General features: G+C 72.7%; 95 protein-coding genes and 2 pseudogenes (1 of these 97 only partly in view). 53 read left to right on the forward strand and 44 right to left on the reverse strand.

The features are described from left to right. Positions 1 to 182: 182 nt before the first annotated feature. A complete protein-coding gene (locus ACFYR0_RS04145) occupies positions 183 to 1,781 on the reverse strand; it encodes a carboxylesterase/lipase family protein (protein ID WP_389321654.1) in 1,599 nt (532 codons plus the stop codon). Positions 1,782 to 2,000: 219 nt separating this feature from the next. Here ACFYR0_RS04145 and ACFYR0_RS04150 point away from each other — a divergent pair, with 219 nt between their 5' ends. From ACFYR0_RS04150 to ACFYR0_RS04160, 3 genes are all read left to right on the forward strand, one after another. Further along, positions 2,001 to 3,644, forward strand: coding sequence for a phosphodiester glycosidase family protein (locus tag ACFYR0_RS04150; protein ID WP_389321656.1), 1,644 nt, complete (start codon positions 2,001 to 2,003; stop codon positions 3,642 to 3,644). Between the two features lie 139 nt (positions 3,645 to 3,783). Further along, entirely contained in the window at positions 3,784 to 4,416 is a 633-nt protein-coding gene (locus ACFYR0_RS04155; protein ID WP_389321658.1) for a VOC family protein, read from the forward strand. 95 nt (positions 4,417 to 4,511) lie between these two features. Then, positions 4,512 to 4,919, forward strand: a complete 408-nt coding sequence (locus ACFYR0_RS04160) for a VOC family protein (RefSeq protein WP_389321660.1) — start codon at positions 4,512 to 4,514, stop codon at positions 4,917 to 4,919. Here ACFYR0_RS04160 and ACFYR0_RS04165 read toward each other — a convergent pair. Together ACFYR0_RS04165 and ACFYR0_RS04170 are read right to left on the reverse strand one after the other, a co-directional pair. Then, positions 4,908 to 5,594, reverse strand: coding sequence for a helix-turn-helix domain-containing protein (locus ACFYR0_RS04165; RefSeq protein ID WP_389321662.1), 687 nt, complete (start codon positions 5,592 to 5,594; stop codon positions 4,908 to 4,910). The genes ACFYR0_RS04160 and ACFYR0_RS04165 overlap by 12 nt on opposite strands. Then, a complete protein-coding gene (locus ACFYR0_RS04170) occupies positions 5,591 to 6,550 on the reverse strand; it encodes an AraC family transcriptional regulator (protein WP_389321664.1) in 960 nt (319 codons plus the stop codon). The genes ACFYR0_RS04165 and ACFYR0_RS04170 overlap by 4 nt, the downstream gene beginning before the upstream one ends. Positions 6,551 to 6,631: 81 nt before the next feature. Here ACFYR0_RS04170 and ACFYR0_RS04175 point away from each other — a divergent pair, with 81 nt between their 5' ends. After that, positions 6,632 to 7,462: an NAD(P)H-binding protein gene (locus ACFYR0_RS04175; protein WP_389321666.1), complete on the forward strand. Its 831-nt coding sequence runs from the start codon at positions 6,632 to 6,634 to the stop codon at positions 7,460 to 7,462. Positions 7,463 to 7,617: 155 nt separating this feature from the next. On the opposite strand, the gene ACFYR0_RS04180 is transcribed toward ACFYR0_RS04175, so the two are convergent. Next, on the reverse strand, positions 7,618 to 8,781 hold the full coding sequence (locus tag ACFYR0_RS04180) for a YihY/virulence factor BrkB family protein (protein WP_389321668.1): 1,164 nt from the start codon (positions 8,779 to 8,781) through the stop codon (positions 7,618 to 7,620). A gap of 102 nt (positions 8,782 to 8,883) precedes the next feature. Between ACFYR0_RS04180 and ACFYR0_RS04185 the strand changes: the two genes are divergently transcribed. The 15 genes from ACFYR0_RS04185 (at position 8,884) to ACFYR0_RS04255 (ending at position 24,006) form a co-directional block, all read left to right on the forward strand. Next, a complete protein-coding gene (locus ACFYR0_RS04185) occupies positions 8,884 to 10,518 on the forward strand; it encodes an acyl-CoA dehydrogenase family protein (RefSeq protein ID WP_389321670.1) in 1,635 nt (544 codons plus the stop codon). Positions 10,519 to 10,840: 322 nt separating this feature from the next. After that, positions 10,841 to 12,130, forward strand: a complete 1,290-nt coding sequence (locus ACFYR0_RS04190) for a GAF domain-containing protein (RefSeq protein ID WP_389321672.1) — start codon at positions 10,841 to 10,843, stop codon at positions 12,128 to 12,130. 227 nt (positions 12,131 to 12,357) lie between these two features. Continuing rightward, positions 12,358 to 13,719 (forward strand): hypothetical protein, encoded by a 1,362-nt coding sequence (locus tag ACFYR0_RS04195; protein WP_389321674.1) that lies wholly within the window; start codon positions 12,358 to 12,360, stop codon positions 13,717 to 13,719. 123 nt (positions 13,720 to 13,842) lie between these two features. Further along, positions 13,843 to 14,415, forward strand: a complete 573-nt coding sequence (locus tag ACFYR0_RS04200; RefSeq protein WP_389321676.1) for a GNAT family N-acetyltransferase — start codon at positions 13,843 to 13,845, stop codon at positions 14,413 to 14,415. A gap of 127 nt (positions 14,416 to 14,542) precedes the next feature. Beyond that, on the forward strand, positions 14,543 to 14,626 hold the full coding sequence (locus tag ACFYR0_RS04205) for a putative leader peptide (protein WP_309474722.1): 84 nt from the start codon (positions 14,543 to 14,545) through the stop codon (positions 14,624 to 14,626). 133 nt (positions 14,627 to 14,759) lie between these two features. Next, positions 14,760 to 16,457: a nitrite/sulfite reductase gene (locus ACFYR0_RS04210; RefSeq protein ID WP_389321678.1), complete on the forward strand. Its 1,698-nt coding sequence runs from the start codon at positions 14,760 to 14,762 to the stop codon at positions 16,455 to 16,457. Continuing rightward, positions 16,454 to 16,633, forward strand: coding sequence for a hypothetical protein (locus ACFYR0_RS04215; RefSeq protein ID WP_356687931.1), 180 nt, complete (start codon positions 16,454 to 16,456; stop codon positions 16,631 to 16,633). The genes ACFYR0_RS04210 and ACFYR0_RS04215 overlap by 4 nt, the downstream gene beginning before the upstream one ends. Then, a complete protein-coding gene (locus tag ACFYR0_RS04220; protein WP_389321681.1) occupies positions 16,630 to 17,340 on the forward strand; it encodes a phosphoadenylyl-sulfate reductase in 711 nt (236 codons plus the stop codon). Before ACFYR0_RS04215 ends, ACFYR0_RS04220 begins: the two co-directional genes overlap by 4 nt. Beyond that, the gene (gene cysC, locus ACFYR0_RS04225; protein ID WP_389321683.1) at positions 17,337 to 17,912 is read left to right on the forward strand and encodes an adenylyl-sulfate kinase; all 576 of its coding nucleotides are present in this window, start codon (positions 17,337 to 17,339) and stop codon (positions 17,910 to 17,912) included. Before ACFYR0_RS04220 ends, cysC begins: the two co-directional genes overlap by 4 nt. Beyond that, positions 17,909 to 18,844, forward strand: coding sequence for a sulfate adenylyltransferase subunit CysD (cysD, locus tag ACFYR0_RS04230; protein WP_389321685.1), 936 nt, complete (start codon positions 17,909 to 17,911; stop codon positions 18,842 to 18,844). The genes cysC and cysD overlap by 4 nt, the downstream gene beginning before the upstream one ends. A gap of 2 nt (positions 18,845 to 18,846) precedes the next feature. Further along, entirely contained in the window at positions 18,847 to 20,181 is a 1,335-nt protein-coding gene (locus ACFYR0_RS04235; protein WP_386380908.1) for a sulfate adenylyltransferase subunit 1, read from the forward strand. A gap of 223 nt (positions 20,182 to 20,404) precedes the next feature. Further along, positions 20,405 to 21,511, forward strand: coding sequence for an aliphatic sulfonate ABC transporter substrate-binding protein (locus ACFYR0_RS04240; RefSeq protein ID WP_389321687.1), 1,107 nt, complete (start codon positions 20,405 to 20,407; stop codon positions 21,509 to 21,511). 37 nt (positions 21,512 to 21,548) lie between these two features. Next, a complete protein-coding gene (locus tag ACFYR0_RS04245; RefSeq protein WP_389321689.1) occupies positions 21,549 to 22,334 on the forward strand; it encodes an ABC transporter ATP-binding protein in 786 nt (261 codons plus the stop codon). Beyond that, complete coding sequence (locus ACFYR0_RS04250) at positions 22,321 to 23,220, forward strand: ABC transporter permease (protein WP_389321691.1); 900 nt, start codon at positions 22,321 to 22,323, stop codon at positions 23,218 to 23,220. The genes ACFYR0_RS04245 and ACFYR0_RS04250 overlap by 14 nt, the downstream gene beginning before the upstream one ends. 6 nt (positions 23,221 to 23,226) lie before the next feature. Continuing rightward, positions 23,227 to 24,006 carry a sirohydrochlorin chelatase gene (locus ACFYR0_RS04255; protein WP_389321693.1) on the forward strand — a complete coding sequence of 260 codons (780 nt, stop codon included), beginning with the start codon at positions 23,227 to 23,229 and terminating at the stop codon, positions 24,004 to 24,006. A gap of 39 nt (positions 24,007 to 24,045) precedes the next feature. Here ACFYR0_RS04255 and ACFYR0_RS04260 read toward each other — a convergent pair whose 3' ends face one another. Beyond that, on the reverse strand, positions 24,046 to 24,663 hold the full coding sequence (locus ACFYR0_RS04260; RefSeq protein ID WP_389321695.1) for a DsbA family protein: 618 nt from the start codon (positions 24,661 to 24,663) through the stop codon (positions 24,046 to 24,048). A gap of 321 nt (positions 24,664 to 24,984) precedes the next feature. Continuing rightward, positions 24,985 to 25,533 (reverse strand): DUF1697 domain-containing protein, encoded by a 549-nt coding sequence (locus tag ACFYR0_RS04265; protein WP_389321697.1) that lies wholly within the window; start codon positions 25,531 to 25,533, stop codon positions 24,985 to 24,987. Between the two features lie 451 nt (positions 25,534 to 25,984). On the opposite strand from ACFYR0_RS04265, the gene ACFYR0_RS04270 reads away from it, so the two are divergent. Then, entirely contained in the window at positions 25,985 to 28,231 is a 2,247-nt protein-coding gene (locus tag ACFYR0_RS04270; RefSeq protein WP_389321699.1) for an MMPL family transporter, read from the forward strand. A gap of 65 nt (positions 28,232 to 28,296) precedes the next feature. Here ACFYR0_RS04270 and mgt read toward each other — a convergent pair. Next, positions 28,297 to 29,530 (reverse strand): annotated as a pseudogene (gene mgt / locus ACFYR0_RS04275) (macrolide-inactivating glycosyltransferase). Positions 29,531 to 29,655: 125 nt separating this feature from the next. On the opposite strand from mgt, the gene ACFYR0_RS04280 reads away from it, so the two are divergent. Then, on the forward strand, positions 29,656 to 30,519 hold the full coding sequence (locus tag ACFYR0_RS04280) for a phosphotransferase enzyme family protein (protein WP_389321701.1): 864 nt from the start codon (positions 29,656 to 29,658) through the stop codon (positions 30,517 to 30,519). Positions 30,520 to 30,857: 338 nt separating this feature from the next. On the opposite strand, the gene ACFYR0_RS04285 is transcribed toward ACFYR0_RS04280, so the two are convergent. The 4 genes from ACFYR0_RS04285 to ACFYR0_RS04300 all read right to left on the reverse strand — a co-directional run bounded on the left by ACFYR0_RS04285 (position 30,858) and on the right by ACFYR0_RS04300 (position 35,290). Further along, positions 30,858 to 31,586 carry a 3'-5' exonuclease gene (locus ACFYR0_RS04285; protein ID WP_389321703.1) on the reverse strand — a complete coding sequence of 243 codons (729 nt, stop codon included), beginning with the start codon at positions 31,584 to 31,586 and terminating at the stop codon, positions 30,858 to 30,860. Positions 31,587 to 31,689: 103 nt separating this feature from the next. Continuing rightward, positions 31,690 to 32,937 carry an SAV2148 family HEPN domain-containing protein gene (locus ACFYR0_RS04290; protein ID WP_389321705.1) on the reverse strand — a complete coding sequence of 416 codons (1,248 nt, stop codon included), beginning with the start codon at positions 32,935 to 32,937 and terminating at the stop codon, positions 31,690 to 31,692. Positions 32,938 to 33,040: 103 nt separating this feature from the next. Continuing rightward, positions 33,041 to 34,348, reverse strand: a complete 1,308-nt coding sequence (locus tag ACFYR0_RS04295; RefSeq protein ID WP_389321706.1) for a copper amine oxidase — start codon at positions 34,346 to 34,348, stop codon at positions 33,041 to 33,043. Positions 34,349 to 34,474: 126 nt separating this feature from the next. Next, positions 34,475 to 35,290: a Tat pathway signal sequence domain protein gene (locus tag ACFYR0_RS04300; protein ID WP_389321708.1), complete on the reverse strand. Its 816-nt coding sequence runs from the start codon at positions 35,288 to 35,290 to the stop codon at positions 34,475 to 34,477. A 181-nt stretch (positions 35,291 to 35,471) separates the two neighbouring features. Here ACFYR0_RS04300 and glgX point away from each other — a divergent pair, with 181 nt between their 5' ends. From glgX to ACFYR0_RS04315, 3 genes are all read left to right on the forward strand, one after another. Continuing rightward, a complete protein-coding gene (gene glgX / locus ACFYR0_RS04305) occupies positions 35,472 to 37,595 on the forward strand; it encodes a glycogen debranching protein GlgX (RefSeq protein ID WP_389321710.1) in 2,124 nt (707 codons plus the stop codon). A 340-nt stretch (positions 37,596 to 37,935) separates the two neighbouring features. After that, the gene (treY, locus tag ACFYR0_RS04310) at positions 37,936 to 40,293 is read left to right on the forward strand and encodes a malto-oligosyltrehalose synthase (protein WP_389321712.1); all 2,358 of its coding nucleotides are present in this window, start codon (positions 37,936 to 37,938) and stop codon (positions 40,291 to 40,293) included. 127 nt (positions 40,294 to 40,420) lie between these two features. Then, positions 40,421 to 41,671, forward strand: a complete 1,251-nt coding sequence (locus ACFYR0_RS04315) for a M14 family zinc carboxypeptidase (RefSeq protein WP_389321714.1) — start codon at positions 40,421 to 40,423, stop codon at positions 41,669 to 41,671. Positions 41,672 to 41,753: 82 nt separating this feature from the next. Here the strand turns inward: ACFYR0_RS04315 and ACFYR0_RS04320 are convergent, their stop codons facing one another. Then, a complete protein-coding gene (locus ACFYR0_RS04320; RefSeq protein WP_389321716.1) occupies positions 41,754 to 42,170 on the reverse strand; it encodes an SSI family serine proteinase inhibitor in 417 nt (138 codons plus the stop codon). Positions 42,171 to 42,235: 65 nt separating this feature from the next. After that, positions 42,236 to 42,787: an FHA domain-containing protein gene (locus ACFYR0_RS04325; RefSeq protein WP_386380890.1), complete on the reverse strand. Its 552-nt coding sequence runs from the start codon at positions 42,785 to 42,787 to the stop codon at positions 42,236 to 42,238. 184 nt (positions 42,788 to 42,971) lie between these two features. Between ACFYR0_RS04325 and treZ the strand changes: the two genes are divergently transcribed. Further along, entirely contained in the window at positions 42,972 to 44,717 is a 1,746-nt protein-coding gene (gene treZ / locus ACFYR0_RS04330) for a malto-oligosyltrehalose trehalohydrolase (RefSeq protein WP_389321718.1), read from the forward strand. Positions 44,718 to 44,924: 207 nt separating this feature from the next. Here treZ and ACFYR0_RS04335 read toward each other — a convergent pair whose 3' ends face one another. After that, positions 44,925 to 45,896, reverse strand: a complete 972-nt coding sequence (locus ACFYR0_RS04335) for an aminoglycoside phosphotransferase family protein (RefSeq protein WP_389321720.1) — start codon at positions 45,894 to 45,896, stop codon at positions 44,925 to 44,927. A gap of 62 nt (positions 45,897 to 45,958) precedes the next feature. Further along, complete coding sequence (locus ACFYR0_RS04340) at positions 45,959 to 46,135, reverse strand: hypothetical protein (RefSeq protein WP_389321722.1); 177 nt, start codon at positions 46,133 to 46,135, stop codon at positions 45,959 to 45,961. A 179-nt stretch (positions 46,136 to 46,314) separates the two neighbouring features. Between ACFYR0_RS04340 and ACFYR0_RS04345 the strand changes: the two genes are divergently transcribed. Further along, positions 46,315 to 47,070: a phosphodiesterase gene (locus ACFYR0_RS04345; protein WP_389321977.1), complete on the forward strand. Its 756-nt coding sequence runs from the start codon at positions 46,315 to 46,317 to the stop codon at positions 47,068 to 47,070. Positions 47,071 to 47,077: 7 nt separating this feature from the next. On the opposite strand, the gene ACFYR0_RS04350 is transcribed toward ACFYR0_RS04345, so the two are convergent. From ACFYR0_RS04350 to ACFYR0_RS04360, 3 genes are all read right to left on the reverse strand, one after another. Beyond that, a complete protein-coding gene (locus ACFYR0_RS04350) occupies positions 47,078 to 47,650 on the reverse strand; it encodes a PDZ domain-containing protein (protein ID WP_389321724.1) in 573 nt (190 codons plus the stop codon). Positions 47,651 to 47,992: 342 nt separating this feature from the next. Beyond that, a complete protein-coding gene (gene cyc2, locus ACFYR0_RS04355; protein WP_389321726.1) occupies positions 47,993 to 50,158 on the reverse strand; it encodes a germacradienol/geosmin synthase Cyc2 in 2,166 nt (721 codons plus the stop codon). A 533-nt stretch (positions 50,159 to 50,691) separates the two neighbouring features. Beyond that, positions 50,692 to 52,497, reverse strand: a complete 1,806-nt coding sequence (locus ACFYR0_RS04360) for a S8 family serine peptidase (protein ID WP_389321728.1) — start codon at positions 52,495 to 52,497, stop codon at positions 50,692 to 50,694. 542 nt (positions 52,498 to 53,039) lie between these two features. On the opposite strand from ACFYR0_RS04360, the gene ACFYR0_RS04365 reads away from it, so the two are divergent. Then, positions 53,040 to 54,215: a lytic polysaccharide monooxygenase gene (locus ACFYR0_RS04365; protein ID WP_389321730.1), complete on the forward strand. Its 1,176-nt coding sequence runs from the start codon at positions 53,040 to 53,042 to the stop codon at positions 54,213 to 54,215. A 320-nt stretch (positions 54,216 to 54,535) separates the two neighbouring features. Here ACFYR0_RS04365 and ACFYR0_RS04370 read toward each other — a convergent pair whose 3' ends face one another. Beyond that, positions 54,536 to 55,489 (reverse strand): ABC transporter substrate-binding protein, encoded by a 954-nt coding sequence (locus ACFYR0_RS04370; protein WP_389321732.1) that lies wholly within the window; start codon positions 55,487 to 55,489, stop codon positions 54,536 to 54,538. Positions 55,490 to 55,827: 338 nt separating this feature from the next. Between ACFYR0_RS04370 and ACFYR0_RS04375 the strand changes: the two genes are divergently transcribed. The 4 genes from ACFYR0_RS04375 to ACFYR0_RS04390 are packed head-to-tail and all read left to right on the forward strand — an operon-like array spanning position 55,828 to position 59,918. Continuing rightward, the gene (locus tag ACFYR0_RS04375) at positions 55,828 to 58,392 is read left to right on the forward strand and encodes an ATP-binding protein (protein ID WP_389321734.1); all 2,565 of its coding nucleotides are present in this window, start codon (positions 55,828 to 55,830) and stop codon (positions 58,390 to 58,392) included. Next, the gene (locus ACFYR0_RS04380) at positions 58,389 to 58,865 is read left to right on the forward strand and encodes a roadblock/LC7 domain-containing protein (RefSeq protein ID WP_389321736.1); all 477 of its coding nucleotides are present in this window, start codon (positions 58,389 to 58,391) and stop codon (positions 58,863 to 58,865) included. The genes ACFYR0_RS04375 and ACFYR0_RS04380 overlap by 4 nt, the downstream gene beginning before the upstream one ends. A gap of 23 nt (positions 58,866 to 58,888) precedes the next feature. Beyond that, complete coding sequence (locus ACFYR0_RS04385; RefSeq protein WP_389321738.1) at positions 58,889 to 59,329, forward strand: DUF742 domain-containing protein; 441 nt, start codon at positions 58,889 to 58,891, stop codon at positions 59,327 to 59,329. Continuing rightward, positions 59,316 to 59,918 carry an ATP/GTP-binding protein gene (locus tag ACFYR0_RS04390; RefSeq protein WP_389321740.1) on the forward strand — a complete coding sequence of 201 codons (603 nt, stop codon included), beginning with the start codon at positions 59,316 to 59,318 and terminating at the stop codon, positions 59,916 to 59,918. Before ACFYR0_RS04385 ends, ACFYR0_RS04390 begins: the two co-directional genes overlap by 14 nt. Before the next feature lie 38 nt (positions 59,919 to 59,956). Here ACFYR0_RS04390 and ACFYR0_RS04395 read toward each other — a convergent pair whose 3' ends face one another. From ACFYR0_RS04395 to ACFYR0_RS04410, 4 genes are all read right to left on the reverse strand, one after another. Further along, on the reverse strand, positions 59,957 to 60,631 hold the full coding sequence (locus ACFYR0_RS04395) for an ABC transporter permease (RefSeq protein WP_389321742.1): 675 nt from the start codon (positions 60,629 to 60,631) through the stop codon (positions 59,957 to 59,959). Then, positions 60,628 to 61,365 carry an ABC transporter permease gene (locus ACFYR0_RS04400; protein ID WP_389321744.1) on the reverse strand — a complete coding sequence of 246 codons (738 nt, stop codon included), beginning with the start codon at positions 61,363 to 61,365 and terminating at the stop codon, positions 60,628 to 60,630. The genes ACFYR0_RS04395 and ACFYR0_RS04400 overlap by 4 nt, the downstream gene beginning before the upstream one ends. Continuing rightward, positions 61,362 to 62,564, reverse strand: coding sequence for an ABC transporter ATP-binding protein (locus ACFYR0_RS04405; protein ID WP_389321746.1), 1,203 nt, complete (start codon positions 62,562 to 62,564; stop codon positions 61,362 to 61,364). The genes ACFYR0_RS04400 and ACFYR0_RS04405 overlap by 4 nt, the downstream gene beginning before the upstream one ends. A 419-nt stretch (positions 62,565 to 62,983) precedes the next feature. Beyond that, positions 62,984 to 64,177 (reverse strand): PP2C family protein-serine/threonine phosphatase, encoded by a 1,194-nt coding sequence (locus ACFYR0_RS04410; protein WP_389321748.1) that lies wholly within the window; start codon positions 64,175 to 64,177, stop codon positions 62,984 to 62,986. Positions 64,178 to 64,780: 603 nt separating this feature from the next. Between ACFYR0_RS04410 and ACFYR0_RS04415 the strand changes: the two genes are divergently transcribed. After that, on the forward strand, positions 64,781 to 65,773 hold the full coding sequence (locus ACFYR0_RS04415) for a YbhN family protein (RefSeq protein ID WP_389321750.1): 993 nt from the start codon (positions 64,781 to 64,783) through the stop codon (positions 65,771 to 65,773). Between the two features lie 24 nt (positions 65,774 to 65,797). On the opposite strand, the gene ACFYR0_RS04420 is transcribed toward ACFYR0_RS04415, so the two are convergent. The 6 genes from ACFYR0_RS04420 to ACFYR0_RS04445 all read right to left on the reverse strand — a co-directional run bounded on the left by ACFYR0_RS04420 (position 65,798) and on the right by ACFYR0_RS04445 (position 71,195). After that, positions 65,798 to 66,523, reverse strand: a complete 726-nt coding sequence (locus ACFYR0_RS04420) for a 4'-phosphopantetheinyl transferase family protein (protein WP_389321752.1) — start codon at positions 66,521 to 66,523, stop codon at positions 65,798 to 65,800. After that, positions 66,520 to 67,284 (reverse strand): thioesterase II family protein, encoded by a 765-nt coding sequence (locus ACFYR0_RS04425; protein WP_389321754.1) that lies wholly within the window; start codon positions 67,282 to 67,284, stop codon positions 66,520 to 66,522. Before ACFYR0_RS04425 ends, ACFYR0_RS04420 begins: the two co-directional genes overlap by 4 nt. A 10-nt stretch (positions 67,285 to 67,294) precedes the next feature. Next, complete coding sequence (msrB, locus tag ACFYR0_RS04430; protein WP_389321756.1) at positions 67,295 to 67,702, reverse strand: peptide-methionine (R)-S-oxide reductase MsrB; 408 nt, start codon at positions 67,700 to 67,702, stop codon at positions 67,295 to 67,297. Positions 67,703 to 67,715: 13 nt separating this feature from the next. Then, on the reverse strand, positions 67,716 to 69,110 hold the full coding sequence (murC, locus tag ACFYR0_RS04435) for a UDP-N-acetylmuramate--L-alanine ligase (protein WP_389321758.1): 1,395 nt from the start codon (positions 69,108 to 69,110) through the stop codon (positions 67,716 to 67,718). 521 nt (positions 69,111 to 69,631) lie between these two features. Further along, the gene (locus ACFYR0_RS04440; RefSeq protein WP_386380866.1) at positions 69,632 to 70,105 is read right to left on the reverse strand and encodes an indole-3-glycerol phosphate synthase; all 474 of its coding nucleotides are present in this window, start codon (positions 70,103 to 70,105) and stop codon (positions 69,632 to 69,634) included. Between the two features lie 154 nt (positions 70,106 to 70,259). Beyond that, entirely contained in the window at positions 70,260 to 71,195 is a 936-nt protein-coding gene (locus tag ACFYR0_RS04445) for a pyrimidine reductase family protein (RefSeq protein ID WP_389321760.1), read from the reverse strand. A gap of 274 nt (positions 71,196 to 71,469) precedes the next feature. Between ACFYR0_RS04445 and zapE the strand changes: the two genes are divergently transcribed. From zapE to ACFYR0_RS04470, 5 genes and pseudogenes are all read left to right on the forward strand, one after another. Next, positions 71,470 to 72,573, forward strand: a complete 1,104-nt coding sequence (gene zapE, locus ACFYR0_RS04450) for a cell division protein ZapE (RefSeq protein ID WP_389321762.1) — start codon at positions 71,470 to 71,472, stop codon at positions 72,571 to 72,573. 33 nt (positions 72,574 to 72,606) lie between these two features. After that, positions 72,607 to 72,993: pseudogene (locus ACFYR0_RS04455) on the forward strand (SulP family inorganic anion transporter); the annotation flags it as partial. A gap of 140 nt (positions 72,994 to 73,133) precedes the next feature. Beyond that, a complete protein-coding gene (locus ACFYR0_RS04460; RefSeq protein ID WP_389321764.1) occupies positions 73,134 to 73,910 on the forward strand; it encodes a slipin family protein in 777 nt (258 codons plus the stop codon). A gap of 86 nt (positions 73,911 to 73,996) precedes the next feature. After that, on the forward strand, positions 73,997 to 75,364 hold the full coding sequence (locus ACFYR0_RS04465) for an alkaline phosphatase PhoX (protein ID WP_389321766.1): 1,368 nt from the start codon (positions 73,997 to 73,999) through the stop codon (positions 75,362 to 75,364). A gap of 108 nt (positions 75,365 to 75,472) precedes the next feature. Next, positions 75,473 to 76,330, forward strand: coding sequence for a polysaccharide deacetylase family protein (locus tag ACFYR0_RS04470; RefSeq protein WP_389321768.1), 858 nt, complete (start codon positions 75,473 to 75,475; stop codon positions 76,328 to 76,330). On the opposite strand, the gene ACFYR0_RS04475 is transcribed toward ACFYR0_RS04470, so the two are convergent. After that, the gene (locus ACFYR0_RS04475; protein ID WP_386380858.1) at positions 76,322 to 76,501 is read right to left on the reverse strand and encodes a hypothetical protein; all 180 of its coding nucleotides are present in this window, start codon (positions 76,499 to 76,501) and stop codon (positions 76,322 to 76,324) included. The two genes, ACFYR0_RS04470 and ACFYR0_RS04475, sit on opposite strands and share 9 nt — an antisense overlap. A gap of 115 nt (positions 76,502 to 76,616) precedes the next feature. Here ACFYR0_RS04475 and ACFYR0_RS04480 point away from each other — a divergent pair, with 115 nt between their 5' ends. From ACFYR0_RS04480 to ACFYR0_RS04505, 6 genes are all read left to right on the forward strand, one after another. After that, positions 76,617 to 77,342 carry a peptidyl-tRNA hydrolase gene (locus tag ACFYR0_RS04480; RefSeq protein WP_389321770.1) on the forward strand — a complete coding sequence of 242 codons (726 nt, stop codon included), beginning with the start codon at positions 76,617 to 76,619 and terminating at the stop codon, positions 77,340 to 77,342. Between the two features lie 142 nt (positions 77,343 to 77,484). Beyond that, positions 77,485 to 78,273 (forward strand): DUF4142 domain-containing protein, encoded by a 789-nt coding sequence (locus ACFYR0_RS04485; protein WP_389321772.1) that lies wholly within the window; start codon positions 77,485 to 77,487, stop codon positions 78,271 to 78,273. Positions 78,274 to 78,430: 157 nt separating this feature from the next. Next, positions 78,431 to 79,756 carry a DUF692 domain-containing protein gene (locus ACFYR0_RS04490; protein WP_389321774.1) on the forward strand — a complete coding sequence of 442 codons (1,326 nt, stop codon included), beginning with the start codon at positions 78,431 to 78,433 and terminating at the stop codon, positions 79,754 to 79,756. Positions 79,757 to 79,986: 230 nt separating this feature from the next. Then, the gene (locus tag ACFYR0_RS04495) at positions 79,987 to 80,769 is read left to right on the forward strand and encodes a DUF4142 domain-containing protein (RefSeq protein ID WP_389321776.1); all 783 of its coding nucleotides are present in this window, start codon (positions 79,987 to 79,989) and stop codon (positions 80,767 to 80,769) included. 96 nt (positions 80,770 to 80,865) lie between these two features. Further along, positions 80,866 to 81,666 (forward strand): TIGR04222 domain-containing membrane protein, encoded by an 801-nt coding sequence (locus ACFYR0_RS04500; RefSeq protein ID WP_389321778.1) that lies wholly within the window; start codon positions 80,866 to 80,868, stop codon positions 81,664 to 81,666. A 125-nt stretch (positions 81,667 to 81,791) separates the two neighbouring features. Further along, positions 81,792 to 83,411: an alpha/beta hydrolase gene (locus tag ACFYR0_RS04505; RefSeq protein WP_389321780.1), complete on the forward strand. Its 1,620-nt coding sequence runs from the start codon at positions 81,792 to 81,794 to the stop codon at positions 83,409 to 83,411. 122 nt (positions 83,412 to 83,533) lie between these two features. On the opposite strand, the gene hemQ is transcribed toward ACFYR0_RS04505, so the two are convergent. Continuing rightward, complete coding sequence (gene hemQ, locus ACFYR0_RS04510; protein WP_386380851.1) at positions 83,534 to 84,265, reverse strand: hydrogen peroxide-dependent heme synthase; 732 nt, start codon at positions 84,263 to 84,265, stop codon at positions 83,534 to 83,536. Positions 84,266 to 84,270: 5 nt separating this feature from the next. Further along, a complete protein-coding gene (gene hemG, locus ACFYR0_RS04515) occupies positions 84,271 to 85,722 on the reverse strand; it encodes a protoporphyrinogen oxidase (protein ID WP_389321782.1) in 1,452 nt (483 codons plus the stop codon). Between the two features lie 201 nt (positions 85,723 to 85,923). Here hemG and ACFYR0_RS04520 point away from each other — a divergent pair, with 201 nt between their 5' ends. Continuing rightward, the gene (locus ACFYR0_RS04520) at positions 85,924 to 86,910 is read left to right on the forward strand and encodes a DUF4349 domain-containing protein (protein WP_389321784.1); all 987 of its coding nucleotides are present in this window, start codon (positions 85,924 to 85,926) and stop codon (positions 86,908 to 86,910) included. A 27-nt stretch (positions 86,911 to 86,937) separates the two neighbouring features. Next, complete coding sequence (locus tag ACFYR0_RS04525) at positions 86,938 to 88,335, forward strand: FAD-dependent oxidoreductase (protein WP_389321786.1); 1,398 nt, start codon at positions 86,938 to 86,940, stop codon at positions 88,333 to 88,335. Between the two features lie 36 nt (positions 88,336 to 88,371). Here the strand turns inward: ACFYR0_RS04525 and ACFYR0_RS04530 are convergent, their stop codons facing one another. Next, positions 88,372 to 88,632, reverse strand: a complete 261-nt coding sequence (locus tag ACFYR0_RS04530; protein ID WP_389321788.1) for a hypothetical protein — start codon at positions 88,630 to 88,632, stop codon at positions 88,372 to 88,374. A 77-nt stretch (positions 88,633 to 88,709) separates the two neighbouring features. On the opposite strand from ACFYR0_RS04530, the gene ACFYR0_RS04535 reads away from it, so the two are divergent. Continuing rightward, positions 88,710 to 89,516, forward strand: coding sequence for a rhomboid family intramembrane serine protease (locus ACFYR0_RS04535; RefSeq protein ID WP_389321790.1), 807 nt, complete (start codon positions 88,710 to 88,712; stop codon positions 89,514 to 89,516). A 16-nt stretch (positions 89,517 to 89,532) separates the two neighbouring features. Here ACFYR0_RS04535 and hemE read toward each other — a convergent pair whose 3' ends face one another. Continuing rightward, complete coding sequence (gene hemE / locus ACFYR0_RS04540) at positions 89,533 to 90,600, reverse strand: uroporphyrinogen decarboxylase (RefSeq protein ID WP_389321792.1); 1,068 nt, start codon at positions 90,598 to 90,600, stop codon at positions 89,533 to 89,535. 146 nt (positions 90,601 to 90,746) lie between these two features. Here hemE and ACFYR0_RS04545 point away from each other — a divergent pair, with 146 nt between their 5' ends. The 5 genes from ACFYR0_RS04545 (at position 90,747) to ACFYR0_RS04565 (ending at position 97,469) form a co-directional block, all read left to right on the forward strand. Next, positions 90,747 to 91,424 (forward strand): DUF3000 domain-containing protein, encoded by a 678-nt coding sequence (locus ACFYR0_RS04545; protein ID WP_389321794.1) that lies wholly within the window; start codon positions 90,747 to 90,749, stop codon positions 91,422 to 91,424. A 338-nt stretch (positions 91,425 to 91,762) separates the two neighbouring features. Continuing rightward, positions 91,763 to 92,425: a LuxR C-terminal-related transcriptional regulator gene (locus tag ACFYR0_RS04550; RefSeq protein WP_386380843.1), complete on the forward strand. Its 663-nt coding sequence runs from the start codon at positions 91,763 to 91,765 to the stop codon at positions 92,423 to 92,425. Positions 92,426 to 92,595: 170 nt separating this feature from the next. Continuing rightward, entirely contained in the window at positions 92,596 to 93,882 is a 1,287-nt protein-coding gene (locus ACFYR0_RS04555; RefSeq protein WP_389321796.1) for a ribonuclease D, read from the forward strand. 243 nt (positions 93,883 to 94,125) lie between these two features. Further along, entirely contained in the window at positions 94,126 to 95,343 is a 1,218-nt protein-coding gene (locus tag ACFYR0_RS04560; RefSeq protein ID WP_389321798.1) for a thiolase family protein, read from the forward strand. Further along, complete coding sequence (locus ACFYR0_RS04565; protein ID WP_389321800.1) at positions 95,340 to 97,469, forward strand: 3-hydroxyacyl-CoA dehydrogenase NAD-binding domain-containing protein; 2,130 nt, start codon at positions 95,340 to 95,342, stop codon at positions 97,467 to 97,469. Before ACFYR0_RS04560 ends, ACFYR0_RS04565 begins: the two co-directional genes overlap by 4 nt. A 153-nt stretch (positions 97,470 to 97,622) precedes the next feature. Here the strand turns inward: ACFYR0_RS04565 and ACFYR0_RS04570 are convergent, their stop codons facing one another. Beyond that, positions 97,623 to 98,645 carry a hypothetical protein gene (locus ACFYR0_RS04570; protein ID WP_389321802.1) on the reverse strand — a complete coding sequence of 341 codons (1,023 nt, stop codon included), beginning with the start codon at positions 98,643 to 98,645 and terminating at the stop codon, positions 97,623 to 97,625. Between the two features lie 79 nt (positions 98,646 to 98,724). Here ACFYR0_RS04570 and ACFYR0_RS04575 point away from each other — a divergent pair, with 79 nt between their 5' ends. Next, positions 98,725 to 99,087 (forward strand): NTP pyrophosphohydrolase, encoded by a 363-nt coding sequence (locus ACFYR0_RS04575; RefSeq protein ID WP_389321804.1) that lies wholly within the window; start codon positions 98,725 to 98,727, stop codon positions 99,085 to 99,087. A gap of 120 nt (positions 99,088 to 99,207) precedes the next feature. Here the strand turns inward: ACFYR0_RS04575 and ACFYR0_RS04580 are convergent, their stop codons facing one another. The 9 genes from ACFYR0_RS04580 to ngcE form a co-directional block, all read right to left on the reverse strand. Then, positions 99,208 to 100,716: an amino acid permease gene (locus ACFYR0_RS04580; protein WP_389321806.1), complete on the reverse strand. Its 1,509-nt coding sequence runs from the start codon at positions 100,714 to 100,716 to the stop codon at positions 99,208 to 99,210. A 139-nt stretch (positions 100,717 to 100,855) separates the two neighbouring features. Beyond that, positions 100,856 to 102,778, reverse strand: a complete 1,923-nt coding sequence (gene dxs, locus ACFYR0_RS04585; protein WP_389321808.1) for a 1-deoxy-D-xylulose-5-phosphate synthase — start codon at positions 102,776 to 102,778, stop codon at positions 100,856 to 100,858. Between the two features lie 229 nt (positions 102,779 to 103,007). Beyond that, positions 103,008 to 104,312: a sugar ABC transporter permease gene (locus ACFYR0_RS04590; RefSeq protein WP_389321810.1), complete on the reverse strand. Its 1,305-nt coding sequence runs from the start codon at positions 104,310 to 104,312 to the stop codon at positions 103,008 to 103,010. Beyond that, positions 104,309 to 105,100 (reverse strand): ATP-binding cassette domain-containing protein, encoded by a 792-nt coding sequence (locus ACFYR0_RS04595; RefSeq protein ID WP_386380835.1) that lies wholly within the window; start codon positions 105,098 to 105,100, stop codon positions 104,309 to 104,311. Before ACFYR0_RS04595 ends, ACFYR0_RS04590 begins: the two co-directional genes overlap by 4 nt. Before the next feature lie 186 nt (positions 105,101 to 105,286). Further along, positions 105,287 to 106,399: a sugar ABC transporter substrate-binding protein gene (locus tag ACFYR0_RS04600; protein ID WP_389321812.1), complete on the reverse strand. Its 1,113-nt coding sequence runs from the start codon at positions 106,397 to 106,399 to the stop codon at positions 105,287 to 105,289. 120 nt (positions 106,400 to 106,519) lie between these two features. Then, positions 106,520 to 107,719, reverse strand: coding sequence for an ROK family transcriptional regulator (locus ACFYR0_RS04605; RefSeq protein WP_389321814.1), 1,200 nt, complete (start codon positions 107,717 to 107,719; stop codon positions 106,520 to 106,522). A 381-nt stretch (positions 107,720 to 108,100) separates the two neighbouring features. Next, positions 108,101 to 109,045: a carbohydrate ABC transporter permease gene (locus ACFYR0_RS04610; RefSeq protein ID WP_389321816.1), complete on the reverse strand. Its 945-nt coding sequence runs from the start codon at positions 109,043 to 109,045 to the stop codon at positions 108,101 to 108,103. Positions 109,046 to 109,065: 20 nt separating this feature from the next. Beyond that, positions 109,066 to 109,995 carry a carbohydrate ABC transporter permease gene (locus tag ACFYR0_RS04615; protein WP_389321818.1) on the reverse strand — a complete coding sequence of 310 codons (930 nt, stop codon included), beginning with the start codon at positions 109,993 to 109,995 and terminating at the stop codon, positions 109,066 to 109,068. A 138-nt stretch (positions 109,996 to 110,133) separates the two neighbouring features. Continuing rightward, positions 110,134 to 111,588, reverse strand: coding sequence for an N-acetylglucosamine/diacetylchitobiose ABC transporter substrate-binding protein (gene ngcE / locus ACFYR0_RS04620; protein ID WP_389321820.1), 1,455 nt, complete (start codon positions 111,586 to 111,588; stop codon positions 110,134 to 110,136). 416 nt (positions 111,589 to 112,004) lie between these two features. Between ngcE and ACFYR0_RS04625 the strand changes: the two genes are divergently transcribed. Beyond that, positions 112,005 to 115,343: the 5' portion of a GH92 family glycosyl hydrolase gene (locus ACFYR0_RS04625; RefSeq protein ID WP_389321979.1), read on the forward strand. Its footprint extends 405 nt past the window's final position; the window shows 3,339 of its 3,744 coding nt (coding positions 1-3,339); the start codon lies at positions 112,005 to 112,007; the stop codon falls past the right edge of the window.

The raw sequence follows: 115,343 nt of genomic DNA on the forward strand, positions 1-115,343 counted from the left end.
GGGCCCCCCCCGCGGGGGGCCCCGCCCCCCCCCCCCCCCCCGGGGGGGCCCCCCCCCCGGCCCCCCGCGCCCCCCCCCCCCCCGCCCCGGCCCCGCACCCCCACAAACCGCAGGCGCCCCCGCCGACAAGCCGCCGCAGGCACCGGCACCGACACCGACACCGACACCGACACCGACCACCGTCAATGCCGCCGCACCGTAGCCGACCGCCGCAACCGGCTGATCACCGCCCGGAGTTCAGCCCCCCGCAACAGGATCGCGTCTCCCTCCGAGACCTCCACATCCCCCGCCCCCGCCCCCTCCCACAACGCCAGCGCCTCGTCCCGATGCCCGAACACGGTCCGCGGCGCCAGCACACCGCCGCCACCGCCCTCCGGCTCCTCGCCGAACACCCGCACCGGGTGGAAGTCGTCCCACGCCTCCCACCCAGGGTCCCCGTCCCGCACGAACCGCACCCACGCCCCGTGCATCGCCTCCGCCAACTCCCCCGGCGCCCCCTCCCCCGCCAGTTTCACCGCGTCCCGAGCGTCCCCCGTGTCGAACACGAACCCCAGCTCCAGAGCGTGACACGCCCCGAGGTCCGGCAGCCGAGAGGGCCAGGCGAACTCGTAGACGTACGACGAACCGGCCCGGGCCCCCGCCAGCCGGGACAACGGCACCCGCAGCAGCCGGTCGGTCACCATCTGCCCGACGACCTCGGCCGTCCCCGCCTCCGGGAGCAGCTCCCGGTAGCCGCGGGTCACCTCCGGCCCGCACCGGCACCGGGCCCGCGCCCCGGCGAGCGCGACCGAGCCGAGCCGGTCGACCCGCTCCAGCAGCCCGCCGGGCACCAGCCACAGCCGGTACTCGTCCCGGGTCCACCCCACCATCAGCTCGGCGCCCACCGCGACCGACCCGTCGACCAGCGCCTCGAGCGGATCGCGTGGCACGAGGTCCCCGTCGACGACGATCCCGAAGGCGGGCCCGCCCAGCACGGGACTGCTGAGCCGCCCGGCCTCCCCCTGGATGCGGAGCAGCAGCGCCCGGTCGACCTGAGCGAAGGCCTCGGCCGTGGCGGGCACCTTCAGCCGGGCGGCCATCCGCCGCACCATCCGCCGTACCTTGTCGCGTTCGCTGGCCTCGGGCGACCCGCTCTGGAGGACGGCCCGCCGGAACAGCCCCTGGGCCTGGGGGGCGGCGATGAGCGCCCCGATGCTGATGGCGCCGGCGGACTGCCCGGCGAGGGTCACCCGCCCGGGGTCGCCGCCGAAGGCCGCGACGGTGTGGTGGACCCACCGGAGCGCGGCGAGCTGATCGCGCAGCCCGGCGTTGGCGGGGGCGTCGGGGAACAGGCCGTAGCCCTCGACACCGAGGCGGTAGTTGACGGAGACGACGACCACGCCGTCCCGGGCGAAGGCCCGACCGTCGTACACGGGCACCGCGGAGGACCCGCGGGTCAGCGCGCCGCCGTGCAGCCATACAAGGACGGGCAGCCGGGCGCCGGGACCGGGTTCGGGGGTCCAGACGTTCAGGTTGAGGCAGTCCTCACCGCCCACCACGGGGTCGGACAGGTACTGCGCGAAGGCCTCGGAGTAGGGCGGTTTCGGCGCGGTGGGCCCGAAGGCGCCCGCGTCCCGTACCCCGGCCCAGGCCTCGGGCGGCTCCGGCGGCCGGAACCGGCGGGCCCCGAACGGCGGAGCGGCGTAGGGAACGCCCCGGAAGACGGCGACGCCGTTGTCGTACCGGCCGCGCACGGCGCCGTAGGGCGTCATCACCACGGGTTGCGCCTGGTCCGCTCTCATGCGCCCACCAGCCCTTCGCGAGGCTCGTCAACATCAGAGCATCACATCGCCCACGCCTATTCCGTGGGGCGATTAGCCCACTGGAGGTAATCCCGCGACCACCGGGACCACACACACCTCGAACACGAGGCAAACCGGAGGGTCGCCGGAAAGTCCCAGGCAGGGCCCGCATATCCTGCTCGGTCGCAGCCCGACGACCGTATTGGAGAGGCCCACCCGATGAAGATCCGTTCGGCCCCCGTCCCGACCAGGGGCCGGGCGCTGGCCGCCGCCCTGGCCACCCTCGCGTTCGCGACCTGTCTGGCGGGGATTCCGTCCGCCGCGCAGGGCGGCGAGGCGGCAGGTGCCGACGAACTGCCGCTCGGCACCGGCCCGCTGCCGGAGACCCGGACCTCCCGGCAGCTCGCCGACGGGATCACCCAGGTGTCGATCGAGCGGGGACAGACGTCGGCGGAGGACTTCTGGACCGTCACGATCGGCGTGGGCACGAACGAGCAGGAGGTCGCCGACCTGGAGGCCGCGGTCCGCGCGGCGGGTTACGAGCCGCGGCGGGACGCGACGGCCGGCCCCGACCCCCGGGGCCCGCTCGACCGGCCGCTGGGCTGGATGGTGCGGGTCGGCCGGTTCACGGACCGGGCCGAGGCCGACACGGCCAGGACGGAGATGGCGGCCGCCGGCCTGACCGGGAGCGTGCAGTACACCGGCGAGGACGGGCACGGGACGACCGGCCCGTGGTCCCTGGACGTGCTGGTGATCGACCCCACCCGGTTCACGGGCCGGATGCGTTCGGAGCTGTCGAACGGGATCGTGCCGGGCCGCGAGACCACGAGCGAGACGGCGCGGCGCACCGGAGCGCTCGCCGCGGTGAACGGCGGCTTCTTCGTCATCGGCAGCGACCGCACGACGCCGGGCCCGTGGCTGGCCGGCACGGACGGGGACCTCGCGGGCATCTCCGTGGTCGGCGGTGACCTCGTCTCGGAGGCGGTGAACGGCCGGCCCGCGCTGGTTCTCCCGAGCGAGTCCGGGAAGCGGGCGGCTGTGCGGCGGCTCAGCACGAGGATCACGCTTCACACGGCGACCGGCACGGCACGGCTGGTGACCGGCCTCAACCGTCAGGCGGGGCTGATCGTGAACTGCGGGGGCGTCGGGACGGCCACTCCGTTCACCCGCCCCGCGCACGACTACACCTGCGGCAATCTCAACGAACTGATCGTCGTCACGCCGAAGTTCGGCACGAGCGCGCCGGAGGGACCCGGCTTCCAGGCCACGCTGGACGCCGCCGGGAAGGTGACCGCGGTACGGTCCGTGCGCGGCGGTGCCGTGCCCGCGGGGGGCATGGTCGTCCAGGGGACCGGCAGCGGGGCCGACTGGCTGCGCGCCCAGGCGCGGGTCGGGGCGCTGCTGACGCTGCGGAGGTCGGTGGCGGACGTGGACACCGGGTCGGGGGTGGCGCTGACGTCGAGGACGTCGGTGATCAACGGCGGCCCGCTGCTGCTGCGGAACGGCCAGGTGGTCCTCGACCCGGTGCGGGACGGCTGGAGCCCCGAGGACATCCAGGGCGCGGACCGCGCCGCCCTGTACAACGGCTGGTACCTCCAGCGCGCCCCGCGCACCGCGGCCGGGGTCACCGCGAACGGGCGGATCGTCCTGCTCACGGTGGACGGCCGCCGCCCCGGCCACAGCGTGGGCATGACGATCGCCGAGACGGCGGAGGTCATGCGCAGCCTCGGCGCGGTGAACGCCCTCAACCTCGACGGCGGCGGTTCGACGGCGATGGTGGTGAACGGTGAACTCCAGGGCCTCCCCAGCGACCGCACGGGCGAACGCCCCGACGGAGACGCGCTGGTGGTCCTGGCGCGCTGAGGACGCGCCCCGCTTCGGTGCCGGCACCACGACCGCAACCGGCACCGAGGCGCCGACCCCACTCACCACCCCCTCCCGAGGCGCACACAACAAGCCATACGCACCCGTTCAGTCGTCCGGGTGCGTAGCCTCGGCCCCGATGAACACGATTCCCGCACAGCTCGACCACCTCGTCCTCGCGACGCCCGATCTGGCGGGCACCGTCGCCGACTTCGCCCGCCGCACCGGCGTGACACCCGCCCCCGGCGGCGTGCACGTCGGGCTGGGCACCCGCAACCACCTGGTTTCACTGGGCGGTTCGGCCTACCTGGAGATCATCGGCCCCGACCCCGAGCAGTCGGGACACGAAGGTCCACGCGCGTTCGCCGTCGACGTGCTGCCGGTGCCGCGTACGGTCACCTGGGCGATCCGCCCGGCCGATCTGGACGCCACGATCGCCACCGCCCGCGCGCGCGGCTACGACCCCGGCCCCGCGCACGCCATGAGCCGCCGCACGCCCGACGGCACCCTGCTGAGCTGGCGGCTCACGGACGGCGCCGACGCGCACCCGTCGGGCCTGGTCCCGTTCCTGATCGACTGGGGCGACTCGCCCCACCCCGCGGCGTCCGGGCTGCCGGTGACGCCGCTGCTCGGGCTCACCGCCACCACCCCCGACCCCGGCGCACTACGCCCGCCGCTGGCCGCGCTGGACGTCGAACTCCCGCTGTCCGAGGGCCCGGTGGGCATGAGGTTCACGGTCGACACACCCCGCGGACCGGTCACCTTCGACTGAATCAGGCACCCGAACCCCACAGGCCGGTACGCCCGCCCACCCGGATGTCCGATTCCTTCAAGACACCCGCACCCCACCCCGCCTACCGTCGACGCATGAGCCCACGATTCGACGCCATCGGCCTGATCGTCTCCGACATGACCGCCGCCGTCCCGTTCTACCGCCGCCTCGGCTTCGACTTCCCCGACGGCTCCGAACAGCAGCCGCACGCGGAGGCCCGACTGCCCGGCGGCGCGCGGCTGATGCTGGACACCGAGGGGACAGTGCGGTCCTTCCACCCGGGCTGGCGGCCCCCCACCGGAGGGCACCGCAGCGCGCTGGCCCTGCGCTGCGACGGCCCCGCCGAGGTCGACGCCGTGTACGAGGAGCTGACCGGCGCCGGGTACCACGGCGAGCTGAAGCCCTGGGACGCCGAGTGGGGCCAGCGGTACGCCGTCGTGCACGACCCCGACGGCAACGCGGTGGACCTCTTCGCCCCGGCCGAAGCGCCCTCAGCGGAGTAGCCGCCCCGGCGTGGTTCCGGTCAACTCCCTTATCTCACGGGTGAGATGCGCCTGGTCGGCGTACCCCGCACGCGCGGCGGTCTCGGCCAGGGCGAGACCGGTACGGGACAGTCCCAGGACCCGCTGGAGGCGCAGGATGCGCCCGAGGGTCTTGGGGCCGTACCCGAACGCGGTCAGCGACCGCCGGTACAACTGCCTTTCCCCCAAGCCGAGTTCGCCCGCGACGTCGGCCACCGGCCGGCCCGCGTCGAGCGCCCGGACGACCCGCCCGAGCAGCGGGTCGCCGAGTTCGGCCTCGTCCGCGAGCCGCAGGGCCACGTCCTCCAGCCCGCGCGCCGGATCACCGGCGGCGGCCACGCGCGCCGCGAGCAGCCGAACCTCGGAGGCGGGCCGCAGATCGGCCAACTCCACCCGCCGGTCGCGCAGTTCGTGCGCTGGTACGCCGAGCAGGGCGGGCCCGTCCCCGGGCCGGAAGCGGACTCCGGCCCAGGCGCCGCCCTCCGCGTCGGTGACGTACGCCCGGGTGTCGGGCCCGGCGACCAGCAGCTGTCCCTGGTGCCACAGCAGGTCCATGCATCCGTCGGGCAGAACGCGTCCGCCGCCGGGCCCGGGGCCGGTGCGCCACACCACGGCCCCGGCCACCCGGGACGGCCGCTCCGCGTAAGGGCGCGTCATGCCCGTACACCGCCCACATCCTCACGCCCCCGGACCCGGTGCTCCTGAGGGCTCACCCCGTACACCCGCTTGAACGCCCCCGACAGCGCGAAGGCGCTGCCGTACCCGACGCGCCGGGCGATGGCCTCCAGGGTGTCGCCGGTGTCCCGCAGCGCGTCGGCCGCGAGGGCCAGCCGCCAGGCGGTGAGGTAGCTCATCGGCGGCTCCCCGACGAGTTCGCCGAACCTGCGCGCGAGGGCGGCGCGCGAGACCCCGGCCTTCGCGGCCAGAGCGGCGACCGTCCACGGGTGCGCGGGATCGTCCTGGATCAGCCGCAGCACCCGTCCCACCACCGGGTCGGCCATCGCCCGGTACCACGCGGGCGTCTCCGCCTCGGGCCGGGAGAACCAGGCCCGCAGCGCGGCGATGACCAGCAGGTCCAGCAGCCGGTCGAGGACGACCTCCTGCCCGGGTTCGTCGCGGACGATCTCCTCCGTCAGCAGGGGCGTGAGCGGGCAGTCCCAGGTGTCGGAGGTCAGCGTGAGCAGCGGCGGCAGCGCGTCCAGCAGGCGTCCGCCGACCTCACCGGGCCACAGATAGGTGCCGATGAGCACCACGGTCCCGCCGTCCAGGGTGTCGCCCCAGGTCCGTACGCCGAGGTCCATGGAGCCGTTGAGCGGTCGCCCGTCGGGGTAGCTGCACTCGCCGCCGGGCAGGATCAGGGCCTGCGGGGCGGTGCCGGGGTCGTCGGCGCAGGTGTAGGGGTCGGGACCGCGGGCGATGGCGAGGTCGCCGGCGCGCAGCAGCGTCTTCCCGCCGGCGTCGGGCAGGACCCAGGCGTCGCCGCGGACGACCAGCATCACGGTGAGCGGTGCCCGGTCCTCCACCCGCACGCTCCACGGCGGGTCGAAGCACGCCCGGATCATGAAGGCGCCGCGGGCCCGGGGCCCTTCCAGCAGACCGGCGAGAGCGTCCATGGGAGCCAGCGTAGACGCGCGCTTATGGGAATGAGCCGTTCGGCGATGGGCCCGCGCCCGGTACGGCAGTTGACTGAGGTCATGACTCAGCACACACAGAACATGACCGTGGTGGTGACGGGGGCCTCGGGGCGTACCGGGAGCAGGGTGGCCGTGGCGGCGAAGGCCGCGGGGCTGACGGTCCGGACGGCCTCACGGGCGGACGGGTTCGACTGGAGCGACCGGTCGACGTGGGCGCCGACGCTGCGCGGCGCGGACGCCGTCTACCTGGTCCACCCCACCGACGTGGGCTCGCCGCAGGCCACGGAGGAGGTGGGCGCGCTGGCCCGCGAGGCGGTCGGGCTCGGCGTACGGCGGCTGGTGCTGCTGTCGGCGCGCGGCGAGGAGCAGGCACTGCCGACGGAGGAGGCGGTCCGGACGTCGGGGGCGGACTGGACCGTCGTACGGGCGGCGTGGTTCATGCAGAACTTCAGCGAGGGCCTGCTGGCGGACGGCATCCGGGGGGCCGGTGAGCTGGTGTTCCCGGGCGGTGAGGTGCGGGAGCCGTTCATCGACGCGCAGGACATCGCGGAGGTGGTGGTGGCGGCGCTGACCTCGGGCGACCGGTACGCGGGGCGGGAGATCGAGGTGTCGGGGCCGCGGCTGCTGACCTTCGGGGACGCGATGGCGGAGGTGTCCCGGGCGGCCGGGCGCGAGCTGCCGTACCGGGCGGTTCCGGCGCGGGCCTTCGGGGAGATGCTCATGGAGTTCGGTACGCCCGCCGAGGAGGCCGGTTTCCTGGTCGAGCTGTTCGAGACGTTGCTCGACGGGCGCAACGCCCACCTCTCGGACGGTGTCGAGCAGGTCCTCGGCCGCGCGCCGCGCGACTTCGCGGACTTCGTACGGGAGTCCGCGGGGGCCTGGAAGGCCTGAGCCGGTCCCGGAGGGCGGTGGGCGGGCCCACCCGCCCACCACCGGGCAGGCGGCCCAGCCCACCGCGGTCCCGGAGGGCGGTGGGCGGGCCACCCCGCCCACCGTCCCCGGCCGGTCACGTCTCGGGCGGCCGAGCCCCCGTACCGCCCCGCCGGTCACTTCTCCGGCGGCGTCTCCCCGTTCGTCTGCCCCGTCCCCGGCTTCCCCGTACTCTTCGCGTGCGCGCGAAAACGCGCGGTCACGTCCTCGTGGGGCAGGAAGCGGGACCACCGCTCCGGGAACTCGGACGGCATGTCCGGGTCGTCGGGGTCGGTCTCGTCGCGGTGGGCGGCGGCGCGGGCGACGTACTCGGCGACCTGCTGCTCCCGCAGCCGCTCGTTGGCCTCACGCGCGGCGGCGGTCGCGGCGGCCGGCCAGACCCGGTCGATGGCGGCGTTGACCGCGGCGCCGACCAGGACGGCGAAGGCGGAGACGCCGATCCACAGCATCACGGCGACGGCGGCGGCCAGCGAGCCGTAGATGGTGGCGCCCTCGACCGTGTTGGTGAGGTAGATCCGCAGCAGGAAGCTGCCCAGCACCCACATGCCGAGGGCGAACAGCGCGCCGGGCACGTCCTCGATCCACGGGGAGCGCACAGGCACGGAGACGTGGTAGAGCGTGGTCAGGAAGATGATGGACAGCACGATGACGACCGGCCAGTAGAGCGCCTGGACGAGTGTCGTGGACCAGGGCAGGACCCGTAGCACCGCGTCCGGCCCCGCCACCATCAGCGGCAGCGCGACCGAGCCGATCAGCAGGGCCACGAGGAACAGCACGAAGGCCAGCAGCCGGGTCCTGACGATGCCGCGGACGCCGTCGAGGCCGTACATCACGGTGATGGTGTCGATGAAGACGTTGACCGCGCGGGAGCCGGACCACAGGGCGAACAGGAAGCCTATGGAGATGATGTCCGGGCGGCCGCCCTTCATCACGTCGTCCAGGATCGGCCGGGCGATCTGCTGCACTCCCTTTTCGGACAGAACCGTGCGGGAGGCCTCCAGGAGGTTGGTCTCCAGGCTGGTGATGGTGTCGGTGCCGGTCCAGAAGTCGACGTAGCCGAGCATGCCGATCAGGCTGAGCAGCAGCGGCGGCACGGAGAGCAGGGTGAAGAACGCGGCCTCGGCGGCGAGCCCGAGGATGCGGTACTCGATGCACGAATTGACGGTGTCCTTCAGCAGCAGCCAGGCGGTCCTGCGCTTGGAGACGTTCCGGTAGAGCGCACGCGCGCGGTGGAGACGGCCGGAGGGCCCGCTCCCGGGGGTTTCACTTGCTGGCTGCACGACCCAACGGTATCCGCCGTGGCGCGGTGCACTCACCCTGGTCGGGCGGTGGACCGGGTCCCGCTCGTGCCCCCTCCGCCGCGCCGGGGTAGGTTCCGGTTCATGGCACGCAGCACCCACACCGTGACCAACCAGCCGCCCCCGCTCACCGGCTACGACGTCTTCGGCACCGACCAGGTGCTCGTGGAGGCGGTCGAACGGCATCTGGCCCCGGATCTGCTCACGGAGGCGACGGGCGACCTGTCGCTGCTCGGGCGCACCTCCGGCTCGGCCCAGGTGCAGGAGTGGGGGGCGCAGGCGAACGAGTATCCGCCACGGCTGCGCACCCACGACCGCTACGGCCGGCGGCTCGACGAGGTCGACTTCCATCCGGCCTGGCACCGGCTGCTCGGCAAGGGCGTGGCGGCGGGACTGACGTCGGCCTGGAACCGGCCGGGCGGGCATGTGCGGCGGGCGGCGTCGTTCGTGGTGTGGACGCAGGTCGAGGCCGGGAACCTGTGCCCCCTGTCGATGACCCACGCGGCCGTCCCGGCGCTGCGCACCGATCCGGAGCTGGCCGCCGAGTGGGAGCCGCTGCTGACGTCCGTCCTGTACGACCGTGATCTGCGGCCCGCGCGGCTGAAGGCGGGCGCGCTGTTCGGGATGGGCATGACGGAGAAGCAGGGCGGCAGCGACGTCCGCGCGAACCAGACGGCCGCGCGGCCGCTCGCGGAGGACGGGACGTACGAGCTGACCGGGCACAAGTGGTTCTGCTCGGCCCCGATGTCGGACGGCTTCCTGGTGCTGGCGCAGGCCCCGGACGGGCTCACCTGTTTCCTGGTGCCGCGGGTACTGGCGGACGGCTCGCGGAACGTGTTCCGCATCCAGCGGCTGAAGGACAAGCTGGGCAACCGGTCGAACGCCTCCGCCGAGGTCGAGTTCGACGGCACCTGGGCGCGCCGGGTCGGCGCGGAGGGGCGCGGGGTGCGCAGCATCATCGGCATGGTGGCGGCGACCCGGCTGGACTGTGTGCTGGGCTCGGCGGGCCTGATGCGGCAGGCGGTCGCGCAGGCCGTGCACCACTGCGCGCACCGGGAGGCGTTCGGCGGGAAGCTCGTCGACAAGCCGCTGATGCGCAATGTGCTGGCCGATCTCGCGCTGGAGTCGGAGGCGGCGACGACGCTCGCGCTGCGGCTGGCGGCGGCGTACGACGACGGCGGTGAGCAGGAGCGGGCGTTCCTGCGCCTCGCGGTGCCCGCGGCCAAGTACTGGGTGACCAAGCGCTGTGCGCCGCTGGTGGTGGAGGCGGCGGAGTGCCTGGGCGGCAACGGGTACGTCGAGGAGTCGGGGATGCCCCGGCTGGTGCGGGAGTCGCCGCTGAACTCGGTCTGGGAGGGCGCCGGGAACGTCCAGGCGCTGGATGTGCTGCGTGCGCTGCGGCGGGAGCCGGCGGCGCTGAACGCGTTCCTCCAGGAGGTCGGGCGGGCGCGCGGGGCGGATCACCGGCTGGACGCGGCGATCAAGGCGCTGCTGACGGAGCTGGCGGACCTGGAGGGCGTCGAGGCGAGGGCGCGGCGGCTGGTGGAGCGGCTGGCGCTGGTGCTGCAGGGGGCGCTGCTGGTGCGGTACGCGCCGCCCGCGGTGGCCGACGCGTTCTGCGCGGCGCGGCTGGGCGGGGACGGGGGCGCGGCGTTCGGCACGCTGCCGCACACGCTGGATCTGGCCTCGATCGTGGAGCGGGCCCGGCCGGAACTGTGACCTGGGGCCGTCCCGTGCCGCCTGTGGGGGTGTCCGCGCCCTGCCGCCGGGGGTGGTGCTGCGCCGACACGGCACCACCCCCGCACGACTGGCCCCTGAGCAGGCCATGGACGCCGCACGGGCGACGTCGCTCAAGTTTCAACCACCGTACTGCTGTTCACCAGGGTTGCAGAGGGTTGCAACTTCGCGCGGCGATGACCGGACTTCGCCCTTCCGTCCGGAACGGGCGGCAGTATGGACGAACCCGCCGGTACCCGGCCGGAAACCGTCGGCCTGAGGGCTTGACATCCGGTCGCCGCACAGCATTTCCCGGGAGGATCCCGTGGCGAACCCGCCGATGAACGTGACGCAGTTGGCCGCCTTCGACACGGCGCACGCGGCACGGATGCTCAGCGCGGTGCGCGAGGCGACGCTCTCCGGACAGCGGGCGCCCCTCGCGCCCCGGCCGGTGATCGAGGACTCCTGGGGGCGCATGCTGCGCGGCGGGGTCGATCCCGACCACGACTTCCGCTCGGGCCTGCTCACCCCGGACGAGGTGCGCCGCCGCCGGGAGGAGTCGCCGCTGCTCCCGGTGCTGCCGGTGCTGCGGGAGGGCCTGCTGTCGGTCGCGGACGCGGCGCGGCACATCATGGTCGTCGCCGACGCGGACGCCCGGGTGCTGTGGCGGGAGGGCAGCGTGCCGGTGCTGCGCAGGGCGGACAGTCTGGGGTTCGAGATCGGCGCGGACTGGCGCGAGCACGTGGTCGGCACCAACGGGGTGGGCACGCCCGCGGTGGTACGGCGGCCCGTGCAGGTGTTCGCCTCCGAGCACTTCGTGCGCTCGCACGCCACCTGGACCTGCGCGGGGGCCCCGATCACCGATCCGCGCGACGGCCGGCTGATCGGCGTGGTCGATGTGAGCGGGCCGCTGGAGACGATGCACCCGGCCACGCTCGCCTGGGTCGACGCGGTGGCCAAACTCGCCGAGGCCCGGCTGCGGGAGCTGCATCTGACCTCCCTGGAGCGGTTGCGGGCGGTGGCGGCCCCGGTGCTGGCGCGGGTCGGCGGACGCGCGCTGGTGATGGACCGGGACGGCTGGACGGCCGCGGTCACCGGTGTGCCGTACACGAGCCGTACCGCGCTGCCCAAGTCCCTGTCGGCGGGGCGGCGGTGGCTGCCCGGACTCGGAACGTGCTCGCTGGAGCCGCTGGCCGGGGGCTGGCTGGTGCGGGCCGCGGCGGACGGGCCGCAGCAGCCGCGCGCGGGCACCCGGATCGTGCTCGACCTGACGCAGCCCCGGCGCTGGTCGGTGGCGGTGTCCGGCGGGGCGGGCGAGTGGTGCCGGGAACTGAGCCCGCGGCACGCGGAGTTGCTCTTCCTGCTGGCCAGACGGCCGGCCGGGCGCAGCGCCGCGGGGCTGGCCGAGGACCTGTTCGGCGACGGCGGGCGCACGGTGACGGTGAGGGCGGAGATGTCCAGGGTCCGGCGGTATCTCGAGGGATTCCTGGAACACCGGCCGTATCGTTTCTGCGAGGACCTGGACGTGGAGGTCCTCCTCCCCGACGACCCGGACGACCTGCTGCCGCACTCCAGCGCGCCCGCGGTACGGGCGGCACGGCGGGCCTCGCCCTGAGGGGGAAGCGAGCCGTGCGGCGGGCGCGGCAGGGGCGCCCCGCTCGTGCGGAACCCGGCAACCCGGTCCGGCCCCGGGTGACTTCCTCCACCGATTTGTCGGGTCCTCGTCCACCCGCCCGCCCCGCTGCCGTAGAGTCGCCTGAGGCCGTCTCTGCTGTTTCCTGATCAACGTACGGATCACCAGGCGCAGTTGACCCGGCCCGCGCGAGCCTGGAGAGGGAGCTCATGAAGCATCGCGGCAGACACCGCCGGCGCAAACGGGGCAGGGCGCTGCGCGCGTTCCTGACCGGGACCGCGCTCGCGCTGACCGGCGCCGCGACCATGATCAGCGTCTCCCAGGCGACCGTCGACGAGAACCCCGGCCCGCTGACGGCCGCCGCCGACGCGTCCGGCCGGCTGACCGAGGACCTCCTCCCGTCCCGCACCCTGGACCGGCTGACCCGCGAGATGGGCCGCCCCGTCGGCATAGGCGCCCTGCTCGCCCGCACCGACCACCGCCTGCGCCCGGCCGCCGCGTGCACCACCGCCGAGCGCGCCGCGCTGCCGGTCGCCCCGGCCACCACCCGTGCCCACTGCTGGGACCCCGCCGACACCGGCGGCCACCGCCCGGGGGCGGTCACCACCTCCGCGGACGCGGACGACGACGGCGCCTGGGGCACCCACCGGGTGGTCCTCGCCGGCTGGTCCACGGCGGGCGCGGACGCGCACGACGGGACGGGCGCCGGCAGCGGGACGGCCGCCGGGAACGCCGCGGGGGCCCCCGCCCGGTCCACGCGCCCGGTGCTCGCCCGCGTCTCCTTCGTCGACGCCGACCCGTCCCACCGCCCGGCCTACACCTCGGCCCTCCTCGTCGTACCGGTGGACGACGGACGCGACTACCGGCCGCTCGCCTCCGACCTGTCCGGCATGGTCTGGTACGAGGACAAGCTCCTCGTCACCGCCGACCACGCCGTCTACGTCTACGACATGCACCGCATCCTGCGCACGACCGTGTCGGCCCCCTCGGCCGGCCGGGTGCCCGGCGGCTGGTCGGCGTACGGGATGCGGTACGTCCTGCCCGCCGTCGGCGCCTACCGGCTCGCCCCCGGCGCGCCCGGCCCCGGTACCCTCTCGCTGGACCGCAGCACGGCACCCGACAGCCTGGTGCTGACCCAGCGCACGGCCGGGGACGGCGGGGACGGCACCCTGCTGCGGCGCTACGCCTTCAGCACCGACCCGGACCGTTCCGGCCTCCTCGCCACGGATGCCGCGGATGCCACGGGCACCACAGGCGCCGCCCCGGCCGCCCGGAACCAGGCCGACCCCGTCGAGACCCTGCGCACTGAGGCCACGGACGTGCGCGGCGTGCTGGCGCACCGCTCGGGCTGGTACGTCAGCCGGGCCAGCGAGGGCGGCCCCGGCTCGCTGTGGCGCCAGGACACCGAGGGCGCCCGCGTCACCGGGTGCGGCACCGACCGCGCCTCCCACTGCTGGAGCGCCTCGACCGCCTCCCTCTCGTACGGGGAGCGGACCGGCGAGGTGTGGACGCAGTCGGGACGCATGCTGTTCGCGCTGCCGCTGCGCGAGATCGACCGGGCGCTCGACTGACGGCCGCGGCGGCGCCCCCGGCGGCCGCACCGCGTCCGTGCGGCCGCACCGTCGACGGCGCCCCGACGGCCGCACTCCGGACGCGATCGACAGATGTCCGGAAGGGATGATTCCCTGACGGACATGAGCAACGTCGTCGTGACCACCTGGTCCCTGGAGCAGACAGCGCCCACCGATCTCCTGCCGGCCGCCGCGCCGGAGGGTGACGTGCGGATCGTGCGCGCCGAGCTTCCCTCGCCCGAGTTCAGCCGCTTCCTGTACGCCTCCGTCGGCGGGGACATCCTGTGGACCGACCGGCTCGGCTGGACGTACGCGCGCTGGCGGGAGCACCTGGACCGGCCCGGCGCGGAGACCTGGGTCGCCTACGAGCGGGGCACGCCCGCCGGGTACGTGGAGCTGAGCCCGCAGGACGACGGGGTCGTGGAGATCGAGTACTTCGGGCTGATCGCGGCCTTCCGCGGCCGGCGCATCGGCGGTCACCTGCTGTCGGTGGGCACCGCCCGCGCCTGGGACCTCGCGGAGCGCTGGCCCGAGCGCACCCCGACCAAGCGGGTCTGGCTGCACACCTGCAGCAAGGACGGCGAGTTCGCGATGGACAACTACCAGCGCCGGGGCTTCAAGCTGTTCGACACCAAGGTCGAGGAGGAGGCGCTGCGGCCCACGCCCGGCCCCTGGCCCGGCGCATACCCTGCCTGACCTGCATCGACAAGCCCGTCCGCCGACGGTGTGACCGATGACACCCTTGTCCCACATAGCGGGACAAGGGTGTCCACATTTTGGACGAAGCTGGACTGTGTCCAGATCTCCGTGACACGCTTCCGTCATGTCTGGAACTGGAATTGCCTTGGTGAGTCGGCGGCACGTCGACCTCGGCCGCATGTCCAGCGCCATCTGTCCGGTGAGCTGACACCACCAGCACAGCCGCGTTCCCCGCTTCCAGATTTCCCGGTGTTTCCTGCGCGACGATGCGCGGGTATGCCTCCGTGCGCCCGTAGGCGCAGGTCAGAGCCGCTCCCCCGGTCCCGAAGGACGTAACAACCATGGCCGCGAACCCGCAGAACCCCGCTGCCGCGACTCCCCGCCGCAAGGTGAGCCGTCACCGTGGCGAGGGTCAGTGGGCCGCGGGGCACTTCACCCCGCTCAACGGCAACGAGCAGTTCAAGAAGGACGACGACGGTCTCAATGTGCGGACACGCATTGAGACGATCTACTCCAAGCGCGGCTTCGACTCGATCGACCCCAACGACCTGCGCGGCCGGATGCGCTGGTGGGGTCTGTACACCCAGCGCAAGCCCGGGATCGACGGCGGCAAGACCGCGATCCTGGAGCCGGAGGAGCTGGACGACGAGTACTTCATGCTGCGCGTCCGCATCGACGGCGGCCGGCTGACCACCGGGCAGCTGCGGGTGATCGGCGAGATCTCGCAGGAGTTCGCCCGCGGCACCGCGGACATCACGGACCGGCAGAACGTCCAGTACCACTGGATCCGCATCGAGGACGTGCCCGAGATCTGGAACCGCCTGGAGGCGGTCGGCCTGTCCACCACCGAGGCGTGCGGCGACACCCCGCGTGTGATCATCGGCTCCCCGGTCGCGGGCATCGCCGCCGACGAGATCATCGACGGCAGCCCCGCCATCGAGGAGATCCAGCGCCGGATCATCGGCAACAAGGCCTTCTCGAACCTGCCCCGCAAGTTCAAGTCCGCGATCTCCGGCTCGCCGCTGCTCGACGTCGCGCACGAGATCAACGACGTGGCGTTCGTGGGCGTGAACCACCCCGAGCACGGCCCCGGCTTCGACGTGTGGGTCGGCGGCGGCCTGTCCACCAACCCCAAGATCGGCGTCCGGCTCGGCGCCTGGGTGCCGCTGGACGAGGTCCCGGACGTCTACGAGGGCGTCATCTCGATCTTCCGCGACCACGGCTACCGCCGGCTCCGTACCCGCGCCCGCCTGAAGTTCCTGGTCGCCGACTGGGGCCCGGAGAGGTTCCGCGAGGTCCTGGAGACCGAGTACCTGAAGCGGGCGCTCGTCGACGGTCCCGCGCCCGAGGAGCCGGTCGCCCGCTGGCGCGACCACATCGGTGTGCACCGGCAGAACGACGGCCGCTACTACGTCGGTTTCGCCCCGCGCGTCGGCCGTGTCGACGGCACCACGCTCACCAAGATCGCCGACCTGGCGGAGGCGCACGGCTCGGGCCGGGTGCGCACCACGGTCGAGCAGAAGATGATCGTCCTCGATGTCGAGGAGGGGCAGGTCGAGTCGCTGGTCGAGTCGCTGGAGGCGCTGGACCTCACCGCGAAGCCCTCCCCCTTCCGGCGCGGCACGATGGCCTGCACCGGCATCGAGTACTGCAAGCTCGCGATCGTCGAGACCAAGGCGCGCGGCGCCGCGCTGATCGACGAACTGGAGCGCCGCATCCCCGACTTCGACGAGCCGATCACCATCAACCTCAACGGCTGCCCGAACGCCTGCGCCCGTATCCAGGTCGCGGACATCGGTCTCAAGGGCCAGCTGGTCCTGGACGAGCGCGGCGAGCAGGTCGAGGGCTACCAGGTGCACCTGGGCGGCGCGCTCGGACTGGAGGCCGGGTTCGGCCGCAAGGTGCGCGGTCTGAAGGTCACCTCGGAGGAACTGCCCGACTACGTCGAGCGGGTGCTCAAGCGGTTCGAGGCCGAGCGCGAGGACGGCGAGCGGTTCGCGGCCTGGGCCGCGCGCGCCTCCGAGGAGGCCCTGTCGTGAGCGAGCGCGCCGCCCCCTTCTACTGCCCCTACTGCGGCGACGAGGACCTGCGTCCGAACGAGCAGGGCCACGGCGCCTGGGAATGCGCGGCATGCAACCGCGCATTCCAGTTGAAGTTCCTCGGGCTGCTGACCCGGGGGCTTCAGCCCAACTCGAGCGGAGGGGACGAGTCATGACGACGGCTCAGGAAGTGCGCACGGCGGACGAGTTGAAGGTGATCGCCGAACGGGCGGGCCGCGAGCTGGAGGACGCCTCCGCGCTGGAGATCCTCCAGTGGGCGGTGGACACCTTCGGCAAGCGGTTCTGCGTGACCTCCTCCATGGAGGACGCGGTGGTCGCGCACCTGGCCTCGCGGGCGATGCCCGGAGTGGACGTCGTGTTCCTCGACACCGGCTACCACTTCGAGGAGACCATCGGCACCCGTGACGCGGTCGAGGCCGTGATGGACGTCAACGTCATCACGCTCACCCCGCGGCAGACGGTCGCCGAGCAGGACGCCGAGTACGGCCCGAAGCTGCACGACCGCGACCCCGACCTGTGCTGCAGGCTCCGCAAGGTGCGGCCCCTGGAGGAGGGCCTCGGCGGCTACCAGGCCTGGGCGACCGGCCTGCGCCGCGACGAGTCCCCCACCCGGGCGAACACCCCGGTCGTCGGCTGGGACGACAAGCGGCAGAAGGTCAAGATCTCGCCGATCGCCCGCTGGACCCAGGACGACGTGGACGCCTACGTCGCCGAGCACGGCGTCCTCACCAACCCGCTGCTGACGGACGGTTACGCCTCCGTCGGCTGTGCGCCCTGCACCCGCAGGGTGCTGGAGGGCGAGGACGCGCGGGCCGGGCGCTGGGCGGGCCGCGGCAAGACCGAGTGCGGACTGCACGCATGACGAGCCCTCAGACCCCCGAGACCCAGGAGAAGCACGTGACGACCGGAGCCACCGTCTGGCTCACGGGTCTGCCGAGCGCCGGCAAGACCACCATCGCGTACGAGCTGGCCGACCGGCTGCGCGAGGAGGGCCACCGCGTCGAGGTCCTCGACGGCGACGAGATCCGCGAGTTCGTCTCCGCGGGCCTCGGCTTCAGCCGCGAGGACCGGCACACCAACGTCCAGCGCATCGGCTTCGTCGCCGAACTCCTCGCCCGCAACGGCGTCCTGGTCCTCGTCCCCGTCATCGCCCCCTACGCCGACAGCCGCGACGCCGTGCGCAAGCGCCACGAGGCGAACTCGACGGCGTACGTCGAGGTGCATGTGGCCACCCCGGTCGACGTGTGCAGCGTGCGGGACGTGAAGGGTCTCTACGCCAAGCAGGCCGCGGGCGAACTGACCGGGCTCACCGGGGTCGACGACCCGTACGAGGAGCCCGAGACGCCCGATCTGCGGATCGAGTCCCAGAACCAGACCGTGCAGGAGTCCGCGGCGTCGGTGTACGCCCTGCTCACCGAAAGGAGCCTGGCGTGACCACCGTTGCCACCCTCCACGAGGACACGGACACCCCGTACGCCCTCTCCCACCTGGACGCCCTGGAGTCCGAGGCCGTCCACATCTTCCGCGAGGTGGCGGGCGAGTTCGAGAAGCCGGTGATCCTGTTCTCCGGCGGCAAGGACTCGATCGTCATGCTGCACCTCGCGCTGAAGGCGTTCGCCCCGGCGCCGGTGCCCTTCACGCTGCTGCACGTGGACACCGGGCACAACTTCCCCGAGGTCATCGAGTACCGGGACCGCGCGGTCGCCGCGCACAACCTGCGGCTGCACGTGGCCTCGGTGCAGGACTACATCGACCGCGGTGTCCTCAAGGAGCGCCCGGACGGCACCCGCAACCCGCTCCAGACGCTGCCGCTGACGGAGAAGATCCAGGCGGAGAGGTTCGACGCGGTCTTCGGCGGCGGCCGCCGCGACGAGGAGAAGGCCCGCGCCAAGGAGCGGGTGTTCTCGCTGCGCGACGAGTTCTCCCAGTGGGACCCGCGCCGCCAGCGCCCCGAGCTGTGGAACCTGTACAACGGCCGGCACGCCCCGGGCGAGCATGTGCGCGTCTTCCCGCTGTCCAACTGGACCGAGCTGGACGTGTGGCAGTACATCGACCGCGAGGGCATCGAGCTGCCGGAGATCTACTTCGCGCACGAGCGGGACGTGTTCCGGCGCAACGGGATGTGGCTGACCGCGGGCGAGTGGGGCGGGCCGAAGGACGGCGAGACCGTCGAGAGGCGCCTGATCCGCTACCGCACGGTCGGCGACATGTCCTGCACCGGTGCCGTCGACTCCGACGCCACCACGCTGGACGCCGTGATCAACGAGATCGCCGCCTCCCGGCTCACCGAGCGGGGCGCGACGCGTGCCGACGACAAGCTCTCCGAGGCCGCGATGGAAGACCGCAAGCGCGAGGGGTACTTCTAGCCATGAGCACCACCACGACCGAGGACCTCTCGGCCACCACCCTGCTGCGGTTCGCCACCGCCGGCTCCGTCGACGACGGCAAGTCCACCCTGGTGGGCCGGCTGCTGCACGACTCCAAGTCGGTCCTCGCCGACCAGCTGGAGGCCGTTGAGCACGCCTCGCGCAACCGCGGCCAGGAGGCCCCCGACCTCGCGCTGCTCACCGACGGCCTGCGCGCCGAGCGCGAGCAGGGCATCACCATCGACGTGGCCTACCGCTACTTCGCCACGCCCCGGCGCCGGTTCATCCTCGCCGACACCCCCGGGCATGTGCAGTACACGCGGAACATGGTCACCGGCGCCTCCACGGCCGAGCTGACGGTCGTCCTCGTCGACGCCCGCAACGGCGTCGTGGAGCAGACCCGCCGGCACGCCGCGATCGCCGCCCTGCTGCGGGTGCCGCACGTCGTCCTCGCGGTCAACAAGATGGACCTGGTGAGCTACCAGGAGGCCGTCTTCGCGCAGATCGCCGAGGAGTTCACCGCCTACGCCACCGAGCTGGGCGTCCCCGAGGTCACCGCGATCCCGATCTCGGCGCTGGAGGGCGACAACGTGGTGGAGCCCTCCGCCCACATGGACTGGTACGGCGGCCCGACGGTGCTGGAGCACCTGGAGACGGTGCCGGTCAGCCACGACCTGGCGCACTGCCACGCGCGGCTGCCCGTGCAGTACGTGATCCGCCCGCAGACCGCCGAACACCCCGACTACCGCGGCTACGCGGGGCAGATCGCCGCCGGTTCGTTCCGGGTCGGCGAGGACGTCACCGTCCTGCCGTCCGGCCGTACCACGAAGATTTCCGGGATCGACCTGCTGGGCCGGTCCGTCGGCGTGGCGTGGACGACCCAGTCGGTGACGGTGCTGCTCGCGGACGACATCGACGTCTCGCGCGGCGACCTGATCGTGCCGACCAAGGACGCGCCCGCGACCACGCAGGACGTGGAGGCCACGGTCTGCCATGTCGCCGACCAGCCGCTGACCGTGGGCCACCGGGTGCTGATCAAGCACGGCACGCGCACGGTGAAGGCGATCGTCAAGGACATCCCGTCCCGGCTCACCCTCGACGACCTGTCCCTGCACCCGCACCCGGGGCAGCTCGTCGCCAACGACATCGGGCGCGTGAAGATCCGCACCGCGGAGCCGCTGCCCGTCGACTCCTACGCCGACTCCCGCCGCACCGGTTCGTTCATCCTGATCGACCCGGCCGACGGCACCACGCTCACCGCGGGCATGGTCGGCGAGTCCTTCGCGGCCCCGGAGCCGGTCAAGGACCACGCCGAGGACGACGGGTGGGACTTCTGAGCATGAATGCGACGGACTACTACTCCACGTTCGCCAAGGAGGGCGGCCGCGTCGGCAGCGGTGCCCTCGGCAGCGGGCAGGGCGGAGTGGCGCGATGTGTGCGTTGACGTACGCGCACCGCTCGCGCGCCCTCACCCCCCACCGCCGTAGACGAAGACCTGCCGACTTCCCGGCCACGACCTGAGAGACCGTGACCGCCGGGCCTCCGAGAGGAACACCTCCCGTGCCTGCTCCATCCGCTCTTCGCCGTACCTTCGCGGTCGTCACCGCCCTTCCCCTGCTCACCCTCGCCGCCTGCGGCTACGGCTCCGAGTCCGACGAGAAGCCTTCGCAGCAGAAGGTCGCCGCCGGATCCGAGAAGATCGACGGACTCGACTCCGTCAGGATCGGCTACTTCGGCAACCTGACCCACGGCACCGCGCTGGTCGGTGTGCAGAAGGGCTTCTTCCAGAAGGCGCTCGGTGCCACGGAGGCCAAGTACCAGGTCTTCAACGCCGGCCCGTCGGAGATCGAGGCGCTCAACTCGGGCTCCATCGACATCGGCTGGATCGGCCCGTCCCCGGCGATCAACGGCTACACCAAGTCCAAGGGCACCAACCTGCGCATCATCGGCGGCTCGGCCTCCGGCGGTGTGAAGCTCGTGGTCAACCCGGACAAGATCAAGTCCCTCAAGGACGTCAAGGGCAAGCGGATCGCGACCCCGCAGCTGGGCAACACGCAGGACGTGGCGCTGCTCAACTGGGTCGCGGAGCAGGGCTGGAAGGTCGACGCCGAGAGCGGCAAGGGCGACGTCTCCGTGGTCCGCACGGACAACAAGGTCACGCCGGACGCCTACAAGTCCGGCTCGATCGACGGCGCCTGGGTGCCGGAGCCGACCGCGTCCAAGCTGGTCGCCGAGGGCGCGAAGGTGCTGCTCGACGAGGCGGACCTGTGGCCGGACAAGAAGTTCGTGATCACGAACATCATCGTGTCGCAGAAGTTCCTCAAGGAGCACCCGAAGGCCGTCGAGGCCGTGCTGAAGGCGTCGGTCGACACCAACAAGTGGATCAACGCCAACCCGGACCAGGCGAAGGCCGCGGCCAACACCCAGCTCGGCATCGACTCCGGCAAGGAGCTCAAGCCCGAGGTCCTGGACCCGGCGTGGAAGTCCATCCGGTTCACCGACGACCCGCTGGCTGCCACCCTCAACACCGAGGCGCAGCACGCGGTGAAGGCCGGTCTGCTGGAGGACCCGCTGCTTGACGGCATCTACGACCTCAAGCTCCTGAACCAGGTGCTCGCGGCCGCCGGTGAGAGCTCGGTCGACGACGCCGGACTCGGCGCCAAGTAGCCCGCAGACACCCTTACGTTCCCAGGAGGTGACGACCATGGCCACCGCGATCGCCAAGGCCGAGGCCGCTGAGTCGGTCGAGCACGCCGCACGTCTCGCGCACGTCTCGAAGTCCTTCGCCGGCCCCGCCGGTGATCAGCTCGTCCTCGACGACATCAGCCTCGATGTCGCGCCGGGCGAGTTCGTCACCCTTCTGGGGGCCTCGGGCTGCGGCAAGTCCACACTGCTGAACCTGGTGGCGGGGCTCGACGCCCCGTCCGCCGGGCAGATCACCACCGACGGGCGACCGGCTCTGATGTTCCAGGAGCACGCCCTGTTCCCGTGGCTGACCGCGGGCAAGAACATAGAACTCGCCCTGAAGCTCAGGGGGGTTCCCAAGGCGGAGCGGCGCGGCCGCGCCGAGGAGCTGCTCGAACTCGTCCGGCTCCAGGGCGCGTTCGGCAAGCGGGTGCACGAACTGTCCGGCGGTATGCGTCAGCGGGTGGCGCTGGCGCGTGCGCTGGCCCAGGACAGCCGGCTGCTGCTGATGGACGAGCCGTTCGCCGCGCTCGACGCCATCACCCGGGACGTCCTGCACGACGAACTGACCCGGATCTGGGCCGAGACGGGCCTGTCCGTGCTGTTCGTGACGCACAACGTGCGTGAGGCGGTACGGCTGGCGCAGCGCGTGGTGCTGCTGTCCTCGAAGCCGGGGCGGATCGCCCGCGAGTGGCGGGTGGACATCCCGCAGCCGCGGCGCATCGAGGACGCCCCGGTGGCCGAACTGTCCCTGGAGATCACCGAAGTACTGCGTGGGGAGATCCGCCGTCATGGCAAGCACTGAGACGACGGAGGCCTCCGTCAAGGACGGCGCCGAGCTGGGCGGTCTGGAGGCCGGCCTGGACGCCCTGGAGTCCCGGGCGGTCACCCGGACGCCGTTCCGCAGGACCTTCGTCGACAAGATCCTGCCGCCGATCGTGGCGGTCGCGCTGGTCGTGGTCGTCTGGCAGGCCCTGGTCTCCCTGAAGATCGTCGACGACCCGACCAAGCTGCCCTCGCCCGGCGAGGTGTGGGGCGAGGTCGAGGACGCGTGGCTGAAGGGCACGCTCCTCGAGTACATCTGGACCAGCGTCTCGCGCGGTCTGCTGGGCTTCCTGCTGGCCCTGCTGATCGGCACGCCGCTGGGCCTGCTGGTGGCCCGGGTGAAGTTCGTCCGCGCGGCGATCGGGCCGATCCTGTCCGGGCTCCAGTCCCTGCCGTCGGTGGCCTGGGTGCCGCCGGCCGTGCTGTGGCTGGGTCTGAACAACTCGATGATGTACGCGGTCATCCTGCTCGGCGCGGTGCCGTCCATCGCGAACGGTCTGGTGTCCGGCATCGACCATGTGCCGCCGCTGTTCCTGCGGGCGGGCCGCACCATGGGCGCGACCGGGCTGAAGGGCGCGCGCTACATCGTGATGCCGGCCGCGCTGCCCGGTTATCTGGCGGGTCTGAAGCAGGGCTGGGCGTTCTCCTGGCGGTCGCTGATGGCCGCGGAGATCATCGCCTCCTCGCCCGATCTGGGCGTGGGCCTCGGGCAGTTGCTGGAGAACGGCCGCAACGCCAGCTCCATGCCGATGGTGTTCCTGGCGATCCTGCTGATCCTGATCGTCGGTATCGCCATCGACCTGCTCATCTTCAGCCCGCTGGAGCGGGCGGTGCTGCGCAGCCGCGGTCTGCTGGTGAAGGGCTGAACCATCATGACCCAGCAGCCGGTTCTCCTCGTCGTCGCCCACGGCAGCCGTGACGCCCGGCACGCCGCGACCGTGCACACCCTCGTGGAGCGGGTGCGGTCGCTGCGGCCGGGGCTGCGCGTGGAGACCGGCTTCCTGGACTTCAACGTCCCCTCCGTGCAGAGCGTGCTGGAGTCCCTCGCGGCGGAGGGCGTCCGGGACGTGGTCGCCCTGCCCCTGCTGCTGACGCGTGCCTTCCACGCGAAGGCCGACATCCCGGCGGTCCTGCGGGAGGCGCCGCGTGGGCTGCGGGTCCGGCAGGCGGACGTCCTGGGCCCGAGCCCGCTGCTCCTGTCCGCCCTGGAGCGGCGGCTGTACGAGGCGGGCCTGACGCCCGCCGACAAGTCCTCGACCGGGGTCGTGCTGGCCTCGGCGGGGTCCACCGACCCGGAGGCGATCGCGGTGATCGCAGCAATCGCGCGGGAGTGGCGGCACACCGGTTGGTGCGCCGTGCGGCCCGCGTTCGCCTCCGCGTCCCTCCCGCGCACCGAGGACGCGGTGCGTGAGCTGCGGGAGCTGGGCTGCGAGCGGGTGGCGGTGGCGCCGTACGTGATCGCCCCGGGCTTCCTGCCGGACCGGATCGCGCGGGGCGCGGCACGGGCGGACGTCCTGGCCGAGGTGCTGGGCCCGGCGCCGGAGGTGGCGCGCCTGCTGCTGGAGCGCTACGACGGTGCGGCCCGCGGCTTCGGCCTGGACCGGCCCGTGCCGGCCGGCGCCCTCGGGGCCCTGCTGCGGCGAACCGCCTGACCGTGCCGAGCGGCACGGTCACCGACGGGCCCGGCCGTCTCACTCGAAGGACAGGCCGCCCGTTCGGGTGCGTTTGAGCTCGAAGAAGTCGCTCTCGCCCGCCAGCACGCGGAAGCTGTCGAAGAGTTCCGCGGCCCGGGTGCCGCGCGGGATCGCCCGCAGCACCGGCCCGAACCACACCGTGCCGTCGACGTGCAGGGTGGGCGTGCCGACGTAGCCGCCGGTGTCCGGCTCGGCGCCCGCCTCGTGGCTGCGGCGCACCGCCTCGTCGTACGACGGGTCGTGCGCGGCGGCGGCCAGGTCCCGGTCGAGGCCGAGTTCGTCGAGCGCCTCGGTGACCACCGCGTCGAAGTCGGTCTGCTTCCGCTCGTGGATACGGGTGCCGAACGCGGTGTAGAGGTCGCGCAGCACCTTCTCCCCGTGCCGGTCGGCCGCGGCCACCGCGACCCGCACCGGGCCGATCGACCTGTCGACCAGTTCCCGGTACCAGCCGGGGAGTTCGTTGCCGACGTTGTGCAGGTAGAGGCTCATGGCGTGGAAGCGGAGGTCGAGGGTGCGCTCGCGCTCGACCTCCAGCAGCCAGCGGGAGGTGATCCAGGCGAAGGGGCAGGCGGGGTCGAACCAGAAGTCGACCCGGGTGGGTGATCCATCGGTCATGACCCCGACCCTACGAGCCGATTGGCGCAGGGATCTGGTCCAATCCGGCGCTGTCCGCATGGGCCATTTGGTCCGGCGGGTGCACTCACGTGGCGGAGCCACCTGGCCCTTCGCGCCGCTAGGGCGTGTTTCGAAAGTCGCGTTTGGCACGCACTCCCCAGAGGGGGACCCCCAGCGGCGTTTCCGGAACGCCCGAACAGCTCCGCTCTCAGGGCGCTCCGGCGCCTTGCGATCGCACGCACCGGACGCCGCGGGGCCCGCCCTTCGGGCGGACGACGGGACTTTCGGAACACGCCCGAGATCCGTCAGGAGGGCCCCGGGTCAGGGCTCCTCGGTCAACTCCACCAGTTTCAGGACGGTGTTCCAGTTGCGGCTGGTGGCGACGAGTCCCTTGTTCAGCCGGGGCTTGGCGAGGTCGCCGGCGAGCTTGGAACGGCCGAGGCCGTCGGGCGCGTACAGGTACAGGGCGCGGTCGCCGAGGCGGAACTCCTCGGGGAGGCGGGCGGCGCGGTCGAGTTCGGCGAAGCGTTCCTCGGTGACGGGGGCGGAGAAGTAGGTGACGTGGAGCTGTCTGGGCTCCAGATCGGCGGCCGGGAAGGGGCAGTCGTCGGCGACGGACCTGAGATAGGCGTGGTCGCGGACGATCACGTCGACGCCGAACCCGAAGTGCTTCTCGATCGCGGCGGCCAGCTCGGCCGCGAGGCTGTCCTCGTCGCCCTCGGCGGTGCTGAACACGGCCTGGCCGCTCTGGAGATAGGTGCGCACGCCGCCGTATCCGAGACCCTCCATCAGCGTGCGCAGTTCGGCCATCGGAAGCTTCCTGCTGCCGCCCACGTTGATCCCGCGCAGCAGTGCCGCATACGTCGTCATGGACACACCCTAGGCGGGTGGCGGGACGGATGGCGGGGTCGTGGGGGCCTCGGCGGCCACTGCGGGGGGCCTCGGCGGCCGCCGTGCCCCGTGGGGGCGGGCACGGCGGCCGCGTCGAGGCGTCTCCCCTGCTCGCGGGCCTGGGGAGGCCTCGCGAAACTCTGGCGGATGCGTGCGCGCGGATCAACACCTACACGCACTTGTGACTTGTTCAACAAGGTTTCGTAATCACAAACCGGATGACTGCACCCTGATCGCCTCCCCCGAGGCGCTCGAACAGATGTAAGGGGCAACCTCCGCCGTGAAGGGGAGAGATCAGGCCTCCGAGGGGATGAACCCGGGCCGTCGGTTTTCACCGGGCAGCACGAGGAGAAGCGTTTATCCCTCCCCTACCTTCGAATCGAACGGTGACGGCAGGGGGCTGTCACCACTCACAAGGGGGCAGCCCGTCATGGCAAAGGGACAGACGAGAGTGCGCGGCTTCGCCGCGCGGGCCGGCGGCTGGAGCGCCCGCCACCGATGGGCTGCCGTGGGCATCTGGGTGCTGTTCGTCGTGCTGGCCATGGGGCTCGGCTCGGCCGCCGGCATGGTCGAGGTCAAGGAGAGCGACCAGCTCAAGGGCGAGACGCACACCGCCGCGAAGATCGTCGAGGACGCCGGCATCGAGGAGCCCGCCGGCGAGACGGTCCTGATCCAGTCGAAGGACGGCTCGGTCAAGGCCACCGACAGCGAGTTCCGAGCCGCGGTCGACGCGGTCATGAAGGCCGTCGACGCCACCGGCGAGGTCACCGACGTCCGCTCGCCGTACGACACGAAGACGATCTCCGAGGACGGCCGCAGCGCACTGGTGCAGTTCGACATGCGCGGCGCGTCGGACACCGCCGGCGAGCGCGTGGAACCGGTGCTGAACGCCGTCGAGAAGGTCCAGCGGGACAACGCGTCGCTGCGGATCGAGGAGATCGGCGGCGCCAGCATGATGAAGACGTTCGACGACGCGTTCGGCGACGACTTCAAGCAGGCCGAGTACTCCGCGGTGCCCGTGGCCCTCGGCATTCTGCTCATCGCCTTCGGCGCCCTGGTGGCGGCCCTGCTGCCGGTGCTGCTGGCGGTCACCGCGATCATGGCGACGATGGGCCTGATGGGCATCGCCAGCCATGTCCAGCCGATGGGCGAGAGCGCGAGCTCCGTCATGCTGCTGGTCGGCATGGCGGTCGGCGTCGACTACTGCCTGTTCTATCTGCGCCGGGAGCGCGAGGAGCGCGCGGCCGGCCGGGACCCGCGGACCGCGCTGGCGATCGCCGCCGCGACCAGCGGCCGGGCCATCGTGGTCTCCGGTGTGACGGTGTGTGTGGCGATGGCGGGCATGCTCTTCACCGGGCTCGCCGAGTTCGAGGCGATGGGCCTGGCCTCGCTGATGGCCGTGGCGGTCGCCATGGTCGGCTCGGTCACCGTGCTGCCCGCGGTGCTGTCGCTGCTGGGCGAGCGGGTGGAGAAGGGCCGTATCCCCTTCCTGCGCCGCAAGCAGGCCGACGGGAACACCGAGAGCCGCTTCTGGACCGCCGTGCTCAAGGGCGTGCTCGCCAAGCCGGTCGTCTCGGTGGTGGTCGCGACCGGCGCACTGCTGGCCGTCGCCGCGCCCGCGGTCGGCATGAAGACCCAGAACCTCACCCTGGACCAGGAGTTCGGCGACTCGCTGCCCATCGTCCAGACGTACTCCCGCGTCAACGACGCCTTCCCCGGCGGCTCCGACCCGGCCGAGGTCGTGGTCAAGGCGGACGACATCAACGCGCCCGAGGTGAAGGCGGCCCTCGCCGACTTCCGTGCGCAGGCGGTCAGTTCGGGCGCCTCCCGCGGCCCGGTCGAGATCAAGCTGCACGACGCGCAGAACATCGCGTTCGTCTACGTCCCGCTGGTGGGCGGCTCCGACCTGGACAAGGCGGGCGAGAGCCTGGACAAGCTGCGCGACGAGGTGCGGCCCGCGACCCTGGACAAGGTCGACGGCGTCCAGGCGCCGATCACCGGACAGGTCGCCGGATCCAACGACTTCAACGACCAGCTGGTCGGCGCGGTCGTCCCGGTCTTCGTCTTCGTGGTGCTCTTCGCCTTCCTGCTGATGCTGCTGTCCTTCCGCTCGCTGACGGTCGCGATCACCTCGATCGTGCTCAACCTGCTCTCGGTGGGCGCCGCCTACGGCATCCTGGTGGCCGTCTTCCAGCACGGCTGGGGTGCCTCGCTGGTGGGCGCGGAGGGCGTCGGCGCGATCGTCAGCTGGCTGCCGCTGTTCCTCTTCGTGATCCTGTTCGGCCTGTCGATGGACTACCACGTGTTCGTGGTTTCCCGGATCCGTGAGGCCCGGCTGCGCGGCCGCAGCACCAACGAGGCGATCGCGCACGGTGTGGTCACCACGGCCGGCGTCGTCACCAGCGCCGCGGTCATCATGGTCGCCGTGTTCGGGATCTTCGGCACGCTGTCCATGCAGTCGATGAAGCAGATGGGCGTCGGCCTCGCGGCCGCGGTCCTGATCGACGCGACGATCATCCGCGGTGTGCTGCTCCCGGCGGTCATGGCGCTGCTCGGCGAGCGCAACTGGTACCTGCCCAAGTGGATGAACCGGCTCCCCGACCTCTCGCACGACGAGCTGCCGGGCGACGCTTCCTCCGAGCAGGACGTCCGCGGGCCCGAGCCCGTCAAGGTCTGACAGCGCACGACAGGGCAGGGCCCGTCGGTCTCCACCCGGAGCCGGCGGGCCCTGCCCGTTCGCCGTCAGCCGGGCAGCTCGGCCTCGATGAGGTCGGCGGCCCGCCGGGTGCCGCCCTCCTGGGCCATGTCCGCCCGGATCCGCGCCAGCCGTCCGGCGACCTCGGGATCGTCGACCAGGGTGAGCGCGGTCGCGCGGAGGTTCTCGGCGGTGGCCTCCTCCGTCGGCAGCCGGCGTGCCACGCCGAGGGCCTGGAGCATGTCGGCGTTCCCGAACTGGTCGACCGCCTGCGGCACGGCGATCATCGGTGTGGCCGTCGCCAGCCCCTCCTGGCTGCCGCCCGCCCCGGCGTGGGTGACGAACAGGTCGGCCTGCCTGAGGATCGCCAACTGCGGTACCCAGGAGTGGACTTCCACGTTGCCGGGGATCTCCCCCAGCTCGGCCGGGTCGACGTTCGCGCCGATCTGGAGCACCAGGTGCCAGCCGGGCAGGTCCGCGAAGGCCCGGACGCACTCGCGGTAGAAGGCCGGCTGCCTGGTGAAGGCCGAGCCGAGCGAGACCAGGGCGACCCGGTCGGCGCCGGCGGGCCGCCGCCACTCCCCCTCCCGCGAACGGTCGCCCTGGCAGGCGCCGACGAACGTGTACACCTTCTCGTCGACCCGGTCGGCGTTCGGCTGGAGCGCCTTGGGGATCAGCACCAGGGAACGGTCGGGCCGGCCGGCGAAGGGGTCGGGGTGCACGTCCATCCCGTTCTCCTTCAGCCAGGCCTCGAACCGGGCGTAGTAGGCGCGGCCCCGCTCGGTCCTGCGCGGCTCCTCCCACATCGGCTCGGCGACCTCCTGCTCGTAGCCCTCCCAGGCCACCAGGTTCGGGGACAGCGAGATCGCCGGTACGCCCCAGCGGTGGGCGAGGACCCGGGCCGGGTAGGAGGTGATGTCGTGCAGCACGAGGTCGGGCTCGTCGCCCTCGTAGGCATCGATCAGCTGCGGCAGCGCCTGGACGGCGTCGGCGAGGAACGGCTCCACGTTGTCCAGCAGCGTGGTCCCCCATGCCGCCGGGTCGTCGTCGGGGGTGGGCAGGGTGGACGTCCACGGCTTCACCTCGGCGCCGGTCGCCGCGACCTTCTCCGCGAGGAGCGGCGGGATCGCGTAGGTCACCCGGTGTCCACGGGCGACGAGCTCGCGGATCACCTCGAGGCTGGGGTTCACATGGCCGTGGGCGGCGATGGAGAACATGGCGATGTGTGCGGGCTTCGTCGTCATGGGGAGCAGCCTAAGCGAGACGATACGTCTCGTGCAACCGATAAGAGACGAGACGTCTCGTGTGACACCGCGCGAGTGCGGCCCCGGCGTGATCACGGCGGATGCGAGACTGGTTCACACGGCCCTGACAGCGCACGGCGAGACGGCACGGGAGGCGTACGGATGGACGAGGCACGGGCGCGCCGGATACTGGCCGCGGCGCGGGTCCTCCCGGGCACGGCCGGACCGGCGCGGCTGCTGGCCCTCGGCGAGAACGCCGTGTTCGCCTGCGGTGGCCTCGTCGTCAAGGTGGGCCGTGACGCCGAACTCCTGGACCGGGCGCGGCGGGAGCTGGCCGTCGCCACCTGGCTGGCGGAGGCCGACGTACCCGCCGTACGGGCCGCCTCCGGCGCGGCGCGGCTGGTCGAGGGACACCCGGTGACCCTCTGGCACCGCCTCCCGGACCCGGTCCGGCCCGCCGGGCCCCGCGACCTGGCCGCACTCCTGCGCGTGGTGCACCGGCTGCCGGCCCCCTCCTTCACGCTGCCGCCCCGTGACCTGCTGGGCGGGGTGGAGCGCTGGCTGCGGCTGGCCGGGGACGCGATCGACCCGGCGGACGCCGCGTATCTGCGCGAGCGCCGTGACGGCTTCGCGGCGGCCGCCGCCGCGCTCACCCCGCGGCTGGCACCCGGCCCGATCCACGGCGACGCCCTGCCGCGCAACGTCCACGTCGGGCCCGAGGGGCCCGTGCTGGTCGACCTGGAGACCTTCGCCTCCGACTTCCGCGAGCACGACCTGGTCGTCATGGCCCTGTCCCGCGACCGCTACGGGCTGCCGCCCGAGGCCTACGACTCCTTCACCTCCGCGTACGGCTGGGACGTCCGCGCGTGGGAGGGCTGCGGTGTCCTGCGCGGGGCCCGGGAGACGGCGAGCTGCGCCTGGGTCGCCCAGCACGCCCCGGCCAGCCCCCGGGCCCGGACCGAGTTCGAACGCCGGGTGGCCTCCCTACGGGACGGCGACGAAAGCGTCCGCTGGTACCCCTTCTGAGAAGCCGACATCCGGCTCCGCCGCGCCTGCGCGACCAGACCTCGCACGCCGGCACCGCCCACAGCAAAGGGGCGCGGGGCCGAGTCGGCATGCGGCTCCGCCGCGCGGGCGCAACCAGGCCTCACACTGCCGAACCGCCCGAGAAACGCCGACACCAACCCCCGAAGGCGCGCGGGGAACTACGCAGACCCCCCACCCAGCCGCACCCGACCGAGCCGCGCCACCCCAGCCGCACCCGACCAACCCCCACTACCCGCCCGAACCCCCGACGCCAACCACCCGAAGGGGCGCGGGGAACTGCGCAGACCCCCCACCCAGCCGCACCCGAACAACCCTCGCTACCCCGCCCGGACCCCCGACGCCACCCCCCGGAGGGGCCACGTGGACTCGACCACGGCCTCCGCATCCCCCTTGCGGCGCAGAAACGCCTGGAAGTCCGCCGCCCACTCCGCGTACCACTCGATCTGGCGCCGATGCAGCTCCACCGGCCCGAGGGAGCCGATCTTGGCATGGCGCTCGGCTATCGCGCAGGCGAGCCGCGCCGCGGCCACGGCATCCGCGGAGGCGTTGTGCGCGGAGTCGAGCGGCACCCCGTACTCGGCGCAGACCGCTTCGAGGTTGCGCTTGCCGCGACGGTAGCGGTCGGCCCGGCGGTCGATGGTGTACGGGTCGATGACCGGGGCGGGATCGACCCCGCCGAGGCGGTCGCGCAGGGACGGCAGGCCGTACCGGTGCAGCTCAGCGGAGAGCAGGGTGAGATCGAACGTGGCGTTGTAGGCGACGACCGGTACGCCCGTCTTCCAGTACGTGGCCAGGACGTCCGCCATGGCGTCGGCCACCTGGTCGGCGGGGCGGCCCTCGGCCGCCGCGCGCTCGTTGCTGATGCCGTGCACCGCGACCGCGTCCGCCGGGATCTCCACGCCGGGATCGGCCAGCCACTCGCGGCGGCCCAGCACCTGTCCGCCCCTGACCTCTATCACGGCGCCCGTGACGATACGCGCCTCGCGCGGGTCCGTCCCGGTCGTCTCCAGGTCGAATCCGATCAGCAGCTCACGGTGCCAGCCCATGGGCGGTCCCCCTTCTTGGTGGTGCTCTCCCCCAGTGGTCCCCACCTTCGCACGGACCACTGACAACGAGAGGACGGCGTTCCGCTCGGCCCGGTGGGACGGTTCAGGACACAGGGCGCGAATCCGCCCAGGCCGTCTCGAACTCCTCCCGGTACGTCGGGAACAGCCCGGCCTCGTCCGCCCCGTACGGTTCCCCGGGCTTCACGACCCGGCCGCCGGCCCGCAGCACCAGCACCGGTGCCTCCATGCCCCGCGAGCGGCGCAGATAGGACTGGACGACCGCTATGCCGTCGGAGCCGTCGCCGTCCACCAGGTACGCGGTGAAGCGGGGCGTCTCGTCGTACACCTGGATCTCGAAGGCGCCGGGGTCGCGCAGCCGGGAGCGCACCCGGCGCATGTGCAGGATGTTCATCTCCACGGCCCGGGACAGCTCGCCCCGCTTGATGCCCAGCTCGCGCTCGCGCCGCTTGACGGCGCTGGAGGCCGGGTTGAGGAACAGCAGCCGCGCCCGGCAGCCGGCCTCGGCCAGCCGCACCAGCCGGCGCCCGGAGAAGTTCTGCACGAGCAGGTTGAGGCCGATGCCGAAGGCGTCCAGGCGGCGGGCGCCGCCGAAGATGTCCTCGGCCGGGAACTGGCGCAGCAGCCGCACCCGGTCGGAGTGCACCGCGACCACGTCCGCGTACCGGTCGCCGACGAGGTCCTCCACGGCGTCGACGGGCAGCCGCCGTGCGGAGGGCACGTCGCCGCCCGCGCCGAGCGTCTCCAGCAGCCGCGCCGAGGCCCGTTCGGCCTGGTTGAGCACCGCCTCGGACAGGGCCCGGTTGCGCGAGACGACGTTGCGGGTAACCTCCAGCTCGTCCAGGGCGAGTTCGACGTCGCGGCGGTCGTCGACGTACGGCTCGAAGCAGGGCCAGTGCTGCACCATCAGCTCGCGCAGCTGTGGCAGGGTGAGGAAACTGAGCACATTGTCGTCGGCCGGATCGAGCAAGTAGCCCTTGCGGCGGCTGACTTCGCGCACGGCGACCGCGCGCTGCACCCATTCCTGTCCGGCCGGTCCGGCCGCGGCGACGACCCAGTCGTCGCCGTGGACGGGTTCGTAGATCGGCCGCAGCACAGCGGCGACGACCGTGCGCAGCCGCTGTTCGACCAGGTTCAGCCAGATGTAGGCGCGGCCCGCGCGCTGGGCGCGGGTGCGCACCTCCCGCCAGGCCTCGGCGTCCCACTCCAGCTCCGGCCCGATGGAACCCGTCTCCATGGGACGGGCCAGTGACACCGTGCCGGGCGGGACGTCTGTGGAGTCCCCCTCGTGACCCTCGTCACCAGGGGGCAGCTCCAGCCCTCCCGAGCCCACCCGCTTACCGCCTTCCGCTCCCCCGAGCTCTCCCCGTCCCAACGATCAAGGAAGCCTACTCCGCGAGCGGTCGGCGGTGCAGCCGGATGGGCAGGGTAGTTTCTCAACTACGCGGCCGCCAGTGGCCGTTCTGCCACGCGAGCTCACCCGGAGTGAGCGGATTCATAGCCGTGACGTCACGCGGGACGACGGAGAAGCCCTGCCAGTGGATCGGCATCGGCTGCTGGTCCTCGTCGCGGGCGATGTGGTGGAAGCCCACGTTCATCCAGACCACGGGGTGGGTGAGGGCCTGGCCGTTCACCCACTTGTCGACGGACTTCGAAGTGGTGCCGGGGCAGCCGGGGTTGTGGCTGGCGAACTTCTCGCACGCGTTGTACTGGGTGACGTACAGGTCGTGCTTGGTGTAACTGCGGCCCGGGTACTTGGTGGTGGAGCCGGGCACGATCTCGTAGGACCTGGGGTGCTTGTCCTTGTTCTTGCCGGTCGCGCTGACCATCCGCCACCAGCGGTAGTTCTTCGCGTCGCCGGCGAGTTCCTTGGTGACCTTGGTGCGGGTGGTCTTCGTGGTCGGGGCGCGGTTGCCCGCGACGGGCGCGGAGACGGTGGAGTCGTACTGCTCGACGGTGTTCCTGGTGGACCCGTCGAGGGCGAAGTCGAGCCGCCAGAAGACGTTGTGGCTGTGGCTGGTGGCCTTGGCCTGCTCGCCGTTGCCGATCGGCCAGCCGCGGCCGTCACCGGCGTCGTAGTCCTCGTAGGAGAGGCTGCCGGTGGCGCCGACGTTCATGGTGACGGTGCCGTCGTCCTGGAAGCGCCACTCCGTCATGTACTCGTACCAGCCGACCTGGTTGACGGTGTAGACGAGCAGGTCCTTGCCCTGGGCCTGGTAGACCTTGTTGGCCGTGTCGCCCTGCATGCGGTAGGCGTGGCCGCGCGAACGGGTCGTGGTGCACAGGCCCTTGACGTTCGGGTCCTGCCAGGCGTCGGGCACCTTGACGGTCTTGATGGTGCCGCCGGGGCATTCGCCGGGCGCGAGGTTGACCAGGCCCTGGGCGAAGCCGAAGCCGGTGAGGTCGTCGTACTCGACGCTGCCGTCGTCGTAGGGGACGTGGATCTGGCCGAGGCGGGCGCTGTTGAGCACCCTGATGGGCTTGGTCTCGCCCTTGGGCTGGTAGGAGATCTTCTCCAGGACGAGCCCGGCCTTGCTGTCGTAGCGCCAGCACATGCGCCAGGTGGTGCCGCTGGTGAGCTTCTGCTGGATGCGGTAGGCGGCGCTGCAGTCGGCGGCCGGCGCGGGCGCGGCCTGCGGCTGGGCGGTGGCCGGGCCGGCCGCGGTCGTCGCACCGGCGGCCAGTGCGGCCACGGACAGGCCCACGGCGGCCCGGCGGGCATGACGGATTCGGTTCGCGCGCATGAGAGGGAACGGCTCCTTGCGAGAAGTGCCAGTGAGTCGAAGGCCGACGGCACGATGCGCCGGCACGGTGGAGAAGGGGCCGGCGGCACGGTGCGCCGGCCGGGTGAAGAAGGGGCCGACGACGGCTCAGCCGAGATCGAGCCTGCCGACCTTGCGGGCGCTCAGGTCGATCACGAACGACCGGGCGTCGATCCACGGGCCGTTCTTCACCTTCGGGAACAGCCGGACGCAGCGGTGCTCGCCGCAGCCGTCGAGCAGGGCGGGCTGGGCCCCCGGGGCCGCCCGGTACACCGCTCCGTTGAGCCACAGCTGGTCGGGAGTGGTCAGCTCCTTGCCGGTGGCGTCCTTGAAGTCGGCCTTCAGGCCGGCCCCGAGCGGGTCGGCGATCAGCAGCCGGGCCGCCTCGGCGTACTCGTCGCGGCTCAGCGGCGGCTGCACACCGCGCTCGGTGGCGCTCTTCTCGACCTGGCCGGTGTCGAGGTTGACCGTCCGGGTCACCAGGGTGTCGTCGCGGTAGTCGTAGAACTGCACCTCGGCGCGGCGCGGCCCGCCCGGCGTGCCGGACTCCGGCTCGGCGAGGTCGACGGCCAGCCGCTGGGGGCCGCGGTCCCCCGAGACGTCCTCGGCGGTGCCGAGCATCTGGCGGCCGGCCGCGAGCTTCGCGACGCGCTCGACCTCGTCGTCGGTCAGCGGGTCGCGGCCCGTGCCCTTCTCGCCCTCGGCGGGCGCTTCCTCCACCACGCCCGGTGTGTCGGCCGGGCCCTGTCCCGGCGCCGCCTGTCCGGCCGCGGCGGTGCCGCCACCGGTTCCCGCGGCGCCCCCGTTCTCCCCGGCGCCGGCCGTGCCCGGCAGGGTCACGCCGACCATCACGGCGGTCCCTGCCACGGCGATCGCGGCACCTGCCACCACCTTCCCCAGGTGGCGGCGCACTATCGTGCGCACATCTTCCCCCTACTCCCCGTCAAGTCCCCGGGAGTACGTGTCGCCCCACATATTCGGCATACGTCGTATGCACTGGTCGACCGGTAAGAGGGGTGCGAGTCAGGGGTGGTTCCATCACTTTCGGGGAGACTCGAAGGCAAGGCTCCCCCGGGGGCACGGCACACCTGGAAGAGTCGTTCCCATGCAGGTCTGGCCTGGAGAGGCGTATCCCCTCGGCGCCACGTACGACGGCGCCGGCACGAACTTCGCGGTCTTCACGGAGGCCGCGGACCGAGTAGAGCTGTGTCTGCTGCACGACGACGGCTCGGAGACGGCGGTGGAGCTGCGGGAGAGCGACGCGTTCGTCCGGCACGCGTACGTGCCGGGTGTGATGCCGGGACAGCGGTACGGATTCCGGGTCCACGGCCCGTACGCGCCGGAGCGCGGGCTGCGCTGCAACTCGGCGAAGCTGCTGCTCGACCCGTACGCGAAGGCGATCAGCGGGGCGGTCCGGTGGGGCGAGGAGGTGTACGGCTACCACTTCGACGCGCCCGAACGGCGCAACGACCTGGACTCGGCCCCGCACTCCATGTCGTCCGTGGTGGTCAACCCGTACTTCGACTGGGGCGACGACCGGCGACCGCGCACCGAGTACCACCACACGGTGATCTACGAGGCCCATGTGAAGGGCCTCACCATGCGGCATCCGGACCTTCCGGAGGAGCTGCGCGGCACCTACGCCGCCCTGGCGCACCCGGCGGTGATCGAACATCTGACCAAGCTCGGGGTGACCGCGCTGGAACTGATGCCCGTACACCAGTTCGTGAACGACCACCGGCTGGTCGACATGGGCCTGAACAACTACTGGGGCTACAACACCATCGGTTTCTTCGCCCCGCACAACGCCTACGCCTCCTGGGGCGACCGCGGGCAGCAGGTGCTGGAGTTCAAGTCGGCCGTGCGGGCGCTGCACGAGGCGGGCATCGAGGTCATCCTCGACGTCGTCTACAACCACACCGCCGAGGGCAACCACCTGGGCCCGACCCTGTCCTTCCGGGGCCTGGACAATCCGTCCTACTACCGGCTCACCCCCGACAAGCGCCACTACATGGACACCACGGGGACCGGGAACTCGCTGCTCATGCGGTCCCCGCACGTCCTGCAGCTGATCATGGACTCGCTGCGGTACTGGGTCACCGAGATGCATGTCGACGGGTTCCGCTTCGACCTCGCGGCGACCCTCGCCCGGCAGTTCCACGAGGTGGACCGGCTGTCGTCGTTCTTCGACCTGGTGCAGCAGGACCCGGTGGTGTCCCAGGTGAAGCTGATCGCCGAGCCGTGGGACGTCGGCGAGGGCGGCTACCAGGTGGGGAACTTCCCGCCGCTGTGGACCGAGTGGAACGGCAAGTACCGCGACACCGTCCGCGACCTGTGGCGGGGCGAGCCGCGCACGCTCGCCGAGTTCGCCTCCCGGCTGACCGGCTCCTCCGACCTCTACCAGGACGACGGGCGCCGCCCGCTGGCCTCCATCAACTTCGTCACCTGCCACGACGGTTTCACCCTGCACGACCTGGTGTCGTACAACCACAAGCACAACGACGCCAACGGCGAGGGCAACCGGGACGGCGAGAGCCACAACCGGTCCTGGAACTGCGGCGCCGAGGGCGAGACCGACGACGAGGACGTGAAGCGGCTGCGCGCCCGCCAGATGCGCAACTTCGTCGCCACCCTGATGCTGTCCCAGGGCGTCCCGATGATCAGCCACGGAGACGAGTTCGCCCGCACCCAGCGGGGCAACAACAACGCCTACTGCCAGGACAGCGAGCTGGCCTGGGTCCGCTGGCCGGAGCCGGGGGACGCGGAGGACGGCACGGCGCTGTACGACTTCACGCGCGCGATGGTGTGGCTGCGCAGGGACCACCCGGTCTTCCGGCGGCGGCGCTTCTTCCACGGGCGCCCGGTGGAGGGCACGCACGACGACCTGTCGGACATCGCCTGGTTCACGCCCGAGGGCCGGGAGATGACCCAGCGCGACTGGGACGGCGCCCAGGCCTCGGCGCTGACGGTGTTCCTCAACGGCAACGCCATCTCCGAGCCCGGCATGCGCGGGGAGCGCATCGGCGACGACTCCTTCCTGCTGATGTTCAACGCCTCCCCCAAGGAGCTGGACTTCCTCGTTCCGGTCGACCACGGGCGGCAGTGGCAGGTGGTCGTGGACACCTCCCAGGAGGACGGCGTCCCACCCGGCACGGGGCCGAAGGTCGCCGCCGGGGAGCGGCTGCGGCTGACGGACCGGAGCCTGACGGTGCTGCAGCGGCCGGCCTAGGAGGCGGTCGCGGGCGGGGCTCGCGCGGGTACCGGGGTACCGGCCGGCTCGGCCGGCCGCCTGCGCGGGCATCCGCCCGGGGCGGCCGACCCGGGGTGACCGACCTGGGGCGGCCGACCTGGGGCGGCCGACCCGGGGTGGCCGGCCCGGGGTGGCCGACCCACGGTGGCCGACCCGGGTAGCCAGCCCACGGTGACCGACTCGGGGTGGCCAACCCACGGTGGCCGGCCCGGGGTGGCCAACCCACGGTGACCGGCCCGGGGTGGCCAGGGGCGTGCCGGTCACTCCTGCGGCGGCCCGGGATGACACGAAAGGCGGCGGGGCGGGTACGTAGGTCTGCATGACACCTGAGCGATCCCTCCCGCCGGTGCCCACGTCCACCTACCGGCTCCAGCTCCAGCCCGCGTTCCCGTTCGCGGCCGCCGCGGCGACGGTGCCGTACCTGGCCTCGCTCGGCGTCTCGCATCTGCACCTGTCCCCCGTCCTGGAGGCCGTCCCCGGCTCGGCGCACGGGTACGACGTCGTCGACCACGCGCGCGTGCGCGGCGAACTGGGCGGCGAGGACGGCCTGCGCGCCCTCTCGCGGACCGCCCGGGAGCACGGGCTCGGCCTGGTCGTGGACATCGTGCCGAACCACATGGCCATGGCCCCCGTCCACAACCGCGCCCTGTGGGAGGTGCTGCGCGAGGGGCCGAAGTCGCCGTACGCGCGCTGGTTCGACGTCGACTGGGAGGCCGGGGGCGGGCAGCTGCTGCTGCCGGTGCTCGGGGGCCCGCTGGGCGAGGAGGCGGACGCCCTGCGGGTCGAGGGCGACGTGCTGCGCTACCACGACCACGCCTTCCCGCTGCGCGAGGGCACCGAGGACCAGCCGCTGACCCGGCTGCTCGACGCCCAGTGGTACCGCCCGGTGTGGTGGCGGCTGGCCCGGACCGAGCTCAACTACCGCCGGTTCTTCAGCATCTCGGAGCTGATCGGGGTGCGGGTGGAGGACCCGGAGGTCTTCGAGGCCACCCACGGCAGGATCCTCGCACTGCTGCACGAGGGCGTCATCGACGGGCTGCGGGTGGACCACCCGGACGGACTGGCCGACCCGGACGCCTATCTGGCACGGCTGCACGAGGCCACCGGCGGACGCTGGACCGTGGTGGAGAAGATCCTCGCGGACACCGAGCACCTGCCGCCCTCCTGGCCGGTCGCGGGCACCACGGGCTACGACGCGCTGCGCCGCGTGGACGGCCTGTTCACGGACCCGGCGGGCGCGGGCGAACTCCTCGCCCGCTACCGGCGGTTCGCGGCGCCCCAGACCGACCGGGGCGGCTCCTGGGACGCGACCGTGCGGCGCGCGGCGTACGGGGTGATCGGGCACGAGCTGGCCGCCGAGCTGGAGCGGCTGACCCGGGTGGCGGTCAGGGTGTGCGCGTCCTCGCCCGGCCCGGAGCTGCGCGACCGTGCCCCCTGGGCGCTCGCCGCGGCCCTGCGCGAGCTGCTGGTCCGCATGGAGGTGTACCGCCCCTACGCCTCCACGGACGCGGCCCGCGTGGTCACCGAGGAGGCCGCCGCCGAGGCCCGGCTCGCCTTCGTGGTGCCCGAGGAGGCCGGGGCCGTGGACGTCGTACGGGAGCTGCTGCTCGGGCGGCACGGCGACGGGCCGGAGCAGCGGGAGTTCCGCGCGCGGTTCGCACAGCTGTCGTCGGCGCTGCGGGCCAAGTCCGTCGAGGACACGGCCTTCTACCGGTACGTGCCGCTGCTGTCGGCGACCGAGGTGGGCGGCGATCCCGGATCGCCGGGGGTGTCGCCGGAGGACTTCCACGCCTACTGCGCGCGCGTGCAGCGCGACTGGCCGCTCACGGGCACGGTGGTGACCACCCACGACACCAAGCGCAGCGCCGACGTACGCGCCGCGCTGGCGGTGCTCACCGAGTGCCCGGAGCGCTGGGCGGAGCTGCTGGACGGCCTGTCGCGGCCCGAGGAGGCCGTGCCGGACGGGCAGCTGGCCTGGGCGGCCTGGCAGACGGTGTTCGGGCTCGGGCCGGCGGCGCCGGAGCGAGTACGCGAGGCGCTGCTGAAGCATGTGCGCGAGGCCGGGATGTTCACCAGCTGGACCGAGCGGGAGCCGCCGTACGAGGAGACGGTGGCGGCGTTCGTGGCGGCCGGGCCCTGCGGGGCGCCGGGGGAGCACGTGGCCGCGTTCCGGGCGTCCCTGGAGTCGCACATCCGGGCGAACGTGCTGGGGGTGGCGCTGGTGCAGCTGACGATGCCGGGCGTGCCGGACGTCTACCAGGGCACGGAGGCCGAGTACCGCGCGCTGGTCGACCCGGACAACCGGCGGCCGGTCGTGCTGCCGCCGCGGGACGGCGGCGAGAAGGCGGCGCTGACGGCGGCCGCGCTGCGGCTGCGGACACGCCGGCCGGAGGCGTTCGGGACGAGTGCCACGTACACGCCGCTGGCGGCGGAGGGCCCGGCCGCCGGGCACTGCGCGGCGTTCGCCCGCTCCGGGGAGGTGGTCACCGCCGTGACCCGGCTGTCGCTGCGGCTGGCGGAGGCGGGCGGCTGGCGGGACACCCGGCTGCCGCTGCCGCCGGGCCGGTGGGCCGACGCGCTCTCCCCCGGGCGGGAGTTCACCGGTCACGCGCGCGTGGCGGAGCTGTTCGGGGAGCTGCCGGTGGCGCTGCTGGAACGGGCCGGGGAGGAGCCGTGAGCCGCCGCTGAAGGGCGGGGCCGCGCCCGTGCGTCCGGCGCCCCCGGGCGGCTCCGGCGCACGTTCTTGACAGAGTCTCCACTCCGTGGGGTACTGCGGAGGCGAGGGCCGGCCGGACCAAACGGGGGTGAGTCTCCTGCCGGAGCTGCGCTACCCCACCCTGCCCGAACTGATCTCGTCCGCCCGGGCCCTGGCCGTGCGCCATCCCGGTCTGTGCGCCCTGCGCCAGGTGGGGGTGTCCCGGGAGGGGCGCCCGCTGCATCTGCTGTCCGTGGGCCGTGCCGGGCGGGCCGTACTGGTCGTCGCGGGCGCCCACGCCAACGAACCGGCGGGCGGCCCGACCCTGCTCGCGCTCGCCGAACGCGTGCTGCACGAGCGCGTGCTGCGGGACGGCACGTCCTGGCACTTCCTGCTGTGCGCGGACCCGGACGGGGCCAGTCTGCACGTGACGCCCGCGCCGCGCAGTCTGCTCGACTACCACCGGGGTTTCTTCCGCCCGGCCGGGCCCGAGCAGCCGGAGTGGTCGCCGTCGGTGCTGCCGCCGGACCGGCTGCCGCCCGAGACGCGCACCCTGACCGGGGTGATCGACGAACTGCGCCCCTACCTCCAGGTGACGCTGCACGGCACCGATCTGGGCGGCAGCTGGGTGCAGCTGACGAAGGACATCCCGGGGCTGGCGGAGCCGTTCGCCAAGTCGGCCGCGGAGCTGCGCATCCCGGTGGAGGCGGGCGCGTCCGACGCCGCGGGCTGGCCCACGTCCGGGCCCGGGGTGCATGTGATGCCGACGGGCGAGTCGGGGGTCGCGTACCCGAGCATGCCGGACGACGCGCGCAACAGCACCTGGTACCACGCCCATCGCTACGGCGGCCTCACGGCGGTCGTGGAGGTGCCGATGTGGGCGAGCGACCTGGTGGACGACGTGGCCCCGCATCCCGCCCCGGCGGCGGCGCTGCGCGTGCTGGCCGAGGGGCTGGTGCGCGACGCGCTGGAGGTGGAGCGGGTGCTCTGCGAGGCGCTGCCGCGGCTGGAGGGCGTCGACAGCCCTCTGCTGCGGGCCGGGCGGTGGGTGCTGGAGCTGGTGCCGGGGCTGGCCGCGGACTGGATCAACACCCCGCCCGCCGATGTCTCGATGGCGTACATCGGCAGTGTCGAGGCCTTCGCGCGGCGGCTGCCGCTGCGGTCGGCGGCGATGCTGCTGCGGGTGCTGCGCGCGACGGACGACCGCGCGGCTCCGCTGCTCGAACGGCTGGTGGTGGACTGGAGCGAGGCCTTCGCCGAGCGTTTCCACGCCCGCTGGGTGCCGCTGGAGCACCAGATCGAGCACCAGTCCCGCACGGTGGTCGCGGCGGCGCTGCACGCGCGCGTGTGGGCGGCCTGAGCACCGCACGCACGCGGCGGCACCACCGGATGCGGGATGCAGTGACATCGGATCGCACCGCCCGCACGCGCGCGGCGGCGGCTCAGTCGCCCATCGCGAACACCGGGCCCGTCAGGTCGGCCAGCTCGCACGCGTTGCCGAAGGTCCGGGTGTAGTCGACGGACATGCCGTTCCACCGCCCGCGCGCGTGGGCCGTGACCGGCGCGTAGACCATGGGGCAGACCTCGCCCCGGGCCGGCATCCGGTCGACGCGGCCCGCCACGGCGGTGAGCTGCTCGCAGGCCTCGGCGGCGCGGGAGTGGCCCTGGGGCGGGTCGCACGTCAAGAGGGTGCCGCGGGTGTCGCCGGACCGGTTGTCGCCGTGGGTGACGGAGACGTAGAGCCAGTTGGCCTGGAAGGACTCCTGGTGGGTCGCCTGGGCCGGGGTGGCGGCGGCGGCGAGGAGAGCGGCCGCCAGCAGGCCGCCCCGCACCGCTTTCGCCGTGATCGTGTGGGTCATGCCCGAATCATCGGCACGCCGTCCCCCGTGCCCCAGCCCCGCTCACCCGAAAGGGAGCCCTCCGCTCAGTTCACCGACAGCCTGAACGTCATGTTCCCGAAGCCGACCTGGTCGCCCTCGCGGACGACGGCGGCGCCGATCACCCGGCGGCCGTTGACGGTGGTGCCGTTGGTGGAGCCGAGGTCGCGCAGGACCCACATCCCGCTCTGGCGGGTCAGCTCGGCGTGCAGGCGCGAGACGGTCTCGTGGTTGAGCCGCAGCCCGCAGGCGGGGTCGCGGCCTATGCGCAGCGGGTGCCCGGTGTTCTGGTGGGGCAGCAGCAGCTTGGGCAGCCGCTCGGCCTGCCAGGCCCGGCGCAGCCGTACCGTGAACCCGGACACCGCCTCGACGCTGCCGAACACCAGCCGGGCGACCCTGTTCTCCCGGGGCAGGTCGGCGGTGAGCGCGGCGAGTTCGTCGGACCGGCGGGCGGCCAGCGCGAGCTCCATGCGGCGGATGAAGGTGTCGTGCGACAGCCGGCCCATGGCGACGCCGTCGCGCAGCGCCTTCAGCGCCTTGTCGCGCTCCGCGTCGGACAGCCGCGCGGGAAAGGCGGGGAACTCGAAGGACGACGTCACGCTGGTGATTGTCGGTCAGTGAACCCCAGGTGTCCAGAAAACGGGGAAACGGCCGCCACGCGCGCGTACCGCGCGGCACCTGCGAGAAAGGAGGGTTTCGGTGCCGGATCGGCCCCCGGATCGATCTCGGTTGGCGCACCATGGGGGAGCTACGTCACGGTGAGCAGACGAAGGGGAACCGTCCGTGCAGTTCGAGGTGTGGGCACCGCAGGCCGGCCGTGTGACGCTCCAGTGCGACGGGGCCACTCGGGCGATGGAGCGCGATCCGCGGCGCGAGGGGTGGTGGACGGCCGAGGCGGAGGCGGACGACGGCTCGCGCTACGGGTTCGCCGTGGACGACGGGCCCGTACTGCCGGACCCGCGCTCGCGGCGCCAGCCGGACGGGCCGCACGGGCTCAGCGCGGTCGTCGACCAGGGGCGCCACGACTGGCGCACGGCGTGGGAGGGCCGTCCGCTCCAGGGGGCGGTGCTCTACGAGCTGCACGTGGGCACGTACACGCCCGAGGGCACGCTGGACGCGGCCGCGGAGCGGCTCGGGCATCTGGTGGAACTGGGCGTCACGCACGTCGAGTTGATGCCGGTCTGCCCGTTTCCCGGGCGGCACGGCTGGGGCTACGAGGGAGTGTCGCTGTGGGCGGTGCACGAGCCGTACGGCGGCCCCGAGGCGCTGAAGCGCTTCGTGGACCGGGCGCACGGGCTGGGACTCGGGGTGGTGCTGGACGTGGTGCACAACCATCTGGGGCCGGACGGCAACTATCTGCCCGCGTTCGGGCCGTACTTCACGGACACGCATCACACGCCGTGGGGCGCGGCCGTCAACCTGGACGCGTCCGGCTCGGACGAGGTGCGGGCGTTCCTGCTGGGCGGTGCGCTGGCCTGGCTGCGTGACTACCGGGTGGACGGGCTGCGGCTGGACGCCGTGCACGCGCTGGCGGACACGCGTGCGTACCCGTTCCTGGAGGAGCTGTCGGCGGGCGTGGACGCGCTCGCGGCGGAGCTGGGGCGGCCGCTGTTCCTGATCGCCGAGTCCGATCTCAACGACCCGCGGACCATCACCACGCGGGAGGAGGGCGGGCTCGGTCTGCACGGGCAGTGGAGCGACGACTTCCACCACGCGCTGCACACCGCGTTGACGGGCGAGTCGCAGGGCTACTACGCGGACTTCGCGCGGGACCCGTTCGCCGCCCTGGCCAAGACGCTCACCGGCGGGTTCTTCCACGACGGCACGTACTCGAGCTTCCGGGGACGTACGCACGGCCGCCCGCTGGACCGCGCCCGGGTCGCCGGGTACCGGCTGCTCGGCTACAGCCAGACGCACGACCAGGTCGGCAACCGCGCCCAGGGCGACCGGCTGTCGGCCCTGGTCTCCCCCGGGCTGCTGGCCTGCGCGGCGACGCTGACGCTGACGGCCCCGTTCACGCCGATGCTGTTCATGGGCGAGGAGTGGGCGGCGGGCACGCCCTGGCAGTTCTTCACCGACCACACCGACCCGGAGCTGGCCGAGGCCGTACGGCGGGGCAGGCGGCGGGAGTTCACCGCGCACGGGTGGGCCGAGGAGGACGTTCCCGACCCGCAGGACCCGGCGACCCGTGAGCGCTCCTGTCTCGACTGGTCCGAGCCGCGGGCCCCGCACCACGCGCGCGTGCTGGAGTGGTACCGGAGGCTGATCGCGCTGCGGGCCGAACTGCCCGACCTCACGGATCCCGATCTCGCCGACACCAAGGTCGCCTACGACGCCGAGGCGGGCTGGCTGGCCTTCCGGCGCGGCGACGTCCGGGTGGCCGTGAACCTCGCCAAGGAGTCCGCGCCCATCCCGCTGGGCACCCGCCCGGTGCGCATCCTGGCCGCGTGGGAGCCGGTGGAGGCGCCCGGCGAGGACGGGGTGCTGCGGCTGCCCGGGGAGTCGTGCGTGGTGCTGTCGCAGGACTGAGGGGGCGCCGGGGCGAGAGGCGGTACGGGACGCCGGGGCGAGGGCGGTACCGGAGCGCCGGGACCAGCGCGGTACCCGGGCGCCGGGACCAGCTCGCCGGGGCCAACGCGATACCCGGGCGCCGGGACCAGCTCGCCGGGGCCAACGCGATACCCGGGCGCCGGGACCAGCGCGGTACCGGGGTGCCGGGACAGGCCCTGGTATGCCCTAGTACTCGTCGTCCCCCGGCAGGTCCTTCTCGTCCTCCTCGTCCGCCGCCCGCAGCTCCGTGACCCGTTCCAGCAGGATGGCCTCCCAGGCGTGCCCCAGCTGGGTGCGCAGCAGCGGCAGCGGGACGGTCGTGTCCCGCCCGTCGAGGTGGGCGGCGAGGCGGATCACCGTGTCGCAGCGGGCCAGCCAGAGGCCGCGCAGGCAGGGGCGGGCGCCGTAGCCGGCGAGGGTGGCGGCGCGGACGGCGGCGGGGGAACCGACGGCGAGGGCGAGGCCCGCGATGTCCTCGGCGGGGTCGCCCAGGACCGCCAGGCCCCAGCCGAGGACCCCGCGCACCCGGCCCTCGGCGCTGACCACGAGGTGGTCGCCGGTGAGGGAGTGATGGACGAGGACGGCTCCGCCGGGCTGCGCGGCGAGCTGGACGGCCGCGGGCGGGGTGAGCTGGTGCAGCCGGGCCGCGTCGAACTCGTCGGCGGCCGCGATCCGTTCGGCGGCCTGTGCGGCCACGCGGCGCAGCGAGTCCAGGGAGCGCGGTGTGGCACGCGGGACGCCGAGGGCCTCGGCCTGTCGTGCGGGCACCTCGCGCAGTCCGGTGAGCAGCCCGGCGAGGTCGGCCTCCCCGATGGCGGAGACGTCCTGCCGGTCGCCCGAGCCGCCGGGCACCTTGGTGTCGAGGGTGCAGGCGAGGCCGGGCGCCCATTCGCCCTGGGCGACGCTGGCCGGTACGGCGACGGGGATGTGTGCCCTGACCAGGTCCCGCAGCCGCACCTCGCGGCGCAACAGGGTGGTGGCCTCCGGGTCGGTGGCGAGGCGGAGCACATGGCGGGTGCCCACCCACCAGGTGGTCCGTCCCACGCTTTCGGGGACCGGCCGTACCTCGGGGCCGGCGGGGTCCTGCACGCCGCCCTTGACGAGGGTGTGGAGCGCTCTGCGGACGATGTCCGCGCTGGGTGTCGGTGCCTGGGTCATGGTCACGCCGTTGTCGCTCGGGGGTGTGGTCGGCAGAGACGGGTTCCGGGCGGGTCGCCCGGTCAGTCCACTATGACCATCTCGCGCGTGGTGCCGCTCAGCCGGCGGCCTCCGTCCTCGACGACGGCGTCCCCCGCGAGCGGTCCGGCAGGCCTCGCGCCCGCGGCCGTCGGCGCTGCCCGCCCCGTCCGGGCCCGGTGGTCGTCGTCGGTGAAGGGCGCGGGCGTACGGCCGGTCATCCGGGCCTCCCTGGGCGGACGAAGGGGACTACGGGCAGCATCCTGCCCGCCCGGAGGGGGCGGCGCGAGCCGGTTCGGCACACCACATGGGAAGTTAATGGTCACTTCTTGCACAGCCATTAGCCCTAATGGTTTGATCATTTCTATCCGTTAGGGCGATGACTGGGGGACACGGAACCGTGCTCGTACTCGCGCACATCAGCGATCTGCATCTGGACGGCACCACGCGCGCGACGGAGCGCGCCCAGCGGGTCCGGGACCACCTGTGGAGGCTGCCGGGCCGGGTGGACGCCCTGCTGGTCACCGGGGACATCGCCGATCACGGCGCGGAGCCGGAGTACGAGGAGGCCGCCCGCCTGCTGGGGCTGCGCGACGGCGACACGCCGTTCCCGGTACTGACCTGCCCCGGCAACCACGACAGCCGGGCCCCCTACCGCAAGGTGCTGCTGGGCGAGCCCGCCGCGGAGGGGCCGGTCAACAGCGTCCGGGTGCTCGACGGCGCCGCCGTGCTGATGTGCGACTCCAGCATCCCGGGCGAGGACGACGGAGCCCTGGACGACGAGACGTACGACTGGATCGAGACGACGCTCGACGGGCTCGGCCCGGACCTGCCGGCGCTCCTGGCGTTCCACCACCCGCCGATCACCCTGCACCACCCCCTGCCGGACTCCTACCGGCTGGGCGACCCGGACCGGCTGGCCGCACTGCTGGCACGCCGGCCCCGGATCGCCGGGCTGATCACGGGCCACGCCCACACGGCGGCCGCCGGCGTCTTCGCCGGGCGGCCCGTCCTCGTGGGGCCGGGCGTGACATGGACGCTGCGGCTGCCCTGGGAGGGCGAGCAGGTCGCCGACCGGGACGCGCCGGTCGGGCTGGCCTTCCATGTGCTGGACGACGCCGGGGGCCTGACGAGCCACTTCCGTACGATCACGTGACCGGCGGTCAGGTGACGACGCCCGGTACGACCGTGAGCTGCTGGAAACCGCCGCTCTCGTGACGCACCGTCACCTTCACCTCCTGGCCGGGCCTGGCCTCCGCCACCGCGCGGGCCAGGTCGGCGGCTGTGTCGACGCGCGTGCCCCCGAAGTCGAGCAGCACGTCACCGCGGACCAGGCCCGCCGCGTGACCGGGTCCCGGGATGTGCACGCCGACGACCAGGGCGCCGGGCTTCTCGGCGTCGACCGCCTCCACGCCCAGGGTCGCGCCCGCGGGCGCCCGGGCGGCGGGCGTGGCCGGGGCGGACGAGGCCGCCGCACGTACCGGGGCGGGGGGCGGCGGGGCGCTCTGCCGCTGGAGTTCGGCGAGCCGGCTCATGCCGATCACGGTGGTGCCGACGGTGCCGAGGCCCACGCCGGACAGCACCAGGACCGCCCCCGCGAGCAGGCTCAGCAGCAGGGTGGTGAGCCGTCGGCCGCGGCGCCGGGCGGCGTGCGGGCGCCGGACGGGCGCCGGGGCGGTGCCGCCACCGGGCTCCTGGCCGGGCATCGGCTTGGGACGCAGCGCAGTCTGTTCCATGGTTCGCCTCCGCCTGGTGCTCTACCCGGCGCACCCGGCCGCGACGATCCCCGAACGAGTGAGGCTGACCTGCGGTCAGCAGCGGGAAGCCTTACCGGTCACCGGCCGGCTCGCCGCCCCGTGGCGCAGGGCCGTACGGAAGCCCGGACCCCGGCCGAGCGGAGCCGGCCCAGGGGCAGTCCTGCGCCGGGCGCGTCGATCCAGCGGGCATCGGTGAGGTCGCCCCCTACGACGGCACCCGGCCGCACCCGGTCGTCCGGGCCCCGGGCAGGGCCGCGGTCGAGCGGGCGGCCCCGCGTACGCGTCGGCGGCGGGAGCCGTCGCGTGGGGTGACGTGACCGCTCAGGCCAGGCCGGCGGGTACGGGCGGGAGGGCCGGGGCGGGCGCGCCGTCCGGGCGGAAGCCGTGGGTGCGGCGGGCCAGGTAGTCCGCCTTGTAACGGTCCACGGCGCGATGCCAGTTCAGGATGCCGGACATCCAGTCCCGCAGCGCGTCCACATAGCCGTCCATGGCCTCCCGGTCCTCGGCGGAGAGGGCGAAGTCGTCCTGGACGACGGGCAGTTCGACGGCCGCCACATGCTCGAACTGCTCCATGCGCTGGTTCATCAGGTCCGCGACGATCCGCAGCCCGGTCGGGTAGTCGCAGCCGAAGAAGTTCTGCACGACCAGGATCGCGTTGTGGACCTCGCCCTCGTACTCGATCTCCTTCTGGTACGAGAAGACGTCGTTGAGCAGACAGGCGAAGTCGATCGCGGCGTTCTCCAGGGAACGGACGGGGCCGCTGCGGTAGACCTCGGGCGCGATGCCCGGGGCGTGGCCCCTGCGGCACATGCTGAGGGTGAGGTCGGAGCCGAAGGTGGCCCGGCGCATCTCCAGGTAGTCGACGGGGTCGGGGACGCGGTGGTGGATCTGGTTGGCCAGTTCCCACAGCCAGCTCTCGGTCATCACGTCGACCGCGGCCTTCAGCGTGCGCCGGGCCTCCCGGTCCATGTCCGCCGTGGTGCGCCGCCACAGGTCGACGAGGCCGCGTTCCATGCCGTTCACCGGGGGCGGCGGCTCCTCGCCGTCCAGGGGCATACAGGCCGAGAGGCGTGCGGTGGTCAGCCGGGCGGCGACGAGGTCGCGGCGCCGGCCGAAGACGAGGGGGTAGTAGTCGTCGCCGTAAGTGCCCCAGGCCAGCCAGTGGGCGCTGAGGTCGAGCGCCTCCTGACTGCCGTCGGGGTCGAGCCCGGCCGAGCACAGCGCCAGGTCGCAGGAGTCGAGCTTGTCCTCGTCCCAGACGCCCTCGCTGAGGATGCCCATGCGGTGCGACCAGGCGACCAGGCCGCGCCGTGCCTCGTCGAGACCGGAGTTGAGGCGCAGGGGGAAGGGCATGCGGATGTCCGGGATCGCGGACGGGCCGACCCTCTGGAACGGGACGTGGCTGTGGGCGCGCAGCCGGTCCGCCGCGGTCGAGGCGAGCAGGGCCTGGATGTCGGCGGCACCGCCGAGGGGGCGGTTCCAGGGCGGGACGGAGGCGGCGCCCTCGTTCATGTAGCGGCTGGAGCGCATGTGCCACTCGTGGCCGCCGGACTGCCAGTCCTGGAGCCCCTTGGTGTACGCGGCGACCGCGGCGAGTTCGTCGGGGGCGAGGCCCTTCTCCAGCGCGACGGCGGGCACCTCGGTGAACGCGGTGTGCTCGAACTGGTGGAGGCGGGAGGTGAGGACGTCGTTGACGGTGTCGGCGGCCTGCTGGGTGGTGCAGCCGAAGAAGGTCTCCAGGACGAGCACGCCGTTGCTGTGCTCGCCCTCCTCCTCGACCTCCCGCTGGTAGGAGAACAGGTCGTTGCGCAGGTGCACGGCGTCGGAGAAGGTCTCCATCAGCACCCTGAGGGGCCGGGTCGCGGCGACGGACGCGGGTACCTCGGCGGTGGCGTACTCCACGAGTCCGGCGGACCAGGGGGCGCCGCCGACCTTGCGGCGCATCTCGATGTACTCGACCGGGTTGGCGATCCGGCCCTCGTTGATGTTCGACAGCTCCCACAGGGACTCGTTCAGCAGATGCTCGGTCGCCACGGCGAAGCGGTGGCGCCAGTCGGCCGACATCGCCGGTACGGTCCGCCTCCACAGGTCGTCGAGGCCGGCCTCGACCGGATTGGCCGGCTCGGGCACCGGGGCCGACAGGTCCATCGGCATGAACAGCGGCAGCCGGTCCAGATAGGCCTTGCCGCCCGCGCGGTCCTGGCTGCGCTTGAAGGTCTCCAGGAAGTGGTCGTCGAAGAAGAACACCCACACGTACCAGTCGGTGATCAGCGACAGGGCGGGGCCGTCGCAGTCGGGGTGGGTGTAGGCGCAGAGCAGGCCGTAGTCGTGCGCGTCGAGGTCGGACTGCTCCCAGATCCCGGAGCCTTCCAGCATGCCCATCTCCCGTGCCCACGCGCTGGAGTGGGCGCGGGCCTCGTCCAGGTGCGGGTTCAGCCGGGCGGGGTGGGGCATGTAGAAGTGCGGGAGTTCGAAGGGCTGGGTCATGGGCGGGCCCTACCCATGCGTTTTCTCGTGCATCCGCCTGGGCTCAGGTCATCACACCATCGCGTGAATCGCCGTTGGAGTGCGGAACTTTCGGGTGGGTGGGGGGTTCGGTGGGGGCCGGGGCGTGGTGCGGGGGCGGTGGGGGCCGGGTCGTGCTTCGGGTGCGGGCCGTCCGTGGCTGTTCGCGCAGTTCCCCGCGCCCCTGAGGGAGTGGTCGTGCAGTTTCTCGGGGCGATCGGGGCGGTGGTTGCGTGGTTCGCGCAGTTCCCCGCGCCCCTTGAGGGTGGGGTCGTGCGGATTCCCGGGCCGATCGGGTGCTGTACCGGGAGGCACTGCGAGGGCTGCCCGGGGAGTGGGCTGCGGGGCGGCCCGTGCGGCTGGTCCCCAACTTCATCACGGCGTCAAGTCACTCCCCCTGTCAGTGACTTGACGCCGTGATCCCCGCCCTCCCCACCCCGGGCCCGGGAGAGGAGGACGGGGGGCGGACCCGCCGGTGCCCATCCGCACCGGCCGGCCCGCCTGCCCGGGTGACCTCAGAAGGTCAGCTTCCAGCTGTTCAGCGTGCCGCTGTCCGCCGAGTAGACGTCCTGGACGCGCAGCTTCCAGGTGCCGTTGGCGACCTCGCTGGAGGCGTTCACCGTGTAGGTGGTGTTGACGTTGTCCGCGGAGTCCGAGGAGCTGGAGGACTTCAGCCGGTACGTCGAGCCGTCCGGGGCGACGAGGTCGATGACCAGGTCACCGCGGTAGGTGTGGGTGATGTTCACACCGACCTGGAGGGCGGAGGGGGCGTTGCCGGTGCGGCCGGTGACGCTGATCGGGGACTCGACCGCCGCGCCGCCGTCCGGGACGGCCACCGAGCCGGTGCTGGAGAACACGGTGCCGGTGCCGCCGGAGCCGCCGGTGACCGCCTGGACGGTCTTGGCGGCGTCGGCCAGGCCCGCGCCGCAGCCGCCGGTGCAGGAGCCGGGCAGCGCACGGGCGTTGGTCTTGATGGCCGACTCGATCTGGGCCGGGGTGAGCGAGGAGTTCGCCGACTTCATCAGCGCGGCCAGGCCCGCGATGTGCGGGGTGGCCATGCTGGTGCCCTGGTAGTAGGCGTAGGACTCGGTGGACGGCGTCTTGGTGCCGGAGTTCAGCGTGGAGTAGATGCCGTTCGCGGTACCGGTGCTGGTCTGGCCTCCGGGGGCCGAGATGTCCACCAGGGAGCCGTAGTTGGAGTAGCTCGCCTTGGCTCCGGTGCGGCTGGTGGCCGCGACCGAGATGACGTTGTTGCAGTTGCCCGGCGAGTGGTTCGCCACGTTGTCGTTGTCGTTGCCCGCGGCCACGACGACCGTGGTGCCGCGGTTCACGGCCGCGGTGATGGCCGACTGGGTGGCGGAGGTGCAGGCGCCGTCGCCGCCGAGGCTCATGTTGATGACCTTGGCGACGTTGGTGTTGGCGGGCACGCCGGAGACGGTGCCGCCGGACGCCCAGGTGATGGCGTCGATGATGTCGGAGTCGTAGCCGCCGCACTTGCCGAGCACCCGCAGCGGGGAGATCTTGGCGCCGTAGGCGATGCCCGCCATGCCCTTGCCGTTGTTGGTGGCCGCGGCGATGGTGCCGGCCACGTGGGTGCCGTGCCAGGAGGAGTTGCTGGCCGGGACGCCCGCGCCGCAGTCGCCCGCGTTGTACCAGTCGCCCGGGTCGGCCGGGTTGGAGTCGCGGCCGTTGCCGTCCACCGACACCGCGGTGTCGGAGATGAAGTCGTAGCCGCCGACGATGTTCGCGGCGAGGTCGGAGTGGGCGACGTAGCCGGTGTCAATGACGGCGACGGTGACGCCGGTGCCGGTGGTGGTGGTCCAGGCGCCCGGCACGTTCATGCCGGCGGTGGCCTCGAACAGGTCCCACTGCTTGGCGTAGTCGGTGTCGTTCGGGTCGGCCTTGGCCTTGTTCAGGCGGTCCGGGACGACGTAGGCGACCTGCGGGTCGGCCTGGAACTCGGCGATGACGTCGGCGACGTCCGTGCGGGTGAGGTCCTCGCCGAGGTCGACCAGGGCGGCACCGGTGCCGAGGCGGCGCTGGAAGTCGAGGCTCTCGCCCGCCTCCTTGCCCTTGGCGACGGCGTCGGCCTCGGCGGCCTTGTTGGAGGTGGCCTCGGTGGCGCCGGACTTGTAGCCGACGATCAGACGCTCGGCGGGGGCGCCCGGGGCGGCCTCGGTGCGGGCCGCGAGGTCGGCGGAGGCGGCCGGAGCGGAGCCGTCCTGGGCGACGGCGACCGTCGCGGTGGCGGCGGTGAAGAGCGCCGCGGACACCGCGGCGGCGGATATGAGTCTCCGGCGGGTGGAGGGAGAAGTACGCAAGGGCTTGCCTTTCGTGGCCGTACTCCGGGCACGCGGAGCGGCGGTCGAGCGCTTCTTCGTCGAAGCGGTGGGGGCTGTTCGAAAAGCGAAAAGCGGTGGCCGGCCAGGCGTGGTGCACCGACCCGTCGTGGGGGTTACCTGTGGGTCAGCTGTGCTGGAACGATAGGGAACGGGACGTGGGTAGGGGTACAGGGGAAACCCTTGACCAGGCCGGAAACCCACCCTCGCCATAGGGCACTTGAACTGGGATGCACCCTTTGGTCCTGGCTTGGCGCGCGCGTTCGCGCCGGGCCGTCGGCGTGATGCGCGCGCTCGCCCTCGGCCGGTGCCCTACGCCCCGATCCGGCCGACCCCGGCGGCTCGGGTCACCCTGATCGGCCGACGCGAGCCGCTCGGGCGGCCCCGTTCCAGCCGTCCCGACCCGGACGACGCCGACAGCTCAAGCCGCCCCGTTCCGGCCGGTGCTCAACGCCGAGGCCGCGCCCGTTCCGGCCGGTAATCAACGCTCAGACCGCGCCCGTTCCGACCGGTAATCAACACTGATGCCGCGCCCGTTCCGGCCGGTGCTGAACGCTGGGGCCGTGCTCTGCGTACTGCCCTCGGAACCCCGTACGCCCGACGAGCCGGAGGAGGCCCGCATGCCCGGCGCCCCCACCACCGCGGCCACCCCCACGGCCGCGGCCCCCATCAGCGCCGCCCCCGGCAAGGCCCCCGCCCGCACCGGCACCGCGACCGCCGCTCTCCCCGGCGGCGCCACCGGCGGAGCCCTCGCCCGCGCGGGCGCCCGTGCCGCCGTCGCCCTGCTGGTCCCCGCGCTGGCCCTGGCCGTGTCGGCCCCGGCGCACGCGCACGGCGCGCCGACGGACCCCGTCTCGCGGACGGTGGCCTGTTCGCCCGACGGCGGCGCACGCGCCGGTTCGGCGGCCTGCCGGGCGGCGGTCGCGGCGAACGGCGGGCCCGTCGCCGCGTGGGACAACCTGCGGCTGCCGGACGTCGGCGGCCGGGACCGGCAGACCGTCCCCGACGGCCGGCTGTGCAGCGCGGGCCTGCCCGGCTACCGGGGCCTGGACCTGGCCCGCGCCGACTGGCCGGCGACCCGGCTCACGCCGGGCGGCACGATCACGGTGTCGTACGCCTCGACGATCCCGCACGCCGGGTCCTTCAAGTTCTTCCTGACGAAGCCGGGTTACGACCCGACGCGACCGCTCACCTGGTCGGACCTGCCGGAGCGGCCGTTCGCCGAGGTGCGCGACCCGGCGCTGACGGGCGGCGCCTACCGGATGCGCGCGACGCTGCCGTCGGACCGGACCGGGCGGCATGTGCTGTACACGGTGTGGCGGAACAGCAGCACGCCGGACACCTACTACTCCTGCTCGGACGTGGAGTTCGCGTCGGCCGCGAAGCCGGCGAGGCCGACGCCGACAGCCCCGGCCGAGGGCGCGTCCGAGGCCGGGTCCGGGAGGAATCCGGCCGGCGCCGCGACGAGGACACCCGAGGCCGCCGAGCCTTCCGCGGCCCGGACGCCGGCGACCGTGGAGGAGAGCTCCGGGACGGTGAAGGACCCCGCGGACGTGAGCACGCGCCGGCCGGTCGACGCGACACCCGTCGCACAGGCCGAGTCCGGGCCCTCCGCCCCCTGGGTGGCGGGCGGTGCCGCCGGTGTGCTGCTGCTCACCGGCGGCATCACCCTCGCCCTGCGACTGCGCCGCGGAGCGTGAACCAGCCTTGTATGGGCCTCAGTTGACGAACACCGCCGCACCCGCGGCGGTCACCGGGGCGTACTTCGCCGTCGACCGGCCTGCTGCTGTCGCTGGGCACCTGGGTCACCTCGAACCTGGGCGGCCTCCCGCTGGGACTGGTCCCCGGGGTCGCCGACAGCTGTCTGGTCCTCGGCCGGCTGCCCGACCAGGGACCTCGCCGCGGCCGCGGACGCCGTCGCCGCGAGGCCCGCGCGACCGCCGCCGTGCGCTGAGCGGAGGGGGCCGCGGGGAGAGGTGTGCGCACCTCCCCACGGCCCCCGTCCGTCCGGCCGGCGGGATCAGCCGAGGCCGGCCGACTTCAGCCAGGCCTTGGCAACGTCCAGCGGGTCCTTGTTCTCCAGCTGCACCTGGGAGTCCAGTTCGAGCAGCGTCGCGGTGTCGAGCTCGGCGGAGACCGCGTTGAGCGCGGCGACGCCCTCCTCGGACAGACCGCTCTTGTAGACCAGCGGCGTGACGTTGGCGAACCCGAAGAGGTTCTTCGGGTCCTTCAGGACGACGAACTTCTCCTTGGTGATGGTCGGGTCGGTGGTGAAGATGTCCGCGGCCTGCACGGCGTTCTTCTTCAGCGCCGCCTGGGTGAGCGGGCCACCGGCGTCCAGCGCCTTGAAGGACTTGAACTTCAGGCCGTACTCGGACTCCAGGCCGACCAGGCCCTGGTGGCGGGTCTGGAACTCCGGGGAGCCGCCGATGACCAGCTCGGGCGCGGCCTCCTTGAGGTCGGCGAGCGAGGACTCCGCGGTGAGGCCGTACTTCTTCGCGGTCTCGGCGTTCAGCGACACCGAGTCCTTGTCCTCGGCGGGCGAGGACTCCAGCAGCGTCAGCTTGGGGTCCAGCTTGGCCTGGGCCGCGGAGTTCACCGCCTCCGCGGACTCCTGCGCGGCCTTGGGGTCGAGATAGGCCAGCAGCGAGCCGTTGTACTCGGGCAGCACGGTGATCGTGCCGTTCTTGAGCAGGCCGTACGTGGTCTCGCGGCTGCCGATGTTGGGCTTGTAGGTGACCTTGATGCCCTTGGCCTTCAGGGCCTCGCCGTAGATGTCGGCGAGCAGGGTGCTCTCGGCGAAGTTGTTGGAGCCGACGACGACGGTGTCACCGGCGGGCTTGTCCCCGCCGGCGAGCGGGTTGTCGTCGGTGCCGTCGTCGGACGAGCCACAGCCCGCGACGAGCACCGCCGTCACGGCGAACAGGGCGGCGGCCGCACCGCGGCGTCTCGGACTGGTCCAGCTGCTCTTCACGATTGCAGTCACAATTCCCGTTCCGGACTCGGAAGTTCGATGGGCAGATCTGGTGTTGACGACGGGTGTGCGGGGTGCGGCCCGCGCACCCCCATCGATCCAATCCAGCCGGTTCTCGATGAGTCAAGAGCGGCCAGGTCACCATCTGGCTTCGACGAGTGACCAGTTGTGATTGAGGGATGAACGAAACGTCATCGCACGATGGCTGGTTGTAACGGACTCTTGACGGGACTCGACCGGTCCGGTCCGTCAAATGGCGGTACTCTCGCCGAAGTTGGCATGGACCACAGCAGCCCCTCGGACCTCGCCGTGCCCCGACACGCCCCGAAGGAGGCGCCGTGTCCCCGAACGAGCGAAGCGTTCTGCGCGGCTTCGCCGACCGGTGGCCGTTCCGCCGCAAACTCAACGTCCTGCTCGGCGTCCCGCTCGCGGTCATCGCCCTGCTGCTGACGTACCTCGTCACCGATCTGCTCCAGGAGTCGCGGCGGGCACGGGAGGCGGCCCGGCTGGTGCGTGACAGCACCCAGGTCGCCCGGCTGGTGGACCGGCTGGAGGCGGAGCACCAGCAGGCGGTCCTGCTGTCGGTGCGGCACGAGGCCGCCGAGGGCGTCGCCCGGCCGTCCACCGCCGCCTACCGTGAGGCCCAGGCCGTCGTGGACCGGCAGCTCGACGAGGTGCGCCGGACCTTCGGCGGCCGGCTGCCGCCGACCGAGTCCCAGGCCCTGCTCGAGGTCGAGGCCCTGGACGGGCTGCGCGACACCGTCGAGCGGGGGTACCTGCCCGCCGAGAACATCGACCCGGCGTACGCGGGCGCCGCCCAGGGGCTGATCGACGGGCTCGGCCTGAGCCGCGACTCCGTGCTCGCCGCCACCTTCACCGGCGGTCTGCTGGACTCGCTGCTGCGCGCCGGGGCCGCCCACGGCGCCTTCGAGACCGGGGTGTTCGCCGCGGGCACCCGCGACTCCAACGCGCTGATCCAGCTGCTCGGCGCGGTCGGCTCCTACGAGCAGTACACCTACCAGGCCGAGCGGTTCACCCGGCTGGCCACCGAGGAGCAGGCCGAGCGGCTGCGCACGGTCGAGCACAACACCGCGCAGGCCGCCATCGCCCAGCGGTACGCCGAACTGCGGATCGACCCCGGCGGCCTCCAGGCCGGCGACCTGGGCGAGGTGCGGGCCGCGTTCCGGCAGTCGCTGGCCGACTACCCCGACTACCGCGCCCAGGCCGGCATCCGGCTCGCCGTCACCACCTCGCTGATCGGCGAGATCGCCGACCGCGCCGACGACGCCTCCGCCGACGCCCAGTTGCGCGCGGGACTGCTGCTGGGTCTCGCCCTGTTCGGCTGTGCCGCGTGGCTGGCCCTGTCGGTCGTGGTGCGCCGCTCCGTCGTACGGCCCGTGCAGGCGCTCACCGGGGCCGCGCGGGAGGTGGCCGAGGTCGCGGGGCGCGAACTGGCCCGGGTGGCCGACGACGACACCGAGGACGACGGCCCGCCCCGGCTGCGCGCGATCCCGGTCACGGCCAGGGACGAGATCGGGGAACTCGCGGAGGCCTTCAACCGGGTGCAGAGCACGGCGGCCGCGCTGCTGGAGCGACAGGTGCTCAGCCGCCGCAACGTCGCCGAGATGTTCGGGCACGTGGGCCGCCGCGTCAGCAACCTCACCACCCGCCAACTGGCCCTGATCGACGCCGTCGAGCGCGGCGAGACCGACCCCGCGCTGCTCGAACGCCTCTACCGCATCGACCACATCGCGGTCCGGCTGCGCCGCAACGCCGACAGCCTGATCCTGCTGGCCGGACTGCGCGAGACGCTGCTGAACGCCGGTCCGACCGAACTCACCACCGTCGTCCGCGCGGCCCTCGGCCAGATCGAGGGCTATCAGCGCGTCGAACTGCACGCCGGGACCGAGGCACGGCTGGTCCCCGACGTGACGAGCGACCTGACCCTGATGGTCGCCGAACTCCTCGACAACGCCGTGCGGTTCTCCCCCGCGGACACACCGGTCGAGGTGACCGTCGTGGCCGGGACGGACGGGGCGACGGTCACCGTCACCGACCACGGGCTGGGCCTGAGCCGCGACCGCCTCGCCGAGGAGAACGCCCGTCTCGTACGGCGTGAGCGGCTGGACCTCGTGCCCACGCGGGTGCTCGGCCTGTTCGTGGTCGGCGCGCTGGCGCGCCGCTGGGGCATCGGCGTCCGGCTGTCGCGCACCCGGGGCGGCGGGGTCACGGCCGCGGTGACCGTACCGGCGTCGCTGCTGGCGTCGACCGGACCGGCCGCGGCACCCGTACCCGCTCCGGCGGCCGCGGTGCCCGCCGGGGCGGCAGCTGCCGCCCCGGCGCCCGGGTCCCGTACGGCGACGGTGGCGGACGGCGACGGCCCGCGGGAGGCCTCGGACGCGCCCGCGGCCCGTCCACGGGAGACCGCGGCCGTGCGCGAGGACCCCGCGCCCCCGGGCGCCCCGTCGGCCCAGCCCCCGCTCCCCCGCCGCGTCCCGCGCCGCAAGGCCCCGGAGGGGACCCCGCTCGTCCCCAGGGCCCGCACCGAGCCGCGTCCGGACCCCGCTGGGGAGACCCCGGACAGCCGTGTCTCCGGCCGGCCCCTGCGCCGCCGGGTCCGGGGCGCGACCCTCGGGACGACCGCCCCGGACACCGGCCGGCCCGCCACGGCCAGGTCGACGTCCCCCGCCGACGCGGACGCCGTACGCAGCGAGCTGGAGGAGTTCGAGGCGGCGGTGGCACGCGCCCACCACGACAGCGCACGGGACGACGACGGGGCACAGGACGGCGACGGCCCCGGCGGCGCCGGGAACCGGCCCGACGGCGAACGGCACGGCACACAGCGGCACGGCACACAGCGGCACAACGCCGCAGACACCCCCGCGGAAGGAGCGGAGCAGTGAGCACGTCGACAGACGACACCCCGGCCGAAGGGGCCGGGCCCGAGGATCTGCGCGCGGCCGCGGCGGACTTCACCTGGCTGCTCAACCGTTTCGCGACGGAGACCGCGGGCGTGGTCGACGCGATCGCGGTGTCCTCGGACGGGCTGCTCATCGCGGTGGCCCAGTTGCGCGAACGCGCCCACTCCGAGCGGCTCGCGGCGATCGTCTCGGGCCTGACCAGCCTCGCGGCCGGCGCGTCCGGCAACTACGGCCTGGGCGCCCTGAACAAGGTCATCATCGACCTGGAGGGCGGTCATGTGCTGGTCTCCGCGATCGGCGCCGGTGCCGTGCTCGGCGTGGTCGCCGACAAGGGGGCCAAGCTCGGCAACATCGCCTACGAGATGACCCTGTTCGCCAACCGCGCCGGGGCCACGCTCAGTCCGCAGCTCGTGCTGGAGCTGAAGAACAGCGTCGGCGTCGCGCAGTCCGGCTGACGGCCGAGAGGACCTGCATCACCATGGCGGCGGACGACGGCACCCCGGACGGGCCCCGGGCGGGGGAGGACCCGCCCGAGCCGGTCGGGCCGGTCGCCGCCGTCCGGCCGTTCCTGGTCACCGCGGGCCGGGTCGCGCCCGACGCCGAGGGGCGGCCGATGCCCGTCGAGACCCAGGTGGTGGCCACCGCAGAGGGACTCGCCGCGCTGGACCGGCTGTCGTTCGAGCGGCACGACATCGTGGCCGCGTGCCGGCGGCCGCAGTCGATCGCGGAGATCGCGGCACGGCTGCGGCTGCATCTGAACGTCGTCCGCGTCCTGGCCGAGGACCTGCGTACGGCGGGCCAGCTGACGGTGCATCTGCCCGACACGGCCGCCGTCCACGACTCGTCCGTCCTGCGCAGGGTCATCGAGGGCCTGCGTGCCGTCCCCGACTCCCGAGGAGCACTGCGTGACTCCGGCTGAGCAGTCCGGCGCCGCCGCCGCGGGGGCCCCCGAGCGCCCGCCGCTGCCGGTGAAACTGGTGATCGCGGGCGGCTTCGGGGTGGGCAAGACCACCGCCGTCGGCTCGATCTCCGAGATCGAGCCGCTGACCACCGAGGCGTCGATCACCGAGGTGGCGGCGGAGGTGGACGACCTGTCCCACACCCCGCGCAAGACCACGACCACCGTCGCGATGGACTTCGGCCGGATCACCGTCGACCCCACGCTGACGCTGTATCTGTTCGGTACTCCCGGGCAGGAACGGTTCGGTTTCATGTGGGACGACATCGTCGAGGGCGCGGTCGGCGCGCTGGTCGTCGTCGACACCCGCCGTCTGGACGACTGCTACGCGGCCGTGGACTACTTCGAGCACCGCGGCATCCCCTTCGCGGTCGGCGTCAACGCCTTCGACGGGCATGTCGAGCACGCCCTGGACGAGGTCCGCTGGGCCCTCGACGTCTCCGCGGGCGTCCCGGTCGTGGTGTTCGACGCCCGCGAGCGCGGCTCCGTGCGGGACGCGCTGCTGGAGGTGCTGCAACTGGCCCTGGCCCGGTCGGAGGCGCGGCCGTAGGCGGTCCTCTCCTGCCGGGGACGGCCCCGCCCTCCCGGTCACGCCCGGGCGCTTCGCCGCACCCCCGCCGAGACCGTCAGTCTGCCTGCCGCCCAGAACACCGCCAGGGTCACCAGGGCCAGGCCCGCGACCAGGGTGGCGCCGCCGACCACCTTCTCGTAGTCGCGCTGGTAGAGGCCGTCGATGATGTACCGCCCGAGGCCGCCGAAGCCGACGTACGCCGCGATGGTGGCCGTGGACACGATCTGCACGGCGGCCGTGCGCAGCCCGCCGAGGACCAGCGGCAGGCTCTGGGGCAGTTCCACCCGGAGCATGATGTCCGTCTCGCGCATGCCCATGCCGCGGGCGGCGTCCACCGGGGACGGGTCGACCGAACGCACGGCCTCGTACGTGGTGACCAGGATCGGCGGTACGGCGAGCACGACCAGCGGGATCATCACCGGAGCCATGCCGAAGCCCAGCAGCATGGTCAGCAGCACCAGCAGACCGAAGGTGGGCAGGGCGCGCCCGGCGGTGGCGATCAGGGCGAGGACGTTGCCGCCGCGGCCGTAGTGGCCGGTGACCAGGCCGACCGGCAGGCCGATCGCGGCGGAGAGGCCGAGGGCCTCCAGGGTGTAGCCGACGTGCTCGGCCACGCGGGTGGGGATGCCGTCGTAGCCGTGCCAGTGGGTGCCGTCGCTGAAGAAGGCGTTCGCGAAGTCGAGAATGCTCACGGGGCGTCCTCCTTCACGGGCGCCTTGCGGGGGGCGCCGACGCCTCCCCTTGAGGTGGTGCCTCCCTCGGGAGTGGCGCCTCCCCCTGAGGTGGCACCTCGCGGCATCCAGGGGGTCAGCAGCAGCCGTACGCCGACCAGCAGCGCGTCGATCAGGACCGCGAGGACGGCCATGGTGAGCACGGCGTTCCAGGCGAGCTCCGGCCGGTTGTAGATGGCGGCGTCGTGCAGCAGGTTGCCGAGGGCGCCCTGGTTGCCGATGAGCATGCCGACGCTGACCAGGGAGATGCTGGAGACGGTCGCCACCCGCAGCCCGGCGATGATCGCGGGCACGGCGATCGGCAACTGCACCTGCGCGTAACGGCGCAGGGGGCCGAAGCCCATGGCGCGCGCGGCGGCGAGGGTCTCCGGCGGCACCGAGCGCACACCGTCGACGATCGCGGGGACGAGCACGACGAGGGTGTAGACGGTGAGCGGGATCATCACCGTCAGCTCGGTCTGGCCGGTGTAGTCGATGAGGACGACGAAGAACGCCAGCGACGGGATGGCGTAGAGCACGGTCGTCACGGCCAGCACGGGCGGGTACAACCACCGCAGCCGTACGCACAGTTGGGCCAGCGGCAGGGCGAGCAGCAGCCCGCCGAGGACGGGCAGCAGCGCCTCGCGCAGGTGCAGCCCGATCAGCCCGAGCCAGCTGTGCTGGAGGTCGCTGGGGATGTCGAAGAAGCGGTTCACCGGGCGGCCTCGGCGTCGGCGTGGGCCGCCTTGCCGGAGGGGCTCGCCTCCCCGGACCGGCTCGCGGGGACCTCGGCGCCCGCCGGTGCCGGGCGGCCCGCGGCGTGGGCGCCCCGGATGGCCTCCCCGATGACCGTCTGCGAGACGACCCCCACGGCCCGCCCCTCGGCGTCCACGGCCACCGCCCAGCCCGTCGGCGAGAGCACGGCACAGTCCAGGGCCGCCCGCAGCGAGTCCTCGCCGAAGACGAACGGCCGCCCGTACGACAGGAGTCGCGCGGGGTCGATCTCCCCGGCGGCCAGGTCGCCGGGCTCGCTCCAGCCGAGCGGCCTGCCGTCCAGGTCGGTGACGAGCAGGTAGGGGAACTCCCCGGTGGCACGGGCGGCGAGCTGCTCGGCGGTGGAGTCGACGGCCACGACCGGGGCGGAGAGCAGCTCCAGTCCGGCGGAGCCGAAGAAGGACAGCCGGCGGATGCCGCGGTCGGCGCCGAGGAAGTCCTCGACGAAGGCGTCGGCGGGTTGCGAGAGCAGCTCCGCGGGCGGCGCGAACTGGGCCAGGCGGCCGCCGGTGCGCAGCACGGCGACCATGGTGCCGAGCTTCACCGCCTCGTCGATGTCATGGGTGACGAAGACGATCGTCTTGCCCAGTTCCGCCTGGAGGCGCAGGAGTTCGTCCTGGAGCTGCTTGCGCACCACGGGGTCGACGGCGGAGAACGGCTCGTCCATCAGCAGCACGGGCGGGTCCGCGGCCAACGCCCTTGCCACGCCGACGCGTTGCTGCTGACCTCCGGAGAGCTGGTAGGGGTAGCGGCGGGCCAGGGCGGTGTCCAGGCCGACGCGTTCCATGAGTTCGCGGGCGCGGTCCCGGGCCTTGGCCCGGCCCCAGCCCAGCAGACGGGGGACGGTGGCGATGTTGTCGAGGATCGTGCGGTGCTGGAAGAGGCCGGCGTTCTGGATGACGTAACCCATGGACCGGCGCAGGGTGTTGACCGGCTGCCGCCGGATGTCCTTGCCATCGAGGAGGATGCTGCCCTCGGTCGGCTCGACCATCCGGTTGATCATGCGCAGGGTCGTCGTCTTGCCGCAGCCGGAGGGGCCGACGAGGACGGTGACCGCGCGGTCGGGTATCTCCAGGGAGAGCCGGTCGACCGCCACCGTGCCGTCCGGGTACCGCTTGGTGACTGCGTCCATCCGTATCAAGACGTGGGTGCCTTCCGGTGGTTGGGCGGTGGGGGGCGCTTGCCCGGAAGTCTAGACGGAGGGTGTTGCGGGGGTGTGGTGGTGCGGGGTGGGGGGCGGGGGTCGTTGTGCTCGGGCCGCGGGGCCGTTGTGGTTTGTGGCGTGGGTGTGTGCGGGGTCGTCGTGGTTTTTCGCGCCGTTCCCCGCGCCCCTACAGGGGGCGTCGCCGCGTGGGTGTGTGCGGGGTCGTTGTGGCCTTTTGCGCCGTTCCCCGCGCCCCTACAAGGGGGCGTCGCGTGGGTGTGTGCGGGTCCGTCGTGGTTTTTTGCGCCGTTCCCCGCGCCCCTTCAGGGGATTCGTCGCGTGGGTGTGTGCGGGTTCGGTCCAGCGGTGGTGGGCGGTCGGTCGGGCCATGGCGATGCGGCGGTCGGACCAGCGGCTCACCGGCCGAGTGGGCCCCGCGCGGCCGGGTCGTCGTCCGGTGCGTCCGCGCGGGGATGCAGTCGGGCCGCCAGGACGGCCACGTCGTCCTCGGCGTGACGGGCGTCGAGCCGGGTGAGGACCGACTCCAGGACGGCCTCCACGTCCGGCTCGCCGGCGAAGCGGAGCCGGGCCAGCCGGTCGAGGGACCGGTCGATGTCCTCGCCCCGGTGCTCGACCAGCCCGTCGGTGAACAGCAGCAGGGTCTCGCCCCGCCCGAGCCGGTAGGTGCCCGCCTCGTAGCCGCCGAGCCCGGTGCCGAGCGGTGGCCCGACCGGCACGGGCAGCAGGGTCGTCTGGCCGTGGGCGTCGATCACGGCGGGCGGCAGGTGCCCTGCGCTGGCGAGGGTGATCTGCCCGCGCGCCGGGTCGACCCGGGCGATCAGACAGGTCGCGGGGCGGCGGTCGGGCTCGCCCGAGACGATGTCGTCGAGCTGGCGCAGCACCCGGTGCGGGGGCAGGTCGGCGGAGGCGATGTAGCGCAGCGACTGCCGGTAGGCGGTCATGTCCACGGCCGCCTCGACGCCGTGTCCCATCACGTCGCCGACGACCAGCAGGGTGCGGCCGAAGTGCAGTCGGACGGTCTCGCACCAGTCGCCGCCGACCAGGCTGCGCCGGCCGACGGGCTGGTAGCGGATGGCCACGTCCAGGTTGGGGTGCGGGCGGCCGGGTTCGGCGAGCAGGGCGCGCTGGAGGTCCCCGACGATCCGGCTGATCCGGGCGTACTCGCGGGCGTGTCGCAGATGGGAGGCGGCCCGCTCGGCCAGCAGCGCGAGGAACTCCGCCTCCGGGTGGGTGAAGGGCGCCGCGTGGCGGCCGCAGACCAGCATGCCGAAGCGGGCGTCGCCGGTGGCGACCGCTACGCACAGCGCGGGCCGGACACGGCCGCCGGGTGCGGCGCCGGCCCAGCCGCGGCCCTGCCCGACGTCCTGCGCCGCCACGGCGGCCACCCAGCGGGGTTCGGGCAGCAGGTCCGCGTCGCCCTGGACCGCCTCGTACCGTGCCACGCTCTCGGCGGGGGCCGTCAGCAGCGCGGCCGCGCAGCCGGCGTACCGGGCGGCCGCGCGGGTCAGCTCCTCCCTGGTGCCGTCCTCGTCGAGCGTGGTACCGATCCCGGCGAGCGCGTCCCGCACGGCCGCCGTTCCCGTGGGCACCCCCGGCGCGGCCGTCGTACCGCTCTCCCCTTCCTGGCTCTCCCCGCGCCGCCGACGGCCGCCGGAGAGCACCCTTCCGGGTCTTCGGGGCGCGTGGATCCAACGCGGGACACTGAACACCCTAAAAGGGTTGCAAACCGGGACTGAAAACGCATAAGAGTGCAGGCCGCGTGACGGGGCGCCAGCGCGGGCAGAACGGTCGTGGGGGCGGATACCGGCCTCGGACCGCACGGCGACTCCGACGACCGAGGCGCCGGCTCCTCCGGCCGAGGCCACACCCCCTACGCCCCACCGCTCCCCTCTCCCCGTCGTACCTCCTGCCCGCCCCGTCCCCCACAGGCCCTGCCCGGCCGCACCACCCCCGCCCGCCCTCGCCAGGACCCCGGCCCGTCCGGGGCCGGGGTCCTGGCGAGGGCGGGTCACCGTGTCGCCCAGCCGCCCGCGCCGCTTCCGCTGCGCGACACCGTGGCGTCATGCCGGGCGGGGACCTTTCGGTCGTCCCCTCCCCGGGTGCCCTCCCCCAAGGTGCGCCTCCCCGCCCCGTTTGTCTTCGTCCGCCCCGCGTCCCCGCGCGGGGCGGGACGCGGAAGGACGACGTACGCCGTGACCCTGCCGCTCACCGGGCCTCCCCCTGCCCTCCCCGCCCCCGTCCGCTCCCCCGCCTCCGCCCGCGCCCTGCGCCTCACACTGAGCCTGCTGCCGCTGCTGCTGATCGCCGCGTGGGCGGCGGTCGACCTGCGCACCGTGCGCGAGGGCACGGCCCGGCTGGCCGCCGCCGACCCCGGCTGGCTGCTGGCCGCGTCCCTGTTCACCTGCCTCGGCTGGGTGGCCGCCGCCTGCGTCCGCCAGGGCGCCGTACCGGAACGGCTGCCGCCCGGCCTGCTGCTGGCCTCGCAGTTCGCCGCGGGCGCCGCGAACCATGTGCTGCCGGCCTCCCTGGGCGCGCACGCCGTGACCCTGCGCTTTCTCCAGAAGCGCGGCGTCCCGCTGGCCCGCGCGACCGCCTCGCTCGCCCTGTACTCGCTGGTCAGGCCCATCGCGAAGACGTTCGTCCTGGTGGTCTTCGTGCTGGTCGCCCCGGACCTGCTGCGGTTCGGCGACCTCGTCCCGGACAGTTGGGCGCTGCTGCTGACCGCGGGCGGCGCGCTGGCCGGGCTGGCGGCGGCCGGGGTGATCGTCGCGGTCGTGCGCCCGCTGCGCCGGCCGGTGCTCGGTTTCCTGCGCACCGCCCTGAGCGACGCGCGGCTGCTGCACACCATGCCGGGCCGGTATCTGCCGCTGTGGGGCGGAGCCGCCGCGACGCCGCTGCTCCAGGGCAGTGTGATCGCGTGTGTGGGGTTCGCGCTGGGCCTGCCGCTGTCGTGGGCGCAGGTGGTGCTGGCCCTGCTGGTGGCGAGTACGGCGGTGGGTGCCGTGCCCGCGCCCGGCGGCATCGGTCCCGTGGACGCGGCGCTCGTCTTCACCATGGCCGCGTTCGGCGCCCCGGTGGGCCTGGCCACGGCGACCGTGATCGGCTACCGCGTCCTCACGGTCTGGATCCCCCTGCTGCCGGGCGCCCTCGTCCTGTCGGCCCTGGTCCAGCGCAAGGTGCTCTGAGGCCCGCCTGGCCCGCCCGTCCCCCTACCGCCCGGCCCGGTCCCGCCCCGCCGCCACGAACCCCGCCTCCAGCTCATCCACCCGCGGCCGCGCCGCCACCGCCCGCACGGCCACCGCCGCGGCGTGGCCGTCGCCCACCGGTACGTCGGACACGCTCCAGCCCCCGGGGCCTGGCCCGGCGTCCGTCCCGCCGAGGTAGTCGGCGTCGAGGGGCCGCCCCAGGCCCGTGCCCAGGCCTTTGAGATAGGCCTCCTTGCGGGCCCAGACCCGGGTGAACACCGCCGGGGCGAAGCCGCTCTCGGCGATCTGCCGGCGCTCGAGCGGATGCAGGGCGCCCGTCAGCCCGGGGACGTCGGAGGCGGCCGGGTACGGCTCGACGTCCACACCGACCGGCTGCGCGGCCAGCGCGATCAGCACCCGGTCGCCGCCGTGCGAGAGCGAGAAGTGCGGTGCTCCGGGCACCCCCAGCACCGCCGGCCTGCCGTGCGGCGCGCCGCAGCACGGGCAGGCCTCCCGGAAGTAGGCGACCTCGGCGGGCGCGACCCCGAGGCGCGCCCCCAGCAGCCGCCGCAGGGCGACATGCGCGGCCCCGTAGCGCACCCGGTCCGCGGCGTGGCGCAGCCGCTCCAGCCGGGCCCGCTCGTCGGCGTCGAGTTCCCGCGTGTCCACGGCGGACTCGTCGAGCGCGCCCACCCGCAGCGACCACAGCCCGACGGCCTCCCCGGTCATCGCCGCAGGCCCGGCCGTCATCGCCGCAGCCCGGCGTCCACGATCTTGCAGACCTCGGCCAGCCGCTCCTCGGCGTCGAAGTAGAAGTGCCCGCCGTCCAGGACGTGCGTCTCGAACGCCCCGTCCGTCTCCGTACGCCAGGAACGCATCGACTCGGCCGGCACATACGGGTCGGCGTCCCCGACGAGGGTCACGACCGGGCACCGCAGCGGTGGGCCGGACCGGTACGTGTAACCGGCGAGCAGGGTGACGTCCGCGCGCAGCCAGGACAGCGCGATCCGGATCATGTCCGGGTAGGCCAGCAGCTCCTGGGCGAGTCCGCCGAGCAACTGGAGCTCGGTGACGAGTCCTTCGTCGTCGTACTCGGCGAGCCTCGCCGCCAGATCGGCCTCCTGGGCGGCCGAGGGGGCCTCCCGGGCGGACACGAACAGGGCGTCGGGCGGCGGCCCTTCGCGCTCCAGCCGCCGCGCCGCCTCGAACGCGAGCACCGTCCCCATGCTGTGCCCGAACAGGCCGAACGGCCTGCCGTCGCCGAGCGCGGACAGCAGTTCGCCCCAGGCGCCGTCGAGGATCTCGTCCACGTCCCGGGCCGCGGGCTCCGCGATGCGCTCCTGCCGCCCGGGGTACTGCACGACCAGCGTCTCCGTGCCCGTACTGCCCAGGGACCGGGCGAGGGTGCGGTAGTAGCTCGCCGAACCCCCGGCGTGCGGAAAGCAGATCAGCCGCTGCCGGGGCTCGTCGAGCGGGAGGTAACGCCGTATCCACGCACCCGAGGGCGCCATGCCCGTGCCCTCAGCTCTCGTCCGCCGCCAGCCTCAGGGAGATCGAGTTGATGCAGTACCGCTGGTCCGTGGGCGTGGGATACCCCTCGCCCGCGAACACATGGCCGAGGTGCGACCCGCAGCGGGCGCACCGCACCTCGGTGCGGAGCATTCCGTGCGAGCGGTCCTCGATCAGTTCGACCGCGTCCGTGTCGCGCGGGTCGTAGAAGCTCGGCCAGCCGCAGTGCGACTCGAACTTCGTGGCGGAGGTGAACAGTTCGGCGCCGCAGGCGCGACAGGAGTAGACGCCCTCGGTCTTGGTGTCGGTGTACTCACCGGTGAAAGCGGGCTCGGTGCCCGCCTGCCGCAGCACGGCGTACTCGGCCGGGGTCAGCTCCGCACGCCACTGCTCGTCCGGCTTCTCGACGTCGTACGACATGAGCCCTCATTCCTCACTCAGACGGGGACAGACGGTCCAGGATGCGCGGGCCGAGGTCGGTGACATCGCCCGCTCCCATGGTGAGAACGAGATCGCCAGCCTTCGCCATTCCCGCGACGACGCCGGGCACCTCGGTCCTGTCGTGCACGGCGGTGACGTCCGCACCCGCCGCCCGCGCCGCCTCGATGATCAGCTCGCTGGTCACCCCGGGGATCGGGTCCTCGCGGGCCGGGTAGATGTCGAGCACCACGGAGGCGTCGGCGAGCGCCAGCGAGGCGCCCATCTCCTTGCCGAGCTCCTGGGTGCGCGAGAACAGGTGGGGCTGGAAGACGACGAGGATGCGCGCGTCCCCGGCGGCCGCCCGCATCGCCTCGAGGTCCGCGGTCATCTCGGTCGGGTGGTGGGCGTAGGAGTCGATCACCTGCACCCCGGCCGCCTCGCCCTTGAGCTGGAGGCGGCGCTTCACACCGGTGTACGCGGCGATCGCCGGCGCGAGCTCCGCGGCCGGGATGCCGAGCGCCACGCCCGCGGCGAGGGCGGCGACCGCGTTGTGGGCGTAGTGCCGGCCGGGCACGGAGACCGTGAAGGTCAGCTCCTCGCCGCCCAGCACCACGGTGACCTCGCTCCTGAGACCCTGCGGCACGACGGACAGCACGCGCACATCGGCGTCCCGCGCCTCGCCGTACGTCACCGTGCGCACCGATCCGTCGAGCCGCCGGGTCAGCTCCCGCGCGCCCTCGTGGTCGGCGTTGATCACCAGCGTGCCGCCGGGCACGATCCTGGCCGCGAAGGTCTGGAAGGACTCGTAGATCTCGTCCATGGACGCGTAGTTGGCGTGGTGGTCGAGCTCCACGTTGAGGACGATCGCGACCTCGGGGGCGTACTTGTGGAAGCTGCGGTCGCTTTCGTCCGCCTCGGCGACGAAGATCTCGCCCGTGCCGTGCAGGGCGTTGGAACCGGGCGCGTCCAGGTCGCCGCCGATCGCGTACGAGGGCTCGCGGCCCAGCGCGGTCAGCGACACCGCCAGCATCGAGGTGGTGGTGGTCTTGCCGTGGGTGCCCGCCACCGCGATCGGCCGCAGCCCGTCCATCAGCGCGGCGAGCGCGTCGGAGCGGTGCACCACCGGGACGCCGAGTTCCGCCGCGCGGGCCAGTTCCGGGTTGTCCGCGCGGATCGCCGAGGACACCACGACACAGCTCGCGTCGTCGGCCAGGTGCTCCGCCGCGTGCCCGATGTGCACGGTGGCCCCGAGTGCCCGCAGCGCCTGGGCGGTCTCCGACTCCTTGGCGTCGCTGCCCGCCACCCGCGCCCCGCGCTGCGCCAGGATCTTCGCGATCCCGGACATCCCGGCACCACCGATACCGATGAAGTGCGGTCGGTCCATGGCGGTAGGAATGCCGGGTGCCATGCGTGATCTCCCAAGATGCGGTGCGTACGAGAGTGGAGCGGACCCAGCCTATTGCCTGCCGCGCCCGCACCGGGCTGAGGGGCGCGGCCACCGCACCGGCGACCCGAGGAACACGGGCACCGCACCGCTGGCCCGAGGAGCACAGGCACCGCACCAGCGACCCGAGAGGCACGGACACCGCAGCGGTACACGGCTCCGCCGCGTGGCCCCCGCTACCGGCCCCGCGCACGCGTACCCCCTGCGCCTCCCCGATCTGCGCGGCGAGGCCGTCCCGCGCCCCGGCCCCCGCCCACGCGCGCCCCTGTCGCCGGGCGGGCGGCGGCCAGGGCCTTTCTGACGGATCTCCGTGGGAGCAGGAGCGGCGTTCGGCGCGTGCGATCGGTGTGCGGTGCGGAGGGGGCGTGTGGCGGAGCCACCTGTCCCCTCCGCACCGTGTGGCTTGGGGGTACCTCCCACGCCCTTCAGGCAGTGGGGAGTGCGTGCCGGGCGTCGCGACGCCGCGGAGATCCGTCAGAAGGGCCCTAAGCCTTGCTGTGCGAGAACAGCTTCAGCACCGGCACCCCCACCTTGTGCCGGGCCCGGGAGGCCCAGTCCCGGTGGAAGAACTCCTCCACGTAGTGGGGGTCGGTCAGCACGATGACCTCGTCGGCCCCGATCTCCCCCACCAGCCCCTTCAGCGCGTCCAGCGGATGGTCGTCGACCAGCCGCCCCTCCGCCGGGGCCCCGGCCGCCCGCAGCGCGGCGAGCGAGACCTCCAGCGCCTTCTCGCCGACGGTCATCGCCTCGTCCCCCTCCGGCGTCTCCCCCTCGCGCACCGCCTCGTCCAGTTCCCCGAGGGCGATGTCGTCGATGGCGCGCAGCAGCCGGTCCGCCTGCTCGCCGCGCGGCTGGAGGAGTACGTGGAAGGAGACCTGCTCCTCCCCGTGCAAGGTCGTGACGAACTCCACGTCGGCGGACGTCAGGGCCTTCTCGATCATCAAAACGCTTGTGAACACCAGCGCCCCTTCTTGTTCGAGGCCCTTGTGGGCCCTCCGTCCTGCGTGGGCCGTGCGAGGCCCTGCGGAAACCATCCTGCCCCGTGATCGCACGGGTACTGCCGGTCCTAGTGTTCCCAGCGGAAGTTAAACGGAACGGTAGATTCCGTCGATTTCACGACCGACGGTAGCGACCGAACAGGTACCCGGCCTCTTCCAGCAGGGACACGAGTTCGAAGCGGCTCGGTACGCCGACCGAGGGGCCGCCGGCGATGCGCTGGGCGTCGCCCGCGGTGAGCATCGGGGAGATCGTCAGACACAGTTCGTCGAGCACATCGGCGGCGATCAGCTGGCCCAGCAGCCGGGGGCCGCCCTCGGTGAGGATCCGGGTGTACCCGAGCCCGGCCAGCGCCTCGACGGCCCGCGCGGGCTCCACCCCGCGCCCGTCCCCGGCGATCAGCACCCGCGCCCCGGCCCGCTCGGCGGCCGCCACCCGGCCGGCCGGTGCCCCGGCGCCGGTGAGGACGACGGTGGGGGTCAGCGGGGAGGTGAACAGCGGGAGCGAGAAGTCGAGGTCCAGGCTCGCGGAGACCACGGCGACCGCGGGCGCGGGCCCCTGTCCGGCGGCCTCGCGCCGGGCCGCGAACTCGGCACGCGCGCGTGCCGGGCGGTAGCCCTCCTGGCGTACCGTTTCCGCACCGACCAGGACCACATCGGCGAGCGCCCGCAGGGTGCCGAAGATCCGCATGTCGGCAGGGCAGGAGATGGGCTGGGAGCGACCGTCGTGCTGGGCGGCCCCGTCGAGCGTGGAGACCATGTTGCCGCGCACCCACACCCGCGGTCCGCCGGGCCCGGCCTCCGGATAGGCGTAGGCCGCGGCCAGCTCGGCGAGGCTCCACTCGTGATCGCCGACGGGACCGGCCACCCCGTCGCCGGAACCGGCGCCAGAGCCGGAACCGGAAGCGGCGGCGGTGTCCGCGGCCCGGTCGGCCGCACCATGGGTCCCGGGGGCCCGGAGCCCCTCGGGACCGCCCCCTTCACCGTGGGCCTCAGGAGTCCCCCGCGGGGCCGGGGCTGCTGTCTCGTCGGTCACAGGGAACAGGCGTCGCATACCACGCAGTGTTCCACGCCCCCCGGGCCCCGCCCGGCGGATCGCGGCGGCGTCGCGGGGGCCTCACACGCACGCCCCCGGCGGCGCTGTCGCTGGTCGCCGACCCCCGGGCCCGTCGCGCCGGACGCCCTCCTCCGCCGCGCGGACGCCCGCCCGGAGACCTCCCGCACGCCCGCCCGGATCGGGCTCGCGCGGCGGCGGCCCCCGTCGCACCGCCGGGGGCCGCGGCTCCCGGCCCGGCCCGCCCCCCGGACAGGCTCTAAGCTGGGGAACCGTGTCGTCCTCCACCACCGCCTCCGGCGTCGACCCGACAGCCGACGCGGCCCCGCTGTCCCTGTGCGCCCGCGAGCCGCATGTCCCCGCGGACCGGCTCGTCGCCGAGATGGTGCCGCCGCCGCGGTTCGACTCGGTGCGCTTCAGCACGTACATACCGGACCCGAACCAGCCCAGCCAGACCGAGGCCGTCCGGGTCCTGGAGGGCTTCGCGGCCGGACTGGGCGGCGCGCACGCCACCGGCGCCGGCAGGCGCGGCTTCCTGGGCTTCGGCCGGGCCAAGGCGCCCAAGACCCCGGCCGGCCCGCGCGGCGTCTACCTGGACGGCGGCTACGGCGTCGGCAAGACCCACCTGCTGGCCTCCCTGTGGCACGCCGCCCCGGCCGACCCGTCACTGAAGGCGTTCGGCACCTTCGTGGAGCTGACCAACCTGGTCGGCGCGCTCGGCTTCCAGCAGACGGTGCGGACCCTGTCCGGGCACCGGCTGCTGTGCATCGACGAGTTCGAACTGGACGACCCCGGCGACACCGTCCTCGTCTCGACCCTGCTGGGCAAGCTGGTCGACGCGGGCGTAGCGCTCGCCGCCACCTCGAACACCCTGCCGGGCAAGCTCGGCGAGGGCCGGTTCGCGGCGGCGGACTTCCTGCGCGAGATCCAGGGGCTGTCGGCCCACTTCCGGGCCCTGCGCATCGACGGCGAGGACTACCGTCACCGCGGCCTGCCCGAGGCCCCGCCGCCGTACTCCGACGAGCAGGTCACCAAGGCCGCCTACGCCACCCCGGGCGCCTCGCTCGACGACTTCCCGCATCTGCTGGACCACCTCGCCCGCGTCCACCCCAGCCGCTACGGAGCGCTCACCGACGGCCTGAACGCGGTGTGCCTGACCGGCGTGACGCCGATCCCCGACCAGTCGACCGCGCTGCGCCTCGTCGTCCTGGCCGACCGGCTCTACGACCGCGAGGTACCGGTGCTGGCGTCCGGGCTCCCGTTCGACCAGCTGTTCAGCGAGGAGATGCTGAAGGGCGGGTACCGCAAGAAGTACTTCAGGGCCATCTCGCGACTGACCGCGCTGGCCCGCGACGCCAAGCGGATCGTGGAGTCCTGACCTCGTAAAGCCCCCGGGTCGAGGACTCGTTCACGGGGCGAGGCCGTGATCCTCGCGGTCCCGGCGCCGGCGATCGTCGCGGTCAGCATGCATGTTCGAGGGCGTGCCCGTCGGCCTGGGCCCGGCCGTGGTGAAGACGGCGTGGGACGCCTCGCACATCCGTCCCGACGTCGTCGGCAAGGGCACGGGTCCGGTCCAGGCGTTCCTGTCGGGCAACGCGGCCTTCCTGCGGCTGCCGAGGATCCCCGACAGTCTGGAGGCCCTGCCGAAGGACCGCCCGTGGAGCTGGACCTGTCCGGCCTGCACCATGCCTTCCGTACGGCACTGGAGGGCTCGGCCGAACGGCACAGCGCGGCGGGCACGGAACCGGCGAAGGTCACCGCTCCGCAGGGCCCGCCGACGGCCACCGCCACGCCGTAGCACCAGGTACGGACCGTTCCCGCTCCGAACCGGAGAAGCCCGCCCCGGTGCCCGGTCCACGGCCGCTCGTGGCCTCGGACAGGGCACCGGGCATATCGTGACAGGAAGGGAAACACGGGCCTCTGGGCGAGGAGGTCGTCATGGTCCAGGAGCTGCTCGCGGTGCTCGCGGGAGCCGGTGCGGCCGGGCTGGTGTACTTCGCGGCGGCGGCACGGGTGGTCAAACAGTACGAGCGCGGAGTGGTCTTCCGGCTCGGGCGGCTGCGCGGGACGGCCCGCAACCCGGGGCTGACGATGATCGTGCCCGGCGTGGACCGCATCCGCCGGGTCAACCTCCAGATCGTCACCATGCCGGTGCCCGCCCAGGAGGGCATCACCCGCGACAACGTCACCGTGCGCGTCGACGCGGTCGTGTACTTCAGGGTGGTGGACGCCGCCGCCGCGATCGTCAACGTCGAGGACTACCGGTTCGCCGTCTCCCAGATGGCGCAGACCTCGCTGCGGTCCATCATCGGCAAGAGCGACCTGGACGATCTGCTGTCCAACCGCGAGAAGCTCAACGAGGGCCTGGAACTGATGATCGACAGCCCCGCCATCGGCTGGGGCGTGCAGATCGACCGCGTCGAGATCAAGGACGTGTCGCTGCCGGAGTCCATGAAGCGCTCCATGGCCCGGCAGGCCGAGGCCGACCGGGAGCGCCGGGCCCGGGTCATCAACGCCGACGCCGAGCTCCAGGCCTCGAAGAAGCTGGCCGAGGCCGCCAAGCAGATGTCCGAGACCCCGGCGGCCCTCCAACTGAGGCTGCTCCAGACGGTGGTGGCCGTGGCCGCCGAGAAGAACTCCACCCTGGTGCTGCCGTTCCCCGTGGAGCTGCTGCGCTTCCTGGAACGGGCCCAACAGACCCCACCGGAAAGGTGACTTCCGCGACGCGTGTCGTTCCCGCGCGGCGCCGCCGGTGGTACACACGCTTGGTCAGTCCTGTCCGCCAACAGGAAGGCCAGTAGATGTCCATGACGCGTCGTCAGGCTCTCGCGCGGTCCGGGGCCGTGGGAGCCGGCATCGCCTTCACCGGCGCCCTCTCGGAGCTCTTCGCCGGTACCGCCGCCGCCGGCGGTCCGGGCCGCCACGGCTACGGCCCCCTGCTGCCCGACCCGCAGGGCCTGCTCGATCTGCCGGAAGGTTTCCGCTACCGCGTGCTCTCCCGCGAGGGCGACCCGCTGCGCTCAGGCGAGGGCCCGGTGCCCTCCCACCACGACGGCATGACCGCACTGCCCGGCCGGGGCGGCAGGGTCCATCTCGTCCGCAACCACGAGAACCGCGTCACCGCCCCGATCGGCGTCCCCACCGTCCCCGGCCTGACCTACGATCCGGCCGGCAAGGGCGGCTGCACCGCGCTGACGCTGGACGCGCGCGGGAACGTGCTGGCCGAGCGGGTGGCGATCGCCGGCACGGCCGTCAACTGCGCGGGCGGGCCCACGCCCTGGCACACCTGGCTGACCTGCGAGGAGACCGAGGACAGGGCCGGCACCAACGGGTACGCCAAGGACCACGGCTATATCTTCGAGGTGGACCCCGCCGACCCGCACCGCAGCGGCGCGGTCCCCCTGAAGGCCATGGGCCGCTTCCAGCACGAGGCGATCGCCGTCGACCCGCGCCACGGCATCGTCTACGAGACCGAGGACGCCTTCGACAAGCCGTTCGGCCTGTTCTACCGCTTCCTGCCGGACAAACCGCTCGGCGGTCACGGCTCGCTGCGCGCGGGCGGCCGGCTCCAGGCGATGCGGGTGCCGGGAGTCCGCGACCTGTCGGTGATCCAGGAGGCGGGCACCCGCTTCCAGCGGGTCGAGTGGGTGGACGTCCCCGACCCGCTGGCGGCCCGGACCCCGATCCGGTTCCAGGACTTCGGCCCGCGCGGTGTCACCCACGCGCAGAAGCTGGAGGGCTGCTACTGGGGCCGTCACTCCGTCTACTTCGTGTCGTCCTTCGCGCGCCGCGCCGCCGGTTCGGGCGCCGACCACTACGGCCAGGTCTGGCGCTACGACCCGGCCCACCACCACCTCACCCTGGTGATCGTCTTCGGCCCGGACACGGACGTGCAGCTGCCCGGCGAGTCCCCCGACAACATCTGCCTGTCCCCCGCGGGCGGCCTGATGGTCTGCGAGGACGGCGGCGGCGCCCAGCACGTCTACGGCGTCAACCGGCGCGGCGACGTCTACCCCGTGGCCCGCAACCGCCAGAACACCGGCACCCCCGAGGCCCCCGAGTGGGGCGAGTTCGCCGGGGCCGCCTTCTCCCCGGACTGGCGGACGATGTACCTCAACTGCTACGACCCCGGCACCACCTTCGCCGTGACCGGCCCCTGGCACCACTGACGGACACCGGCCGACCGGCGGGCCCGCCCGGGTGACGCGGGCCCGCCATCGGACGCACGGGCGGCGTGGATCGTCCGACCGACCGATCGTCACTCCTACGTTCGTACGGTGATCCCCTCCGTACGGCGCGTCCGGCGTCTCACCGCCGTCTGCGCGCTCTCCTCGGTACTCGCCGCGTGCGGCGCCCCCGAGGCACCGCACGGCCCGGCCGGGGCGGCGCGCCCGGCCCCCTCCGCCGCGCCGTCCCGGCCGCCCACGCTCGCCCCGGGCCCGGCGGGCCTGACGCCCGTCTTCCGCAACGGCCCCCGCAACGGGGGCAGGACGGTCGCGCTGACCTTCGACGCCGACATGACCGCGGGGCAGGGCGACCGGGCCGCGGCGGGCGAGCGCTTCGACAACCCCTCGCTGATCGCCGCCCTGCGCGCGCTCCGGGTACCGGCGACCGTGTTCATGACCGGCCGGTGGGCGGAGCAGTACCCGGACCAGGCCCGGGCCGTCGGCCGCGACCCGCTCTTCGAGGTCGCCAACCACTCCTACAGCCACTACGCCTTCACCGGCGGCTGCTACGGCCTGCCGGACCTGCCCGCCGCCCGGATGCGGGCCGACGTGGAGCGCGCGTACACCGCCTTCCGCGCGGCGGGGATCGAGGACGCCATGCCCTACTTCCGCTTCCCCGGCGGCTGTTACGACCGCGCGGCGCTGCGCGCCCTGGCACCCGCCGGGGTCACCGCCGTGCAGTGGGACGTGGTCGGCGGGGACGCGTTCGCGACGGACTCCGGGGCCGTGGCCCGGCAGGTGCTGGACGGGGTGCGGCCGGGTTCCGTGGTCGTGCTGCACTGCACGCGCAGCGCCGCCCCGGCCACCGAGCGGGCCGTGCGCGAGATCGTCCCCGAGCTGCGGCGGCGGGGCTACCGCTTCGTGAAGGTCTCGGAGCTGGTCGCCGCCGCGGGGCGGCCGTCAGCCTGAGCAGGCCGTGCGCTGGGCCTCCTGCCACTCGCACACCGGGCACAGCGTGATGCCCTTGTACGACTCCGGGTACTCGGTGGCCTCCCGGCACTGCACGCACTCCGCGTAGGGCGGGCCGTCCGCCTTCGGGGGCTTCGTGGCGTCGATCAGACAGTAGTTGTCGTCGCTCATGCCTCCAGGGTAGGCCGCCGCCGGGAGGCGGATCGCGGCCGTGTCCGGGGGCCTTCCCCTCACCGGGGCCGATCAGGTGATCGGGCGCGCGTCCGGGGTTGGCACACTGGACGGCGTGACCAGTGAGAGCCCCTTCCGTACCGCGCCCGGTGACCGTGACCTGGCGCCGCAGTTCGTGCTGCCCCTCGTCGTCCGCATCGAGCGGGGTGATCCGCCCGCGCGTACGGACGCGCTGGAGACGGCGGCGCGCGCGGTGCTCACGATCCTCTCCGACGAGCGGTCGGCGGGCGACGGGGAGTGGGCGCGGGCCATGGGCGACTGGCAGGACGCCCGTATCCGCAAGGTCGTGCGGCGGGCCCGGGGCGCGGAGTGGCGGCGGGCCGAGGCGCTGGACGGGATCACGGTGACGGGCAGGGCGGCCCAGGTGCGGGTGTTCCCGCCGGTGCCGCTGGACGGCTGGCCGAAGGACCTCGCCCGGCTCCAGGTGTCGGGCACCGACCTGGACGATCCCGGGGCCCCGGTCGCGGCGGACCCGGTCGCGCCGGTGCTGTGGATGAACCCCGGGGTGGAGATGTCGGCCGGCAAGGCGATGGCCCAGGCCGGACACGGCGCCCAGCTCGCCTGGTGGGAGCTGTCCGGCGAGGAGCGCGCCGCCTGGCGCGAGGCCGGCCACCCGCTCGCCGTGCGCACCGCCGGGCCGGACCGGTGGAGCGAACTGACCGCGGGCGGGCTGCCGTTGGTCCGGGACGCGGGCTTCACCGAGGTCGCGCCGGGCAGTTGCACGGTGGTGGCGGAGGGCGGCAGCCGCTACTGCTCCCGGCTGCGGCTGCCACGGCCGTAGAAGGGCGGGCCGGGGCCCTCGCGCACCCGGCGCCGAATCACCCGGCACGGGCTTGAACATTCCGGGGACACCACACGTACCTCTGTGCGCTGGCCGTGCATCACCTGCCCCAGCGACCAGTCGGTTTCCCCAGGAGGCTTCCTTGCGGCGTATCAACGGTACGGCCTTCATCATCGCGGCCCTCGTCGCCACCGTCGGCGCACTCGCCTTCCCCGTATGGTCCTACGCGGACCGCTCGGGGACGGGTCAGGCGAACCTCGACGCCGGGACGGTGAACACACGGTGGGGGCCGCTGACGGCCTCCGACCGGGATCTGATCGTCCGGGTGAGGCTGGCGGGGCTGTGGGAGCTGCCCGCCGGGCAGCAGGCCATCGAGCGGGCGCCGAGCGCGGCGATCAAGGAGGCCGGCGACCACCTGATCGTCGGTCACACCGACCTGGACAAGCGGGTGCGGATCGTGGCGGCGCAGCTCGGCGTCGCGCTGCCGAACCAGCCCACCGAGCAGCAGCAGGGCTGGCTCCAGGAGATGACGGCGGCGACCGGCCCGGAGTACGAGTACAAGTTCGTCAACCTGCTGCGGTCCGCGCACGGCAAGATCTTCCCGGCCATCGGCGCGGTGCGGAACAGCACCCGCAACACCCTGGTGCGCCAGCTCGCGTCCGACGCCAACCAGACCGTGCTCGACCACATCACGATCCTGGAGAAGACCGGCAAGGTCGACTTCGACGCCATCGCCAACGACGCGGCGAACGCCTCGACCGCGAGCCCCACGGGTCCGCCGCCGCCGGTGCCGGGCCAGCCCGTGCCGTCGGCGCCCGTCGCCGGGCCGACCGGGGACATCCGGACGACCTCGCGGCCGTCGCCGGGCGCGCCCGGGACGGTCAACACGGGCCGGCCGGACCCGGTGGACTCCGAGGGCTTCCTCCAGTAGGGACCGCCCCGAGGTCGGGGTACCGCCGGTCGGTACCCCAACCTCAAATGTTGCTCTGAAGGCGCCCGCGGCGGGGTTCGTGCCCCGGCCGCGGGGCCATACCCCCCACAACACACGCCGGGAGCGGCGGCCTGCACGGAACGACGGGGGAGGGACCGTGGAGCGACTGGGGACGGGGATCGGCTGGCGGCCGGAGATCGCGGACGCCGTGGAGGCGATGCCGGGGATCGACTGGGTCGAGGTGGTCGCCGAGAACGTCTGCCCGGGGCATCTGCCCGAGTCCCTGCTGCGGCTGCGCGAGCGCGGGGTGACCGTCGTCCCGCACGGGGTGGCGCTCGGCCTCGGCGGCGCGGACCGGCCCGACGAGGAGCGGCTGACCGCGCTCGCCGAGCGGGCCGAGGCGCTGGGCTCGCCGCTGGTCACCGAGCACATCGCGTTCGTCCGGGCGGGCGGGCGGCTGACCGCGTCCCCGCGTCTGGAGGCCGGGCACCTGCTGCCCGTGCCGCGCACCCGGGACGCCCTCGACGTGCTGTGCGAGAACATCCGCATCGCCCAGGACGCGCTGCCCGTGCCGCTGGCCGTCGAGAACATCGCCGCGCTGATCGGCTGGCCGGGCGAGGAGATGACCGAGGGCCAGTTCCTGTACGACCTGGCCGACCGCACCGGCGTACGGCTGCTGATCGACGTGGCCAACCTGCACACCAACCACGTCAACCGCGGCGAGGACCCCGCCAAGGCGCTCGCCGAGCTCCCCCTCGAAGCCATCGCCTATGTGCATGTCGCCGGCGGTTTCGAGCGCGACGGGGTCTGGCACGACAGCCACGCCCACCCGGTCCCCCGGCCCGTCCTCGGCATCCTGGAGGACCTCGCCTCCCGCGTCGCGCCGCCGGGCGTCCTGCTGGAGCGCGACGAGAACTTCCCCGGGCCGGGCGAGCTGGAGCGGGAACTGGACTCGATCCGGGGTGCGGTGGAGGCGGGGCGCAGAGCACGCGAGACGGCCGGCAGCGCCGGTCACGTCGCCGGAGCCGGAGTCACCGGGGACCGCCCCGGCTGCGGCCCCTCGTCCGACGAGGCACCCCGCCAGCGCCTCGGGCTCGCGCAGGCGGCCCTGCTGTCGGCGCTGGTGGCCGGGACGCCCGTGCCCGAGGGGTTCGACCGGGCGCGGCTGCGGGTGCAGGCGCGGGCGCTGGCCGCGAAGCGGGCGGACGTGGTGGCGAAGGTGGCGCCGGAGCTGCCGGAGATCCTCGGCGAGGGCTACCGTGCCGCGTTCCTCGGCTACGCCCAGCGGCGCCCGATGACCGGCGGCTACCGGCACGACGCCCTGGCCTTCGCCGAGCACGTGCTGAACGAGGGCGGGGCGGAGGACGCCCGCGTGCGGCGGGAGCTGCGCACCTGGTGGCTCGACCGCTCGGGCCCGGCCCCGCGGACCCGCCCCCACGCCCGTCTCGCGCGGGCCACGCGCAAGGTGCTGCTGCGTCGCTGACCTGGCCTCTTTCGGCCGTGGCTGAAATGTGCCGCGGCTAACACCCTCGCCGGTACGCCTGTTTCGGCAGCCTCCGCCCCGCTTTGGCGTCCCGCCGGAGCTCCTGTTCGCTCCGGGATGACCGAGTTGCAAGGTTCTGTCCCCGTACGGAAGTTGGCCTGAAGTCCGCAGTAATATGCCAACCCCGCACCAGAAACGTACTAGCGTGCGGTGCCGCAACAGGAGGCACCATGCGACCGCGACCGCCCATCTCCGGCAGAGGCGTGTTCAACGGCACCGGGCTCATCGTCGCGGGTCTGACCGCGACGCTGCTGGCCCTCGTCTTCCCGCTCTGGTCGTACGCCGACCGCTCGGGCACCGGCCCCGACGTGCTCGCCGACCAGTCGGTACAGACCCGGTTCGGCCCGTTGTCCGCGCTGGACAGGGAGTTCGTCACCAAGGTCCGCCTGGCGGGCCTGTGGGAGCTGCCGGCCGGCCAGCAGGCACAGGAGAAGGGCACCACCCAGGCCGTCCGCACGGCGGGACAGCACCTGGTCGACGGCCATGTGTTCCTCGACGACCGGGTGCGCGACGTGGCGAAGCGGCTGGGCCTGGAGCTGCCCAACGAGCCCAACGAGCAGCAGCAGGCCTGGCTCGGCACGCTCGACGCGGCGCAGGGCACCACGTACGACCGCGAGTTCGCCAACATCCTGCGGCTCGCGCACGGCAGGGTCTTCGGCGTGGTCGCCCAGGTCCGCGCGAGCACCCGCAACTCGCTGGTGCGCCAGCTCGCCGACGACGCCAACTCCACCGTGCTGGACCACATCAAGGTCCTGGAGGCCACGGGATACGTCGACTTCGACCAGCTGGCCCGCGACATGGCGGCCACCAGCACCCCGCCGATCACCAGCTCCCCCGCCCCGCCGGGCCCGACCGCCGACCCTGCGCCCGCCGTGCCGGTGACCCCGCCGCCCTCGCCGAGTTACGCGCTGCCGCCCGCGGCGACCAGCCCGCCCACACCGCGGCAGTCGTAGCGGACCGGGTGAACGGAACGTCACCCACCCGCGACACCGCGTCCGGATGGTGAACGGGGCATGGCGATTCCTCGGCCTCTGGCATAGAAACGCAGGATGTTCTGGGTCCTCTTCCTGCTGCTGGCCTGGGCCGCCGCCGGCCTCACCTGCACCCGGCTGTGCCTGGCCGCGGTACGCGCCGCGGCCGCGGAGGCGAGCGCCCCTCGCGCCGACGGACACCATGAGCTGACCCTCTACGAGGCGGCGTTCCTGTCCGGCGGCCCCCGCCGGGTCGCCGATCTGACGCTGGTGTCGATGGCCCGTCAGCGACGGCTGCTGCTCGCGCACACCGGCTGGGCGACGGTGGTCGACCCGCGCGGACGCGACGAGATGGAGCGTTCGGTGCTCGGGGCGATCGGCCCGCGGGGCCAGTCCCGGATAGCGCCGGTCCGCACCGCAGCGGCCGCCGCCGACTCCGTACGCGCGCTGTCCGAACGCCTGGTCGGCGCGGGACTCGCCGTGCCCGACGCGGGCCGCTCCACCGTCGCCTCGGCCGTGCGCCAGGTGTGGGCCGCCGTCGTGGTGGTGCCGGTGCTCGGCGCGGCCGCGCTGCTGCTGCCCGTGCCGGAGGACATGCCGCGGCACCTGATGGCGCTGTGGTTCGCGCTGCCCCTCGTGCTCGCCCTCGGCTGTCTGGCGATAGCCCGGTTCGAGACGCACCCCTACTCGCGCTGGGCCTCCCCCGCCGGGCGGCGTCTGCTCGGCGCGCTGGCCCGGCACGGCGGCGGGAGCGGCGACCGGGCCTTCCTCACCTCCGTCGCGATGCTCGGCGTCCGGGCGGTCGGCGAACCGGATCTGCGCGCGGCGTTCGAACACCGTGAGGAGTACCTGGGGCGGGAGCGCGACCGGGACGGGTGACGGCGCACACCCGTACGGGGCGCACAGGGGGTATCGGGGCCGACACCGGGCGGGCGGTGCTTGCCTCGCCCGGCCGCCGGACGAACCATCCCTTGTGTCGCCGCCGTGCACCGAAGGGATCCGCGATGAGAGCTGCCGTCCGTCACTCGGCCGCCGGAGCGTCGGCCGCCGCGCTGCTGCTGACCACCCTCGCCGCGGCCCCGGCCGGGAGCGCCACCGGCGGCCCCGGCGCCGCCGGGCCGCCGTCCCGTCCGGCGGCCGAACTGCGCGGCACCGCCGTCGCCGCCGCCCGCGCGGGCGCGGCCGGGATCGAGTTCGGCAGATGCTCCGAGGCTCAGGACATGCCCGGCAGCATGCAGTGCGGCACGGTCACCGTCCCGCTCGACTACGCCCGGCCCGACGGCAGGAAGATCCGGCTCACCGTCAGCCGGGTCCGGGCAACCCAGCGCGACCCGTTGAACAGCAAGCGCAAGGTGCCCCGCCAGGGCGCCCTGGTCTTCAACCCGGGCGGTCCCGGCTCCTCCGGCTTCTACTTCCCGCTGATGGGCCTGATGCCGGAGTGGAAGCGCCTGGCCGCCGCCTACGACCTCGTCGGCTACGCCCCGCGCGGTGTCGGCCGCTCGGCGCCGCTGTCCTGCCAGGATCCGAAGCGGTACTTCAAGGGGCCCTCCCCGGCGCCGACCCACCCCTCGGAGTCGTACAAGCGGGAACGCATCGCCCGGGCCAGGGCCTACGCGCGCGGCTGCGCGGAGCGCAACGGCAGCGCGCTGCGGCACTACCACTCCCTCAACAACGCCCGTGACCTCGACGTCCTGCGCGCGGCCCTCGGCGAGAGCCGGCTGACCTTCATGGGCGCCTCCTACGGCACCTACTTCGGGGCGCTGTACGCGGCGATGTTCCCCTCGCACGTGCGGCGGATGGTGTTCGACTCCCCCGTGAACCCCGACCCGGAGCGGATCTGGTACCGCAACAACCTCGCGCAGTCGGCCGCGTTCGAGGACCGCTGGACCGACTTCCGGGAGTGGATCGCCCGGCACGACAACGTCTACGGCCTCGGGAACACCGCGGCGAAGGTGCTGCGCAGCTACGAACGGGCCCGGGCCCGGCTGTCGGCGGAGCCCGCGGGCGGCGAGGTGGGGCCGGGCCAGTTGCAGGGTGCCTTCCTCCAGGCCGGCTACTACGACGACTTCTGGCCGCTGCGGGCCGAGGCGCTGTCGGCGTACCTCGAGGGCGATCCGCAGCTGCTGGTCGACGTGGCCGGGCCGGTCCGGGAGGCGGCCGCGGAGGCGGAGAACTCGGCCGCGGTGTACTCGGCCGTGGAGTGCAACGACGCGCCCTGGCCGCGGGACTGGAGGGTGTGGGACCGGGACAACACCCGGCTGGCCCGGGCGGCACCGTTCGAGACCTGGGACAACGTCTGGGCGAATCTGCCCTGCGCGTACTGGCCCGCGCCGCCGCAGCGGGTCCTGGACGTGCGGACCGGGCCGGGTGAGCTGCCGCCGCTGCTGATTCTCTCCGCGGAGCGGGACGCGGCCGCGCCGTACGAGGGGGCGCTGGAGCTGCACCGGCGGCTGGCCGGGTCGGTGCTGGTGACCGAGCGGGACGCGGGGTCCCACGGGGTGGCCGGGGGGCCGAACCGGTGCGTGAACGCCTATCTGGAGGCGTATCTGCTGGAGGGGCGGACGCCGGGGCGGCGTGCCGCGTGCGCGGGGCGGGCGGAGCCTGTTCCGTCGCCGTCGGAGTGACGGGCGGAGCCTGCTCCCTCGCCGTCGGAGTGACGGTTCGCGGGAAAGGACGGTCGCCCGTTCGCGGGTCGCGCCCGGGCGGCGGAGCCGCGGATCGATGCGGCCCCGCGCGCCTCGGGCACTCAGGCCAGGCCCGCCACCAGCTCGGCCACGTCCTTCCTCCTGCCGGTGAAGAAGGGGACCTCCTCGCGGACGTGCAGGCGAGCCTCGGAGGCCCGCAGGTGACGCATCAGGTCGACGATGCGGTACAGCTCGTCCGCCTCGAAGGCCAGCAGCCACTCGTAGTCGCCCAGCGAGAACGAGGCGACCGTGTTGGCGCGCACGTCGGGGTAGCCGCGGGCCATCTTGCCGTGGTCGGCGAGCATCCGGCGGCGGTCCTCCTCGGGCAGGAGGTACCAGTCGTAGGAGCGCACGAAGGGGTAGACGCTGACGTAGTTCCGCGGCGTCTCGTCGGCGAGGAACGCCGGGATGTGCGAGCGGTTGAACTCGGCGGGGCGGTGCAGCGCCATGTTCGACCACACCGGCTTCAGCGCGCGGCCGAGCCGGGTGCGGCGGAAGAGGTTGTACGCCTCCTGGAGCTGGTCGGCCGTCTCGGCGTGCCACCAGATCATGAGGTCGGCGTCGGCGCGCAGGCCGGAGACGTCGTAGGTGCCGCGGACGGTGACGTCCTTGGCGGCGAGCTGGTCGAACAGCTCCTGGACCTCTTCGGCGTAGCCCGCGCGGTCCTCGGGGAGCACGTCCTTCAGCTGGAAGACGGACCACAGGGTGTAGCGGATGACCTCGTTGAGGTCCTTGGCCAGCTTGCCCTTGTTCGGGATCCGGTCGGGGCCGGTGGTGGGGGCGTCGTCACTCATGGTCCCTATTCTCCCGCTCCGCCGTGGAGACTCTGCACCGGGGCGGCCGTCAGCGCGGTCACGGCGGTGAGGTCGCCGTCCAGCTGGTCGACCGCCGCTTCGGCGCTCGCGACGCAGGCGGGGACGCCGACGCCGTCGTAGGCCGCGCCGCACACGGCGAGGGCGGGCAGCGCTGCGACGTGCTCGCGGATGCGGGCCACGCGCGCGTGGTGGCCGACCGGGTACTGGGGCAGACCGTCCGTCCAGCGGGTGACGCGGGTGTCGAGCGGGACGGCGTCCAGCCCGGTCGCCTCGCGCAGGTCGTGCCGGGAGACGTCGACGAGGGCGGCGTCGGGACGGTCGAGGATCCCGGTCTCGCGGTGCCGGCCGACGGAGGTGCGCAGCACGGCCACGTCCGGGTTCTCGGCGTCGATCCAGCCCCACTTCTGCGAGGCGAAGGTGGAGGCCTTGATCGTGCGGCCGTCGACGGGCGGGACCAGGAAGCCGCTGCCCTCGGGCAGGTGCACGTCGGCGCGCCGGTAGGCGAGGGTGACCAGGGCCATCGAGGCGTACTCGACGGCGGTCAGCTCGGCCGCGGCGGCGGGGGCCTCGGCGCGCAGCAGCGCCGCGGCGGCGGGCGCCGGCACGGCGACGACGACGCCGTCGGCGTGCAGCGCCCGGTCGGCGGTGACGACGCGCCAGCCGTCCTGCTCGCGGCGCAGTTCCGTCACGCGCGTGTGGGTGAGGATCTCGCCGCCGCGCGCGCGGACCGACTCGGCGACCGCGAGGGGCAGCCGGCCCACGCCTCCGGCGATACCGAGGAACACGGGCCCGGTCTGCCGCGCGGCGGCAGCCGCGGCCTGGATCTCGCGCACGGCCTCGGTGAGCGAGGTGTGCCGCTGGGCGGCCTGGAACAGCTGCGGGACGGCCGAGCGCATCGAGATGCGGTAGGCGTCGCCCGCGTACACCCCGCCCAGGAGCGGTTCGACGAGCCGGTCGACGACCTCACGGCCGAGCCGGGCGGCGACGAACTCGCCGACCGCGACGTCGTCGCCGGTCTCGGTGCGCGGCAGTTCGGCGTCGGCCCCGATGCGCTTCAGTCCCTCGGCGGACAGCACTCCGGCCAGCGCGGCGGCGGTGCCGGGGACGCCCATGACATGGCCCTTGGGCATGGGGCGCAGCGCACCGCGGGTCCAGAGCGAGGCGGTGGCGGTGGCGGGCGGCTGGAGGCTGTCGGCGAGGCCGGTCTCGCGGGCCAGGGCGACCGCCTCGGGGCGGCGGGCCAGCAGCGACTCGGCGCCGAGGTCCACCCGCGCGCCCGCGATCTCGCCGGGCAGCAGCTTGCCGCCGACCCGGCCGGAGGCCTCCAGCACGGTCACCGTCGCGCCACGCCCGAGCAGCCGGTGGGCGGCGGCCAGCCCGGCGATCCCGGCCCCGATGACGACGACATGCCTGTTCCGCGTGCCTTGTGCGCTCATGCCCCCACCCTCTCATCCGGCACCGGCGTTCCGGCCGGGCCCTCCGGCCCGGCCGAAGGTCCCCGGCGGGCCCGCGCCCGGGGTCTCGTGGCCCCGCCGAGTCCCGACCGTGACGGGTTCGGAACCGCGGCGGGCGAACGAGCCGGGCGGGTCGGTGCGTCAAAGGAGCGTCAGCAGTCCCAGCCCTGGGGGGGTAGGCCCATGCACGTACGTACGGCACGATCCGCGCAGGTTCTCGCGGGGGTCCTGCTCGCCGCCGCCCTGGCGCTGACCGGGTGCAGCGGCGCGTCCGACTCCGGCGGGTCGTCCTCCGACGCCGCCAAGGCACAGGTCCAACCCGAGCGGGCGGCCGGGCAGGGCCCCGCGGACGCCGACGCGGCGTCCGGCCGCACGGCGCCTCCCGCGCCCGGGCCGGTGAACGACATCATCCGCACGGCCTCGCTGACCGTGCAGGTCGAGGACGTCCCGGAGGCCCTGGAGGAGGCCCGTACGGTCGCCGAGGGCGCGGGCGGCTACGTGGGCCGGGAGAGCACCACCCGTGACTCCGGGGGCCGCGAGCGCACCCGTGTGGTGCTGCGGGTGCCGGTCGAGGCCTACGACGAGGTGCTCGACGACCTGGAGGGTTCGGGGAAGCTGCTGGAGCGCACCGCCCGGGCGGAGGACGTCACCGACCAGGTCGTCGACGTGGAGAGCCGCATCAGGACGCAGCGCGCGAGCGTGGCCCGGATCCGGGAGCTGATGGACCGGGCCACCCGGCTCACCGATGTGGTGCAGCTGGAGGGCGAGCTGAGTGCCCGTCAGTCCGACCTGGAGGCGCTGCTGGCGCGGCAGGTGTCCCTGAAGGACCGTACGAGCCTCGCGACGATCACGGTGTCGCTGAGCGAGACGCCGGTGGAGCGGGCGGCCGAGGACGACGACCCGGGCTTCGTCGACGCCCTGTCGGGCGGCTGGGGCGCGTTTCTGACGACCCTGCGGTGGATCGCGCTGGTGCTGGGCGCGGTGCTGCCGTTCGCGGCGGCGCTGGGTCTGCTGGCGCTGCTGTGGCTGCGGGTCGTACGGCCCCGGCTGCCCCGCGCGGCGGGGCCCGCGCCCACGGCGGCCGCGCCCGGCCCGCTGCCCGCGTTCGGCGCCCGGCCCGCGGCCGGGGAGCGGCCCGGCGGCGGGACGGAGGGGGACGGGCGGGACTGAAACGCCGTGGCCCCGTAGCGTGTTCGCATGACCATGAACGGTGGGACGGGGAACGCGGGCAGGCGCCTGGTCGTGATCGGCGGGGACGCGGCGGGCATGTCCGCCGCGTCCCGGGCGCGCCGGCTCAGGGGCCCGGACGAGCTGGAGATCGTGGCGTTCGAGCGCGGCCACTTCACCTCCTACTCGGCGTGCGGCATCCCGTACTGGGTGGGCGGTGACGTGGCCGGCCGGGACGAGCTGATCGCCCGTTCCCCCGAGGAGCACCGCGCGCGCGGGATCGGTCTGCGGCTGCGCACGGAGGTCGTGGAGATCGACGTGGCGGGGCGGCGGGTACGCGCGCGTGACGTCGACTCCGGGGCCGAGGACTGGACGTCGTACGACGATCTGGTGATCGCCACGGGGGCCCGCCCGGTCCGCCCGGACATGCCGGGGGCCGACGCGCCGGGCGTGCACGGGGTGCAGACCCTGGACGACGGACAGGCGCTGCTGGACACGCTGGAGCGCACGCGCGGGCGGCGGGCGGTGGTGGTCGGCGCCGGGTACATCGGCGTGGAGATGGCCGAGGCGCTGATCAACCGCGGGTTCGAGGTCACCGTCGTGAACCGGGGCAGCGAGCCGATGTCGACGCTCGACCCGGACATGGGCCGTCTGGTGCACCGGGCGATGACGGGCCTCGGCATCACCATGGTCGACGACGCCGAGGTCACCGGGTTCCCCACCGGCGAGGACGGCCGGGTCCGCGCGGTGACCACCGCCGACGCCGAGTACCCGGCGGACGTGGTGGTCCTGGGCATCGGTGTCCGCCCGGAGACGGCCCTGGCGCGCGCGGCCGGGCTGCCGCTGGGTGAGCACGGCGGACTGCTCACCGACCTCGCGATGCGGGTTCGCGGCCACCGGAACATCTGGGCTGGCGGCGACTGCGTGGAGGTCCTCGACCTCGTCTCGGGCCGCGAACGCCATATCGCCCTGGGCACCCACGCCAACAAGCACGGCCAGGTCATCGGCACCAACGTCGGCGGCGGGTACGCCACCTTCCCCGGTGTGGTCGGCACGGCGGTCAGCAAGGTCTGCGACCTGGAGATCGCCCGCACGGGCCTGCGGGAGAAGGACGCCCGGCGGGCGGGACTGCGGTTCGAGACGGTCACGGTCGAGTCCACCAGCCGCGCGGGGTACTACCCGGGCGCCTCCGCCATGACCGTCAAGATGATCGCCGAGCACGGCACGGGCCGGCTGCTCGGCGTCCAGATCGTCGGCCGGGAGGGCGCCGCCAAGCGCGTCGACATCGCCGCCGTCGCCCTGACCGCGCGGATGACGGTGGACCAGATGACGGCCCTGGACCTGGGCTACGCCCCGCCGTTCAGCCCCGTGTGGGACCCGGTGCTGGTGGCGGCGCGCAAGGCGGCGGCGAGGGTACGGCAGGGGTGACGGGGTGAGGTGGAGGGGAAGGGTGACGGGTGGGGGTCAGGCCGACCCGGACACCCTGGGCAGGGTGGACACCGCGGCCGGTTCGCTCGGCTTCGCGTGCGCGGCCGTCGCGGGCCGTGAGCGGAGCCGGTGGCTGACGGCCTCGTCCAGGGTCACCGGCCGCTTCATCTGCATGGCCAGCCGGCCCGCCTCCTGGCCCAGCCGGGCCACGTCCTCCCAGGGCAACCGCACCACCAGAGCGATCTCGGCCTCGCCGTCGGGCAGGGCGTGCAGGGTGGGACCGACTTGCTCGTTCATCGCCATGCCGAGTCATACGCACGCACGCGCGCCCGTGTTCACCGGTTCACCGCCCGGATCCAGGGCAGAAGTCCACCGTGGTCATCCCCGTCCATGACGTGAACCCGGTGCGCCGCACCCCCTGGGTGACGTACGCCCTGATCGCCGCGAACGTCCTCGTGTTCCTCTACATGCCCTACCGCGGCGGGACCCTGGCCGACACCTGCGGCATGCGGGCGTTCCTGGACCAGTACGCGGTGGTCCCCCGGGAACTGATCCAGCACCAGCTGCCACGGCTGGTGCCGACCGGGGACGTGGGCATGGGCGCGCGGGGCGCGGGCTGTGTGATCGGGCCGCCGGGCTACGACAAGTCGCCGGAGTTCAGCGTGCTGACGGCGATGTTCCTGCACGGAGGACTGCTGCATCTGCTGGGCAACATGCTGTTCCTGATGATCTTCGGGAACAACATAGAGGACCGTATGGGCCACGTCCGCTTCGCGCTGTTCTACGCCGCCTGCGGCTACGCGGCCGCCTACGGCTTCGCGCTGCTCGACGCGGACTCGGCCGAACCGCTGATCGGGGCGTCCGGGGCGGTCGCCGGAGTGCTGGGGGCGTACCTGGTGCTGTATCCGAGGGCCCGTGTCTGGGTCCTCGTGCCCTTCCTGGTCTTCCTGCCGCTGCGGCTGCCCGCCTGGATCGTGCTGGGCTTCTGGTTCGTGCTCCAGGCCGTGAACTCCTCCGGGGACGCCGTCGAGGGCGCCGCCACGGTGGCGTACGCGGCGCATGTCGCGGGCTTCCTGGCGGGCATGCTGCTGGCCTGGCCGCTGCGGCCCGGCACCCCGCCGCCCCCGGAGCCGCGCGGCCTGCTGTTCGGCAGGAACGCCCGGCCCCGGCAGACCTGGTGAGGCCCGGGGCCCTCCGTCAGCGGGCGGTGCGGGTGTGGACGTAGTCCACCAGGCGGGTGAGCGCGTCCGGGTCGGTGGACGGCATGACGCCGTGGCCGAGGTTGAAGACGTGACCCTCCAGACTCGCGGCGGAGTCGAGGACCTCCTGAGCCTTGGTCTCGACGGCCTCGCGGGTGGCGAACAGCACCGTCGGGTCCAGGTTGCCCTGGAGGGCCTTGCCGGGGCCGACGCGGCGGGCGGCCTCGTCCAGCCGCACCCGCCAGTCGACGCCGACGACGTCCGCGCCGGCCTCGCCCATCAGGCCGAGCAGTTCACCGGTGCCGACACCGAAGTGGATGCGCGGCACACCGTAGGGCTCGACGGCCCGGAAGACCTTCGCCGAGGCGGGCAGCACGGAGCGCCGGTAGTCGGCGGGGGCGAGTGCGCCCGCCCAGGAGTCGAACAGCTGGACCGCGCTGGCGCCCGCCTCGATCTGCACCTTCAGGAACCCGGCGGTGATGTCCGCGAGGCGGTCGAGCAGGTCGGCCCAGAGCTCGGGGTCGCCGAACATCATCGCCTTGGCGTTCTCGTACGTCCGCGACGGACCGCCCTCGACCAGGTAGCTCGCGAGGGTGAACGGGGCACCGGCGAACCCGATCAGCGGGGTGGCGCCGAGCTCGCGGGTGAGCATGCCGATGGCCTCGGTGACGTAGGAGACGTCCTCGGGCGTGAGGTCGCGCAGCTGGGCGAGGTCCGCGCGGGTACGGATGGGGCGCTCGACGACCGGGCCGACGCCTGGCTTGATGTCGAGGTCGATGCCGATGGCCTTGAGCGGGACGACGATGTCGCTGAAGTAGATCGCCGCGTCGACGCCGTGCCGGCGGACCGGCTGGAGCGTGATCTCGGTGACCAGGTCGGGGCGCATGCAGGAGTCGAGCATCCCGACGCCCTCGCGGACCTTGCGGTACTCCGGCAGCGAGCGCCCGGCCTGCCGCATGAACCACACCGGCGTGTGCGGTACGGGTTCCCGCCTGCACGCCTTCAGGAAGGCGGAGTCGTAGGTGGCTGTCGGCTGCTGGCCCGCAGGGCTTCCGTTGGCACTCACGTCGGAAAGTCTCCCACGGCCCCGGAGCGGACACGGCCGCGCCCGGACGCCGGGGCCCGGCCCGCACCGCACCCGAGGTGACCGGCCGCGCCCCGGCCGGGTGTCTTGCCCTGCGCGCGACCCCCGTTCCCCTTACTCTTCCCCGCATGGCTGCGGCTCAGGGACGACTGTCGGACGACGCTGGCGGAATGGACGAGGCGAAGGGGACCGAGGAGGCGGAGCGGCAAACGGACACAGGGCCACCGCCGCCTTTCCGGGCAGCAGTCGACGCGCTGCGCGCGGCCCGGCTGCGTCCGCAGATCGAGGTGGAGCAGACCCCGGCGCCCCGGCGGCTGGCCCCGTTCGCGTACGCGCTGGAGGCCACCGTCGTGGACGGCGACCAGGACCTGGCCGACGGGCGGCTGGTACTGCTGCACGACCCGGCCGGGCACGACGCCTGGCGCGGCACGTTCCGGCTGGTGACGCTGGTGCGCGCGGAGCTGGAGCCGGAGATGGCGGCCGACCCGCTGCTGCCGGACGTCTGCTGGACCTGGCTGACGGGCGCGCTCCAGGCGCGCGGGCTGACGTACGGCGAGCCGAGCGGCACGGTCACCCGGGCGAGTTCTCATCACTTCGGGGGGCTGTCGGCCCGCCCGGCCGCCTCGCAGATCGAGATCCGGGCGTCGTGGACACCGCGCGAGGGCCTGGGCGGGGTTCCGGACACGGGGGCGCATCTGGGGGCCTGGTGCGATCTGCTGGCGCAGGTCGCGGGGCTGCCGCCGGCCGGTCCTGGCGACGCGTCGGTGGTCACGCTGCCGCAGCGGCGCGGCCCGCAGTCGCGCTGACCCCCCGCTCCGGCCGCTCGCGTCTCGGGCCGGCCTTCCCTTTCGGCCTTCCCTTTCGGCCTTCCCTTTCAGCCTTCCCTTCGGCCGTCGCGCACGGCCGTCTCCGGGGGCGCCGACGGTTCGATCCGGCTCCCGTGCGGCCGTCTCTTTGTCGATACGGCCACTTTCAATCAGGAGCGGTCGATCGAACGAACCGATTCGGTCACCGAACGATCGATCGCCTGTCCGAATTGCACTAATTGTTACTCACTAGATCGTGATCATTTCCTAAAGGGCACCGGGTTTACTGCCGAAGACGACTGTGACCTTGACAGCCGTCCCGCACCCCAGGAGGCCCGGTGTCCGTTCTTCTTGAGCAGCCCGCAAGCCTGGTCGCCTACCGTCCGAACAAGCCCACCGCCATGGTCGTGGTCGCCGATCCGCGCGTCCGCTCCACCGTCACCCGCCATCTGTGGGCGCTCGGTGTGCGCGACGTGATCGAGGCGTCGTCCGTGGCCGAGGCCCGTCCCCGCATCGGCAATCCCCGCGACATCTGTGTCGCCGACGTCCATCTGCCCGACGGCTCCGGCCTGACCCTGCTCTCCGAGACCCGCGCCGCGGGCTGGCCCAACGGCCTGGCCCTGTCGGCGGCCGACGACATCGGCGCCGTGCGCAACGCCCTCGCGGGCGGAGTGAAGGGCTACGTCGTCACCGGCACCCGCTCCAACGTCGGGCTCCCCACCCGCCCCGGTGCCGCCCCCATCGGCGCCGCGGCCGCCCGGCTCCACCGCCGCCCCCCGGGTGCCCCGAGCCACCCGGGCGGCTACCGCGAGCTGTCGGGCCGTGAGGTCGAGGTGCTGCGCCTGGTCGCCGAAGGCCAGTCGAACAAGGCCATCGGTGTCTCGATGGGGCTGTCCGCCCTGACCGTGAAGAGCCATCTCGCCCGCATCGCCCGCAAGCTCGGCACGGGTGACCGCGCTGGAATGGTGGCGGTGGCACTGCGCACCGGAATCATCCACTGACCCGACCGCCCCGCGCGGACCCGGCCACCCGGCCCGGCCCCGCCCTCCTCCGGCCACCGCGCCGACGTGAACCCGTCGTTTCCCCGGCCTGACCGGTTTACGACCCCTGGGTGCCCGTCGACGGAACGTTCCGTCGGCGGGGCCCGTCCACGCATGGATACCCTTGACAGGTGACCGACGCCCAAGAGACCGCAGCAGACACATCACTGCGAACCACCGGGGGCGCCCCTCCGGAAGACGACGGATCTTCTGCTGCCGGGGCGCCGATCCCTCTCCTCGAACCCCGTGAGGGCATTCCGCCCGTCGTCGCGGACGACGCCGCCCTCGCCGACGTGATCGCCCGCCTCGCGGCCGGCTCCGGCCCCCTCGCCGTCGACGCCGAGCGCGCCTCCGGCTACCGCTACGGACAGCGGGCCTATCTGGTGCAGCTGCGCCGCCAGGGCGCCGGCACCGCGCTGATCGACCCCGTGGCCTGCCCCGACCTGTCCGGCCTGGGCGAAGCGCTGTCGGGCGTGGAGTGGGTGCTGCACGCCGCCACCCAGGACCTGCCCTGTCTGCGCGAGATAGGCATGGTCCCCGAGCGGCTGTTCGACACCGAGCTGGCCGGCCGCCTCGCCGGGTTCCCGCGGGTCGGCCTGGGCGCGATGGTCGAGTCCGTCCTCGGCTACGTCCTGGAGAAGGGCCACTCCGCCGTCGACTGGTCCACCCGCCCGCTGCCCGAGCCCTGGCTGCGCTACGCCGCCCTGGACGTCGAGCTGCTGGTCGACCTGCGCGACGCGCTGGAGAAGGAGCTGGACCGGCAGGGCAAGCTGGAGTGGGCCCGCGAGGAGTTCGACGCCATCGCGACCGCGCCGCCGCCCGAGCCCCGCAAGGACCCCTGGCGCCGTACGTCCGGGATGCACAAGGTGCGGCGCCGGCGGCAGCTGGCCGTCGTACGGGAGATGTGGGAGACGCGGGACCGGATCGCGCAGCGGCGGGACGTCTCGCCCGGCAAGGTGCTGTCCGACACGGCCATCGTGGAGGCCGCGCTGGCCGTCCCCGCCGGCACCCACGTCCTGGCCACGCTCAACGGCTTCGGGCACCGGATGGGGCGCCGGCAGCTGGAGCAGTGGCAGGCCGCGGTCGAGCGGGCCAAGGCGCTGACCGAGTCGCAGCTGCCGCAGCAGGGGCAGTCCGTCGCGGGTCCCCCGCCGCCGCGCGCCTGGGCCGACAAGGACCCCGTCGCCGCGGCCCGGCTGTCCGCGGCCCGGACCGCCGTGACCGCGCTCGCCGAGCGGCTCGCCATGCCACAGGAGAACCTGATCACCCCCGACACCGTGCGGCGGATCTGCTGGGAGCCGCCGAAGGCGGTGGACGCCGAGTCCGTCGCGGCGGCGCTGGCGGGGTACGGGGCCCGGCCCTGGCAGGTCGCACAGGTGACGCCGGTCCTGGTGGACGCGCTGTCCGTCCCCGAGTAGTACCGGGCGCCGGGACGGGCGACGGGCGGGCGTTCGCGGTGTCGCAGGAGGGCACAAGTGGAACAGTGGCGTCGAGATCAGGCCAAGATCCCCGGAGGACGCGGGGGCGGCGCGGTGTGACCTTCGCCGCTCCCTCCTCCAGGGCTGTGCAGCTACGTTACTCGTAAGTAGCATGGGTCTGAGCGCGCGCTCAGTGCATGCGTGTCGCAGCAGTGCCATCCCGCACCCTGGAGGAGAGCCATCGTGCCTCGTACCGTCAGGGACGTCGTGTTCGTCGACGGCGTCCGCACCCCGTTCGGCAAGGCGGGCCCGAAGGGCATCTACCACGAGACCCGGGCCGACGACCTGGTCGTCAAGGCGATCAGGGAGCTGCTGCGCCGCAACCCCGGTCTGGACCCCAAGAAGATCGACGAGGTCGCCATCGCCGCGACCACGCAGATCGGCGACCAGGGCCTGACCCTCGGCCGCACGGCGGGCATCCTGGCGGGTCTCCCGCAGTCCGTCCCGGGCTACTCGATCGACCGTATGTGCGCCGGCGCCCTGACCGCCGTGACCACGACGGCCGGTTCGATCGCCTTCGGCGCCTACGACGCCGTCATCGCCGGCGGTGTCGAGCACATGGGCCGCCACCCCATGGGCGAGGGAGTCGACCCGAACCCGCGCTTCGTGTCGGAGAAGCTCGTCGACGAGTCCGCCCTGTTCATGGGTATGACCGCCGAGAACCTGCACGACCGCTACCCGACCATCACCAAGCAGCGCGCCGACGAGTACGCCGTGCGCTCGCAGGAGAAGGCCGCCAAGGCGTACGCCGACGGCAAGATCCAGCAGGACCTGGTGCCGATCTCGGTGCGCCGCACCAACCCCGAGGCCGGCGAGACCGGCTGGGGCCTGGTCACGGCCGACGAGCCGATGCGCCCGGGCACGACCCTGGAGAACCTCCAGGGCCTGAAGACCCCCTTCCGCGTGCACGGCCGGGTCACCGCCGGCAACGCGGCCGGTCTGAACGACGGCGCCACCGCGTCGATCATCGCGAGCGAGGACTTCGCCCGCGAGAACGACCTGCCGGTCAAGATGCGCCTGGTCTCCTACGCCTTCGCCGGCGTGGAGCCCGAGGTCATGGGCTACGGCCCGATCCCGGCCACGGAGAAGGCGCTCGCGCAGGCGGGCCTGTCCATCTCCGACATCGGTCTCTTCGAGATCAACGAGGCCTTCGCCGTCCAGGTCCTCGCCTTCCTGGAGCACTACGGCATCGCCGACGACGACGCGCGCGTCAACCAGTACGGCGGCGCGATCGCCTACGGCCACCCGCTGGCCTCCTCCGGTGTGCGTCTGATGACGCAGCTGGCCCGCCAGTTCGAGGAGCAGCCGCACGTCCGCTACGGCCTGAACACCATGTGTGTCGGGTTCGGCATGGGCGCCACCGTCATCTGGGAGAACCCGCACTTCGAGGGGGACAAGTGAGCACCACCGCTGAGCTTCTGAAGGGTGCGGCCGAGCTGTTCCCCGACGAGGTCGTGACGTCCGCGCACGTCCGCCACCTCGACCTGCCGTTCGGCGCCGGGCGCTTCGCGCTCATCACGCTGGACAACGGCTTCGACCACACCAAGCCGACCACCTTCGGCCCGCAGTCGCTGGCGAACCTCAACCTCGCCGTCGACCAGGTCGAGAAGGAGGCCGCGGACGGCTCGATCGTCGGCGTCGGCATCACCGGCAAGCCGTTCATCTTCGCGGTCGGCGCCGACCTCAAGGGCGTCGAACTGCTGAAGCGGCACGAGGAGGCCCTGGCCATCGGCAAGGGCGGCCACGACGTCTTCAAGCGTCTGGCCGGTCTGGCCGTGCCGACCTTCGCGTACTACAACGGTGCCGCCATGGGCGGTGGCGTCGAGGTCGGTCTGCACTGCACCTACCGGACCGTGTCGAAGGCCCTGCCGGCCTTCTCGCTGCCCGAGGTCTTCCTCGGTCTGGTCCCGGGCTGGGGCGGCTGCACCATCCTGCCGAACCTGATCGGTGCCGAGAACGCCGTCTCGGTGATCATCGAGAACAGCCTCAACCAGAACAAGCAGCTCAAGGGCAAGCAGGTCTTCGAACTGGGCATCGCCGACGCCCTGTTCGAGGGTGCCGACTTCCTGGAGCAGTCCCTGCTCTGGACCGCGTCCGTACTCAAGGGCGACATCGTGGTCGAGCGCCCGGCGATCGACCGCGGCGAGGCCTGGGACCAGGCCGTCGCCAAGGGCCGCTTCATCGCGGACTCCAAGGTGCACGGCGCCGCCCCGGCCGCCTACCGCGCCCTGGACATCATCGAGGCGTCCAAGGACGGCGACCTCCAGAAGGGCTTCGACGCCGAGGACGTCGCCCTCGCCGACCTGATCATGGGTGGCGAGCTGCGCTCCGGCATCTACGCCTTCAACCTGGTGCAGAAGCGCGGCAAGCGCCCCGCCGGCGCCCCGGACAAGAGCCTGGCGCGCCCGGTCACCAAGGTCGGCGTCGTCGGCGCGGGCCTGATGGCCTCGCAGCTGGCGCTGCTGTTCCTGCGCCGCCTCGAGGTGCCGGTGGTCCTCACCGACATCGACCAGGAGCGCGTCGACAAGGGTGTGGGCTACGTCCACGCCGAGATCGACAAGCTGCTCGGCAAGGGCCGGATCAACCAGGACAAGGCCAACCGCCTGAAGGCCCTGGTCACCGGTGTCCTGGACAAGGCCGAGGGCTTCGCGGACGCGGACTTCATCATCGAGGCCGTGTTCGAGGAGATGACGGTCAAGCAGAAGGTGTTCGCGGAGGTCGAGGCGGTCGCCCCGGCGCACGCGATCCTCGCCACCAACACCTCCTCGCTGTCGGTGTCGGAGATGGCCTCCAAGCTCCAGCACCCGGAGCGCGTGGTCGGCTTCCACTTCTTCAACCCTGTCGCGATCCTCCCGCTGCTGGAGATCGTCCGCGGCGAGCAGACCGACGACGCCTCCCTGGCCACGGCCTTCGGCGTCGCCAAGAAGCTGAAGAAGACCGCGGTGCTGACGAAGGACGCCCCGGCGTTCGTCGTGAACCGCATCCTGACCCGTTTCATGGGCGAGATCCAGAACGTCATCGACGAGGGCACCCCGGTCGCCGTCGCCGAGAAGGGCGTCGAGCCCCTCGGTCTGCCGATGTCGCCGCTGGTCCTGCTGGAGCTGGTCGGTCCCGCGATCGGCCTGCACGTCTCGGAGACCCTCAACCGGGCCTTCCCCGAGCGCTTCACGGTCTCCCCGAACCTCAAGGCGGTCGTCGAGGCCGGCAAGCGCGGCTTCTACGTCTACGACTCCGGCAAGCCGGAGCTGGACCCCGAGGTCGCCGCGCTGCTCAAGCAGGGCGATGTCGTCCTGACCGAGGAGCAGGTGCGCGACCGCGTGCTCGACGCGGTGGCCCAGGAGATCGGGCTCATGCTCGACGAGGGTGTCGTCGCCGAGGCGCAGGACATCGACCTCTGCCTGATCACCGGCGCCGGCTGGCCCTTCCACCTGGGCGGCATCACGCCGTACCTGGACCGTGAGGGTGTCAGCGAGCGGGTGAACGGCAAGCGGTTCCTGGAGCAGGGCGTGGCGAGCGTTCCCGCGTAGCGCTCGGCTTTGGCGCCGGTGCCCCGCACACCTGGGTGGTGTGCGGGGCACCGGTGTTTGTGTTTGAGGGCGGTGCGGCTTTCCGGGTGCGGGTTGTGTGTGGCTTGTCGCGCCCACGCGGCGGAGCCGCACATGGACACAGTCCCGCGCCCCTTATGGGGCGTTGCACTCCTGCCAGGGTTCCAGGGCCAGGCCCGGTTCCTCCTTGCGGCGGGTGATGCGGAGGGTGCCGTCGGGGGTGAGGGTGGCGGCGGTGACGCGGCCGGTGCCGTCCACCGTCAGCGCCACGCGGGTGCCCGGTGGTAGTTGGGGGCCCGACTCCGTCCACCACAGGCCCGCCGTCTCCCCCTCGGTCGGGTAGGCGGCGAAGGCGACCCGGCCGGAGGCGGAGCGCTGGGCGAGCACGGTGCAGTCGTGGCCGTCGATGTCGCAGCGCAGCAGCGCCACCGGGCCCGGACCGGCCGCGGCGAGGAGCGGGGCCGGCTCACCGCCCTCCCGCCAGGCGTACAGCATGCCGTCGGGTGCGGCGTAGAACAGGGTCGTGTGCTCCTTGGAGGTGGGCAGTGCGGCCAGCGTGCCCGGCTCCACGTCGGCGGTCAGCGGATCGGCCGCCACCGGCCGGCCGCCCGGCTCCTGCTGGAGCCAGCGCAGGACACCCGTGGGGTTGGTGGCGTACACCTCGATCCGGCCCGACTCCCCCGTGACCGCGACGAGTTGGTCGTGCACCCTGGAGCCGCGCAGGTCGTGCCAGGTGTTCCAGCCGCCGCGCTCCTTCTGGTTGACGGTCTGCACGCCCTTGCCGCGGTTGCGCACGAAGAGGTACGCGCGGCCCTCGGCGTCGACCGCGACGGCGGGCTCTCCGGTGCGCTCGCCCTGCTTGTTGGGGTGGCCGACCGGGGCCCAGTCCAGTGCGGCGAGCAGGGGCCGGAAGTGCGTGGAGTGCACCAGGCCGGACTCACCCGAACGAGTGGGCCGCCAGGCGACCAGATGGGCATAGCCGTCGGCGCCCTGGCCCACCGCGAACCCGGCGTGCAGCTGCTGGGCGCCGCCGATCCTGCGGGGTGCCTGCCAGGTGCCGCCCGGGGCGAACTCGGCGCGGCACAGGACCGCGTCGTCGGAGGGGAGATAGACACTCAGACGGCCGTCGCGGCCGCGTATGAGCCAATTGCCGTTCACTGCGCGAACCATGGGCACGGAGTCACTCTAATCGGACGGCGGAGGTCCGCCCGCCCGCAGGGCGTGGGACGCTGAGGGCATGAGTGCCCCCTTGCTGGTGATCGTCGACGGCGCGAACGTCGTGGGGTCCGTGCCGGACGGATGGTGGCGTGACCGGCGGGGGGCCGCGGAGCGGCTGCGGGACCGGCTGGCGGCCGACGGGGTGCCGGGGCGGGACGGGCCGTTGGAGATCGTGCTCGTGGTGGAGGGGGCCGCGCGCGGGGTGTCGTCGGTGCCGGGGGTCCGGGTGGAGTCCGCGGGCGGGAGCGGTGACGATCTCGTCGTGGAGCTGGTGGCCACCGCGGGGCGGCCCTGTCTCGTGGTGACCGCGGACCGGGAGTTGCGGGGGCGGGTGGGGGCGCTGGGGGCGGAGGTCGTGGGGCCGCGCTCGGTCCGGCGCTGAGTCCGTTGACGGCAAGGGGCGCGGGCCGGGCGGCCTGCCACCTGCCCTGGTCCTTCGTGTTGCGGCCGTGGGTGGGTCGTGGCTGGTCGCGCAGTTCCCCGCGCCCCTTGGGAGCCGGTGTCAGGCCTCTCCGGGGCCCGGCGCCCTGACCGTCTCCTCGTGGCGGCCGAGGCGGCTGTGGGAGCGGCCGTAGAGGAAGTAGACGACGATGCCGACGACCATCCAGCCGGCGAACCGGAGCCAGGTCTCGGTGGGGAGGTTGAGCATCAGCCACAGGGAGGCCAGGACCGAGAGGATCGGCAGGAACGGCACCCAGGGCGTGCGGAAGGAACGGGGCAGGTCGGGGCGCGTACGGCGGAGGATGATCACGCCGATGGCGACGACGACGAAGGCGAACAGGGTGCCGATGTTGACCAGTTCGGCGAGCTCGCTCAGCGGGGTGAAGCCGGCCACGATCGCGATGATCACGCCGAGCAGGATGGTCGGCCGGTGCGGCGTCTTGTACCGCGGGTGGACACGGGAGAAGAAGCGCGGCAGCAGTCCGTCGCGGCTCATGGCGAAGAAGACACGGGTCTGGCCGAGCAGGAGGATCATGCAGACCGTGGTGAGGCCGACGGCGGCGCCGAAGCTGATGAAGCCCGCGAACCAGGGGTGTCCGGTGGCCTTGAAGGCGTCGGCGAGCGGGGCCGTGACCGACAGGTCGGTGTAGTGCTGCATGCCCGTCACGACGATCGACACGGCGACGTACAGGGCGGTGCAGATGAAGAGGGAGCCGAGGATGCCGCGCGGCATGTCGCGCTGCGGGTTGCGGGTCTCCTCGGCGGCGGTGGCGACGACGTCGAAGCCGATGAAGGCGAAGAAGACGACGGACGCGGCCGTGAAGATGCCCATCACACCGAAGTTGGAGGGGGCCCAGCCGAAGATCAGCTGGATCAGCGGCGCCTGGAGGCTCTCGCCGGCCGGCACCTCCTGGCTCTTCGGGATGAACGGGTCGTAGTTGTTGCCGTCGATCAGGAAGGCACCGGCGATGATCACGGTGAGCACGACGGTCACCTTGATCGCCACGACCACCGAGGTGACGCGCGCGGAGAGCTTGGTCCCGAGGACGAGGATCGCGGTGAGCACCAGGACGAGCGCGGCGGCGAGGATGTCGAAGCCGAAGCCGTCGGCGCCGTCACGGGTGCCGAGCGCGTCGGGCAGGTGCCAGCCCGCGTTGTCCATCAGGGAGGCGATGTAGCCGGACCAGCCGACCGCCACCACCGCCGTGCCGAGCGCGAACTCCAGGACGAGGTCCCAGCCGATGATCCAGGCGGGCAGTTCGCCGAGGGATGCGTAGGAGAAGGTGTAGGCCGAGCCGGCCACCGGGACGGTGGAGGCGAACTCGGCGTAGCAGAGCGCGGCGAGGGCGCAGACGACACCCGCCGCGACGAAGGCCAGGGCCACCGCGGGCCCCGCGTTGTTCTTGGCCACCGTCCCGGTCAGGACGAAGATGCCGGTACCGATGATCACGCCGACGCCGAAGACCGTGAGGTCCAGGGCCGACAGGGATTTCTTGAGTGCGTGCTCGGGTTCCTCGGTGTCGAGGATGGACTGCTCGACCTTCTTCGTCCGGAAGAGGGTACTGCTCACGGGTTTACCTCCCACTTGTCGTCCTCGACATGATCGAGAGGGGGTGCACCACGTATGCCCCGGCACGAGCGCCTTCACGCGGATGGGCCGGTTTCACCACTCCGACAGTGGTGAAACCGGCCCATCCGGGTGCATGCGGTCAGTCGCGCGCGGCTTCGACCTCGGCCGTGGCCGCCTCGTCGTACCGGCCGTCGAGCCGGGCCACGAGGCCGGTGACCTGGCGGGCGATGTCGGGCGCGGTCAGGCCGATCTCGGCCAGGACCTCGCCGCGGGAGGCGTGGTCGAGGAAGCGCGGCGGGATGCCGAAGTCGCGCAGCGGCACGTCCACGCCCGCGTCGCGCAGGGCCTGGGCGACGGCCGAGCCGACTCCGCCGACCCGGGAGTTGTCCTCGACGGTGACGACGACGCGGTGCCGGTCCGCGAGCGGGGCCATGGCCTCGTCCACGGGCTTGACCCAGCGCGGGTCGACGACGGTGGTGGTGATGCCCTGCCGGTCGAGCAGACCGGCGATCTCCAGGCACATCGGCGCGAGGGCGCCGACGGAGACCAGCAGCACGTCCGGGGTGTCGGTGCCGGGCTCGCGCAGCACGTCCATGCCGCCCACCCGGCCCACGGCGGGCACGGCGGGGCCGACGGCGCCCTTGGAGAAGCGGACCACGGTCGGCGCGTCCTCGACCTGCACGGCCTCGCGCAGCTGGGCGCGGACCTGCTCGGCGTCGCGCGGGGCGGCGAGCCTGAGGCCGGGTACGACCTGGAGGATCGACATGTCCCACATGCCGTTGTGGGAGGCGCCGTCGGTGCCGGTGACACCGGCGCGGTCCAGGACGAAGGTCACCCCGCACTTGTGCAGGGCGACGTCCATGAGGACCTGGTCGAAGGCCCGGTTGAGGAAGGTGGCGTACACGGCGAACACGGGGTGCACGCCCGCGTGGGCCAGGCCCGCGGCGGAGACGGCGCCGTGCTGCTCGGCGATGCCGACGTCGTAGACGCGGTCGGGGAAGCGCTTGGCGAAGCGGTCCAGGCCCACCGGCTGCAGCATCGCCGCGGTGATGGCGACGAGGTCCTCGCGCTCCTCGCCGAGCTTGACCATCTCGTCGCCGAAGACGGACGTCCAGTCGGCGCCGGAGGAGGCGATGGGCAGGCCGGTGTCGGGGTGGATCCTGCCGACGGCGTGGAAGCGGTCGGCCTCGTCCTGGAGAGCGGGCTGGTAGCCGCGGCCCTTCTCGGTGAGGCAGTGCACGATGACCGGCCCGCCGAACCGCTTGGCGCGGGCCAGCGCGGACTCCAGGGCCTCGATGTCGTGGCCGTCGATCGGGCCGACGTACTTCAGGCCGAGGTCCTCGAACATGCCCTGCGGGGCGATGAAGTCCTTCAGGCCCTTCTTGGCGCCGTGCAGGGTCTCGTAGAGGGGGCGGCCGAGGACCGGGGTGCGGTCCAGGAGGTCCTTGGTCCGGGCGAGGAAGCGCTCGTAGCCGTCGCTGGTGCGCAGGGTGGCCAGGTGGTTGGCGAGGCCGCCGATGGTGGGCGCGTAGGAGCGCTCGTTGTCGTTGACGACGATGACCAGCGGGCGGTCCTTGGCCTCGGCGATGTTGTTCAGCGCCTCCCAGGCCATGCCGCCGGTGAGGGCGCCGTCGCCGATGACGGCGGCGACGTGGGCGTCGCGCTTCATCAGCTGGTTCGCCTTGGCGATGCCGTCGGCCCAGCCGAGCACCGTGGAGGCGTGGCTGTTCTCGATGACGTCGTGCTCGGACTCGGCCTGCGAGGGGTAGCCGGACAGGCCGTCCTTCATCTTCAGCCGGGAGAAGTCCTGCCGGCCGGTGAGCAGCTTGTGGACGTAGGACTGGTGGCCGGTGTCCCAGAGGACCTTGTCCTTCGGTGACTCGAAGACCCGGTGCAGGGCGATGGTCAGCTCCACCACACCGAGGTTGGGGCCGAGGTGGCCGCCGGTCTTGGACACCGCGTCCACCAGGAAGGTCCGGATCTCCTCAGCCAGCTGGTCGAGCTGCTCCAGGCTGAGCCGGTCCAGATCGCGCGGTCCCCTGATGCGGGTCAGCAGCGGCACCCGTGCCTCCTTGCAGTAGAGCTGATCGAGCTGTTGCCGGGCTGTCGAGTCTAATGTTCCGCCCGGCCGCACGGTTCCCGGGCCGGTCCACAGATCACGCAATCGGGTCTACCCGACAACGTGGTGACGGGGAAACGCGCCGAAAGGGGCGCGGGGAACTGCGCGACCGGCCGCATACAAGCGGCAGCCGCCAGTCCACCCGCGCCCCTACGGCGCTAAGGCGCTACAGCTATGCCCGACCCGCGGTCTTCTGGGTCTTGCGGGTGATGGAGTCGATGACGACCGTGGTGAGCAGAACACCGGCGGTGATCATGTACTTCACCGGCTCGGCGATGGACTCCAGCTGGAGGCCGTACTGGATCGAGACGATCACCAGCACACCGAGCAGGGCGTTCCAGGTGCGGCCACGGCCGCCGAACAGCGAGGTACCACCGATCACGGCGGCGGCGATCGCGTTCATCAGCAGGTCACCGGTACCGGCGGACTGGTTGGCGGAGGCGATCTTCGAGGCCAGGAACAGACCACCGATGGCGGCGAAACCGCCGGAGATCGCGAACACCGAGATCCGGACCGCGGTGACGTTGATACCCGCGCGCCGGGAGGCCTCGACGCTGCCGCCGAGCGCGAAGACCTTGCGGCCGTACGCCGTGCGACGCAGCAGGAAGTCGGTCGCGACCAGGAAGACCAGGAAGATCACCGTGGCCAGCGGCAGGCCCTTGTACTGGTTGTACATGGCAGCCGCGGCGAAGGCGATGACCGCCAGCAGACCGGTCCGCAGCAGCGTGTCGCTCAGCGGACGGAACGGGATGCCCACCGCCTCACGACGGCGGTTGCCGAGGAAGGAGGTGAGGAAGAACACCCCGACGACCACGGCGGCCAGACCGTACGCGGCGGCGACGTCGCTGAAGTAGTACGTGGTCAGCTTGCCGATGAAGCCGTCGCTGGCGAGGTTGATCGTGCCGTTCTCGCCCAGCGTCTGGAGCATGAAGCCGAGCCAGAACAGCAGGCCCGCCAGGGTGACGGCGAACGCCGGAGCGCCGAGGACGGCGAAGAAGAAGCCGTGCAGGGCGCCGATGGCACCGCCCGCGGCGATGGCGAACAGTACGGCCGCCCACTCGGGCCAGCCCTGGTTCACCGCCAGGACGGCGGCGATGGCGCTGGCCGCGCCGCTGACCGAGCCGACCGACAGGTCGATCTCGCCGAGCAGCAGCACGAAGACGATGCCGACCGAGATCATGCCGGTGCCGACCATCGTGATCGTGATGTTGTTCAGGTTCTCCGCGGAGAGGAACGCGGAGTTCAGGCTCTGGAAGACGACGCAGATGACGATCAGGCCGAGGATGACGGGCAGCGAGCCGAGCTCACCGGCCTTCATCTTGCGCTTGAACTCACCGAGGTAGCCGGCCAGGCCCTGCTCCTGCACCAGCAGGCGCGGGTCGACGGCGACGTCGGAACCGGCGGCCGCCTCGGGGTTCTCCACGAGGCCCTGGTCCTGCGGAGTCGTTTCTGCCGCGGAGGTCTTGTCGATGCTCACTTGGAAACCTCCCCACTCGTGCGCGCCGCACGGCGGGTCACGGCGTTGTCGGTGGCGCCGGTGATGGCGGAGATGATCTCCTCCTGCGAGGTCGTCTTGACCTCGAACACACCGTTGTTGCGGCCGAGGCGCAGCACGGCCACCTTGTCGGCGACCGCCTTGACGTCGGCCATGTTGTGGCTGATGAGCACGACGGCGTGGCCGCGCTCGCGCAGCCGCTCGACGAGGTCGAGGACCTGTGCGGTCTGCTCCACGCCGAGGGCCGCGGTGGGCTCGTCGAGAATGACCAGCTTCGGCTCTCCGAGCATGGACCGGGCGATCGCCACGGTCTGGCGCTGGCCGCCGGAGAGCGAGGCGATCGGGATCCGCACACTGGGGATGCGGATCGAGAGGGTCTTCAGCAGTTCGAGGGAGCGGCGCTCCATCTCGACCTCGTCGAGGACGCCGCGCTTGCTCACCTCGCGACCGAGGAAGAGGTTGCCGACGACATCGATGTTGTCGCACAGCGCGAGGTCCTGGTAGACCGTCGCAATGCCCAGGGACTGGGCGTCGTGCGGCCGGTTGATAGCAACGGCCTTGCCTTCCCACTCGATGACGCCCTCATCGATGGGATGCACGCCGGCGATCGTCTTGACCAGCGTGGACTTTCCGGCGCCGTTGTCGCCCACCAGGGCGACGACCTCACCGGCGTGGACCTCGAGCTCTACGTCGGTGAGCGCCTGGACGGCACCGAATCGCTTGGAGACCCCGCGCAACGCCAGAACAGGCGTAGCGGACACGTGAACCATCTCCTTCGCCGCCTGACCCGGCGGAAGGTAGTGCTAAGAGTTGGGGGATGTTCCGTCCGGCGCCCCGCACGAGCTTGCGGGGCTGGTATGAGCGGGGCGCCGGAGGAGCCTTGGAGGCGGCCGTCCGGTACGGGAACTCAACGCTGGGTTCCCGTACCCGTGTGGACCTGCCGTGCCTCGGGGGTGCTACTTGATGCCGGCCTTGTCGCAGGCGGCCTTGTACTTGCCCGTGCAGATCTCGGCGGCGGTGTAGACGCCGTCCTTGATGACCGTGTCGTTGATGTTCTCGACGGTCAGCGAGGTGACGGGGACCAGGACGGACGGAACGTCCTTGGCGCTGTCGCTGGTGACCTTGTCCTTGGCGACGGTGGTGACGTCCTCGCCCTTGGCGAGCGCGACGGCCATCGCGGCGGCGGCCTCGGCCTCGGGAGCGTACGGCTTGTAGACGCTCATGAACTGCTCACCGGCGACGATGCGCTGCACGGCCGCGAGCTCGGCGTCCTGGCCGGTGACCGGGATGCCGCCGATGCCGGCCGCGTTCAGGGCGGTGATGATGCCGCCCGCCATGCCGTCGTTGGCGGAGTAGACGCCGACGATCTTGTCCTTGCCGAGAGCCGAGATCGCCGCCTCCATGTTGGCGTTGGCGTTCTCCGGCTTCCACTCCTTGGTGTCGTACTCCTTGCCGACCTTCACCTTGCCGTCGAGGACGGAGTGCGCGCCCTCCTTGAACTTGGCGGCGTTCGGGTCGGTGACGGAGCCGTTCATCATGACGATCTGGCCGCTCTTGGCCTTGTCGCCCAGCTCCGCGAGGAGCGCCTCGCCCTGGGTCTTGCCGACCTGGACGTTGTCGAAGGACGTGTAGGCGCTGATCGGGCCCTCGGCGAGGCGGTCGTAGGCGACGACCTTGATGCCGGCGTCCACGGCCTTCTGGACCGAGTTCTTGATCGCCTTGGCGTCGACGGCGTCCAGGATGAGGACGTCCACCTTGTTGGTGATCATGGTGTCGACCTGCTGCGCCTGCAGGTTCGCGTCCTGCTTGGCGTTGTTGTACTCGACGGTCGCCTTGCCGTTCGTCAGCTCCTTGATCTTCTGCTCGATCAGCGGGCGGTCGAACTTCTCGTAGCGAGCGGTCTGGTTCTCCGGGAGGAGAAGGCCGACCTTGATGTCGTCGCCCTTGGCGGCCGACGGCGAGGAGTCGCTGCCACCTTCGGCCTTGTCCGCGCTGCCACAGGCGGCGAGGGATACGGCCATTGCACCGGCGGCGATGGCCACGGCGGCACGACGCATACGCGTGTTCATTCAGAAACCTCCCTGACGAGGCCGCGTCGTTGCGGCCGAGGTGGCTGGAAGTCAACTCGGCCACACGTGCGACGTCAAGAAGTAAATCCTTAACGAGATGGCAACGGTGCCATCCGTTCTCTAAGTGAAGGCAGGCGCAGCGGTCGGCAGCGTGCCGTCCAAAAGGGTCGAATCGCCCACCTCGCCGAGTGCGAGGGCGAGCGCCCCGAGTACCTCCGCACGGCCACCAAGTGCTCCCGGGAGAACGGACAGTTGGCGCGCCGCGCTGGGGATCGCGTAGCGGCCGACAGACTCCCTGATCGGCCCGAGGACGAGCTCACCGGCCTCGGCGAGATCACCGCCCAGGACGACCCGGCTCGGGTTCAGCAGGTTGCAGAGATTGGCGACTCCACTGCCGATGTGTCGGCCGACGTCGGCGATCACCCGACGGCAGCCCGGATCTCCGTCCCTGGCCAGCCGTACGACACCCTCCATGGTCAGGTCGGTGCCGTGACTGGGCTGGAGGAGCGGCAGCACATAGCGCGCCGCCGCGAAGGTCTCCAGGCAGCCGCGATTACCGCAGCGGCAGACAGGGCCGGATTCATCGAGTGTAATATGTCCGATTTCTCCCGCAGTGCCACCGGGCCCGCGGTAGATCTTCCCGTCGATCACGAGACCGGCCCCGACACCGCTGGAGACCTTGATGTAGGCCATGTCCCGCACGCCCTTGCCGGCCCCCCAGACGAGCTCTCCGAGGGCGCCCAGATTGGCGTCGTTGTCCACGTGCACGGGTACGCCCAGACGGCCGCGCAGCTCCTCCGCGGGGCGCGTGCCGCTCCAGCCGGGCAGAATGGCGGTGGAGCCCAGCTGGCCGGACTCCACGTCGATCGGGCCGGGCACGCCGAGGCCCACTCCGGCGATCTTGGACCGGTCCACGCCGGTGACCGCGACCAGGCGGCCGACCAGCTCTTCCGCCCGGTCGAAGCCCTGCTCGGCGGACGCGTCCACGTCCAGCGGCTCGGACTCCTCGGCCAGCACCTGATGGGCCAGATTGCCGAGCGCCACCCGGAGGTGGGTATGCCCGAAGTCGATTCCTATGACGATCCCGGCGTCCCCGCTCAGACTGACGCTGCGGGCCCTGCGGCCGCCGGCCGAGGTCGGTGTGACCTCGACGGTTCCGCCGTCCTTCAGTTCACGGACGATGTTGGAGACCGTCGCCGCCGACAGGCCCGTCGTCCGCGCGATCTCCGCCTGTGTCAGGGATCCCGCCAGCCGGACGGCTCGGACCACCCGCTCCAGGTTGGCTCGGTGCAGCGACGACTGCGACCCCGGAGTCTCCACGACGACCTCCTGCGCGCGGGACCGCTTCGGTGAGGCCCCGTCTATGTCCAACTAGTGAACTCTAAGCTGAGCTGTTCGGGTTGCCTCCCGTCAAGAGGTTGAACAATTTCAGGAGGCGGCGACACAGCGAGGCACGCCGCTCCCCGGGGCGGGAACGGCGTGCGTTCGGGTGAGAGCTCTGGGTTACTTCAAGCGCGGTCCCGTGTCATTGCGGGGCCGGGCGCGGCCCGGTCCGGGGGCGCCGGGACAAGTCGGTCGGGGTTACGCCATTCGGGTGATCCCGCCTCGCTCCGGGGGCCGGGCGGGTCTCCCCCGGGCCGGGCGGGTCTCCCCCGGTCGCCCCGGGGCCGGCCGATCCGGGCTCCCCGGGTGACCTCAGGGTCACTTCAGGGTCGCCGAGGTCAGTCCGGCCTGGACCTGGCGCTGGAAGGACAGGTACACGACCAGCATGGGGATCATGGCGATGCTCACGCCGGCGAACAGGACCGGCAGGTCGGTGGCGTAGCCCTGCTGCTGCTGGAGCTGGATCAGGCCCTGGGTGAGGACATAGCGCTCGGGGTCGTCACCGCTCTGCGGCTGCATCAGGACCGTGGGCAGGATGAACTGGTTCCACTGCCCCAGCGTGTTGAAGATGCCCACGCTGATCAGGCCCGGCTTGGCCATCGGCAGCATCACCTGGAAGTAGGTCCGCGCGTGCGAGGCCCCGTCCAGGATCGCCGCCTCGAACACCGCCGTCGGCAGGGTCCGGAAGAACGCGTGCATGAAGAACACGGTGAACGGCATCGAGTAGGCGACGTAGACCAGGATCAGACCCTGGTAGGTGTTCAGCATGTCCAGCCGCTTGACCATGAAGAACAGCGGGACCAGGGCCAGGAACACCGGGAACATCGCGCCGGCGACGAAGAAGTAGTACAGGAACCGGTTGCCCCAGAACTGGTAGCGGGCCAGGACGTAGGCGGCCATGGAGCCGAAGAGCATGGTCAGCGGCACCGAGAAGGCCAGCACGATGACCGTGTTCAGGAAGTAGTCCCCGATGCCCTTGTCCCAGGCGCGGGCGAACACGTCCAGGGACCAGTTCTGCGGCCAGCCGAAGGCCGAGCCGCCGATCTGGGCGTCGGTCTTGAAGGAGCTGAGCACCAGCCACAGCAGGGGCAGCACGATCAGCAGGGCCCACACGGCGAGGAAGCCGTGCGAGAAGACGTTCAGCACGACGCCCTCGCCCCGGCCGCCGCCGGGGCGGACGGGGATCCTGTCCGGGGACCGCTGTGCGGGTACGGCCGCGCCCTGCTTGACGGGGGCGCTGGTGTCGTCGATGGGTGCGCTCATGTCGGTCGTCTCTCTCCCGCTCAGAACTCGATGCGCTCGCGGCGGGTGGCCCGCAGCATGACCACGGACAGGATCAGGGTGAGCACGAGCATCACCACGCCCATGGCGCAGGCGTAGCCGCTCTTGCCGTAGATGAGGAAGTTGCGCATCATCGCCGTCGCCATGACCTCGCTGTGATGGTCGGGGCCGCCGCCGAACTCGCCCGCGGTCATCGTGGACACCAGGATGAACATGTCCATGGCCGCGATACCGAGGTACACCCAGGCGGTCTGCACGGAGTCCCACAGCAGGGGCAGCGTGATGCGGAAGAAGGACTGTCCGCGCCCGGCGCCGTCGATCAGGGCGGCCTCGTAGATGTCGCGCGGAATGGACTGCATGGCCGCCGAGAACAGCACCAGATAGAAGCCGACGCCGTGCCAGACGACGACCAGCATCAGCATCCACAGCACCATGTTCGGCTCGTTGAGCCATTCCACCGGACTGCTCTCGTCGACCAGTCCGAGTTTCATCAGCAGGCCGTTCAGCATGCCGCCGCTGTCACTGCGGTACACGGCCCCGAACAGCACCGCGAGAATCGCCAGCGACAGCACCTGCGGAAAGAAGTACACGACCTTGTAGAACTTCGATCCCGCGACGCCCGCGACCCCGCCGGCCCGGCTGCGGCCGCCCGCGTTCAGCATGAACGCGAAGAACAGCGCGAGCAGAATGGTGATCACCGGGATGAACACCAGGAACAGGATGTTGTGCCAGATGGCACCCAGGAAGATGTCGTCCTGGAACAACTCCTTGTAGTTGTCCAGACCGATGAACTCGAACGTCTGGGACTGGCCCTTCCAGTCGGTCAGCGAGTAGCCGATCGTCTGGAGATAGGGCCAGATCACGAAGACGAGATACAACGCCACGGGGACGAACAAGAACCCCGCTACGAACCGGTGCTGCCCTTTACGCATCGAACACCCTGCCCCTGTCGTCCCCGAGGGGCGCGGGGGCTGTACCCGATATGCGGCCGCCGCCGCGTGTGCGCGACACGCCGCGATGAACCACACCCCTGAACAGCACCCACGCCCCCACGGCGAAACCCGAATTCGCTATTCCCGGCGGTTGTTCTTGGCCGCCGGGTCCTTCGCGGCCTCGTTCACCGCAGCCTGCGCCCGCTTCAGCCACTCCGCGGGCTGGATGCGCTTGGCCATCAGCTCGTTGGACGCGTTCTGGATGGCGGTGTCCATCTCGCTGTACCACTCCGTGTACAGGAACCGGAAGGTGTTGTCACCGGCGGCCTTGGACGCCTCGACCGTGGACTGCGTGCCCGGCCGCAGCTGGACGCTCGGGTCCACGCCGTCCTTGAGGATGGTCAGCGAGTTCGCCTCCTTGGCGAACAGCGTCGACCACTCGCGGGACAGCATCATCCGCATGAACTCCTGCGCCCCAGCCAGGTTCTTGGCCTTGGAGGGGATGATGAACGGCTCGCCGGAGCCGGCCCGGATCGCCTCGTACGGCATGGCGCTGTCCGGCAGCAGCGGCATCGGCATGAACCTCATGTCGAAGTCCGCCGGGGTCTGCTTCAGCTGCTCGTTCTCCAGCCACGAACCACAGGTGATGAAGGCGGCCTTGTACTGGTTCCAGCGGGTCTGCGACTCGGTGTGGGTCAGGCCGTTGGTGCCGGGCAGCAGATAGCCCTTCTCGACGACCTCGTAGACCGCCTCGACCGCGGCCTTCGCGGCGTCGGAGCCGACGAACGCGTTCGGCTCGAGGTTGTCGATCGCCTTCATGGCCTCCAGACCGCCGGTCTTGGCGATCAGGTCCATGATGGCGACGTTGATGTAGTACGGGTACTTGCCCTGGTGCGCGAGGCCGCCGATGCCCTGGGACTTGGCGTCCTTGCAGATGGCGAGGAAGTCGTCCCAGGTCTTGGGCTCCTCCCAGCCCTTCTCCTCGAAGAGCTTGCCGGAGTACCACAGACCCCACACCGTGTAGATGTAGTTGAGGGCGACGATCTTGCCCTCCTGCATGCCCGCGTCGAGCGTGCCGGGGATCAGGGTGTCGCGGACCTTCTTCGAGGGGTCGTCCACCGAGGGCGCGTCCAGGACCGCGGCGAGGTCGAGGAGCTGGCCGTTCTTGTAGAGGACGTCGATCTTGATCTTCTGCGCGCCGGAGTTGTCGACGATGTCCGGCGGATTGCCGCCGTTGAAGCGCGGCTGGAGTTTTCCGGTGATCTCCTGGGTGCCGGTGTGGGTGGAGGTGACGCCCCACTTCTTCTGGAAGCTCGCCTCCCACACCTTGGCGTACTCGTCGCCGTAACCGCCCTTGAAGATGACGACGTCGAGTTTGCTGCCCTTCTTCACACCGAAGGGGTTGTCCTTGGACGTCTTGCCCTTGGTGTCCTCGCTCGTTTCGTCGCCGCCGCCGCTGGCACAGGCGGACAGCACGCCCATCGACGGCACGGCGATCAGGCCGAGCGCGGCGGACCGCTTGATCAGATCGCGGCGGCCGACACCCGCGTCGGAGTTCTCGGCACCATTGTTCTCGGCGGAAGTGGATCCCATGCTCAAGTCCTCGCCTTCTCCAGGACTCAGGCGGTGAACCGGATCCTCGCCGGCACCGCGGTGGGGTCAAGCTGGGTCGTGCACGAACTGCTCCGGGACGCTGGTGAAGGTCCGGGATCGCCGACAGGTATAGTCCACTTCCCGCCAGCGGAGCAAGATCGAATGCAAGGTTCGCTGTTGGTCTTTTCCGAGTTGAGACCTCACGGAAATATCCGCCGCCCGATCGATCACGACCGGAGGAATTCGCGACAACACCCCCGGACGCCACAGTCAACACCCTTGACACGCCTGACCACTTGCACCCCTACTTGACCCTGCGCACGAAGTTGACAACGTTGTCCAAAGTGCAGGGAGGGCTCGTGCACAGAGTTCGGCACAGATGGGGTACGGCGGCGGCGCTGACCGCCGTCCTCACCCTGGCGGTGGGCTCGCAGGGTGTGGCGGTCGCCCTGCCGGAGAAACCCGACGCCGTCGGCCGGGAGTTCACCTCCTCCTTCGAGGCGGGCGAACCGGCACCGGACTGGCTGAACACGGTCGACACCGCGCCCGACGGCACCAAGCGCGCCTCGGAGGTGGACGGCGGATACGGCAGCGGCATCCCGGGCAATGTGACCGACCACGTCACGGACGTCCGGGCGAGCGGCGAGAACACCGGCGCCGGTGAGGTGAAGGAGAACCTCGTCGACGGCGAGCCGAGCAGCAAGTGGCTGGTCTTCCAGCCGGCCGGCTGGGCCGAGTTCGAGATGGACAAACCGGTCAAACTGGCGACTTACGCCCTGACTTCGGCCAATGACTTCGCCGAGCGGGACCCGCGCGACTGGACGCTGAAGGGCTCCGCCGACGGCACCGACTGGAAGACCCTGGACACCCGGAGCGGCGAGACCTTCACCGAGCGCTTCCAGACCCGGACCTTCGACCTCGCCGAACCGGCCGAGTACCGGTACTTCCGGCTGGAGATCACCCGCAACAACGGCGCCCTGACCATCACCCAGCTCGCCGACGTCCAGTTCTCCACCGGCGGCGGCCAGGGACCGGTGCCGCAGGACATGCTGTCGCTGGTCGACCGGGGCCCGAGCGGCTCGCCGACGGCTAAGTCGGCGGCCGGCTTCACCGGGAAGCGGGCGCTGCGCTACGCGGGCCGCCACACCTCCGAGGGCCGGGCGTACTCGTACAACAAGGTCTTCGACGTGGACGTGGCCGTGCACCGCGACACCCGGCTGTCGTACCGGATCTTCCCGGCGATGGCCGACGGCGACCGCGACTACGACGCCACCCATGTCGCGGTGGACCTGGCCTTCACCGACGGCACGTATCTCAGCGACCTGAAGGCGACCGACCAGCACGGCTTCGCGCTCAGCCCGCGCGGACAGGGCGCGGCGAAGATCCTCTACGTCAACCAGTGGAACAACGTCGTCTCGCGGATCGGCGCGGTCGCCGCGGGCCGCACGATCGACCGCGTCCTCGTCGCCTACGACTCCCCCGCGGGCCCGGCCCGGTTCCGCGGCTGGCTCGACGACGTCAGGATCGCGCCCGCCGCCCCCGAACGCCCCAAGGCGCATCTGGCCGACTACGCGATCACCACCCGCGGCACCAACTCCAGCGGCGGCTTCTCGCGCGGCAACACCTTCCCCGCGACCGCCGTTCCGCACGGCTTCAACTTCTGGACGCCGGTGACCAACGCGGGCTCGCTGAGCTGGCTGTACGACTACGCCCGAGGGAACAACGCGGACAATCTGCCCACGATCCAGGCGTTCAGCGCCAGCCATGAGCCGAGCCCCTGGATGGGCGACCGGCAGACCTTCCAGGTGATGCCGTCCGCCGCCGCGGGCACCCCGGACCCCGGCCGCGAGGCCCGTGAACTGGCCTTCCGGCACGAGAACGAGACCGCGACGCCGCACTACTACGGCGTGACCTTCGAGAACGGCCTCAAGGCCGAGATGACCCCGACCGACCACGCCGCGGTGCTGCGCTTCACCTACCCCGGCGACGACGCGAGCGTGCTGTTCGACAACGTCACCGACCAGGCGGGACTCACCCTCGACCGGGACAGCGGCACCTTCACCGGATACTCCGACGTGAAGTCCGGCCTGTCCACGGGCGCCACCCGGCTGTTCGTGTACGGCGAGTTCGACAAGCCGGTGAAGGAGGGCTCCGCCGCCGGGGTCAAGGGACATCTGCGTTTCGACGCCGGCCCCGACCGGACCGTCACCCTGCGCCTGGCGACCTCGCTGATCAGCGTCGACCAGGCCGAGGACAACCTGCGCCAGGAGATCCCGGACGGCACCTCCTTCGAGGACGTGCGCTCCACGGCACGGCGCGCCTGGGACCGGCTGCTCGGCAAGGTCGAGGTCGAGGGCGCCACGCCGGACCAGCTGACCACCCTGTACTCCAGCCTGTACCGGCTGTACCTGTACCCCAACTCCGGCTTCGAGAAGGTCGGTTCGCAGTACAAGTACGCCTCCCCGTTCTCGCCGATGCCGGGCCCGGACACCCCGACGCACACCGGCGCGAAGATCGTGGACGGCAAGGTGTACGTCAACAACGGCTTCTGGGACACCTATCGCACCACCTGGCCGGCCTACTCGCTCCTGACCCCCACTCAGGCGGGCGAGCTGACCGACGGGTTCGTGCAGCAGTACAAGGACGGCGGCTGGACCTCCCGCTGGTCCTCCCCCGGCTACGCCGACCTGATGACCGGCACCTCCTCCGACGTGGCGTTCGCCGACGCCTACGTCAAGGGCGTCGACTTCGACGCGAGGGCGGCCTACGACGCGGCGGTGAAGAACGCCACGGTCGTGCCCCCGTCCTCCGGCGTCGGCCGCAAGGGCATGACCACCTCCCCCTTCCTCGGCTACACCAGCACGGCCACCCACGAGGGCCTGTCCTGGGCCCTGGAGGGGTATCTCAACGACTACGGCATCGCGAGGATGGGCCAGGCCCTCTACCGGGAGACCGGCGAGCGGCGCTACCAGGAGGAGTCCGCGTACTTCCTCGACCGCGCCCGCGACTACGTCAGCCTCTTCGACACCCGGGCCGGCTTCTTCCAGGGCCGTGACGCCAAGGGCGCCTGGCGGGTCGACTCCGCGAGCTACGACGCCCGCGTGTGGGGCTACGACTACACGGAGACCAACGGCTGGGGCTACGCCTTCACCGCCCCGCAGGACAGCCGGGGCCTGGCCAACCTCTACGGCGGCCGCTCCGGCCTCGCCGACAAGCTCGACACGTACTTCGCCACGCCCGAGACGGCCTCCCCCGAGTTCGTCGGCTCCTACGGCGGTGTCATCCACGAGATGACCGAGGCCAGGGACGTCCGCATGGGCATGTACGGGCACTCCAACCAGGTCGCCCACCACGCGATCTACATGTACGACGCGGCCGGGCGGCCGTGGAAGGCGCAGGAGAAGGTCCGCGAGGTGCTGGCCCGGCTCTACACCGGCAGCGAGATCGGCCAGGGCTACCACGGCGACGAGGACAACGGCGAGCAGTCGGCCTGGTTCCTGTTCTCCGCGCTCGGCTTCTACCCGCTGGTGATGGGCAGCGGCGAGTACGCCATCGGCTCCCCGCTGTTCACCAAGGCCACCGTGCACCTGGAGAACGGCCGGGACCTCGTGATCAAGGCGCCCCGCAACAGCGCCCGCAACGTGTACGTCCAGGACGTGCGCCTCAACGGCGTCGAGTGGCGGTCGACCTCGCTGCCGCACTCCCTGCTGGCGCGCGGCGGTGAGCTGGAGTTCGAGATGGGCCCGCGGCCGTCC

Source organism: Streptomyces sp. NPDC005017, from assembly GCF_042873115.1.
Lineage (GTDB): Bacteria > Actinomycetota > Actinomycetes > Streptomycetales > Streptomycetaceae > Streptomyces.

Excerpts from the sequence above, each read along its gene's own strand:
- ACFYR0_RS04145 (WP_389321654.1), bottom strand. The coding sequence starts at position 1,781 with ATGAGAGCGGACCAGGCGCAACCCGTGGTGATGACGCCCTACGGCGCC.
- ACFYR0_RS04150 (WP_389321656.1), top strand. The coding sequence starts at position 2,001 with ATGAAGATCCGTTCGGCCCCCGTCCCGACCAGGGGCCGGGCGCTGGCC.
- ACFYR0_RS04155 (WP_389321658.1), top strand. The coding sequence starts at position 3,784 with ATGAACACGATTCCCGCACAGCTCGACCACCTCGTCCTCGCGACGCCC.
- ACFYR0_RS04160 (WP_389321660.1), top strand. The coding sequence starts at position 4,512 with ATGAGCCCACGATTCGACGCCATCGGCCTGATCGTCTCCGACATGACC.
- ACFYR0_RS04165 (WP_389321662.1), bottom strand. The coding sequence starts at position 5,594 with ATGACGCGCCCTTACGCGGAGCGGCCGTCCCGGGTGGCCGGGGCCGTG.
- ACFYR0_RS04170 (WP_389321664.1), bottom strand. The coding sequence starts at position 6,550 with ATGGACGCTCTCGCCGGTCTGCTGGAAGGGCCCCGGGCCCGCGGCGCC.
- ACFYR0_RS04175 (WP_389321666.1), top strand. The coding sequence starts at position 6,632 with ATGACTCAGCACACACAGAACATGACCGTGGTGGTGACGGGGGCCTCG.
- ACFYR0_RS04185 (WP_389321670.1), top strand. The coding sequence starts at position 8,884 with ATGGCACGCAGCACCCACACCGTGACCAACCAGCCGCCCCCGCTCACC.
- ACFYR0_RS04195 (WP_389321674.1), top strand. The coding sequence starts at position 12,358 with ATGAAGCATCGCGGCAGACACCGCCGGCGCAAACGGGGCAGGGCGCTG.
- ACFYR0_RS04200 (WP_389321676.1), top strand. The coding sequence starts at position 13,843 with ATGAGCAACGTCGTCGTGACCACCTGGTCCCTGGAGCAGACAGCGCCC.
- ACFYR0_RS04205 (WP_309474722.1), top strand. The coding sequence starts at position 14,543 with ATGTCTGGAACTGGAATTGCCTTGGTGAGTCGGCGGCACGTCGACCTC.
- ACFYR0_RS04210 (WP_389321678.1), top strand. The coding sequence starts at position 14,760 with ATGGCCGCGAACCCGCAGAACCCCGCTGCCGCGACTCCCCGCCGCAAG.
- ACFYR0_RS04220 (WP_389321681.1), top strand. The coding sequence starts at position 16,630 with ATGACGACGGCTCAGGAAGTGCGCACGGCGGACGAGTTGAAGGTGATC.
- cysC (WP_389321683.1), top strand. The coding sequence starts at position 17,337 with ATGACGAGCCCTCAGACCCCCGAGACCCAGGAGAAGCACGTGACGACC.
- ACFYR0_RS04235 (WP_386380908.1), top strand. The coding sequence starts at position 18,847 with ATGAGCACCACCACGACCGAGGACCTCTCGGCCACCACCCTGCTGCGG.
- ACFYR0_RS04245 (WP_389321689.1), top strand. The coding sequence starts at position 21,549 with ATGGCCACCGCGATCGCCAAGGCCGAGGCCGCTGAGTCGGTCGAGCAC.
- ACFYR0_RS04250 (WP_389321691.1), top strand. The coding sequence starts at position 22,321 with ATGGCAAGCACTGAGACGACGGAGGCCTCCGTCAAGGACGGCGCCGAG.
- ACFYR0_RS04255 (WP_389321693.1), top strand. The coding sequence starts at position 23,227 with ATGACCCAGCAGCCGGTTCTCCTCGTCGTCGCCCACGGCAGCCGTGAC.
- ACFYR0_RS04260 (WP_389321695.1), bottom strand. The coding sequence starts at position 24,663 with ATGACCGATGGATCACCCACCCGGGTCGACTTCTGGTTCGACCCCGCC.
- ACFYR0_RS04265 (WP_389321697.1), bottom strand. The coding sequence starts at position 25,533 with ATGACGACGTATGCGGCACTGCTGCGCGGGATCAACGTGGGCGGCAGC.
- ACFYR0_RS04270 (WP_389321699.1), top strand. The coding sequence starts at position 25,985 with ATGGCAAAGGGACAGACGAGAGTGCGCGGCTTCGCCGCGCGGGCCGGC.
- ACFYR0_RS04280 (WP_389321701.1), top strand. The coding sequence starts at position 29,656 with ATGGACGAGGCACGGGCGCGCCGGATACTGGCCGCGGCGCGGGTCCTC.
- ACFYR0_RS04285 (WP_389321703.1), bottom strand. The coding sequence starts at position 31,586 with ATGGGCTGGCACCGTGAGCTGCTGATCGGATTCGACCTGGAGACGACC.
- ACFYR0_RS04295 (WP_389321706.1), bottom strand. The coding sequence starts at position 34,348 with ATGCGCGCGAACCGAATCCGTCATGCCCGCCGGGCCGCCGTGGGCCTG.
- glgX (WP_389321710.1), top strand. The coding sequence starts at position 35,472 with ATGCAGGTCTGGCCTGGAGAGGCGTATCCCCTCGGCGCCACGTACGAC.
- treY (WP_389321712.1), top strand. The coding sequence starts at position 37,936 with ATGACACCTGAGCGATCCCTCCCGCCGGTGCCCACGTCCACCTACCGG.
- ACFYR0_RS04320 (WP_389321716.1), bottom strand. The coding sequence starts at position 42,170 with ATGACCCACACGATCACGGCGAAAGCGGTGCGGGGCGGCCTGCTGGCG.
- ACFYR0_RS04335 (WP_389321720.1), bottom strand. The coding sequence starts at position 45,896 with ATGACCCAGGCACCGACACCCAGCGCGGACATCGTCCGCAGAGCGCTC.
- ACFYR0_RS04340 (WP_389321722.1), bottom strand. The coding sequence starts at position 46,135 with ATGACCGGCCGTACGCCCGCGCCCTTCACCGACGACGACCACCGGGCC.
- ACFYR0_RS04350 (WP_389321724.1), bottom strand. The coding sequence starts at position 47,650 with ATGGAACAGACTGCGCTGCGTCCCAAGCCGATGCCCGGCCAGGAGCCC.
- cyc2 (WP_389321726.1), bottom strand. The coding sequence starts at position 50,158 with ATGACCCAGCCCTTCGAACTCCCGCACTTCTACATGCCCCACCCCGCC.
- ACFYR0_RS04365 (WP_389321730.1), top strand. The coding sequence starts at position 53,040 with ATGCCGCGCCCGTTCCGGCCGGTGCTGAACGCTGGGGCCGTGCTCTGC.
- ACFYR0_RS04385 (WP_389321738.1), top strand. The coding sequence starts at position 58,889 with ATGGCGGCGGACGACGGCACCCCGGACGGGCCCCGGGCGGGGGAGGAC.
- ACFYR0_RS04420 (WP_389321752.1), bottom strand. The coding sequence starts at position 66,523 with ATGACGGCCGGGCCTGCGGCGATGACCGGGGAGGCCGTCGGGCTGTGG.
- ACFYR0_RS04425 (WP_389321754.1), bottom strand. The coding sequence starts at position 67,284 with ATGGCGCCCTCGGGTGCGTGGATACGGCGTTACCTCCCGCTCGACGAG.
- msrB (WP_389321756.1), bottom strand. The coding sequence starts at position 67,702 with ATGTCGTACGACGTCGAGAAGCCGGACGAGCAGTGGCGTGCGGAGCTG.
- murC (WP_389321758.1), bottom strand. The coding sequence starts at position 69,110 with ATGGCACCCGGCATTCCTACCGCCATGGACCGACCGCACTTCATCGGT.
- ACFYR0_RS04445 (WP_389321760.1), bottom strand. The coding sequence starts at position 71,195 with ATGCGACGCCTGTTCCCTGTGACCGACGAGACAGCAGCCCCGGCCCCG.
- ACFYR0_RS04460 (WP_389321764.1), top strand. The coding sequence starts at position 73,134 with ATGGTCCAGGAGCTGCTCGCGGTGCTCGCGGGAGCCGGTGCGGCCGGG.
- ACFYR0_RS04465 (WP_389321766.1), top strand. The coding sequence starts at position 73,997 with ATGTCCATGACGCGTCGTCAGGCTCTCGCGCGGTCCGGGGCCGTGGGA.
- ACFYR0_RS04475 (WP_386380858.1), bottom strand. The coding sequence starts at position 76,501 with ATGAGCGACGACAACTACTGTCTGATCGACGCCACGAAGCCCCCGAAG.
- ACFYR0_RS04495 (WP_389321776.1), top strand. The coding sequence starts at position 79,987 with ATGCGACCGCGACCGCCCATCTCCGGCAGAGGCGTGTTCAACGGCACC.
- ACFYR0_RS04500 (WP_389321778.1), top strand. The coding sequence starts at position 80,866 with ATGTTCTGGGTCCTCTTCCTGCTGCTGGCCTGGGCCGCCGCCGGCCTC.
- ACFYR0_RS04505 (WP_389321780.1), top strand. The coding sequence starts at position 81,792 with ATGAGAGCTGCCGTCCGTCACTCGGCCGCCGGAGCGTCGGCCGCCGCG.
- hemQ (WP_386380851.1), bottom strand. The coding sequence starts at position 84,265 with ATGAGTGACGACGCCCCCACCACCGGCCCCGACCGGATCCCGAACAAG.
- hemG (WP_389321782.1), bottom strand. The coding sequence starts at position 85,722 with ATGAGCGCACAAGGCACGCGGAACAGGCATGTCGTCGTCATCGGGGCC.
- ACFYR0_RS04520 (WP_389321784.1), top strand. The coding sequence starts at position 85,924 with ATGCACGTACGTACGGCACGATCCGCGCAGGTTCTCGCGGGGGTCCTG.
- ACFYR0_RS04525 (WP_389321786.1), top strand. The coding sequence starts at position 86,938 with ATGACCATGAACGGTGGGACGGGGAACGCGGGCAGGCGCCTGGTCGTG.
- ACFYR0_RS04530 (WP_389321788.1), bottom strand. The coding sequence starts at position 88,632 with ATGAACGAGCAAGTCGGTCCCACCCTGCACGCCCTGCCCGACGGCGAG.
- ACFYR0_RS04545 (WP_389321794.1), top strand. The coding sequence starts at position 90,747 with ATGGCTGCGGCTCAGGGACGACTGTCGGACGACGCTGGCGGAATGGAC.
- ACFYR0_RS04575 (WP_389321804.1), top strand. The coding sequence starts at position 98,725 with ATGAGTGCCCCCTTGCTGGTGATCGTCGACGGCGCGAACGTCGTGGGG.
- ACFYR0_RS04595 (WP_386380835.1), bottom strand. The coding sequence starts at position 105,100 with ATGGTTCACGTGTCCGCTACGCCTGTTCTGGCGTTGCGCGGGGTCTCC.
- ACFYR0_RS04600 (WP_389321812.1), bottom strand. The coding sequence starts at position 106,399 with ATGAACACGCGTATGCGTCGTGCCGCCGTGGCCATCGCCGCCGGTGCA.
- ACFYR0_RS04610 (WP_389321816.1), bottom strand. The coding sequence starts at position 109,045 with ATGAGCGCACCCATCGACGACACCAGCGCCCCCGTCAAGCAGGGCGCG.
- ACFYR0_RS04615 (WP_389321818.1), bottom strand. The coding sequence starts at position 109,995 with ATGCGTAAAGGGCAGCACCGGTTCGTAGCGGGGTTCTTGTTCGTCCCC.
- ngcE (WP_389321820.1), bottom strand. The coding sequence starts at position 111,588 with ATGGGATCCACTTCCGCCGAGAACAATGGTGCCGAGAACTCCGACGCG.